Source organism: Pseudomonas sp. B15(2017) (assembly GCF_002113215.1).
Taxonomy (GTDB): domain Bacteria; phylum Pseudomonadota; class Gammaproteobacteria; order Pseudomonadales; family Pseudomonadaceae; genus Aquipseudomonas.
Window position 1 is genome coordinate 1 of the sequence record NZ_NEJZ01000019.1, and the last position, 113187, is coordinate 113187.

The following is a 113187-nucleotide window of genomic DNA, read 5'->3' on the forward strand; positions in this document are numbered from 1 at the left end:
ACGAGCGGCCTCATCTGTCGCTGAAATACAAAACACCCGATGCGGTGCATCGGGCGTTTTGAGGCTGAAACAGGTGTAAACCTATTTCAGGACTAGACACTGTGATTTATTTGGCGTCATGCTGTGCGTTGTCCCGGTGAAACCATTCCCTTTGTGCGGCGGTCTGTTTCTTTAATCGGATCAATCGTCTATTCGCGTCTAGGCTTAGTCTGAAGATCGCAGTAGTCGGGCAGGTGCCTGGCATAAGGATGTGAATGAACAAGTTTATAGTTCTGTTGGGTGTGTTGGTGTTGGCAGGGTGTACTACCAGCGCCAAGACCCATGCGGTGCGCGGAGTTAGCGGCATCGAAGTCGATTGCTCGGGTTTGGGGTCGGGCTGGGAGAGGTGTCAGAAGCGCGCAGCCAAGGAGTGCAAGGGTGCGGGTTATAAGGTGATTACGCGATCTGATTATGCCCGGGATGAGGATGAGTTTCCCTTTGGCTTTAATCCTGCCGGTTACGTAACTCGAACAATGCTGGTGATTTGTCGGTGAGTGAGCGTTGGCCTGCTTGCGATCCGATGCCCTGAAAATGGGCGTTTCGGCGAGCGGAAAGATATGTCAAGCCCTGGGCTGTTCAAAATCTTCAGGGCGTGCTAAAACCTTTCAAGCGCTGATCTAGCTGCTTGAAAAAGAAGGGAAAAATATGACGAAGTCGGAGTTGATCGAACGAATTGTCACCCATCAGGGGCTGCTCTCATCCAAGGATGTGGAGCTGGCCATCAAGACTATGCTTGAACAAATGTCCCAATGCCTGGCCACCGGCGATCGCATCGAGATCCGTGGTTTTGGCAGCTTTTCCTTGCACTATCGTGCGCCGCGTGTGGGGCGTAACCCGAAAACCGGCCAGTCCGTCAGCCTTGATGGAAAATTCGTTCCGCATTTCAAGCCAGGCAAAGAGCTGAGAGATCGCGTGAATGAAGAAGAGGAGGAGGGGGTTTGACGGTCACCGTTATGCGAGGAGCCGCTCATGAGTAATCTCAAGCGCATTTTGTTTTCAGTTTTAATTCTATTGGTTGTATTGGCGATCCTTGCGTTCGTTCTCGAAAATCAGCAATCGGTCTCCCTGTTATTTCTTGGTTGGGCAGGACCACAACTTCCTATATCAGTGATTGCGGTTGGTGCATTTCTGGTGGGTATGCTGATCGGGCCGGTTTTTGGCTGGTTTCTGGGACGTTCGTCCAGGGCCTTACGCAAGCGTCTGGTCTGATTGCAACATGGAAGGAAAGGCGAACTAAACTTTAGCCACAGCTTGTCTATATCCATTAGTAAAACGTTCATTAAGCTGTAAAATGCTGTGCTTGTCCGATAGTGACGTATTCCCACATCGGTACAGACTGACTCTGTCAGAAGTCACAGCTAGCTGATGGCTTTTGCATTCATGGATTAGACAGCGCTCGGTTGGCAGCCCTGTCAGCAACTCAAGGGTATGGTTTCGCGTGAAAATTCTAGTAACCGGCGGCGCCGGGTTTATCGGCTCAGCTGTTATCCGTCATATCATCTCCAATACTACCGACGCAGTGGTAAACGTCGACAAGCTGACGTATGCCGGTAACCTTGAGTCGCTGGCCGAAGTCAGCGGAAACTCGCGTTACACATTTGAGCGCGTCGATATCTGCGATCGTGAGCAGATCGACCGCGTTCTGAAGGAGCATCAACCGGATGCAATCATGCACTTGGCGGCAGAGTCCCATGTAGATCGCTCTATTTCCGGTCCTTCCGAGTTCATCCAGACCAACATCATCGGTACTTACACCTTGCTGGAAGCCGCGCGCCATTACTGGGCGGCGCTGGATGATGCCCGCAAGGCCGCTTTCCGCTTCCACCATATTTCGACGGATGAAGTTTACGGCGATCTGGAAGGCCCGGAAGATCTCTTCACGGAAACCACCCCGTATCAGCCAAGCTCGCCGTACTCGGCCAGTAAAGCCAGTTCCGATCACCTGGTCCGCGCCTGGGCTCGTACATATGGTTTGCCGACGCTGGTCACCAATTGCTCGAATAACTATGGTCCTTGCCACTTCCCCGAGAAATTGATCCCGTTGATCATTCTCAATGCCCTGGAAGGCAAGCCGCTGCCTGTCTATGGCAAAGGTAATCAGGTTCGCGATTGGTTGTATGTCGAAGATCACGCTCGCGCGCTGTACAAGGTTGTTACAGAAGGCGTCATCGGTGAGACCTACAACATCGGCGGCCATAACGAGAAACAAAACATTGAAGTAGTTAATACACTGTGTGCACTACTCGATGAATTGCGCCCGAATTCCGCACACCGCCCGCACGCGAGCCTGATCACCTACGTTCAGGATCGCCCGGGTCATGATCAGCGTTATGCCATCGACGCCAGCAAAATCCAGCGCGAGCTGGGCTGGACGCCAGAAGAGACCTTCGAAACAGGTATCCGCAAAACAGTTGAGTGGTATCTGAATAACTCTGAGTGGGTGTCGCACGTGAAGAGCGGTGCCTATCAGCAATGGATCGATCAGAACTACGCAGATCGCTCTGACAAGGCATGAAAATTCTCCTGTTGGGCAAAAATGGCCAGGTAGGTTGGGAGCTGCAGCGTTCGCTATCGCCACTGGGCGAGCTGATAGCGCTTGATCGCCATGCCGATGATGGATTATGCGGCGACTTGTCCAATCTGGAGGCGCTTCGCGTCACAATTCGAAAGCTCAAGCCAGACATCATTGTCAACGCTGCAGCTTATACTGCTGTCGACAAGGCTGAAGTGGAGGCGGTGCTGGCCGATCGCGTGAATGCTCAAGCCAGCCAGCTCATGGCGGAGGAAGCCAAGGCTCTGGGGGGCTGGTTGATTCATTACTCGACTGATTATGTCTTCAATGGCCAAGGCTCCAAGCCGTGGCAGGAGTCAGATCCTGTCGCCCCGGTGAATCAATACGGCGCAAGTAAGCTGGCTGGGGAGCAGTCGATCATTGCGTCGGGCTGCAAGCATCTGATTTTTCGCACGAGCTGGGTGTATGCCGCTCGCGGCAATAACTTTGCAAAGACCATGTTGCGCCTGGCTAAAGACCGTGAAACGTTGAACGTGATTGATGATCAGGTCGGCGCCCCTACAGGAGCTGATCTGATTGCCGATGTCACCGCGCTGGCCATCCGCCAGGCTGCGGAGCGGCCAGAGCTGTCAGGTGTGTATCACCTCGCAGCGAGTGGCGAAGTGTCCTGGTACGGCTACGCCAGCCATGTGATTGCATTTGCGAGGGGTAATGGCGAGGAACTCGCCGTCAAGGTGGTCAATCCGATTGATTCCTCCGCTTATCCCACGCCCGCGCGTCGGCCGCTGAATTCGCGACTGAATACTCAGAAGCTGCGTGACAATTTTTCTCTACACTTGCCGGATTGGCAAAGTGGTGTAACCCGAATGCTTAGGGAAGTTCTGAACAAATGATTACGACAAATCGTAAAGGCATCATCCTCGCTGGCGGCTCGGGCACACGCCTGCATCCGTTAACCCTTGGCGTGTCGAAGCAGATGCTGCCGATCTACGACAAGCCGATGATCTTCTATCCGCTATCTGTACTGATGCTGGCGGGAATGAGTGAAATTCTGATCATCTCCACACCGGAAGATCTGCCATGTTTCCGCAAGTTGTTGGGTGATGGCAGCCTCTACGGTATCAAGCTTACCTATGCCGAGCAGCCTAGCCCGGATGGTCTGGCTCAAGCCTTCATCATCGGTGAAGAATTCATCGGCAAAGACCCTTGCTGCCTGATTCTTGGCGACAATATCTTCTATGGTCAGCATTTCTCGGATAATTTGCGTTCGGCAACTACTCAGCAGAAAGGTGCTACGGTCTTCGGTTATCACGTGTCCGATCCAGAGCGTTTCGGTGTTGTCGAATTCGACAAAACGGGTCGTGCTCTGAGTATTGAAGAAAAACCGCTCAAGCCAAAATCCAACTACGCCGTGACCGGTCTTTATTTCTACGATAACGATGTCGTCGAGATTGCGAAGAGCATCAAGCCATCGGAGCGCGGTGAGTTGGAAATCACTGACGTCAACCGTGCGTATCTTGAGAGAAAGACACTGAGTGTTGAAATGCTCGGTCGTGGGTTCGCTTGGCTCGATACAGGTACACACGATTCGCTGCTTGAAGCCAGCCACTTCGTACACACCATCGAGCAGCGTCAGGGGCTCAAGGTGGCTTGCCTGGAGGAGATCGCGTACCACAATGGCTGGATCAATGCTGAGCAGCTGGGTGCGCAGGCTGATGCGCTGAAGAAGACGGGATACGGACAGTACTTGCAGAAACTCTTGGAACCAACTAATCGCTGAAAATAGCGATTTGATGCAAAGGATGTTTCGTGAGTGCTCGAAAAAACCATATGCCAGTAAAACCCCGAATCGCTGTTTTACTGGCGGCTTATAATGGCGTGCACTGGTTAGAGGAACAGATTGAGTCAATCCGCCACCAGACGGCGGTGGACCTGACAATTTACATCAGTGTCGACCCTTCCTCTGATGGTACCGAGCAGTGGTGCGCCGCTTGTGCAGCCGAGCATACCGAGGTGGTTCTCCTGCCTGTCTCCGAGAAGTTCGGAGGCGCTGCCCGTAACTTTTTCCGTCTGATTCGCGACGTTAGTTTTGAAGGCTATGACTACGTAGCGTTTTCTGATCAGGATGATATCTGGGATACGAACAAGCTCGATCACTCTGTCCGGATGCTTCAGAGTCATAATGTTGATGCGTATTCCAGTAACGTGACCGCATTTTGGCCAAGCGGCAAAACTCTCTTGTTGGACAAGGCGCAACCTCAGGTCGAGTGGGATTATCTATTTGAGGCCGCGGGTCCGGGCTGTACTTATTTGATGAGCCGGAAAGTCGCCGACCCGTTAAAGGCATTAATGCTGCAGAGTTGGGAAAAACTTCAATCTGTTTCCCTGCATGATTGGTATGTTTATGCGTTTGCCCGAAGCAGGGGGTTTGAATGGTTTATCGATCCTCGCTCAACACTGCGCTATCGACAGCATGAAAGGAATCAGGTCGGTGCGAATGCTGGGATAAAGTCGCTTATTTCAAGATATAAAACCATTCAGGATGGTTGGTGGTTTTCACAGGTCAGGTTAATAGCTGCGCTAGTGGGTATGAACCAACATCCATTTTTCAGTTCATGGAAAATGATGGGAAGGTTGGAGTTTCTGACGCTATCCCTGCATGCCTGGAAGTGTCGTCGCCGTTTGCGAGATAAAATTCTCTTTTTCTTTGTCTGTTGCCTCCGGGCTGTGAATCGGGGGAGCTGAAATTTGATCTTGAAAAGTCTTTGCTGCTCGGAGGGGCGACAATTGCAGCAACGATAACAAAAGGGTGACTTGGAAGTTGATTTTTTTGTGGGCTTTAGAGGGGCGATGGTATGAGTTTTTTTCCTTGTTTTGTTTCTGTTGTTTTTGTCGTCAGGAATCAAGCGCTGGATCTTGAAAAGATTATCACGGATGCTACTAGTGTAGTCTCTGAAGTCGTGCGTGATTACGAGATTATTATTGTAGATAATGCTTCTGAAGATGAAAGCATTTCAGTAATGAAGCGACTGACAAGTGAAGATGGCATTGCCAATCTGCAAGTTTACGCACTGACAAAAGAAGTCGATTCAGATACTGCGTCGTGGGTTGGGCTAGAAAGTGCTTTGGGTGACTATGTCGCAGTAATTGATCCGCTTGTCGATAGTATAGAATTTTTGCCATCAATGCTGCAAAAGGCAATTGATGGAGTTGATGTCGTCTTTGCAAATAACGAGAAAAAACCTACTCATAGCCTCGCATACCGAGCAGCTTTCGCCGTTTTTCATGGTATGTACAATCATTTCAACGGAGTTCACCTTGCTAAAGAGGCGCCGCAGTTTAGGCTGTTGAGCAAGAAGGTAATTAATTTTATTTTGCAACATCCTCAGTCAGCCATGACATATCGCCATCTGCCGGCGACGGGAGGGTTTTCACAGGTTCGACTTTCGTATAGCGCGCCACCTAAGGCATCTCAGCCAAAACGACTGGCAGAAAGTATTGATAGAGGGATGCGATTGTTGGTATCCACTACCAGAGCACCTATGCGACTTGTCACTTCTCTCTCCTTGTTTGGGGCGATGGCGAATTTACTTTATTGTGTTTATGTTATTGCAGTAGGCTTGTTTAAAACTGATGTTGCTCCAGGGTGGATTAGTGTCTCGCTTCAACAGTCAGGCATGTTTTTCCTGATTTCTTTAGTGCTGCTTGTGCTTGGCGAATATATCCTGCATATGGCGAGCCTTTCTAACGAAGCACCGCTATATCATGTGGCTCAGGAAATGACGAGTTCGAAAGTTACGCGCCGTGAAAAGTTGAACATAGAAGAAGTGTCCGCCTATTCCAAACGAAACGCAAATTCAGATGATGAGCAAGTTGATAATGCCAATGTCTGAAACGGATTTCGACGCAGTAATTATTGGTGGCGGCTTTTATGGCTGTGCCATCGCTATCTATCTTGCAAAAAATCGCGGATTTAAAAGAGTGCTTTTAGTAGAAAGAGAATCGTCTCTTCTCCAAAGAGCTTCTTACAATAATCAAGCGCGTGTGCACAATGGCTATCATTATCCGCGAAGCTTCACTACCGCTTACCGCAGCCGCCTGAATTTGCCAAAATTTGTGCGAGATTGGCCTGAAGCCGTAAATCAAGAGTTCACAAAGCTGTACGCTATTTCTCGACGAAACTCAAAAGTCACCGCAAAGCAATTTGTTCGTTTCTGTACCGATATTGGTGCGGAAATACAAACAGCCGATCCGGCAATGCGCAAGCTATTTGAACCTCGGCTGATTGAAGATGTTTACTTGGTCAAGGAGTATGCTTTCAACTCAACTTTGATTGCCAATAAAGCACGGCTTGAACTGTTAGAGTCAGGGGTTGACCTGTTGCTTGATACCCAAGTGGCATCCATCTCCAAGGCAACATCCGGAGAACTCTCCATCGCGATTTGCGATACGGGCGGAGAGCGTAAAGTATTATCAAGTCGATATATTTTCAATTGCAGTTATAGCGGGATAAACCAATTGAAGGGTGATTTTCCAGGTGTAAAAACGGAGTTGAAGCAGGAAATTACCGAAATGGCGCTCATGAAAATGCCTGCTCCTCTGGCAGATTTGGGTATCACCGTGATGGATGGGCCTTTTTTTTCGTTAATGCCTTTCCCCGCAAAAGGGCTTCATACGTTATCTCACGTTCGATACACGCCACACCTTCAATGGCGTGATGAACCCGGGATAAGTCCTTATGAAAAACTCAGCGATTATCCGCGGATTTCACAAGTAGACCGTATGGTGCGAGACGTGTCCAGGTATCTTCCGTCGCTTTCAAAGGCGCAGTACGTTGAATCATTGTTTGAAGTAAAGACGATCTTGATGAAAAACGAAAGTGATGACGGTCGTCCAATCTTGTTCGAGAAATATGAAGACTTACCGAGATGCTTTTCAATACTTGGTGGAAAAATCGATAATATCTATGATGTGCTGGAGAAGCTCGATGCTGAACATCTTGACTAAGAATAAGTTCAATCTTTTAGCTTTATTTTTTATGGTGGTCGTGGCCACGTTCAGCTATCAGTTTAATTATTTCAAATTCTCCGACCAGTATTTTTTTGATAATTTCGACAAGGGGTCTCAGGCGTTAATCCTAGGGGGGATTACGGCTGATAACTCCGGACTTGCCAAAGATGGTGCCCATATAGGTTTTATCTCGATTGGGCAGAAATTTGATTACGCAAAAAATATGCTGGACGCTTATCCTGTATTTGCCGGAGATGCGTCTGGTAAAGATATATATTTTTCACCCTACAAATCGCAATATGGTATTCAGGGACTTTTCTTTTCAACGGCATATGCTTTGCTTGGTCTTGATAGCATCGATAAGTTGCAACTTATTAATTCTGTATTGTTTGCTTTAGTTGTTGGTGTTCTTTCACTATTGTATTCGAAAGTCTACAGTAGTCGCTTTGCATTGGTTTTTTTTGTCGTAATGATTAGCTCTCCATGGGTCGTTGCATTTGCCAGAAATCTTTATTGGGTTCCGGTGCTTTGGTTTTTACCAGCAGTTTTTTCAGCTTTAGCATACAAGTCTATTGGGAATGCCAAAAGACTGGCCTACTGCGTACTGACAGGTTTGGCAGTTTTTATAAAGAGCTTGGCGGGATATGAATATCTTTCGGCGATTACTCTATTTGCCTGTTCCATATTTATCGTTGCACCGTTTTTTAGTAGGCAAGAATCTGATTGTCGTCGCAATCTGAAGTTCTTTTTATTAACGTTTTCGTTTTGCGTGGTTGGTTTTATTTTTGCACTATTGCTTCATGCTGGAATGCGTGGAGATACTATCGTCGCTGGTCTGCAGAACATTTTCGAGCAAGATGTGAAGCGACGAACCTACGGTGATCCATCTACTTTTGATGATGTTTTCAAAGCATCGCTTCAAAGCTCTCCATTTGATGTAGTGCAGCGCTATATTAATGTCTGGGAAACTCAGCTTTTCTTTTACTTGCCTGGTGCTGCTTTTAAGTGGCTGATACTGATATCTTTGGCGGGCCTTCTTTATGTATCTATTTCCAGTCGGAAGTTTTGCGCAAAGAACAGTGTTGTGTTTTTAGTGTTTTTTGCTGCTTCTGCATCTTGGCTGGTCTTAGCTAAAGGCCACTCTTATATCCACACTCAATTAAACTACGTGCTGTGGTATTTTGGTTTTGTTCAAGCGTTAGCGTATATTACGATCTCTTGTCTAATTCTTTGTGTTCAGGATCTGTGGCAATCGGCGAAGCAGCGCTCATTTTATAAGCCTGCGTTATTGGTTTGTCATATTTTAGTACTGCTTTTGATGGTGGTGTTCGGGGCGAATTACGAGCGTGGAACGTTGTTCGAGGAGACTTTCGCGAATCTACTGGCGGATCCTGGTCGTGAGATTAAAACTTCGGTAGGTATAATGGTGAAAGTCACCCAGCAAGGAGAGTTGGCTTTTTACTCCCACGATTGCAGTCAGTTAGACACAAGTAAGACATTTTATCTGCATGTATACAAAAATGGCGCGTCATCAAGTCCCAATCAATATGAAAATCTGGATTTCGAATGGAAGCGCTTTGAATTGCCCTCGCCGTTGTGGCCCTCAAAATATGCGGCATCGTGCGCGGCCCTGGTAAAACTGCCAAATTACAGTGTCGAAAAAATTGATTTTGGCCAGTATACCGTTTTGGGTAATTCCATAAATATCATTTGGCGTGACTCAATGGTTCTTGATAAGCAGGCAAACAATAAAAAAATCGTTGCATTTAATATGACGGACTTGAACTGGGTTAATGGAGTTTCTGGAGTTCGGTTTTTCGTTAAAAATAATTTTTCAAATAGACAGTCTCTATTTCTTGATGTTGGACTGAATTTTTCCGCCTCTGGCTTTCGTAAAGTTACTGCGCTGGAATATAGCGATCAATTTATTAATGTGACAGTTAGTGGTAAGACCTTAAGTCCAAGTCTTGATGGCTACCCGAATCTTATTGAGGTTCGGTAATGAAGGTCAATGTTTCTTAAATGGAGGGTAGAATGGCTAATGCACTTATCGGTTACAGTGGTTTCGTCGGAGGAACACTGCAAAATCAAACCCATTTTGATTTTCTTTATCGCTCCACGAATATTGCTGAAATTCAGGGTAAGGAATTTGACACTGTTGTTTGCGCCGGCGCACCTGCGCAAAAATGGATTGCCAACTCCCGACCTGAAGCTGACCTAGAAAACATACTGGGGCTTATTGATATTCTCAAGAGCTTAAAATGTAAAAAATTTATTTTGATAAGTACAGTAGATGTTTTCATGCATGCAGTAGCTGTCGATGAAAATACACAGATTAACGAGATTGACCTTCATCCCTATGGTCTTCATAGACGGCTACTTGAGAAATTTGTAGAAGAACAGTTTTCCAACCACCTGATTGTAAGGTTGCCTGGCTTAGTAGGACCGGGGTTGCGAAAAAATGTTATTTATGATTTTTTGAATAATAATAATGTTGAGTCTATCGACAGTAATGCGGTTTTTCAATTTTATCCTATGGTTAACCTTTGGTACGATATATCGATAGCAGTTAATGCAAATCTAAAGCTTGTTCATCTGACAGCTGCTCCCATATCGGTTGGTGATATATCAAAATCCGGTTTCGGCGTGGAATTTCAGAATACTAATGATAAGCCATCCCCTGTTTACGATATGCGAACTATACATGCTAGTCTTTTCGGTGTGAAAAGTAATTATCAATATAGTTATCGTGAAACAATTCAGGCGGTCAGAGCTTACGCGCAATCCGAGCCAAAGACCAAGGGGTCTGCTCTATGAGGATTTCCATTTCAAATATAGCTTGGAGCGTTGAACACGACGAAGCTGTTGCGAGTATATTGAACAGGTTTTCGGTTGATGCTATAGATGTGGCTCCGAGTAAGTATTTTTCGGAACCAGCCAAAGCTCGAAGTTCAGACATATCGAGTGTCAGAGATTGGTGGAATTCTAGGGGCATTGAAATAGTCGGCATGCAGTCCTTGCTTTTCGGAACTACCGGATTAAATGTATTCGGCACAGATGAAAGTAGAAGTGAGATGATCAAGCATCTGTCTAATATATGCCGGATCGGGGAAGGGCTGGGTGCAAAGCATTTGGTTTTTGGATCCCCCAAAAACAGGGATCGCAGCGGATTAACGGATGCGGAAGCCGCCTCAATTGCAATTCCTTTTTTCCGAAAACTCGGAGACGTAGCCGGAGAGTATGGCACCACTCTATGCCTGGAGCCGAACCCTGTCTGCTATGGTGCAAACTATATGGTAACCAGTGCTGAAACCGCGCAGGTCGTCCGCGAAGTCGATCATCCATTCATCAAGATGCAGTTTGATACTGGAGCGTTGACGATTACTCGTGAACAGCCCTCAACGGCTTTGGAGCAGTTTGCTGATCTGATTGGCCATGTTCACTCCAGTGAGCCCAACCTGGTCCCGCTTGGCGATGGTGCCACTGACCATAAAGTGATGAGCCGTGCACTTCACGATTACTTACCGAAACATATAGTCTGTATCGAGATGTTAGGTCAAAAAAACGAGCCAAATATTGTATCGATTGAGCGTGCCTTGGGCATTGCTGTCGGTTGCTATCGAGAAAATATCTCCGGATGTTTATCATGAAATGGCTTATTTTGATCGTAGGGATTTTGTCTAATGCATCCGCCAGTGTATTAATTAAAATGGCCATGATGGCGCCGCGTAAGTTTCCTTCGTTTACTGACCCGCTCGCGGCGTTGGCGAACTGGCCATTTTGGCTTGGCTTGGGATTGTACGGCGCTGCATTCCTGTTGTATGCAGCCGCGCTAGCGCGCCTACCACTGAATATAGCGCACCCTGTTCTTACAGCCGGTGCAGTTGCAACGGTCGCTGTTTCCTCTGTGGTTATTTTTAGAGAGCCGTTTCATACCACTACAATAGCTGGAATAGTATTAGTAATTGTCGGTGTGTTTTTGATCACACTTCGCTCGACTTAATGGTAATAACGAACATGAAAGTAGACAAAATGGTTGATGAGCGTTTCAGTTGGGAGGTGCCGGCGTACGAGGAAGCCTTTTGGCAGGGGCGTGTAAAACCTTGGTGTGTTGTGATTCCCGTCATTAACGAAGGTGATCGAATTAGAAATCTTCTTGAAAGAATGACACATCTGAATATCAGTGAGATCGCAGATGTCATTATTGTGGATGGTGGGAGTACGGATAACTCTCTCGCTCTAGAGTTTTTGCATAATAATAACGTTCGCGGTTTGTTGATCAAGCGCGGTCCAGGGAAGCTGAGTGCGCAGTTACGTTGCGCATATGCTTTCGCTCTTGATCAGGGCTATGACGGAATTGTAACTATCGACGGTAATGATAAGGATGATCCAGAAGCGATCCCGAGATTCATTAGCGAGCTGGAGAAAGGAGTTGATTTCGTTCAAGCGTCCAGATTTCTGGAGGGGGGACTTGCTGAAAATACGCCGAAATCCAGAGATCTGGCCATCCGGCTGATTCATGCACCCTTACTAAGTATTTCTTCAGGGTTTAAATGGACCGACACTACTCAAGGTTTCCGCGCTTATAGTCGGAAAATGCTCTTGGATACTAGAATTTCACCATTTCGTAGTGTCTTTATGACATATGAACTGCTTGCCTATCTGAGTTATATAGCCCCCAAACTCGGATTTTGGTGCAAAGAGTTGGCAACGGTAAGGCGTTACCCTGTCGGCAAAGTTCCGACAAAAATTAACGGCATGAAGGGGAATTTTGCAGTTTTGGCCGTATTGTTTCGTGCATGCAGTGGTTACTACAACCCGAAATAGTGTTCTTGATATTGATTTGTAAAGCGGGGTAAAGATTGCTTCTTACCCCGTTTGGATATTAAGCGTTATATTATTTTCCGGTAGATTTCAGGCTATCAATGTACCAGTTTATTGTTTGTGTTAAACCTTCGTGAAGGCTGAACTCTGCCTTCCAGTTCAGTTCTCTTTCTGCAAGTGAGCAATCAAGTACATTGATGGGAACATCAAAAGCTCTTGCGGGTGAGAAATTACATTCCACCACGTTGTGAGTTATGCTCTCAATAAGCCCGATCAAGGTGTTGAGTGAAGTTCCTTCACCTGAGCCAATATTGAAAATTGTTTCTGAACCTTTGTATTGAAGGGCTTTTGAAAAAGCATTGGCGATATCTTTTATGTATATATAGTCTCTTGTGACTGAACCATCACCCCATATATCTATCGCTTTTCCTGCTGTAGCTCTGCTAACAAAGGCGGCGATTGCTCCTTGTGCAGTTTCAATTCTTTGTCTTTCACCATAAGGGTTGGCAACCCTTAAAATTACCGGTTTGATATTGTGAAGCTTCTTATACAGATATAGATATTTTTCAATAGTCAGTTTGCTGATGCCGTAAGAAACTTCTGGATCGGTAGGGTGACTTTCCGGTAGTGGGCACTGGATAGGTTTGCCATAAACCGTTCCTCCAGATGAAATAAAGACGATCTGCTCTACTTTTTGCTCTACCATGACATTCAGCATGTTTAGAGTTGCGATGACATTAGTTTGAATGTCATAAATTGGATCATCGTTAGACGATTTAGGTAGGGTAGTAGATACCAGGTGGAGTACGCCATCTACGCCCCGGATTGCTTCTTCAAGGTCGTGTTTGCTCTGAAGATCTCCAGAGATCCATTCAACGTCCTCATGGGATTCAAACGTGCGGTACGGCGGGACACGTGGTCGCTCGAAAATACGCAGGCTGTGCCCCTCTTCGAGGAGCTTGTCTGCTATGTTCGAGCCGATGAAGCCCCCGCCGCCAAAGATTACGTACTTCATAATTTATTCCAATTTTTCATGAGATTTGGATGAGGTCCGCATAAACGCCCGACAGTACGCTGACATAGGCGTGCAGTGGTTCACCCGCTATCCTTCCTGCGCCCCGATTGTGGGCTGGCTCACCACCCAATGCAAGGTACGACTTAAGCTGTTGGGCCAGCTCTTGGGCGTTCCCAGGCTTGAAGACGGTTACATTGTCCTCCTCTCCAAGATATTCAGTTATGCCTGTTACATCGCTGGCAATCACAGGGGTGCCACAAGCCAAAGCATTCAAAAGAACCAATGGAGCGTTTTCCCTCCAGGTTGAGGGTATGACGAGTACATCCAATGTGCTCAAAATATTGCCGATATTTTCATGAGGGAAAGTTCCCACGAAGCGTATTCGGGGGTCGCCTTGAGAAATAGACTTTAGCTTTTTCAGGTAATCAGGGTTTTGTTGAATGTCGCCGTAAATTAGAAAGTCGGCATCGATATTGGGGATTAATTTGATTGCCTGTATAAGTACATGGCAGCCTTTATGATCAGACAGCGTTCCAATGAAGCCGATTGCAGCGCGTTTTTTCGCTGTATTGATCAAGTCCGGCGCGACCGGGTAAATGATCGGAGGCTGAATCCCGTATTTTAGTCGTCTGATCTTCTGTTGTGGGACCCCGGCACTGATGAGCAAATTCTCTATAAATTGGGTCGGCGGGAGGATCTGGTCGATTTTGAGCAGCGCTTGGGAAATGGTCTGTTCTCGATCGCGTAAATCGGTCATCGCCTGAGCGGCACTCCTCAGTCGTGTTCTTACAAACGCGGGGGCAAGGGCCACTATTGTTGAAAACAGGAGCTGAGGAGTCATCGCTGAAATCTTTCTAACAATACCCCTTCTGTTGTTCACGACTATGTGTTTGAGGCAGTTTCCGGCCAATAAGCTTGGCCCGGGGCATTCATTTTTGCCCCATGGCTTAACCAACTGGCAGGAGCGACAGTTGATCCAATAATCTGTGGGCGTGTACACCGTCGGAATCTTGCTATCAATGCAGGCCTGAAGCGCCGATAAAGTCAGATTCTTGAGATGGAAGAAGTGCACCAGATCCGGTTTGATCTGCTCGAGCAGATTCTTGAATGGCGTGTATACCGATGGGTTGTTGTATTCGTTCACTACAATTGTGCTGGAGAATTTTCCTGCGATGTAAGGAATCTCCAACTGATGTACTGTGAAGCCCTTGTGATTATAGGAGCGGGTTCTCAGCGTATCTTGCGCCCCAAGCTGTGCAGTTACAATTTCTACCGCATAACCTTCTTCTTTTAACGCTTGAGCGGTCGACAAGGTAAGCACTTCTGTTCCAGCAGAAAAATGCGGGAAAAATTGATGGGCGCACAATAGAATGCGTTTGCCATTGGCAATAGCCAAATCACTGTGCATGATAAGCAACGATGTCCATGTCGATATATCCAGTCATTTTTACCAAGGTCGTAGTTCTCAATTCGTCTGAATGTTCGAAAGTTGTAGTAGTGCTCGGCGCCCATTATAGTCAGAGCGAGTGTCATGTACTGTTATAGGGCTGGCGGGATCCGAGTATATCGCCAACCCCAGCATTTCCGGCATGGGTTTGTCTAAACCTGATTTTAGAGTAACAACTTCTTCCCATTGATCGCCGGGCCTCAATTTTTCAGACTTCGAGAGTGCCGAATCCGATTTGTCGAGAATCTGCGCGTCTTTATCCAAGAGGTGAACAGCCAGTATATATCCCTTGGGAAGAGGTTTTATCAGTTCGAACGCCAGTTCGATAGTGTTACTGCCTGAGTCGTTTTTCAGAGACTTTGCAGCAATAAGACGCAGGTTTTCACCAAATATAGGTGAGTTGTTTAAAACATGGTTTCTTACCAGCGAGGTGCATTCATCCGACTGGCAACCTCTAGGGGCAAACGCCGCAGGTAGTGTGTTAAGCGCCAGGATCAGAGCACTTGCTGTTACGAGATAAGCAAGTGAGCGGACGTTGTAAGCTGAGGACAGCGCGTTTGAAACTGTGGTTTTGTTGATGCCAAGAATAAACTTGCGGCACGGATTTTCTACTGCTTTCTGCATGAGAAAAGCCATAGAAAGGGCAATAGCCCAATAACCTGTAGTCTGAACGATGAGCGGAACATGACTGAAGTACAAGATGTTGGACTGGTACCACTGAAATATTGTCATGTGTACCAGGTACAGAGAGAAACTTATTTCACCCAGCAGTACCAGAAAAGGGGCGGAGAGCGCTTTTGAAAATATTCCTTTGCCCAAGGCGAAAATAACAATTAAAGCTGCAAATACCGGGAAGCTCCCCGATTTGATCAAGTAATAATTTATGACACTTCCGAAAGTGCTGTGAATTCCAATATACATTATAAGCTTGGGGGTCAGCCACATGGCGACTACTGCCAAGCAGATGGCCAGTAATTCGATTACGGAAAAAAGGACGCCTGTTTCGCTCTTGATGCGGTGATATATTGTTTTATATACGCCACAAGCGAGAATTCCCGCAAAAAACTCGACGATTCGGACAAGCGGATTTACGTAAAGTAATCCCATCAGGCTGACTTGGGGGGCTCCATCGTCTGCTGGGAGGTTCCAGGCAATGGCGAATCCGAAAAACAACGCCGCGATTGTACCTAAAAACAGTATTTTTATTTTCCATCCCGGTATAAGGCTGGAAATTAGAAGTGGAAAGCTGAAGTAAAAAAACATCTCCGTAGAGATGCTCCAGGCGACACCGTTAAATGTCAGATACACATCTCTTAGCGGTATAAGTGATTGAATTAGAAATATGTTTGCTACAGCAGTGAAGGCAGCCTGTAAATGTGTCAATCCTCCGAGGTTGAGACCTGACGTGAGCAGGTAAAGCAAAATGATTGCTGCAATATGTGCTGGCCAGATACGTGCAATTCGGGCTTTAAAGAAATGGGAGAGTTCTTGGCGCGATGATAGAGAGGGGTAGTTATAAGCAAGGATAAAGCCGGAAAGTACAAAAAAGAAAGATACACCTTGTGCCAAGGATAATGTAGTTGCCAGACCCAGTGAACCGAAGGCGCCGTGAGTATGCCCCAATACAATCATCGCGGCGGCAAAAAAACGTAATGATGTCAGGGCGTCAAGTTTTACTGTCGCATGCATAACATGAATCCTGTGAGCTTGATATTTGATGCGAATTTTAAAAAAACTTGTCAGGGCCCTCCTTGGCCCTCGTTGATCAAGCTATCTTGTTAGACGCAGCTGCTGTTTTTGAATACATGGCAAATGTTTCCCTCGCCATTAATTCCGGCGTCCGTTCGTAGTTCGTGGTTTTCGCCAGGTCATAGAGGACTTTCGGGTTGGCAACCCAGGCCGACAGCTTTCGATACAGGTCTTCTGCGCTGCCACGATCGAAGATCTCTCCGTTTACGCCGGCTTCAACGAACTCCGTCATCCCGCGCACATCCGAAACGAGTGCCGGGGTATGGGTTGCGAGAGCGTTCAACAGTACCAGCGGGCTGTTTTCATACCAGCGCGAAGGAATCACTAAAGTGTCCATGTCACGCAGGATGTTGACCATGTCCTTGCTCTCGAAAACGCCGCGGAACTCGATTTGTGTGCCGGCGCTTTTGGCTTTCAGCTCTTCCATGTATGCCGGATCCTGATCGGTCGGCCCATAGATCAACAATCGTGCACTGCCTTTTGGCAATCGATTGAAGGCATCAATCAACAAATCTGTACCTTTGTGCGGTGCTATCTGGCCAATGAAACCAATCACGGGTATGTGGTCGGCGTCTCGTACCGGCTTCGGTGTACGATCGACGTCGATGCCGAACCACAAGGTTTTCATAGGTACCTTGATGTCGTTTTTGACGTAGGCTTCCCTTAAAAAGGTGGTTGGGGCGACGGCTCCCGCGTAAGAACCGTTGTAGAGGGCACCCAGGATGTCAGGTCGCTCTGCGATGTAGTCGATCGTTTTATCGAAAACACTGTTTTTCACGCCCGGCAGTTTTCGTAGGGCGGTGACAGCGCTCGCGATCAATTTTGCTGAAGTGCCATTATTTGCGTATTTGATCCAACCGTCTTTCGAGGTGCGCGCCGTCTCTTTCAAGTAGCACGCCACGCAGTTGCTGCGAGTCCTGGACGGGCCTGCGCAAAGTGCACCATCGGCGGCTTCCAGCTTATTGGTCAGGCAGAAGCCGAAAAAGTCCGTGAAAGTTGCATAGGTTGGAATGCCCAAAGCCTTGGTGGCTTCGAGCAAGGCGCTGGTATGGTTGATCAAGTGCGTGACGTGAACGATGTCCGGTTTCAAGTCGGAGAGGATATCGGTCAAGACCGGGCGCATTTCTGCCTGGTAGTACGTTTCCTTGATGTTGGCATGAGGGATTTTGTTTTTGTCGATAAGGACAACTTTAAAGCCTTCATGCTCATAGGCAGTAATCAGCTCCGCTGCCGCGGGTTCACCCTGAAACAAGGCGCTGACGATGACCACCTCGTGTCCCCAGTTGCGGTAGTTCTTGGCCAGTTCCAGCGTATAGGTCTCTGTTCCGTAGAAGTGGTCAGGAAAGAAACAGTGCACAAAAAATACGATCTTCATTGTTTGGTTTCCGCCAGGGTCTCGGCATAGATCTGGTCGTAGTTCTCAATCATTGCTTTGATCGAGAAGTGAGCCTGCGCTCTCTCGCTGTGGCGGTTGGCAATCAAGGTTCGACGTGCGCTGTCATCCAGCAGGTTGACGATGATGTCCGACAGTTTGTCTGCGTCACCGTAAGGTGCCAGCAAGCTTGTATCGTCGACAATTTCACCGATTGCACCAATGTCGTACCCGACGACGGGAACGTGCATATTCATTGCGAAAGGGCTGACCTGGCCGAAGCTTTCTTTCCAGACCGGTGCCACAAACAATTTCATACGGCGGTACAGGTCCGGCAGTTGCCCGTAAGCCACATAGCCGGTGAACTCAAAGTTATCGGTCAACCCCGCAGCGTTTACTGCTTCCTTGAACGTCTCCATCAGGCTGCCGCCGCCGACAATCAGTACGCGAGTCTGAGGGCGCTTTTGTACGGCTTTGATGAACGGCGTAATGGAATCAGCGTTGAGTTTGTCCGTCTCCAGTCGATAAACCATGCCAATTGTGTCGGTCGCCGATTGGTTGGGAGCGTCGGCTTCAAAGATCGAGAAGTCAGAGCCAGGGTATACCGTTGCGTTCGGTGCCTCGGCAGTACCAAATACATTGCGCACATAGTTACTGACATAGACGTACCGCTTGATGGCCGGCGATACATAGGGAGCCACGGGTGTATTGATGTTCTGAATGACTGGAATGCCGAGTTGTTGTGCAGCGCGCATGGTTTGGTCATACCAGGGTTCGTCGCAATCACCCCAGTAGTGCATGTGGATGGCGTCTGGCTGCAAGGTCTGCAGATATTCGACAAAAGGCGCTTCATCTGCAGACAGTTTGATTTCCTTGATGGTAATACCGGAATAAGCCGCTGGATTTGGTGCGAAACTGGTCAGGATGCTTTGATCGAACCGACCGCCCAGGTACTCGTAGATGTCCACCACCAGACGAGAGGAGCCCCCGGTCATGAAGTTCGCAATCACATGCAACACTTGCGGCCTTGCTGCGTTGAGCGAGGTCGGTTGCTTGACGATGTAGGTGTCTTGGTTGATGTCGAAAGTCTTTTCGGTGACCTGCGTGGCGGCAGGTTCGCGCTTGAGATTTTTCTTCAGAGCTGAAACTGCCGGACTCAGCAAGCGTCGAACCGGTGTTGGTGTCACCAAGGAAGCCAGTACGTAAGCCACGCGAAGGTATTTTTTCAGGTCGCTGGGCTGAGCTGCAAACGCTTGACTCAAACGGAACAAACGGCTCCGGGCAATGGTTTGCAAGCGTTGTTCACGCTGTGCAACTTCAGCATTCAGCAGCTGGACAATCGCGTTTTTCTGCTCCAGGTGCTGGTTCAGGGCGTTGATCTGCTCTTGAGCTGCATTGGCCTCTTCCCGAGCTGCATTGGCTGCCGCCCTGGCCTCTTCCAGAGCGGCCTTGCTGGCGTCTGAAATAATGGACTGCAGTGCCGCATCCTTCTGCAGGATCACCTTATTCAGACGCGCGGTTTCGGCGACGATACCTGGTACTTTCGACAATTGAGAGTCGCGGTCGCGAAGGTGTTGGTGCCACCATTGCGGGGTGCGATTCTGAGCGTTGGAAACATACCGTAAGGCATAAGCGCATGAGGAGGCGAGCTCGACAATGGCACCGAGCTCGGACAGGCCGAAATCAGTCGGTTTGTCGAGCGAACCGATTGACGAGCGCCAGTCTGCACCAAGCGCTTTTTCTGCGCCGGCAACACCTGCACGCCAATACTCCACAGCCTTTTGATAGTTGCCTGCGCCCGACTCGATCAAGCCAAGATTCAGGTACGATCGAATCTGCTTGGTGATCAGTGTCGGGCTGTACTGCAAGCAGTCGTATGCCACGCAGCGTTCATACAGTTCGATAGCGCGAGCCGTATTGCCGACGACCTGCCAGAGTTGAGCCATGACGAACGCCAGCGACACTTTCCAGCGCAATTGCTGGGGGGAATGGTCGAGTTGGTTCATGTATGTGTCGGTGCCTTGGGCAAACACTTCCAACTCGCTCACCGTCAGCGTTGAAGCTTGCAGGAGCTGATAGGCCTGAATGCAGAGCGCCGCGCCGAGATCGGGAGATGTCGACGACGCCTGACTGGCTGCTTCGCGGGACAGTTCAAGCAGTTGCTGACGATCCTCGATGCGGTCACCTATCGTGACCAGTCCTTTTACCAGCCAGGGGTTGGCGTAATCGTCGAAGCGCGTGACTTTCCACTCGGGATTTTCCGGATAAAGGTCATACGTGCTTTCACGGTAAGGCACTGTCGCACCCAGTGTCGGCGATTTCATCCCGACCAGAATGCACCATTCGCAAGACGGATCTTTTTCGATCAGTGTCTTGGTGTCGACTTCGTACATTTCACGAACGCCGACTGCCCATTCATAGGAGTTGTTGATTTTCGGTTTGTATTGATCGGCGGTCTGAGCGTACGCCGCTTCAACAATGAAGTCCTTCTCAAGTTCCTTGAGAATGCGTTCCCACGTATAGACATGGAAATGGAATTCGTTCGGATCCTCTCCGGTTTCATCGGACCAGTCATTTGGAACAGAAAGCACAATTCGCCCTGAAGGGCTGAGGACGCGGTAGAACTCGGCAAGCAGGCCGACCGGGTCCGGAACGTGCTCCAGTGTTTCAAATGATGTGATCAGGTCGATTGAGTTGTCCGGAATATCGTTCAATGCTTCCGGCAACCAGCCTTCTTTGAAGGTCAGTTGTGGATTGACGGCGGAGAAGTTCTTTTCTGCGTATTTGATCGCGTAGTTGCTTCCGTCAACACCCAGGATCGAACTGGCGTCCGAGCAATTGAACAGGGTATAGGCGCCATAGCCCAGTCCGCAGGCCGCATCCAGGACACGGTCGCCATTGCGCACATAACGACTTGCCAGCAAGTAGCGAATGATATGGCCATCGGAGCGACTGCCAGGTTCGCGCGTCATGTCCATATGCAGGTCGCGCTCTTCTTTAAGCGCTTCCAATGGATAAATGGCTGCGGCTTCCTTGGGCAGTTTTTCAAGTGGAATCGCGATTTTGCCCTGTTCGTATTGCAGGGATTGGTAATCGTTGACGCGATAGTAGGCCGGATGTTTTCGAGCGCCGTTGTCGAAAAACACCATTTCCCAGGCTTTGCGAGCCTCTTTCGTATCGGGTTCGGTGCGAGTATCCAGGAACAGGAAAATATTGCGCCGAGAAACTCTTGTCGCCTCAATGGCCAAGCGCTGAAGCGACAATTCAATGTCGTCAGCACGGGTGGTGATCAGAACCGTCGAATAGCTCTCATCGCCCAATGGCAGATCGTCGCTCTTCCATTCGATGAATCGACCCGGTAGCTGGGCATTGTAATTGCCGACTTCGGCTCCCGGGTAAACGCTGGAAACCTGGACGCCTTCCAACAGGAACGAGCGTAGCAGTTCTGTATCAGGCAGGCCGATATGCAGCAGGTTGCCATTGCCACAGGCGGAAAGTACCTGCGACACCAGTTGTGCGCGCTCTCCCGCTGTCAGCGAGGTCGTGTGTGCTTCGGCGGCCGAGCAAATGTTTGTGTCAGAGATAGTCATAGGCTCAGCCCTTAATTTCATTTGCTTTCATGCGAAGATCCAATACACCGCCGAAGTGATACTCCCGTGGCTTGGTTGCCACCGTGAAGAATGCTGCTTCGTCTCTCCAATGGAGAATGCGTTGTTCTGCGTAGTAAGGTTTGCCTTCCTGGGAAACGGCCGCCTGAATTTCATAAAGGTTGGCGCCCAGGCTGCATTCAAATTGAAAGTCCACCGATGATTCCGTGCCTGCGGAGAACGTCTTGTTCCAGAATGTTTCGCCCGTTGCCAGGTTGGCGGCAATGGCCATGTCCTGATTCAGTGTGCCCCACGAGTAAATCTTGACGCCTTCCTTGTTGCGTAGACGCAGACTGACGTTTAGATGCTCAAGATCCACATTGCTACGGAAAGAGACCCGAATGACGGCGATGTCTGTTGCGTAAAAAACCTGAGTTTCCTCGCCTGCTGCGTTGAGAACCCTGACATCCAGAATTTCCGCGTCCTGATTCCCGAAAGAGAAACGATCCGCTGTTTTCGATTCAGCCTTCTCTGTCTGGCCGCTGTCTTTCTGATGCTGAGCCGCTTTATCGGAAAGACTTTTGGTCAGCTGTTGCAGGTAAAGACTTTCCTGTTCGTGCAGGTTTCTGCGGTAGTCGAGAATGACGTCAGCCGATGAACCAATGCTTTCGATTTTGCCGTTCGATAAAAAAATTGCTCGCTGTGTCAAAGTTCGAACGGATTCTTCATCGTGAGAAACGAACAGCAGAGTAGTTCCGCTGCTTGTGAGCTTTTCAATGCGTTCATAGCAACGTTTCTGAAACAGCGCATCGCCGACGGCGAGAGCTTCGTCGACGATCAGGATTTCGGGTTTCAGGTTGGCCTGCACAGAGAATGCCAGGCGTACAAACATGCCGCTTGAGTAGGTTTTGACGGGCTGGTCAACAAATTCCCCGATATCCGCAAATGACAGGATGTCGTCCATCAGTTCGTCGGTCTTGCTTCGGCTTAGGCCATGAATCGCACAGTTCAGATAAACGTTTTCCCGCCCGCTGAACTCCGGATTGAACCCGGAACCAAGCTCAAGCAGTGCGGCAATACGCCCGTCAACATTGACCGTTCCGGTAGTTGGCGTGAGCGTGCCGCAAATGATCTGCAAGAGTGTGGACTTGCCCGATCCGTTTTTGCCAATGATGCCCACGGACTCACCACGTGCCACTTCAAAGTTTATGTCCTTCAGCGCCCAGAATTCATGGTGAAGCTTTTTCGATGGCAGGATCATCTGGAGCAAGCGGTCGTGTGCTTTCTCATACATGTTGAAACGCTTTGAGAGGCCATTGACGTGAATGGCAACATCTTTAGAGGACATCAGCAAAGCCTGCGCGAGTTTTTTGAAAGAATGCAAAGCCGAGGCAGCAAATGACGATCCCGACGATGTAGCTTGTGCCGAGTGTATGCAGGTCGGGAATTTGACCGAAAAGCAGGGTTGCACGGCCATTCTCGATGATGGCCGTCAGGGGGTTGATGTAGAGCCAGCCACGGTACTCTTCCGGCAGGGCGCTGATCGGGTAGAAAACAGGTGAAAGGAACAGCAGGGCCGTTGCTGCCATGCCGGTTACTTGGCCTATGTCGCGAATATAGGCGCCGAGCGCGGACAGGATCCAGGACAGACCGATCACCATCAGAATCAACGGGAGCAGGACCAACGGAAAAAGGAGCGCAGTAAGTGGAATCGAATGGTTGAATACCATTTGCGCAACCAAAAGGACTGAAAGGCTGACACATAGATGAAACAACGCATTCAGTACGGAAGTCGGTGCGAGGGTTTCAATAGGGAAAACCACTTTTTTTACAAAGTTGACATTACTCGTGATCAGTTTCGGCGCGGTATTTATGCACTCAGCGCAGAATGCATGAATGATGAGGCCGGTAAAAAGGATCAGCGCGAAATCGACTTTGGAGCCTGTGGCCGCGCCACCTCCCCACCGGGCATTGAATACTGTTGAAAATACAAACGTGTATATCGCGAGCAGCAGCAGCGGGTTTATGAATGACCATGCCACGCCTCCGACAGAACCGCGGTAGCGAGAAGAAATTTCCCGTTTCGTCAGTTGAATGATCAACTGGCGATTCCTGATCGCACTCGTCAACATTCTCAGGGGCGACGTTGGAAATGAATCATGCATGTTCAAGGCAATAGCTCCAATGGCAGCCGTTCTTTATGTCGAAAAATTTTATGAGCGGCGCTGAATATTTCGTGCGTTGGGGACGATGGCCGATCCAGGGATCGCGTAGAAGTCTCTCCCGTTTCATGCTCGCCGAGGCTCGTGCATCGACATGCGTTGACGATTATGGAATGCAACACTCGTGTTTTGTTCATCGGTCAAATGCCCCTCACAATGGCTGCGAGGAACAGTCCGATATTGCCTGGCAATGTTTGTCGGTAGACACCAGCACGCAATAGCCCCACCAGGCGGCGTGGAAGAGGGCTCTGCCTTGCCAGGCGAAACCGCTCCAGTATTTGCTGGTTTTCGACTGTCAGCAGGTGGCGTGCTGAGCCCAGGCAGTTGATGTTTTGCTCGGTCCAGTTCGAGAATCGACCCTTGAGCATCATGCGCAACCGGGACAGCCGTGCTGTAAAGCCTGAATTCGAGCCTACAAGATTGTCTTCATGTTGCCGGTAAAGAACGAACGGTTGTGCGTCATAGAACACCTGGCCGCCCGCACCGGTCACCAGCAGGTAGGCCCACCAGTCATGAGAAACGATATCCAGTTGCTCCCCCGCACTGATGAACAGCTCCCGCGCTGCTTGGTTGAATACCATGGTGTTGCCACCCGCGAGACTCTGCACGAGTGCATTGGCAAAGGCTGGGGGGCGAGAGAAAAGAGGTGAGCATTCGAGGGGGGTGCCCTGCGAGTCCATTCCTCGGGTTCTTCCGCAATAGAGCGCAGGTACCTGGGAAGGAATTGTCTTGATCCAGTCCAAAGCTGTTTCAATTTTATTTTCCTGCCAGATATCGTCCTGATCAGACCAGGCATAGAAATCTGCCTGGATTTCCTTACGACAGGCTAAAGTCAGGAAATTGGCTGCAAATCCCCGTTTAGGCCCTTGCACGACGCTGACTTTACCGATTTGATCGAGGCGATTGGCAAACGATTCAATAACCTCGAGGGTCTTATCAGTCGAACCATCGTCCGATATCACGACTGTCCAGTTGTCGTGGGTCTGACGCCCTATGGACGTCAATTGCTCGGCGAGAAAGCGCTGACCGTTATACGTGCACATAAGCACTGCAACGCTTTTAGACGAAGATCCAAGAAGAGTATCTGTATGCCTGCTTTGGCTTTGGGAGGTGGCGTCCACTTGATGATCTGGTGGTAAAGGGTTAAGCAACCTAGCACTCCATTGCAAAAATGACTCGAAGGTCAGAAAGGTTTTCAACGAGAGCATGATTGCTGAATGCAACGCACATACTAGATCGAATGACCCAAATCAAAACGGGCATTGTAGCGAAAATGCGCTTGTGCTTGATAGTGCCTGACTGCCATGGAGCAGGGAGATTGACCGGCGGACGACCCGCTATCAGGTAAGATATCGATTCACCGCTTTGATCGCATGAAGTCTTCACCAAGGGATTTCATGATGTTCCTCATCCAGTGACGCTGAAAATTGTAAGGCTTTACCCTTATCAACCCCGCCGGTCTTGAAGACATGCCAGCTGTGGGTTGCACCTTTTGCGGAGCGCTGTGGATACTGGCATCCAGGGGAGCGCTCCAGGACTTGAGCCTTCAGGTTCGCTTTTAAATGATTATGCTTGAGAAGAACGAGATTAATGAGCGCAAGTACCCTACTTGTTACAGGTGGATCAGGTTTTCTGGGCGGCGCCTTGTTAAGGACATTGGTTCCCTTGAATCGTTACGTTCTGCGTACAGCATCAAGGCGCCAGGCTGCGGATCTGCCGTCATCAGTACAAACTTTCCCGATCGAGGGTCTTACACCTCAGCAAGATTGGCGACAAGCGTTGTCCGGCGTCGATATCGTCGTTCACGCTGCTGCACGGGTGCATGTAATGGAAGAGTCCTCTCGGAACCCACTCGCAGAATTCCGTCTGGTCAATGTCGACGGCACGATGAATCTGGCGCAACAGGCTGCGCAGGCAGGTGTGCGGCGGTTTATCTATATAAGCTCCGTAAAGGTCAATGGTGAGAACACTGCGCCAGGGGTAGCGTTTACTGCAAACGACCCGGCTTCGCCCGCCGATCCCTACGGTCTTTCCAAACATGAAGCAGAACAGGCGCTTGCTGAATTCGTTGCTTCGACGGAAATGGAGCTGGTCATCATTCGTCCGGTACTGGTCTACGGCCCAGGGGTAAAGGCCAATTTTCTCACCATGATTCGCTGGCTGGAACGTGGTGTGCCGCTGCCATTCGGTGCAGTCGACAATAAACGCAGCCTGGTAAGCCTTGATAATCTGATCGACCTGATCGTCACTTGTTTTGATCATCCCGGGGCGGCAAATCAGACATTCCTTGCAAGTGATGGGGCCGATGTCTCCACCACTGAGTTGCTAAGAAAAATCAGTCATGCGTTGAACAAGCCGGCAAGGCTTATTTCTTTCCCCGTAGTCTTGATGCGATTTGGGGCGAAGCTTGTTGGAAAGGATGCGCTCGCTCAGCGTCTCTTCGGATCCCTTCAAGTTGATATAAGCAAAAACAGACAGCTCTTGGGATGGGTGCCACCCTTTAGTCTGGATCACGGAATCAGAACTACCGTTCAGTCTTATCTGGAATCGCAATCACAATGAACTTTTGTTGGCTTGCTCCGGCGCTGGCCGGTCTTTCTTTTGTACTTACCGCCACATTGCGCCGTTATGCGATGTCTCGTAGCCTTCTCGATGTTCCCAATGATCGCAGTTCCCATTCCATGCCGACGCCTCGTGGGGGCGGTGTGGCGATCGTCCTGAGCTTCCTCGCTGCACTCGGGTTGATGTATGGCTGGAAACTGATCTCTTTCGACGCTTTTGTGGCATTCCTTGGAGCAGGCGGAGTCATCGCTGTCATCGGTTTTCTTGATGACCACGGACACATTGCAGCTCGGTGGCGATTGCTTGCGCATTTTGTGGCCGCAGGTTGGGGCGTTTACTGGCTGGGTGGGCTTGCGCCTGTGACACTCTTCGGTTTCACCCTTGATTCCGGATGGAGCGGACATCTTCTGGCCGTGATTTATCTGGTATGGATGCTCAACCTTTACAACTTCATGGATGGTATCGATGGGATCGCCAGTATCGAAGCGATGAGTGTCTGTTTAGGTGCCGCACTTCTTTATTGGGTCAGTGGAGCAGCCGATGTCGCCTGGCCATCCGTAATGCTTGCCGCATGCGTAGCGGGATTTCTATGCTGGAATTTCCCGCCGGCAAAAATTTTCATGGGCGATGCGGGCAGCGGCTTTCTTGGCATCGTGTTAGGTCTTATGTCTTTGCAGGCGGCCTGGAACAGTCCCGGGTTGTTATGGGGGTGGCTGATTCTACTGGGGGTTTTCATTGTTGATGCCACATTCACTTTGCTGCGACGCCTCATACGTGGTGATAAGGTTTATGAGGCGCATCGCAGTCATGCCTATCAGTTTGCGTCACGCGTCCATGGCGCTCACTTGCCAGTAACATTGACGGTTGGTTTGATCAATTTGCTGTGGTTGTTGCCACTCGCGTTGGGAGTCGTCGTTTTTCACTGGGATGGTGCCCTGGTTCTGATCCTGGCCTACTTGCCTCTTGTTTGGCTGGCTGTGAGGTACGAGGCAGGGCAGTTGGAGAGCCGGTCGTCAAACACGTGAAAAACAATGTTACTGTTTGGTTATGCTGTGTTACTCCCTCTCTCATTGAGGGGAAGGCGTGATAGTAAGGTCAGTTGAAAGGAACAGTGCTGAGGTGTTTGACGGGATGATGGACAAGGTAAGAACGTATTTGCTGGGTTTGCCCCGGCGTCGTAAAAGGCTGATTCAGGTCGCCACCGACATAGTATTGGTGTGGCTGGCACTCTGGTTGGCCTTTATCGTTCGTCTTGGCATCGATGACATGTACAACCCGCTGCGTGTTCATCTTTGGTTGTTTGCCTCGGCGCCTTTCGTGGCTATTCCGTTGTTCATTCGTTTTGGTATGTACCGGGCTGTGATGCGTTACTTCGGCAATGATGCGCTGGTTGCGATCATCAAGGCCGTCAGCCTTTCATCGTTAATTCTGGCGTTGATTGTTTACTGGTACAGCAATCACGAAACTGTCGTTCCTCGCTCGATAATCTTCAATTACTGGTGGGTGAGCATGGTGATCATCGGCGGCCTGCGCCTGCTGATGCGTCAATATTTCATGGGCGACTGGTTCACTGCCGCCCAGCACGTTCCCTTTACCAATCGCGATGATGGTTTGACCAAGGTAGCCATCTATGGCGCCGGCGTTGCCGGAAATCAGTTGGTGGCGGCCCTTCGCATGGGGCGTGTCATGCGTCCGGTAGCATTTATCGATGATGATCCGGGTATTTCCGATCGCTCCATTTCAGGATTGCAGGTCTACAAACCCAAACATATTCAACAAATGATTGATGTTACTGGTGCGCAGGAAATTCTCCTCGCCTTGCCTTCTTCGACCCGGGCAAGACGCAGGGAAATCCTGAACGTTCTGGAAGGCTTTCCACTACATGTTCGAAGTGTTCCTAACTTTACCGACCTGGCCAGTGGTCGGGTCAGGGTCGAAGATATTCAAGAAGTAGATATCGGCGACTTGTTGGGGCGTGATGCTGTTCCTGCGTTGCCTGACCTTTTGGAGCGTTGCATCAAGGGCAAGACCGTGATGGTGACGGGGGCGGGAGGCTCGATCGGATCTGAGTTGTGCCGTCAGATCTTTGCGCTGGGACCGATTACCCTGATTCTGTTCGAACACAGCGAATTCAACCTTTACAGCATTCTGTCTGAACTCGAACAGCGTGGCAGTCGCGAATCGATCCCTGTCCGGTTACTGCCGATACTCGGTTCGATCCGGCACTCTCAAAAGCTTCTCGACGTGATGAAATCTTGGAGGGTCGACACGGTCTATCACGCAGCGGCCTACAAACATGTACCGATGGTCGAGCACAACATTGCTGAAGGTGTGTTGAACAACGTGATTGGTACGCTTAATACTGCGCAAGCCGCTTTGCAGTCAGGCGTTTCGAATTTCGTATTGATCTCGACTGACAAGGCTGTCCGTCCGACCAATATCATGGGCAGCACGAAACGTCTTGCAGAGTTGACTCTCCAGGCGCTGAGTCGTGAGGTGGCGCCGGTATTGTTTGGTGACGCAGCCAACGTCTCCCGGGTCAACAAGACCCGCTTCACCATGGTCCGATTCGGCAACGTGCTGGGTTCGTCCGGTTCCGTAATCCCGCTGTTTCACAGTCAGATCAAGTCCGGCGGTCCGCTGACGGTCACACACCCGAAAATCACCCGCTACTTCATGACGATCCCGGAAGCCGCCCAACTGGTGATTCAGGCGGGCTCCATGGGGCAGGGTGGCGATGTGTTCGTGTTGGATATGGGCGAGCCGGTGAGAATCGTGGAACTGGCCGAGAAAATGATTCATCTGTCCGGTTTGAGTATTCGTTCCGAGCGCAATCCGCAGGGCGACATTTCCATCGAGTTCACAGGTTTGCGCCCGGGTGAAAAGCTCTACGAAGAACTGCTGATTGGCGACAACGTTGCCGCGACGCCGCATCCGATGATTATGACCGCCAGTGAGGATCACTTGCCTTGGGATGTTCTTAAATCCCGGTTGGGAGAGCTGCTCGCTGCTGTCGATGCGGATGACTATTCCCGCGTCCGCCAGATTCTGCGCGAAACCGTCAGCGGCTACACCCCTGACGGCGAAATCGTTGACTGGATCTACCAGCAGCGCCGTCTCGAACCCTGATTGTTTCACATCCTGTAACGGACACGTTTTTGACAGGCTCCCATCATCGCCTAAGTTTGGAGAGCAGCTTCGGAAAAGCTGCTTTCTCAATTGATGATGGAGCGTCACTTATGCGTACCGGTTATTTCTACTCCCTGATTTTTGCCCTGCTGACCAGCGCCTCGATTGCCGCAATCGCTGCGCCTCCGGCGTCTACCGAAACGAACAGGGCGCCTGTGGTGATGGACGCGTCAGCCGCTTCTGAAAATCAGAAGGTCGATCTGAACGGTGCCGATGCGGCCACTCTGCAGAAGGAACTGGCAGGCGTGGGCGAGGCCAAGGCGAAAGCGATTGTTGCTTATCGTGAAACAAACGGGCCGTTTGCATCGGTGGACGAATTGCTTGAGGTGAAAGGTATCGGCAAGGCGATTCTGGATCGCAATCGCGACAAGCTGGAAGTGAACTAAGCTGATTGTTCAACGCCAAGGGGCCGGTCATTGACCGGCCCTTTTTGGTTCCCGATTCCTGGGTGCATCGCAGAAGGACGACAGCCTTTCCGTCGGAAAATAGAAAATTACGGCTATCATATTGCTTTGAGATTATGCCTATAATAATTTCAGTCGCCACTGAAGCCCTCTGCTTTTCAGCGGTCGCTCATCCCTTACGCATTCCAGGAGTATCGTCATGAATTCCCCAAAATCCCAAGGTACGGCGTTGATCACTGGCGCATCTTCCGGTATCGGTGCGGTGTATGCCGAGCGGTTGGCGGCACGTGGTTTTGATCTGTTGCTGGTGGCTCGCGATCAGGAGCGTCTGGAGTCTGCAGCCAGCAAGCTTCGGGACGCACATGGCGTTCAGGTCGAAGTCCTGAAAGCCGATCTGACCCAGAAGAATGAAGTGCTCAAGCTTGAGCAGCGCCTGCGCAGCGACTCCAGTATCAGCCTGCTGGTCAACAATGCGGGCGTAGCGGTAAACGGCTTGCTGGCCAACGCCGATCCCGAGGTGCTGGAGCAACTGATCCAGTTGAACGTCACAACCCTGACCCGGCTGGCAGCCGCAGCAGCCTCGGCGTTCACCCGCGCCGGGCGTGGCACGATCATCAACATTGCATCGGTGGTTGCCTTGTTCCCCGAACGTTTCAACGCCACCTACAGCGCCAGCAAGGCTTACGTGCTAAGCCTGACTCAATCGCTCAATACCGAACTCGAAGGCACCGGGGTCAAGGTGCATGCGGTATTGCCCGGCGTGACCCGCACTGAAATCTGGGATCGCTCCGGTTTCGATGCCAGCGGTATTCCGGCGGAAATGGTCATGGAGGCGGGCGAGATGGTCGATGCTGCGCTGTCCGGTCTGGATCAGGGCGAACTCGTCACCATTCCTTCGCTGCCTGATGCCGGGGAATGGCAAGCCTTTGTCGCCGCGCGTCATGTAATGGCCCCGAATCTGTCCCACAGTTCGGCGGCCAGCCGTTACAAGTAAATTGATTCGTGAGAGGTCAACCCGATATGGATCAGCGTCGAGTAGTTGTCACGGGTATGGGCCTGGTATCGCCCTTGGGAAGCGACGTCGAAGTTGTCTGGCAGCGCTTGCTGGCCGGGCGGTCGGGATTGCGAAACCTGCCGGAAGCGATCATTGCCGATCTGCCGACGCGGGTCGGCGGTGTGGTGCCGACAATGGAGGAGGACGCCGAAGCGGGGTTCGATCCGGATCGCGCCACGCCGCCCAAAGAACAGAAGAAAATGGATCGTTTCATTCTGTTCGCGATGGAGGCTGCACGGCAGGCGCTTGAACAGGCGGGCTGGCACCCGACGCAATCCCACGCTCAGGAACGCACGGCCACCATCATCGGCTCAGGTGTCGGCGGCTTCGGTGCAATCGCCGATGCGGTGCGGACCACCGACAGCCGTGGTCCGCGTCGCTTGTCACCGTTCACTATCCCTTCGTTTCTGGTCAACCTTGCGGCGGGCCATGTCTCGATCCAGCACGGTCTCAAGGGCCCGCTCGGTGCGCCGGTCACGGCGTGTGCCGCCGGCGTGCAGGCGATCGGTGATGCCGCTCGGCTGATTCATGTCGGCGAGGCCGATATTGCCGTGTGCGGCGGTGCGGAAGCATGCATCGATCGCGTCAGCCTTGCCGGTTTCGCGGCGGCGCGGGCCTTGTCCAGCGGCTACAACGACACGCCTGAGCGCGCCTCACGCCCGTTCGACAGCGGGCGCGACGGTTTCGTGATGGGCGAGGGTGCGGGGCTGCTGGTGATCGAATCACTTGAGCACGCATTGGCACGGGGGGCGCAGCCATTAGCCGAACTGGTCGGATATGGCACCAGCGCCGACGCCTATCACCTGACCGCCGGGCCGGAAGACGGCAGCGGTGCACGCCGGGCGATGACTCTGGCACTGGCCCAGGCTGGTGTCACGCCGGATCAGGTGCAACATCTGAACGCACATGCGACCTCGACGCCAGTGGGTGATCTCGGTGAACTGGCCGCGATTAAATCGGTATTCGGGACCCAGAACGAGATTGCCGTGACCTCGACCAAATCCGCGACGGGGCATTTGCTGGGTGCGGCGGGAGGTCTGGAGGCGATTTTCACGTTGCTGGCGATCCGCGATCAAACCATTCCGCCAACGCTCAACTTCGAGAATCCCGATCCGGCGAGCGAAGGCGTGGACATCGTCCACGGTCAGGCGCGGTCGATGCCGATCGAGTATGCGTTATCCAACGGCTTCGGCTTCGGTGGGGTCAATGCCAGCGTGCTGTTCAAGCGCTGGCAGGCTTAGCCTTCGGAGCGCTTGAGGTGTTCGCGGGTGACGTCGAGGATCTGCTGCGCAAATTCGGCATCCGCAACACTGCGTGACAGCAGGAGCGCCCCGGCCAGTGTCGCCATGATGACGATGCTGCGTTCGGCGGCGTTCTCGCCTTCAAGGGTGCCTTCGATCTGGTCGAGGCGAGCCTTCAAGACTGAATCGCTGGTCGGACTAGGCTGGCCACGCAGTCCAAGCTCCGAAGAAATGGTCAGCAACGGACAGCCTTCATGGGGACTTGTCTGGTGCCATTCGGACAGGTAGGTGTCGATGAACACCTCCAACGGTTTGTCCTGGGCGAAGATTTCCGCGCACAGCCCCGCTACCTGCTCGCCGGCAGCTTGCAGCGCTTTTTCCACCAGTTCGTCCTTGGACGCGAAGTGCGAATAGAAGCCGCCGTGCGTCAGGCCCAGTGCCCTCATCAAAGGTTGCAGCCCGGTCGCACCAATGCCGTCCTTGCGAAACCGCTCGGACGCTTCCTTGATAATGCGCTGATGTGTCTGGGCTTTATGATCTTGCGAGTAACGCATTTAAACTCTCCGCAACAAGACCGCCATCTTAACCAATGCAAATTGAATGGTGACTGTACTTCTACTTCTAAAAAGCCTGCCGGTGAATCCAACAAGTTCGTAACAACCATAAACGGTTGGCACGGATAGTGGTTGCAGCTTGCAAAGTTGCCATCACTTGAGGAGCAGGAGAATCATGTACAAAGACTACCCGGCCGCCTATCAGGTCAGCAAAGGCTCGGCGCTACAGGTCAATACACCTTTCTACGAACGGATTCGCGACCGCAAGGACGGGCGCACACTGATCGAACAATTCGAAGTGCCGATCCGCACCGGTCGCGCCTGGCATGTGCCGGCGGGGCATGTGTTTCGTGTCACCACACCGGTCGGGCCCCAAGTGGGCGATTTCAATGTGTGGAACGCACACGATCCGCGTGAACGGATGTGGGCGGCGCGCACCCGGCAACTGCAGGGCGCCCATGTCAGCACCCACGACCGACTCTGGTCGAACCTGCCTTTTCTGCGTCCACTGGTGACCATCACCGATGACAGCCTGGCCGACTATGGAATCGACGAGCACGGTGGACGTCTGCACGATTTGCTCGGCACGCGCTGTGATCCCTACGTGAACAAGATGCTCACTGGCGAGGATTTCCATCATCACTGCCATTCAAATCTGACCCGCGCCGTGTTGCCCCATGGCCTGACCGAGTTCGACGTGCATGACGTGCTGAACATCTTCCAGTGCACGGGCCTGAATCACGATGACCTGTACTTCATGAAGGCCTGCCCGGCGCAGAAGGGTGACTATCTGGAGTTCTTTGCGGAAATCGACTTGCTGTGTGCATTGTCGACGTGCCCCGGCGGTGATCTGTCGCTGGCGATGTGGGGGCCAGATGCACAGGATCCGCTGACCGTGTGCCGCCCGCTGGGGGTGGAAATCTATCGTCTGGACGATGCGCTGCTCGAAGGCTGGAGCCAGCCGGAACGCGCGGCGTACAAAGGCCTGCATGGCTTGCACATCGCCAAGGCTGAATGGGAAAAGTAGCCGCGATAAAAACAAACCCCGCCGATTCAGGCGGGGTTTTTCGTTCAGCGGTCCTGCGCGTCCTTGATGTCCGCTTCGGCATTGCGTTCAGCGACGCGTTTGCGCTGTTCATCGGTCAGTTCGACCTTGTTGGCGGTGTCACGCAACATCATCAGACCGCCGACGATCGAGCCGATTGCAACGACCAGAATCAACCAGGCATACCAGGGCATAACGGCTCTCCTTAAAGACAGGTCGACGGGCGAGGGTTTCGCCGTTCAACGCTGCATACCACTTTGAGCGAAGTGCATTCGCAGTGGTTCCATTCTAGGCCGGTTATGCCCGTCGCGGTTTACAGTCCGGTGAGCATGGCGTCTGCCGGGGCGTTGGCGCGCAATTGGCCGGTCAACAGGAAGTATCCGAAACCGACCGCCATGAAGCCGAGAAAGATCAGCCCGATCAGCGCATTGAACCAGGCCATCGCTACCAGGCACACCACGGCCAGCGCCAGCGCGATCAACGGAATCAGCGGATAGCACGGCGCGCGGAAGGTGCGCTCCAGATTCGGTTCGGATTTACGCAGTTTGAACAGGCTGAGCATGCTCATGATGTACATCACGATTGCGCCAAACACGGCCATGGTGATCATCGCGGCGGTGAGGGTCATGCCGCCGAGGTTGATCAGCCCGTCGCTGTAGATCGCCGCGATGCCGATCACGCCGCCGGCGATGATGGCGCGGTGCGGGGTCTGGAAGCGCGACAGCTTCGCCAGCGAAGCGGGCAGGTAACCGGCGCGGGCGAGGGCGAAGAATTGCCGCGAGTAGCCAAGAATGATCCCGTGGAAACTCGCCACCAGCCCGAACAGGCCGATCCAGACCAGCATGTGCAACCAGCCGGAGTTGTCGCCGACCACGGTTTTCATCGCCTGCGGCAGCGGATCATTGATGTTCGACAGGGTGCGCCAGTCGCCGACACCACCGGCAAAGAACATCACGCCCATGGCCAGCAACACCAAGGTCAGAATGCCGCTGATGTAGGCCTTGGGAATCGTGCGTTTCGGATCCTTGGCTTCTTCGGCGGCCATGGCCGCGCCTTCGATGGCGAGAAAAAACCAGATCGCAAACGGAATCGCCGCGAACATCCCGGCAATCGCCGGAGCACCGAAGATGTCCGAGCCGGCCCAGCCATTCAGCGCGAAGTTGCTGAAACTGAACGCCGGGGCGACCACGCCCATGAACACCAGCAACTCGGCCACTGCCAGCACGCAGACCACCAGTTCGAAGGTCGCTGCCAGTTTCACCCCGAGGATGTTCAAGGTCATGAACACGATGTATGCGCCGACCGCCGCGTGTTTCGGGTCGAGGGCCGGAAACTGCACGTTCAGATACGCGCCAATCGCCAAGGCGATCGCCGGCGGGGCGAAGACGAATTCGATCAGTGTCGCCAGGCCTGCGATCAATCCGCCTTTTTCACCGAAAGCCCGGCGACTGTAGGCAAATGGCCCGCCCGCGTGGGGAATCGCCGTGGTCAGTTCGGTGAAGCTGAAAATGAAGCAGGTGTACATGGTTGCGACCATGAATGAGGTCACCAGAAAGCCGAGAGTTCCCGCGACGCCCCAGCCATAACTCCAGCCGAAATATTCCCCGGAAATCACCAGCCCCACCGCGATGCCCCACAGATGCAGCGTGCCCAGCGTGGGTTTGAGTTGAGTGTTCATGCGTTTGCTCCCTGAACGGTTTGGAAAGCTCGGGGAAAGGCGTGTGCAGTGGACGTGCCATTTTGTATTGGCGGGTCGTAATGCGCTTAAAGCTGTCGTATCGGGGATGTTCGCGGCGCAATGCCCACAGAGTTGTGCGCCAGTTGGGTGCGATGTTGTCTGTGTTGCCGTCTTCGCGGGCAAGCCCGCTCCCACAGGTGTAAGTGGTGTCTGGACGAGCGCGTTTCAAAATGTGGGAGTGGGCCTGGTCCGGGCGGTGATCCGACGAGGAGGCCCGTCCACACGACGCAAAACTCTGCTGTAACGCCCGCGTAAACCCAGTCTTTACGCTTTCTTTATGCGCCGCCCACACCCTCGGTCTCGTTCCTTTACAGCCTCCTTTCCGACAATGCCTCCACACGCGGCAATACGCCGTAACACGGAGATCTTCCATGAGCGTTCTGGACGGGGTGTCACTGCTGCTGGCAGTGGGGCTGTTCATTTATCTGTTGGTTGCGCTGTTGCGCGCGGATCGGAACTAGGAGCGGTTATGCACAGTTATGACTATTGGCAGATCCTCGCGTTTTTCGCGTTGGTGTTGCTGCCGGCGCCGTTCCTCGGGCGGTTCTACTACAAAGTGATGGAAGGTCAGCGCACCTGGCTGACGCCGATTCTCGGCCCGGTCGAGCGCGGCTGTTACCGCATCGCCGGGGTCAATCCGCAGGACGAACAGAGCTGGCAGAAGTACACGCTGGCACTGCTGGCGTTCAACCTCGCCGGTTTCCTGCTGCTGTTCGCGATTCTGCTGTTTCAGGATCACCTGCCGCTGAACCCGCAAAACCTGCCGGGCCAGGAGTGGACCCAGGCGTTCAACACCGCCGTCAGCTTCATGACCAACACCAACTGGCAGTCCTACAGCGGTGAAGCGACCCTCAGCTACCTGAGCCAGATGGTCGGCCTCACTGTGCAGAACTTCGTCAGTGCCGCCACCGGCCTCGCCGTACTGGTTGCGCTGTGCCGTGGCATCGGGCGCAAGTCCACCAAAACCCTCGGCAACTTCTGGGTCGACATGACCCGCGCCACGCTCTACGGTCTGCTGCCGCTGTGCCTGCTGCTGGCGCTGTACCTGGTGTGGCAGGGCGTGCCGCAAACCTTCGCCCAATATGTGAATGCAGTGACGATGCAGGGCGTTGACCAAGTCATCCCGCTCGGCCCGGCTGCCAGCCAGATTGCGATCAAGCAACTGGGCACCAACGGCGGTGGTTTCTTCGGCGTCAACTCGGCGCACCCGTTCGAGAACCCGACCGCGTGGAGCAACCTGTTCGAAGTCGCGTCGATCATCCTGATCCCGGTGGCGCTGGTGTTCACCTTCGGCCACTACGTGAAGGATCTGCGTCAGAGTCGCGCCATCATCGGCTGCATGCTCGCGCTGTTCATCATCGGCGGCGCCACTTCGCTGTGGGCCGAGTATCAGCCGAACCCTGCCTTGAACAACGTCGCCGTCGAACAGACCGCGCCGCAGGAAGGCAAGGAAGCGCGCTTCGGCACCACCGCCACCGTGCTTTGGTCGGTGACCACCACGGCGGCGTCGAACGGTTCGGTCAACGGCATGCATGACAGCCTCAACCCGCTCAGCGGTATGGTTGCGCTGGTCAACATGATGGTCGGCGAAGTGATCTTCGGCGGCGTCGGCGCGGGGCTCTACGGCATGTTGCTGAACGTGCTGATCGCGGTGTTCCTCGCCGGCCTGATGATCGGCCGCACCCCGGAATACCTCGGCAAGAAACTCCAGGCTCGTGAAGTGCAGCTGCTGGTCGTCACCCTGCTGGTGATGCCGGTCGGCGTACTGGTGCTGGGCGCGATTGCCGCGAGTCTGCCGGGCCCGGTGGCGGCGGTGAGCAATCCCGGCCCGCACGGTTTCAGTCAGTTGCTCTACGCCTACACCTCGGCCAGCGCGAACAACGGTTCGGCGTTCGGCGGCTTCGGCGCCAACACCGCGTTCCATAACCTGATGCTGGGCCTTGGCATGTTGATCGGCCGCTTCGGTTACATCCTTCCGGTACTGGCTTTGGCCGGCAGCCTGGCGATGAAGAAAACCGCACCAATCGGCCAGAACAGCTTCCCGACCCACGGCCCGCTGTTTGTGACCCTGTTGACCGTGACCATTTTGCTGGTGGGCGGCCTGACATTCTTGCCGACCCTCGCACTGGGCCCAATCGCTGAACACCTGAGCATGGGCTTCTAAGGAGCTGATGATGAATATGCCCGCAATCAAACCCGTCGTCGCCAAGGCGCCGGAACAAGCGAAAACCGCGATCAGCGCCCTGTGGCGTCCGGCGCTGGTGCAAGCGTTCGTCAAGCTCGACCCGCGCCAGTTGCAGCGCTCGCCGGTGATGCTGGTGGTCGAACTGACGGCGATCCTGACCACCGTGCTGTGCTTCATTCCCGACAACGGCGTGCCGACTTTCGTGGCCGCGCAAATCGCCCTGTGGCTGTGGTTCACCGTGCTGTTCGCCAACTTCGCCGAAGCGCTGGCCGAAGGTCGTGGCAAGGCCCGCGCCGACAGCCTCAAGGCCGGCAGCGAAGGCCTCAGCGCCCGCCGCAAACTGGCCAACGGCAGCTTCCAGGTCGTACCGGCCACCAGCCTGCGCAAGGGCGACGTGGTGCGCGTTGAAGCGGGGGAGATGATCCCTGGTGACGGCGAAGTCATCGAAGGTATTGCGGCGGTCAACGAAGCGGCGATCACTGGTGAATCGGCGCCGGTGATTCGCGAGTCCGGCGGCGACCGTTCCGCCGTCACCGGCAACACCCGGCTGGTGTCCGACTGGCTGCTGGTGAAGATCACCGCCAATCCCGGTGAATCGACCCTCGACCGCATGATCGCGCTGGTCGAAGGCGCCAAACGCCAGAAGACCCCGAACGAAGTGGCGCTGGATATCCTGCTGATCGGCCTGACCCTGATCTTTCTGCTGGTGGTCGTGACCCTGCAACCGTTCGCCCACTTCGCCAACGGCAGCTTGCCGCTGGTGTTCCTGGTGGCGTTATTGGTCACGCTGATTCCGACCACCATCGGCGGTCTGCTGTCGGCGATCGGTATCGCCGGGATGGATCGGCTGGTGCGCCTTAACGTGATCGCCAAGTCCGGTCGCGCGGTGGAAGCGGCGGGTGACGTGCACGTGCTGCTGCTGGACAAGACCGGCACCATCACTTTCGGTAACCGTCGTTGCAGCGCGGTATATGCAGCGCCGGGCGTGAATGCCCGTGAGCTGGCCGAAGGCGCGCTGTTCGCTTCGCTGGCCGACGAAACCGCCGAAGGCAAGTCCATAGTCGAGTACCTTCGCGGCTCAAATCCGCAGCCGGAACCTTCGCCGGAAACCCTGACCGCCGTACCGTTCAGCGCAGAAACCCGCTTGTCCGGTGTCGACTATCAGGGCCGTGTGTTTCGCAAGGGCGCGGTGGATTCGCTGCTGGCCTTCCTCGGCCAACAACGCAAGGACCTGGCCCCGGCGCTGTCCCGGGAAATCGACAAGATCGCCCAGAGCGGCGGCACGCCGTTGCTGGTCTGCGCCGACGGCAAACTGCTCGGCGCGATCCACCTCAAAGACGTGGTCAAGCCGGGCATCCGCGAGCGTTTTGCCGAGCTGCGCAAGCTGGGAATTCGCACGGTGATGGTCACCGGCGACAACCCGCTGACCGCCGCCGCGATTGCCGCTGAAGCAGGTGTCGATGACGTACTGGCCGAAGCTACACCGGAGAAAAAACTGGCGCGCATCCGTCATGAGCAGAACGACGGTCGTCTGGTCGCGATGTGCGGCGACGGCGCCAACGACGCCCCGGCGCTGGCCCAGGCTGACGTCGGCATGGCGATGAACGACGGCACCCAAGCCGCGCGCGAGGCGGCCAACATGGTCGACCTCGACAGCGACCCGACCAAGCTGCTGGACGTGGTGCAGATCGGCAAGGAATTGCTGGTGACCCGTGGCGCGCTGACGACTTTTTCCATCGCCAACGACGTGGCCAAGTACTTTGCGATCCTGCCGGCGCTGTTTGCCGCGATCTACCCGCAACTGGGCGTGCTGAACATCATGCAGTTGAGCAGTCCGCAGAGCGCGATCCTGTCGGCCATCGTGTTCAACGCGTTGATCATCGTGGTGCTGATTCCGCTGGCCCTGCGCGGCGTGCGGGTGCAGGCAGCGAGTGCGGCGGCGTTGCTGAGACGCAATCTGCTGATCTACGGCCTGGGCGGGATTCTGGTGCCGTTTGTGGGGATCAAGGCGATCGACATGCTGTTGACGGCGTTGCATCTGGTTTGAACCTGAACAGCGGTGTGCCGGGCACACCGCTTCAAGCACGAATTCGAGGATTTTGAAATGTCCACAATGTTACGTCCGGCCCTGAGCCTGTTGGTGCTGATGACCCTGGTCACCGGCGTTGCCTATCCGCTGGTGGTGACCGGCGTTGCCCAGGTCGCCTTCCCCGAGCAGGCCAACGGCAGCCTGGTGCGCGACGCCGAAGGCAAGGTGCGCGGCTCGTCGCTGATCGCGCAGGACTTTGTCGGCGATGCCTGGTTTCATCCGCGCCCTTCGGCCGGTGCCTTTGCCACCGTGTCGAGCAGCGCGAGCAACCTGTCGCCAAGCAATCCGGCGCTGGCCACTCGGGTGATCGATGACGCCAACAAGCTGCAGGTGCCCGGTCAGGGCCCGGTGCCGCTGGCGCTGCTGACCACCTCCGGCAGCGGTCTCGATCCGCACTTGCCACCGGCGGCGATTGCCTATCAACTGGCGCGTGTTGCGGCCGCGCGCAATCTGCCGGTGGCTACCTTGCAGCAACTGCTCGACGCGCACATCGAACAGCCGCTGGTGGGCCCGCCGGTGGTGAATGTGCTGACGCTGAACATGGCGCTGGAAAAGCTGTAGTGGATGTTCGTTCCCATGTCCAGGCGTCGAACCGTCTGCATGGGAACGCCTTAAAAGACGCTGTGCGTCAGCATGTGCGGGACGCAGAGCGTCCTGGGCTGCATTCCCACGCAGAGCGTGGGAACGATCAACTTCAGGAAGAGAGCTTCAAGCATGAGTGACTCCGGCCGCGCCGACGCGCTGTTAGCAGACTTGCCCCGCGATGGACGCGGCCGGCTCAAGGTTTTCCTCGGCGCTGCGCCGGGTGTGGGCAAGACCTACGCGATGTTGCAGGCCGCCCACAGCCAATTGCGCCAGGGCGTGAAAGTCATCGCCGGAGTGGTTGAAACCCATGGTCGCGCCGAAACCGAAGCGCTGCTTGGCGGTTTGCCGCAACTGCCGTTGGTGCGCTCGGAATACCGTGGCGTGACGCTTGAAGAAATGGACCTCGATGGCCTGCTCCCGGCCCGGCCGAAACTGGTGCTGGTCGATGAGCTTGCCCACAGCAACGCCCCCGGCAGCCGCCACGCCAAACGCTGGCAGGACATTCAGGAACTGCTCGCCGCCGGTATCGACGTGTACACCACGGTCAACGTCCAGCACCTCGAAAGCCTCAACGATCAGGTGCGCGGCATCACCGGTGTCCAGGTACGCGAAACCCTCCCGGACTGGGTGCTGCAAGAAGCCTACGAACTGCTGCTGATCGACCTGCCGCCCCGCGAACTGCTCGAGCGCCTGCGCGAAGGCAAGGTCTACGTGCCTGAGCAGGCACGCGCCGCGATCGATGCATTCTTCACTCAGACCAACCTCACCGCACTGCGCGAACTGGCGATGCAGACCGCTGCCGCGCAGGTCGATAACGATCTCGCTCAGGGCTATCGCCAGCTCGGCCAGGCCGCGCCGGCGGTGCGCGGGCGCTTGCTGGTCGGGGTCGATGGCGATGCGCAGGCCGAACGGCTGGTGCGTCACGCCAGCCGCGTCGCCCAGCGGCGACATCTGCCATGGAGTCTGGTGCACGTCGATAACGGCAGCGTGCGCGACGAGCAATCGCGCCTGCGCCTGCAAAGCGCCCAGCAACTGGCCGAACGCCTCGGCGGCGAGGTGGTGCTGTTGCGGGCCGGCGAAGTGGCGAAAACCCTGATCCAGCATGCGGCTGAACGACGGGCGAGTCTGGTGCTGGTCGGCCAGTCCCGGCCGCGTCTGCGCAGGCGCCTGTTCGGCGGTGGGCTGGCGGCGCGTTTGCTGCGTCAGGCTCATGGCCTGGAAATCAACGTGCTGGACAGTGACCAGGAACAGCATCAGCCGCGCCCGCGTGTAGCGCCGACGCTGGTGTGGTTCGACTATGCGCTGGCGCTGGTCGCCACAGTGCTGGCCAGTGCGCTGGCGTGGGCGGTGTCCAGCGTGCTGCCGTTGCCGAATATCTCGCTGGTGTTCCTTGCGGCGGTGCTGCTGGTGGCGGTGCGCAGCAGCCTCGGCCCGGCGCTGGCCTGTGCGGCGCTGTCGTTTCTGAGCTATGACTTTCTGTTCATCCCGCCGAATTTCTCCTTCAGCATCCAGCGCGAAGAAGACGTGCTGACCTTGCTGTTCTTCCTGCTGATGGCGGCGCTCACCGGCAACCTCGCGGCGCGACAGCGGCGGCAATTGCAGGCGCTGCGCGATACCCAGGAAGAGACCACCGAACTGCTCGACCTGTCACGCAAACTCACCGCCGCCACCGACCGTCAGGCCGTGGTCAGCGCCGCCGCGCAACACCTCAATGGCTGGAGCGATCTGCAACTGTGCCTGCTAAATCGTGACGGGCAGGGTGGCTGGAAAGTCGAAACCGGCGGGCCGTTGCAGTTCACCGAATCCGAACGCGCCGCCGCCGACTGGGCCTGGCAACACGATCAACCGGCGGGCATGGGCACCGGCACGTTGCCGTTCGGTCGCTGGTGGTGGTGGCCGCTGTCGGTGGAGGACGGACCGCTGGCGCTGCTCGGGGTGTGCGCCAAAGAGGGCCGGACCTTGAGCGGCCAGCGTCGTCGTTTGCTGACCGCGTTGAGTCAGCCGCTGGCCCAGGCATTGGCCCGGGCGCAATTGGCCGATGATCTGGAAGCCGCGCGCCTGCACGGTGAAACCGAGCAACTGCGCAGCGCTTTGCTGGCCTCGGTGTCCCACGATCTGCGCACGCCGCTGACCTCGATGCGCGGCAGCATCGACAGCCTGCTGGCCCTCGGCGAAGCGATCCCGCTGGAGGATCGCCGCGAGCTGCTCGAAGGCACACGCGACGAAGCCGAACGTCTCGATCGCTACATTCAGAACCTGCTGGACATGACCCGTCTCGGGCATGGTGCGTTGAAGTTGGCGCGGGACTGGGTGTCGCCGGCGGACATCGTCGGCAGTGCGCTCAATCGACTGCGGGCAGTGCTCTCATCTTTGCAGGTGAGCACCGATGTGCCAGCCGAACTGCCGCTGCTGTACGTGCATGCCGCGTTGATTGAACAGGCGCTGGTGAACGTGCTGGAAAACGCCGCACGCTTCTCGCCGTCTCACGGCCGTCTGCAACTGCGCGCCGGGGCGGATGACAGCGAAGTGTTTTTCTCGGTCAGCGATGAAGGGCCGGGGATTCCCGTCGATGAGCGGGCGAAGATTTTCGACATGTTCTACACCGCCGCCCGAGGTGATCGTGGCGGCCAGGGCACGGGACTCGGGTTGGCGATCTGTCAGGGTATGGTCGGCGCCCATGGCGGGCGGATCAGTGTCGGCGACGGCATCGACGGACGCGGCACCTGCATCACCCTGCACTTGCCGTTGCAGACGCAACCGGGGATGGACGGTGAAGCCTGAACCGCGCTGCGCTACTCTCTTGCCACTCTTTTGTGTTGATGTGAATTCATGAGCCAGACCGCGACCATTTTGGTCATCGATGACGAACCGCAGATCCGCAAGTTCCTGCGTATCAGCCTCGCTTCCCAGGGCTACAAAGTGCTGGAGGCCGGCACCGGCGCCGAGGGCCTGGCCCAGGCGGCGCTGAACAAACCCGATCTGCTGGTGCTCGACCTCGGCCTGCCGGACATGGACGGCCAGCAAGTGCTGCGCGAGTTTCGCGAGTGGGCCACGGCGCCGGTGCTGGTGCTCTCGGTGCGTGCCAGCGAAGGGCAGAAAGTCCAGGCGCTGGATGGCGGCGCCAATGACTACGTGACCAAGCCGTTCGGCATTCAGGAATTTCTCGCCCGGGTGCGCGCGTTGCTGCGTCAGGCGCCGGCCGGCGAAGCGCAGCAGGCCGCGTTGAATTTCGGCCCGCTGACCGTGGACCTGGCATATCGCCGCGTGTTGCTCGACGGCGTCGAAGTCGCCCTGACCCGCAAGGAATATGCAGTGTTGGCGCAACTGGCGCGGCATCCGGGGCGGGTGATCACCCAGCAGCAATTGCTCAAGGACATCTGGGGCCCGACTCACACCGAGGACAGTCACTACCTGCGGATCGTGGTCGGTCATCTGCGACAGAAACTGGCGGACGATCCGACCCGGCCCCGTTTCATCGTGACCGAGGCCGGTGTCGGTTATCGCTTGTTGAGCGAGAGCAGCCTTTAGTTCTGTTCGCTCTCGTAGCGATCCAGCGTATCCCGGGCGATCTCGCGACCCAGCGCGATCAATTCGGGCGCCTTGTAGAACTCGAAGAACCGGCACACCCGCTTCGGCACGTTGATCAGGATGTCCGGCGGATACCCGGCGATCTTGTACTGCGCCAGCGAGGTCTGCATCACCTCGAAACTCTGGTTGATCAGGTCCAGCAATGACGCCGGCCCGACGTTATCGACGATGAACGAACCGGTGGCGGACTTGGGTGCGCCGTCGCGCTCCGGGGCGGCGGCCGGTTGCTGGGCTTCCGGCTCGGCGCTTTCGACCCAAGGATTGATGTCCGCCGCTTCGGCACGCAGCGCTTCCTGTTCCAGGATCAGCAGTTGCTCGGCCTGTTTGCGGCGGAACGGCATCTTCGAACCCAGCGAACTGATCAGGCTGTCGAAGCGCGTACGGAACGCGGCGGGGCGTTGAATCACCGGCAGTTTGTAATGGCGCTGGTTGGTCGAGTTGAGATTGACCGCGATGATCAGGTCACAGTGGCTCGACACCACCGGCACGATCGGCAACGGGTTGAGAATGCCGCCGTCCACCAGCATCCGGTTGCCTTGCATCACCGGGGTAAACAGACTGGGAATCGCTGCCGAGGCGCGCATGGCCTGATGCAGGCAGCCTTCCTGGAACCAGATTTCCTGCTGATTGGTGAGGTCGGCGGCCACCGCCGTGTAGGGAATGCGCAGGTTTTCGATGTTGATCTCGCCAACGATCTTGCGGATCTGGCCGAAGACTTTCTCGCCACGGATCGCGCCGAGACGGAAGCTGACATCCACCAGGCGCAGCACGTCGAGGTAATCCAGGCTTTCGATCCAGTTGCGATACTCGTCGAGCTTGCCGGCGGCGTAGATTCCGCCGACCACGGCCCCCATTGAACAGCCGGCAATACAGCTGATGTCATAGCCCCGTCGTTCGATCTCTTCAATGACCCCGATATGGGCATAGCCCCGGGCGCCACCGGAGCCCAGCACCAGTGCGACACGTTTTTTCATCCGTCTTCCTCCCGGCAAGGTTCCACAATGCACCCATCGAGGGCCGGGCTTCAATCGCCGGGGTCGCTCGGGGCGGCCATGGCGTCGTTTTTTCGATACTTCATGACCCGTCGGCGCTATCTTTTGCAGTGCGGTGCAATTGCGGGGTACAAGGCACTTTTTCGCTGCCTTACCGTCTTACCTGCACGACTGTTGACCTATCTTTGAGGTGTGAGTGATGAAAGCCTGGATCTGTGTGCCGTTGATGGCTCTGGCATTGGCCGGTTGCGCCGGTAAGACCGCTTATCGCGACAGCTGCGGCAGCCAGCTCGACGCGGCGTGGCATGAACTGGACCTGGCGAAGGCCGAAGGGTTTGCCGGCACCGTCAGCTATTCCAAGGCGTTGTCGCTGTTGACGGCGGCCAAGACTCAGCAGCAATTCGAGGGTTTCGAAGGCTGCACCAAGAAGGCCGAAAAGGCGCGTTTCTACATTCGCGAATCCCGCGCCGGACGCTAAGCTGCTGACGTGGCGCAAGGGCAGGTGTCTTGCGCCAGTTCACACTCGTGCAAAGCCATTGAATTCAGGAGCAAGCGATGTCTGCGTTGGTTGATCGGCTGGTGGCCCATGTCCTGAGCCTCGAAGTACGGCTGCTGGGCTGTCAGGCCCGTCTGACTGCGCGGACCGACCCTGAGGCGCTGCATGATTTGCGCACCACCGTGCGCCGTTTGCGCAGCCTGTTGCGGCCGTTGCGCGGTTTGCCCGGTGTCGAGCAACTGGAAGATGCGGCGGCTGCGGTGGGGCAACTGACCACGCCATGGCGCGACCGCGAAGTGCTGGCGGCCTGGCTGATCAAACATGATCAGCCCGAAGCCGCGCAGCGCCGCATGGCGCAAATGGCCGAGGCGTATCCGACGCTGGCGGCCAGCGCCGAAGTGGCTTCGCTGCTGATGATCCTCGACGCCTTCCCGCGCTTTCTGCGTGCATCCCAGCGCCAGGGTTTGCTCAAGCGCCTGGACAAGCGCATCGAGAAACGTCTGGGCAAACAATGGAAAAACCTCGACGTGGCGCTGCACGACCCGGCCCACGACCGCCATCGCCTGCGTTTGCTGATCAAGCGCGTGCGTTACGGCATCGAGGCTTACCCGGAACTCGATCGTCTGCCGGAAGCCGCATTAACCCGTCTGAAATCCGCACAAGGCGCCCTCGGTGACTGGCACGATTGCTGGCAATGGCTGGCGCGCGCCGAACTGGAGCCGGATCTGCGACCCTGCGTCGCCACATGGCAGGCGACCATGGCCAAAGCCGAAATCAAGGCCGACCGGGTGCTGGATAAACTCAGCGCGGCCTGCTTCAAATCCTGAAACCCGCTGGCGCTCAGCACCGCTGTCTTATCTGTCAGTCTCTTTGACCGGAATGGACGCTGCGCCGCTCTGCCGCGCTGGTTAAGATCCGGTCATTCCCTTTTTCGTGTCCGAGGTTTCCATGCGCTTTTGCGATCTGATCGATGCTGTCCGTCGTCAACCGGAGGTCAAGATTCCGGCGGAGTGGGGCCAGGGTCGGGCCAGTTTTGGCGGGTTGGTGGCCGCACTGCAATTTGAAGTGATGCGCACCCGAGTACCGACTGATCGGCCGGTACGTTCGCTGGCGATCACCTTTGTCGGCCCGGTCGAGCCCGAAGTGCCGGTGAGCTTTGAAGTCGAAGTGCTGCGCGAAGGCAAGGCGGTCAGTCAGGTGCTGGGGCGCGCCGTGCAGAACGGTCAGGTGGTGACGATGGTGCAAGGCAGCTTCGGGGCTTCGCGACCGTCGGAGGTGGCGGTGGAAGCCTATCCGGCACCCGAGATGAAACATTGGAACGACTGCCAGGAACTGCCATACATCAAAGGCGTAACCCCGGAGTTCATGCGTCATTTGGCGATGCGCTGGAGTGTCGGCGGCATGCCGTTCACCGGCATTCAATCGCGGCTGATGGGCGGTTGGGTGCGCTTGCGCGGGGATGTGAAGGAAGAGCCGGTCAACGAGGCGCACCTGCTGGCGCTGGTCGATGCCTGGCCACCGGCGCTGTTGCCGTACCTGAAGAAACCGGCACCGGGCAGCACGTTGACCTGGACCATCGAATTCGTTCAGCCGTTACGGGATTTGAGCACGCTGGATTTTTGCCAGTACCTGGCGGACATCGAGTATGCGGCCGACGGTTACGGCCATGTCGCCGCCAAGCTGTGGAGCGCGCAGGGTGAACTGATTGCCATGAGCCGGCAGACGGTGACGATCTTCGCCTGACTCAATGGCGGCGGTGACGCTCACGCCAGGCACGGTACCAGCCGCCACTGAGGAAGAACCGCGGAAACGTCAGAAACTGCTCGACCAGCAGACGCGAGACGGCGTCCTTGCGATCACTGAACGGCTCGGAGGCTTGCGCCTCCAGGCTGTGACCGTGGCGCTGCAGACCCAGCGCCGCGATGATACCAATCACGCCGATCGCCACACTGGCCAGACTCAGGCTGAACACACCGGAGACGATCAACAGAAACGCGACGATGAACAGCGGCACGGCAATCAGGTGCAGCACCAGATTGGTCGGATGCTGATGGTTGTTCGGATATGCGCGCCATTGCCACGCGGGAAGGTTGGGGTGACGTTTGCCCATGTTGCTGCTCCTCGATCCATGTTCAGTACATGGTTGAAGAATAGGCCCGGGCAGCCAGAGCGGCGAATCAAGGTTGGCTATTGAAGTAATAGGGACAATGGCCATTTTTGATGTTGCGCCCTAGAGCTTGAGCTGACCGATCGCCTTGTTCAGTTCCCCGGCCAGCGTCGCCAACTCGTTACTGGTGGTCGCCGAATCCACGGTCTGCTGCACAGTGTTCTCGGTGACATCGCGAATGCTCACCACGGCGCGATTCATCTCTTCGGCAACCTGACTTTGCTGTTCTGCCGCCACCGCAATCTGCGTGTTGCTCTCACGCATCTGCGCCACCGCCCCCGTGATTTCCGCCAGCGCTTCGCCGGCCTCTTGCGCCTGCTGCACGCAGTCGTCGGCCTTGTACGAACTCTCCTGCATGAAGTCCACCGCGTCACGGGTGCCGGCCTGCAACGCTGACACCATGGTGGTGATTTCATCGGTGGAGGTCTGCACGCGTTTGGCGAGGTTGCGCACCTCGTCGGCGACCACCGCGAACCCGCGGCCCATTTCCCCGGCTCGGGCCGCTTCGATGGCGGCGTTGAGTGCCAGCAGGTTGGTCTGTTCGGCGATGCTGTGAATCACGCTGACCACGCCATTGATCTTCTGGCTGTCCTCGGCCAGGCGCTGAATCATCTCGGCGGTCTGCTGCACGCCGCTGGACAGCCCGGCAATCGACGTCTGCACTCGGCTCACCACTTGCTGACCGCTGCCGGCCAGGCCGTCGGCGGTCTGCGACAGGTCGCGCGTGGCGCCGGCGTGCTGAGCGATGTGGTAGACGGTGGCGGTCATTTCGTTGATCGCCGTGGCGGCCTGATCGGTTTCACTCTGCTGGCCGAGCATGCCGTGGCGCACTTCGTTCATGCTCGACGCCAGTCGCGCGGCACCGATATCCAGTTGCCGCGCGGTGTTGGCCACAGTGGTGACCACCCGCTGATAACCGGCCTGCATCGCGTTGAACGCATTGGCCATCTGCCCGACTTCATCCTTGCAGGCCAGCGGCACCCGAGCGGCGAGGTCGCCGGTTTTCTCCACGTGCAGCATTACGTCCTTGAGGGTGTTGAGCTGGCTGAGCAGAAAGCGGATCAGCAACTGTGAAGCGCCAAGCATCGCCAGCATCAGGATGAACACCGCCACCGCATAGTTGGCGAAGCGCTCGCTGAACACCTGACTGAGGCTGGGCGCGCAGGCGATCACGGCGACCTGCTGGCCATCGGCACGGCTGAATACCTCGGCGCCGAGCAGCGGGTTTTCGCCGAACAACGGCAAGTGACTGATCTCGATCCAGCCGTTGGTGTCGGTGATCTCCAGCAACGGCTGATCGTTGAGGCGCGGTGCTTCGCCGCGTTTGAACGTCAGCACTTGATCGGATTTGGGCAGCGCCTGCCCGGCCGGCCAGGCCTTGAGCAACTGCGCCTGGGCCTGGGCCGAGGCTTGCGCGGCGTGACTGCGAGCCTGTTGTTCGAGCTGTACGGCGTACAGCACCAGCAACAGGGTGGTGACAAAGGCGACCGCGTTGACCGCCCAGAATTTGTATTTCAGCGAGATATTGCTAAGCCAGGCACCCATGGAGGTCTTCTCTGATAGCGGAAACAGTTTTGGCAAGGTGCCATTATTGTGCCGCTACCCAGGTGCCCGGATTTTGATGTGCATCAACAAGTGATGCAGTCGCCCCGGCTAGGGCAGGGTAGGTAGACCGTAAAACGCCCGCGCGCAGGCGGTGGTGTGGGCCGCGAGATCTTCCTCGGTCTCGCCTCGATGCAAGGCCACTTCACGCAGCACTTCGGTCAGATACGCCGGCTCGTTGCGACCGTTCTTCGGTTTTGGCCGCAATGTGCGTGGCAGCAGGTACGGCGCATCGCTTTCCAGCATCAGTCGACCGCGTTTGATCTCCTTCACCAGCGGATGCAAATGAGTGCCGCGACGCTCATCGCAGATCCAGCCGGTGATGCCGATGTGCAGATCCAGATCGAGGTAACTGAACAACGCTTTCTGCTCACCGGTGAAGCAATGCACCACGGCGGCGGGCAATCTGTCGCGAAAGTCTCGGAGGATTTCCAGCAGGCGCTGGCTCGCATCACGTTCGTGCAGGAACACCGGCAATTGCAGTTCGGCCGCCAGCGCCAGATGTTCTTCGAGGACTTTTTCCTGCTGCGGGCGCGGCGAGAAATCACGGTTGAAATCCAGCCCGCATTCGCCCACCGCCACCACGTTCGATTCTTGCAGCAAGCTGCGCAGACGCCGTGCGCTGTCGGCATTCCAGTCGCTGGCCGAATGCGGGTGAATGCCGGCGGTGGCGAACAATCGCTGGCCGTCCGGATCCAGTTGCTGGCACAGTTCCAGCGCCTGTTCGCTGCCCTCGACGCTGGTGCCGGTCAGCACCAGTTGGCAGACTCCGGCAGCGTAGGCGCGGTCGAGCACGGCCTGGTGTTTGTCGGCGAAACTGGGGTTGGTCAGGTTGACGCCGATATCGATGAGTTGCATGGTGCTACCTCGGGCCGAAGGCCGGAAAGCATATCAGAGCTGTAGATTTATAAGAAAAGCCAAGAACTACAACGGCTTATGGCTGTCTGTTGAGGCCGCGAGGCAGGCTGGTGTGACAGCATTGCTATCACTGTGCCAGTCTCTCGCACTTTATCAGCGCTCCAGGCGCTCTGTTTTCGTCGGTGTTTTGCGACCGTTCAGCGGTGAAAACGCCCGTATTCTTTCCGGAGAGTGGATGGTTCGTCCGTCGGTTTTGCTCCTGCTGTGTGGTTCGTTGCTGCTGCCGATGACGGCGGTCGCGCGGCTGCCCGGGCCGCTGCAAGCCGTGCCGGCCGCCAAGGTCCGCGACCTGACCGAGATCCGCAGCAGCCGCGTCCTGCGGGTGCTGGTCAACCAGAGCCGCAACAGCTCTGGCGAAGTCCAGGGTCAGGCCATCGGCGTCGAATACCACCGTCTGCGTGCCTTCGAGCAGTACCTCAACGGCCACGCCCGCGACGGCCAGGAAGTCACCCTCAAGATCATCCCCAAAGCCAAGGACCAATTGCTCGGCGCGTTGCAGCGCGGCGAAGGTGATCTTGTTGCGCCGGGCGAACTGCTCGAGTTGCAACCGGGCCACGCGGTCGCCAGCAGCGAGCCGATTGCCAGCAACGTGCCGCTGGTGTTGGTCGGCATCAAGGGCGAGAAGCGCTACACCAAGGTCGAACAACTGGCCGGCAAAACCCTGGCATTGCCCACCGGCAGTGCGGCAGGGGAGGCGGTGAGTCAGCTCAACCAGAAGCTGGCGCTACACAAACTGGCGCCGATCAAGATCGAATGGGTCGATCCGACGCTGGCGGTCGAAGATGTGCTGGAAATGGTCCAGGGCGGTATCTTCCACCTGACCATCGTCGAGCAACCGATTGCCGAGCGTTGGGGCAAGATCCTGCCCAAGCTGCGTTTCGACCGGCAGGTGATGATCAGCGAACCGGGCGAGGAATACTGGTTCGTGCGCCGCGATGCCTCGATGTTACGGGCCAGCATCGACCGCTTCCTGACCGGCTACAAAAAACCGTCGAACGAAGATGCGGCATTCCTGCGGATCTACCGCCGCCTCTATCAAGTGCACTATCCGTTGGCCAAGGCTGACCGTCAGCGACTGGAAAAACTGCGCCCGACGCTGCAGAAACACGCCGAAGCGCAAAATATGGACTGGCTCAACCTGGCGGCGCTGGCCTTCAAGGAGTCTGCGCTGCAACCCAGCGCGCGCAGCGGCGGCGGGCCAACCGGGTTGATGCAGATCACGCCGTCCGCTGCGCAGCGGGTCGGCGTCAACAATATCCAGAATCTCGATGCGAATGTGCAGGCCGGGGCCAAGTACCTGGCGATGATCCGCCGCAAGTTCTTCAATAGCCCGAAACTCAACGAGCGCGAGCGGATGGCGTTCACTCTGGCCGCCTACAACATCGGGCCGGAGCGGGTGCAAGGCATGCGTGCAGAAGCGCGGCGTCGCGGCCTGAATCCCAACCAATGGTTCTTCCAGGTCGAGCGCATCGCCATGGAGCAGGTGGGAATGGGAGCCGTCAGCTATGTTAATAGCGTGAACAAGTATTACTTGGCGTTCGACCGGGAGCGGGAGTCGTTGGAGCCCGCAGGGCAAAAAGTGGTCTCACGCAAATGATCTAATAAGTTGATTGTTATGGCGGATTTTTTGCGCTTTTAACATGAAATTAACTGATTAATATAGCGGCCAACCAACAAGCACTTCTGACCACAAGGAAACGCAACATGAGCTCTCTGATCAACAAGGTCCTGTTCACCCGCGCCGGCTACGGTCTGACCCTTCTGCGCATTGCCGTCGGCGTGATCTTCGCCGCCCACGGCTCGCAGAAACTCTTTGGTCTGTTCGGTGGCTACGGTCTGGCAGGCACCGCGCAATACATGGAAAGCATCGGTCTGACCCCGGGTTATCTGATGGCCACACTGGCCGGCGGCACCGAGTTCTTCGCCGGTCTGGCGCTGATCATCGGCCTGCTGGTGCGCCCGGCGGCACTGGGTCTGACCTTCCTGTCGCTGGTGGCCATTTTCACTGTGCACATCAGCAACGGTCTGTTCATGGCCAACAATGGTTACGAGTTCGCCCTGGCTCTGCTCGGTGGCAGCCTCGCGGTACTGATCGAAGGTGCCGGCAAGCTCTCGGTGGATCGCGCCATCGCCGGTTGAAGGCTCTGGCTCAAGCAAAAGGCCCGCATTATGCGGGCTTTTTTTGTTGCGGCTGATTCTTGACACTGGCCGGTCACGTTCTCTAGGATGCCGCTCATGCGCCGATTTAAACAGCTACTTGCGGGGCGCCAGGTGACTATTCTTCAGTTGCCGTCAGAAGCCGGAACAGGGCTTCGAAATACCGCTAAAGCGCTGGTTCGGTGTTGCCTCTCACCTGCCATGCAGACTTTTGAGGCAGAGACACGACACGATGAATGCACTACGCCCTCCAGCACGTCCCGCGCCGATCACGGCACACATCACCCAGCGCAATCCGAAAATCCTGCTTGGCGGCAAACATCAGCCGACGCTGTTGCGTTATCTCGATGGCTGGCCACGTCGCAGCGGCGGTCCTGCCGCATTTCTGATCCAGTTTGTCGAAGACGGTGAGTCGCTGGCGCGTTTTGCCGATGACAGCTTCGATCTGGCCGTCATTCAGGCTCCGAGTCTTGAAGAAGCGCCGGAAATGATTCGCCAACTGACCCGCGTCGCACGCCAGGGCCTGATTACCCGGCGCTGAGCGTCAGGGATATTCGATCGCCACGATGTAGACGAACTGTTCGCCGGTCGGCGTCTGTACTCGCACTTCAGCATCCAGCGCCTTGCCGATCAGGGCGCGGGCCAGTGGTGAGTCGATGCTGATCAGGCCGAGTTTCAGGTCCAGTTCGTCCGGGCCGACGATGCGATAGCGCGACTGTTTGCCGTCCTCGTCTTCGATGGTCACCCAGGCGCCGAAATAGACCTTGTTCGGATCACTCGGTTTTTCGCTGACCACTTTGAGCGCTTCAAGGCGTTTGGTGAGAAAACGCACGCGACTGTCGATCTCGCGCAGCATTTTCTTGCCGTAGGTGTACTCGGCATTTTCCGAACGATCACCCTGAGCCGCTGCCTCGCTGACCGATTGCGTCACTTGCGGACGGCGCACATGCCACAGCTCATGGAATTCGGCCCGCATCCGCGCTTCACCCTCAGGGGTGATCAGCGCGGTGCCAGCGGTGCGGGGAGGGCGATAACGGCTCATGGCAAGTTCTTTTGAGGGAGACGACTGGAGTCTATCAACCCTCACGCAACACTGTCAGCGGGCTGGCGTTGAGCGCACGCCGTGTGCCGAACACCCCGGCGCCACCAATCAGCGCCGCGCCAATCAACGGCAACAGCAGCAACCACGGATGGGGATGCCAGGGCAGATCGAAGGCGAAGCGATACAGCACCAGACTCACCACTTCCGAACCGATGGCCGCGAGCAATCCGCTGACCGCGCCGAGCAAGCCGAACTCGATCCGTCGCGCCTTGATCAACAATTGCCGCTCGGCACCCAGCGCACGCAAAAGCGCCCCCTGGCGAATGCGTTCATCCAGCGTTGCCTGTAAACCTGAAAACAACACCGCCATCCCCGCCGCCAACACAAACAACAGCACATACTCCACCGCCAGGGTGACTTGGGCGAGGATGCTGCGCAGCTGTTCGAGCAAGGCTTCGACCTGCAGGATGGTCACCGCCGGAAACGCTCGCGACAACTCGACAATCTGCTGATCGTGGCCGGGCGCCAGATAGAAGCTGGTCAGGTAAGTCGCCGGCAGATCCTTCAAGGTGCCGGGCTGGAAGATCATGAAGAAGTTCGGCTGGAAGTTGTCCCAGTTGATCTCCCGCAGACTGGTGACCTTCGCCTCGCGATTGACCCCGCCGACGCTGAACACCATGTGATCGCCCAGTTTGAGTTTCAGGCTTTCGGCCACTTTGCCTTCGACCGAAACGCCCGGAACGTCATCCGAAGGTTGACCGGTCCACCACGAGCCGGCGGTGATTTTATTGCCCGCCGGCAGGTCGGCCGCCCAGGTCAGGCTCAGGTCGCGCTGGATGGCACGGTCGCCGGCCGAATCCTTGCTGACGATCTGCTGCACCGCCTCGCCATTGATGCTGATCAGCCGTCCCGGCACCACCGGATACAACGGCGCGGCCTGGGCCGAGACATTGATCAGGTGATCGGTGAAGGCCTGTTTGTCCGCCGGCAGGATGTTCAGAGCGAAGTAGTTGGGTGCGTTTTTCGGCAACTGGTTTTGCCAAGTGTCGAGCAGTTCGCCGCGCAGCAGTGCAATCAAAGCCATGGACAGCAGAATCAGCCCGAAGGCCAATGACTGGCCAGCCGCCGCCAAAGGATGGCGCAACAACTGACCCAGACCAAGCCGCCACGGCAGGGACGCGCGTGCGAGCAGGCGACGCAGACTCTGCAGCAGCAACAGCAGCAAGCCGCCGAGCACCAGCGCGGCCACCACGCCACCGCCAAGCAGGGCGAATGTCAGCAGCAGGTCCAGACTCAGGCGCCACATGATCAGCCCAAGCGCGCCGAGTGCCGCGCCATAGACCATCCAGGTACTCGACGGAATCGGCAGCATGTCCCGGCGCAATACCCGCAATGGCGGCACGCGGCCCAGTGCGGCGAGCGGTGGCAGGGCGAAACCTGCCAGGGCGACCAGTCCGGTGCCGATTCCGGCGAGCGCCGGCAGCAAGCCACCCGGCGGTACGTCGGTCGGCAGCAGATCATGCAACAGCGCGAACAATCCCAATTGTGCGAGCCAGCCGAGCAGGGCGCCGCTGAGGCTGGCGAGCAGGCCGAGCACTGTCAGTTGCAGACTGAACAGCACCAGGGTTTCTCGGCGCGACAAGCCCAGGCAACGCAGCAGGGCGCTGGCATCGAAACGTCGACTGGCAAAGCGGTTGGCCGACAACGCCACCGCCACCCCCGCCAGAAGCACGGCGACCAGACTGGCCATGTTCAGATAACGTTCGGCCTTGCCCAGTGCGCCGCCGATCTGTCGGTTGCCGTCGCGGGCATCCTGAATCCGCTGGTTGGCGGCGAGGCCCGGTTTGATCAGTTGACGATAGGTTTCCAGCGCTTGCGGCTCACCGCGCCAGAGTTCGCGGTAGCTCACCCGGCTGCCGGGTTGCACCACGCCGGTCGCGGCGAGGTCGTCAAGGTTGATCATTACGCGTGGTGTGAGGCTGTAGAAGTTGCCCGCTCGATCGGGCTCGTAGGTCAGCACTCGCGTCAGTTTCAATGTCTTCATGCCGACGTCGATACTGTCGCCGATTTTCAGGTCCAGCGCCGTCAGCAGGCGTGCTTCGACCCAGGCTTCACCGGGCTGCGGCTCGCCTCCGGCTTCTTCCGTCGCGTAAGGGGCGGGGGCGCTTTTCAGCTCGCCGCGCAGCGGATAGGCGCGGTCGACAGCTTTGATGCTGGAGAGCTGAATGCCGTTGTCCGTAGCGATGACGCTGGAAAATTCCACCACCTGCGCATGGTCCAGCCGCAGCTCGGTGCCGCTCCGGATCTGCTCCGGTCGGGCTGGCGAGCTGCCTTCGAGCGACAGGTCGGCGCCGAGAAACTCGGTGGCGCGCAGCATCATTGCGCCGTTGAGGCGGGCGCCGAAATAACCGATCGCGGTACTCGCCGCCACCGCCACGACCAAGGCGAAAAACAGCACCCGCAGTTCACCGGCGCGGGCATCGCGCATCAGTTGGCGCAGGGCGAGACTGAACAGACGCAACAGCGGCAGACGTGCCATCAAGGCTCCAGAGGGGCGACCAACAGGCCGGCTTCAAGACGGATCAGGCGCCGGCACCGATGGGCCAGGCGTTCGTCGTGGGTCACCAGCACCAGGGTGGTGCCGCGTTCCTTGTTCAATTCGAACAGCAAGTCACTGATGCGCTCGCCGGTGTGACTGTCGAGGTTGCCGGTGGGTTCGTCGGCGAACAGCACGTCCGGCTCGGCGGCGAAGGCCCGGGCAATTGCAACGCGTTGCTGCTCACCCCCGGAGAGTTGGCGCGGCGAGTGAGTCAGGCGCTGGCCGAGGCCGACCCGTTGCAGCAGTTCGGTGGCGCGGCTTCTGGCGTCTTTGCGGCCGTCGAGCTCCAGCGGCAGCATGACGTTTTCCAGCGCGTTGAGGCTGTCGAGCAACTGGAACGACTGAAAGACGAAACCCACATGCTCGGCACGAATGCGCGCGCGCTGGTCTTCGTCGAGATTGCTCAGGCCTTGCCCGGCGAGAGTCACTTCGCCGCTGCTCGGCAGGTCGAGGCCGGCAAGCAGACCCAGCAGGGTGGATTTACCGGAACCGGACGCGCCGACGATGGCCAGGCTATCGCCCTTGTTCAGTTCCAGGCTGAGTTCGTGCAGGATGGTCAGTTCACCTTCCGCGCTGGGAACCACTTTGCTAAGGTTCTTCGCGGTGAGAATGCTTGCGCCCATGGAGAATCCGATGCGTGTGTGGTTTTTGAGTGCTGGCCTGGCCCTGATGTGCATGGCCCAGAACGCAGCGGCGGGTACAGTCCTGATCGTTGGCGATAGTATCAGCGCCGGTTTCGGACTGGATACCCGGCTGGGGTGGGTGTCGTTGCTCGAACAGCGGCTCAAGACCGAAGGGTTTGACGACAAAGTGGTCAATGCGTCCATCAGTGGCGACACCAGTTCTGGAGGCCAGGCGCGGCTGCCTGCGCTGCTTGCAGAGCACAAACCGGAACTGGTGATCCTCGAATTGGGCGGCAACGATGGCCTGCGCGGAATGCCGCCCACGCAATTGCAACAAAATCTTGCTTCGATGATCGACAGCTCCCGGCAGAGCGGTGCCAAGGTGCTGTTGCTTGGCATGCAATTGCCGCCCAACTACGGCAAGCGCTACACCGATGCCTTTGCCGAGGTTTACGGCAAACTCGCCGAGGAGAAAAAAATCCCGCTGGTGCCATTTTTCCTCGACGGCGTGGGCGGGCATCCGGACCTGATGCAGGCCGACGGTCTGCACCCGGCAGCCGGGGCTCAGGGCAAGTTGCTGGAAAATGTCTGGCCGACGCTAAAACCGCTGCTATGAGGCTTTTCTAGCGGCAGGCTTTCGGCTAATGTGGCGCCCCCTTATTTGGAGCCCCCGATGCCGCGTCCTGCCTGGTCCCTGTTTGCCTACCAACTGATCGAGCCTGACGAACAGCTGGATCTGTTCGCCTGCCAGGAAGTGCGGGTGCATCTGGTGACCCGTCAACTGGAGCTCGGCGGCTCGGCAGACCGGACCCTGTGCGGCAGTCTGCTGCCGGCGCAACCGCGCTGGTCGAGCGTGGATCGCCGGGTGTTTCAGGATCAGCGCCTGTGCTCGCTGTGCCGGGCGATCCTCGAATCGCAGAAGCGCGGCACCTCGCCGATCTGGCCCGAGTTGCGTTTCGAGCTTTAAGCTCAGCCATCTCCGAATGCAGTCGGAGCTAGCGCCAGCTTCAATCGTGAAGAGTGATGCCAGCCCATCGGCGCATCTCCCCGAATTCTCTGGGCGCGGTGTACAATCGCGTTCTTATTACCCTTGTCGATCTTGCGAAGGATTCTCCGGATGTTGCCGCGTTTTCCTGCCGTCACCCGCTGCCTGTCTCTTGCCGCCCTGTGCGTGGCCGGTCCCGTTGCCGCACTGGAGTTTCCCCTGCCACCGCCTGGTGAAGACATCATCGGCCAGGTGCAGGTGATCAAGGCCAAGTACGAAGACACCTTTGCCGATCTGGGCACCACCTACGATCTTGGCTATTCGGAAATGGTCGCGGCCAACCCGGGCGTCGATGCCTGGCTGCCGGGCGCCGGCACCGAAATCGTTCTTCCGACCCGCTTCATCCTGCCACCGGGCCCGCGTGAAGGCATTGTGATCAACCTCGCCGAATACCGCCTCTACTACTACCCGAAAGGCCGGAACGTGGTGTACACCTTCCCGCTGGGTATCGGTCGTGAAGGCTGGGGCTCGCCGATCGCCCACACCACGATCACTGCCAAGACACCGAATCCGACCTGGACGCCACCGGCCTCGATCAAGGCGGAACACGCCGCTGACGGTGATCCGCTGCCGAACGTGGTGCCGGCGGGTCCGGACAATCCGCTGGGTCCGTTCAAGTTCACTCTGGGCACGCCGGGCTACCTGATCCACGGCTCGAACAAGAAGTTCGGTATCGGCATGCGTACCAGCCACGGCTGTTTCCGCATGTTCAACAACAACGTGCTGGAAATGGCCAGCATGGTGCCGGTGGGTACTTCGGTACGAATCCTCAACGACGCTTACAAGTTCGGTCGCAGTGGCGGCAAGATCTATCTGGAAGCGCACACGCCGATCGACGACAAGGGCAACCCGTCGGTGGTCGACAAGCACACCGCCGTGATCAACGCGATGCTCAAGCGCGAAGACATCACCAACAACCTGCGCATGAACTGGGATGTGGTGCGTGATGTGGTGGCGGCCGAAGATGGCCTGCCAACCGAAATCGGCACACCGAACACCTCGGCGCCAATGGTCTCCAGCGCACCGATCGACCTGCAGCAATAAGCTGAAAGATGAAACCCGCCGAGGCTTGCGCAGCGGCGGGTTTTTTGTTGCCTGCCGAAAACCGCAGGCACAAAAAAAGCCGACCCGAAAAACGGGTCGGCTTGATAACAATCCCGAAGGACTATTACTTGCGGCTAGCTTTTTCCAGCATGCGCAGAGCACGCTCGTTAGCTTCGTCAGCAGTCTGTTGTGCTTTTTGAGCAGCAGCCAGAGCTTCATCAGCTTTACGGTAAGCTTCGTCTGCACGAGCCTGGGCGCGAGCAGCTGCGTCTTCAGTAGCGGTCAGACGTGCTTCGGTTTCTTTCGATGCGCTGCTGCAACCGGTAGCCAGAACTGCGGCCAGAGCCAGAGCAGAGAATTTCAGAACGTTGTTCATCGTGTTCCCCTTCAAGGACTTTCAATTAAGTGGCTGTCTCCTCCGATTGAGGAAATAGCCGGCGTACATACTACCCATTACTTGTAGTAAGTAAACTGACGTGAGGCAAGAAGCAAAAAAAATTGTAGGCGTTGATTCTTTTTCGAGCAACTTTTAACTGGGCTGTATAAAAAATATCCACCTGTAAGCCGCGAGATGAGTGAGTTAATGAGAAAAAGTTCCCGTTGCCCTTCGCTGTTTTGCAGGTAGTGGCTAAAGTCTGTCTATATGGATTCGTCCACACTTCTGTTGCGAATTTGCGTAGCGCCTCGCATATCTTTGTCCATGTTGAGGTGACTTTAAAACAGGGGGCTCGTCTTAAGTCTCAACATCCGGCGATGTTCAGCCTTTCGGCTCGGGAAGATCGTCTCCCGAACCGGACCTGAGTCCACTGAAATTGCCCCGTCGATCTGAGTAAAGACGAGCGTACCTTGAGCATTTTCGCCAATGGTGCCTACTATTTGATACGTGCTCGGGTTGCGCGAGATCGGTGCAGTTCTTCTCGGTGTCCATCAGGCACAGGGTGGCGTAGATGTTCCTTCGCCGGGAAAACATCGGTAAGGTAGGGGTCAGAATTCGAGACCCGCGAGGAGTAGTGATGAGCGAGGCGTTGTCCATCCACCATGACCAGGCTGGTCATCAGTTCGAGACCAATGTGGACGGTCATCGTGCCTACCTGACCTATATGGATCTGGGGAAACAGACCCTGGATATCTACCGCACCTTCGTGCCCAACGCCTTGCGTGGCCGAGGCATCGCGGCTGCCCTCACCGAGCGGGCGTTGCAGTACGCCGATGAAATGGGTTACACGGTCATTCCTTCGTGCTCCTACGTGGAGCGTTATATGGAGCGCCATCAGCGGCGCACCGCCAAGATCTGACTGACCTCACCGCACACACAAAAACGCCGGGCAATGCCCGGCGTTTTTTATGCCTGAGAAACGGCTGTCAGCCGCGCTGACGTTTCGGCAGGACATCCTTGAGCTTGGCGTGCATGCTGCGCAAGGTGTTTTCGGTAGCGGACCAGTCGATGCACGCATCGGTGATCGACACGCCGTATTGCAGGTCGGCGAGGTCTTTCGGGATCGCCTGGCAGCCCCAGTTCAGATGACTCTCGACCATCAGGCCGATGATCGACTGGTTGCCTTCAAGGATCTGGTTGGCAACGTTCTCCATCACCAGCGGTTGCAGGGCCGGATCCTTGTTGGAGTTGGCGTGGCTGCAATCGACCATGATGTTCGGCTTGATCTTCGCCTTGTTCAGCGCCTGCTCGCACAGGGCGACGCTCACCGAATCGTAGTTCGGCTTGCCGTTACCACCGCGCAGCACCACGTGACCGTAGGCGTTGCCCTTGGTGGTGACGATCGACACGCCACCTTCCTGATTGATGCCCAGGAAACGGTGCGGGCTGGAAACCGACTGCAAGGCGTTGATTGCCACAGTCAGGCCGCCGTCGGTGCCGTTCTTGAAACCGACCGCCGAGGACAGGCCGGAAGCCATTTCGCGGTGGGTCTGGGATTCGGTGGTCCGTGCGCCGATGGCCGACCAACTGATCAGGTCCTGCAGATACTGCGGGGAGATCGGGTCGAGGGCTTCAGTGGCAGTCGGCAGGCCTTTCTCGGCCAGGTCCAGCAACAACTGGCGACCGATGTGCAGACCGTCCTGGATCTTGAACGAGTCATCCAGGTATGGGTCGTTGATCAGGCCTTTCCAGCCGACGGTGGTCCGTGGCTTCTCGAAGTAAACGCGCATGACCAGATACAGGGTGTCCGACACTTCTGCCGCCAGCACTTTCAGGCGATCGGCATATTCGTGGGCAGCTTTGATGTCGTGGATCGAGCAGGGGCCGATCACCACGAACAGACGATGGTCAGTGCCATCGAGAATGTTGCGGATGACTTCGCGACCCTTGGTGACGGTGCGCAGGGCAGCGTCGCTCAGAGGGATATCACGCTTGAGCTGATCAGGAGTGATCAGGGTCTCGTTGGAAGCGACGTTCAGGTCGTTGATCGGTAAATCAGCCATCGTTTACTCGTCAGGTCACGGGTGCCGGCCGCCAGCGATCCCCGCGCGGCGGAGCACAGCGGATTTAAGCGCGTCGGGGAGCCGAACCTTATCGCGTTAGGCGCCTGCTAGACAATGGGCAAGTAACTGTTCAGTCCAGCACTGGCTGCGCAAAAGCTTTGCGAACGGTGTCGTGAGAGAACTCGTCGGCGTGTTGTTCGACCCATTGCAGGGCCAGGGCCTGAATATCCTGGAGATCGTCGTGGGCATCGTTGAGTCGGCAATAGCGTTCGATCTGACACACCTGCTCACCCATTCGCGCACTGAACAGCGTCTGTTCGTCGGTGAAGGCGATGCCCACCAGATAGCCTTTTTTACGTCGCAGGCACCAGGCCACGTAGCCCGGATAACAGATGTCGGCGTTGAGGGTCGGCATGCGTACCTGCAAGGCGGTGCCATGGCGCCAGGCACGGTGGTAATTGCAAGCGATGCCGCCGAGGCTGATAGTGTGCAGCCGTTGACGCGAAATACACTCCGGTGTGAGCAAGGTCAATTCAACGGGCACATCATCCGGATGAGGAATAAACCGTCCCATGAGCACAGACTCCCTGTGTCGGCCATTTGACATTGTTTCCCCCAGTATAGTGGTCGAATCGCAGCTGACCGATTTCGACGCCGACCAACGGCTGCTGGCGATGGACGGCGTTTCGCTGGTGATCTTCACCAGCGTTGGCTGCGCCAGTTGTCGCTATGCCCGCGAAGTGTTGCCGGGGTTCGACTTGACCGTCGATCGCGTGTGCTGGATCGATGCCGGTGACAACGGCGGACTGGTCGAGCGTTATCAGGTCTTTCATTTGCCGGCGCTGTTTGTGGTGCGCGACGGCGAGTTTTTTGGGGCAGTGCACACGCGCCTGAATGTCGATGAGCTGAACGCAGCCGTGGCGCAGGCGCTGGGTCGAATTGCAGAGGAGTTGCCGTGATGGGAGCAGTTAACAAACCGGTGGTGGGGATCATTGGCACCGGCGCCATCGGAGGGTTTTACGGAGTGATGCTGGCCCGGGCCGGGTTCGATGTGCACTTTCTATTGCGCAGTGAATTTTCAACAGTCGCCGAGCGCGGCTTGCAAGTGGACAGTGCCGTGCATGGCGCATTGACGCTAAACCCGGTGCAGGCCTATTCGTCAGCAGAAGACATGCCGCCCTGCGACTGGCTGCTGGTCGGCGCCAAGACCACCAGCAATGCCGGGCTGGCACCGTCGATCATTCAGGCGGCGAAACCCGACGCGAAAGTGCTGTTGTTGCAAAACGGCCTCGATGTCGAAGACAGCTTGCGTGCATTGCTGCCCGATTCCCTGCATTTGCTGGGCGGCTTGTGCCTGATCTGCGTCCACCGTGAAGGGCCGGGGCAGGTCACTCACCAGGCGCTGGGGGCGGTGAACGTCGGTTATCACAGCGGCCCGGCACCGGATGAAGCGGCGCGCATGGCGATCGTCGAGGAGGGCGCCGGCCTGTTTCGGGCCGCCGGTCTCGACTCCCAGGCGATGCCGAACCTGCATCAGGCGCGCTGGCAGAAGCTGGTGTGGAACATTCCCTACAACGGGCTTTCGGTGTTGCTCGGTGCCGGCACCACGCCATTGATGGCCGACACTGACAGCCGCGCATTGATTCAGGCGCTGATGGCTGAAGTTGTGCAGGGCGCCAAGGCCTGCGGCCACGACATGCCGCCCGGTTACGCCGAATACCTGTTCATGATGACCGAGAAAATGCCCGACTATTGGCCGAGCATGTACCACGACTTTTTGCACAAGCGACCGCTGGAACTGGAGGCGATCTACGCTCGTCCTTTGGCGGCGGCAAAAGCGGCAGGCTGCGAGTTGCCGCGTATCGAGTCGTTGTATCGCACATTGAGCTTTATCGATCGGCGCAACGTGTAAACCGGTCGCACGGGGGGAAAGGCATGGCCAAGAATATCGATGACAAACTGGTGCTGGCGATTTCGTCCCGTGCCCTGTTCGACCTGAGCGAAAGTCACAAGGTGTATGAGTCGAGTGGCGTGGAAGCCTACCGGCAATATCAGATCGATCACGAAGACGAAATTCTCGCGCCGGGCGATGCCTTTCCGCTGGTGGAAAAACTGCTCAACCTCAACAGTCGCCTCGGCCGCGCCCGGGTCGAGGTGATTCTGGTGTCGCGCAACAGTGCTGACACCGGCCTGCGCGTTTTCAATTCCATTGGTCATTACGGCCTGGCGATTTCCCGTGCTGCGTTTGTCGGCGGGCGCAGTCCTTATCCGTACCTGAAGGCTTTCGGTTGCGACCTGTTTCTCTCCACCCATGCCGAAGACGTGCGCGCCGCACTGGATGCCGGTTTTGCGGCGGCGACCATTCTGTCCGGCGGCGCCAGCCGTGCGGCCAGCGATGAATTGCGCATCGCCTTCGACGGGGACGCGGTGCTGTTTTCCGACGAGTCGGAACGGGTTTATCAATCCGGTGGCCTCGAAGCCTTCCAGGCCAAGGAGCGTGAATCCGCGCGCGAACCGTTGCGCGGCGGTCCGTTCAAGGGCTTCCTCGCAGCACTCAATCTGTTGCAGCGCGAATTCTCCGATGAGGAATGCCCGATCCGTACGGCACTGGTCACTGCGCGTTCGGCTCCGGCTCACGAGCGGGTGATTCGCACCTTGCGTGAGTGGGACATTCGTCTGGACGAATCGCTGTTTCTCGGTGGCTTGAACAAATCGGCGTTCCTCGAAGCCTTCGCCGCCGACGTGTTTTTCGACGATCAGGCCGGCCACTGCGAGTTGGCCCGGGAAGTCGTGGCAACCGGTCACGTACCTCACGGCATCAGCAACGAACCGGCGGTCTAGAGCGCACGTGGTTCAAGACGTTGCGTCGCACGTCGTACTCGCGAAGGCACTGCTAAGCTGAATCAAATCTCCGCCATGTTGGCACGCGAGGAGGTCATATGATTCGTTCGATGCTGTATGCCACTGACCTCGGTCTGTACGCACCGTTAGTGATGCAGCATGCCTTGGCAATGGCACGAACGTTCAATGCCGATCTGTACGTGGTGCACGCGGTGGAGCCCATGGGGCTGTTTGCCGAATCGGTGTTGCAGAGCTATCTCGACGAACAGGCATTGAACGAATTCCACAGTCAGGGTCTGAAAACCGTTATCGCCAATATCGAGCAACGGGTGCTCGACAGCTTTCGTGAAGAGCTGGGGGACGAGGGCGAGCAGGACCTGCAGCGGATACGCGCGGTACGGGTGCTGCAGGGCGATCCGTCACAGGTGATTCTCGATCAGGTGCAGAAACTCTCTGTCGATTTGCTGATCGTAGGAAGTCACAGCCATGGGGTCGGGGCGGAGACACCCCTGGGGCGAACGGCAGCACGGCTGCTGCAATTGTCCAAGGTGCCGGTTTATCTGGTGCCGTTGGTGGAGCGTCGGCGTCGGGAGGATCGCTGAAGCAGGAATAATGGCCCTTTGATAAAAAAGTTCTAGATTTATTATTCAAACCATTAATATAGTTATATATCGTCGCTGATGCCCGTGGCGTCTACCTGCTTTGAGGGATTCATATGAAGCTTCAACAATTGCGCTACATCTGGGAAGTGGCGCACCACGACCTCAACGTTTCCGCTACAGCCCAAAGCCTCTATACCTCGCAACCGGGCATCAGTAAACAAATCCGTCTGCTGGAAGACGAACTGGGCGTCGAAGTATTCGCCCGCAGCGGCAAGCACCTGACCCGCGTCACCCCGGCCGGCGAGCGCATCATCACCACTGCCGGTGAGATTCTGCGCAAGGTCGAAAGCATCAAGCAGATCGCTCAGGAATTCTCCAACGAGAAGAAGGGCACCCTGTCGATCGCCACCACTCACACCCAGGCGCGTTATGCACTGCCGCCGGTGATCAGCAACTTCATCAAGCAATACCCGGACGTGGCGCTGCACATGCACCAGGGTTCGCCGATGCAGATCGCCGAAATGGCCGCTGACGGCACCGTCGATTTCGCCATCGCCACTGAAGCGCTGGAGCTGTTCGGCGATCTGGTGATGATGCCGTGCTACCGCTGGAACCGTTGCGTGGTCGTGCCTCAGGGCCACCCGCTGACCAAGCTGCCGAAGCTGACCCTCGAAGCGCTGGCCGAATACCCGATCGTGACTTACGTGTTCGGTTTCACCGGCCGTTCGAAACTCGACGAAGCCTTCAGCCATCGTGGCCTGACGCCGAAAGTGGTGTTCACCGCTGCCGACGCCGACGTCATCAAAACCTATGTGCGCCTGGGGCTGGGCGTGGGCATCGTGGCGAAAATGGCAGTCGACACCAAACTCGATAACGATCTGGTGGTGCTCGATGCCAGCGAGCTGTTCGAGTCCAGCGTGACCAAGATCGGTTTCCGTCGTGGCACTTTCCTGCGCGGCTTCATGTGCGACTTCATTGAAAAATTCGCGCCGCACCTGACCCGCGATGTCATGGCCAAGGCCATTCAGTGCCACAACAAGCAAGAACTGGAAGAGCTGTTCGAAGGCGTCGAACTGCCGGTCCACTAAGCCCCTGTCACCAAGCGCCTGTCTACAGCACCTCGGTGACAGCAAACTGTTGCCGGGTGCCTGCCACCAGAATCTCCACCTCGTCACCCTCGAACTTGCCCAGCAGGCTTTTGCCCAGCGGCGAGCGCGGGGTGATGACGGTAATCGGCTGACCCACCACGTCGACTTTCAAGCCCGCGGCATCCGGCGCGAGAAACAGCCATTGCTCGCGACCTTTTTCGTCTTCCAGACCAAGCAGGGCGCCGACTTCAATCCCTCGCTGATCGTCGTATGCACGCAGCGTCAGGTTCTGGCACAGCGCCAGCGAGTGACGAATCTCCTCGACCCGTTTTGCCTGGCCCGCCGCCAGGTACGAAGCCTCAAGTCCCAGGGTGTCGTACTTGTTTTCGGCGATGTTCTCTTCGTGGGTCGCAGTTTCGTAAGCGGTTTGCGCCGCGCGTTCGGCGATGTCGAGGTCGACGCGCAGCCTGTCGAGAATCAGTTGGTGAACCGTCTGTTTATTCATGATCAATCGCAGAATTGCAGGACATTGGCGCGGCTTTTTTCGCTCGGGGCCGTCTGATCCTGTTGCAGCCAGAACTGGCATTTGGGATTCGACAGATTGCGTGTGTTGCCTCGGGCCTGATCCAGGCGTGCCTGTTGTTCGTTCTTGCGCAGGTTTTCTTCGTACTGCTCGAACAGGCGGTTTTGTTGCTCAGGTTCTGGCTGTGGCTGGGCGGCCACCGCAGGCTTGCTCAGTTGTTGTACCGCCTGCGCCACCGGCTGCAACTGATGGCTGAAGAGAGACGAGGCGAGCCAGCACGTCAGCGCAATGGCCAGGAAACCCAGCCACAAACCCAGCGCAATGCTGCCGGTCAATTGCAGCGCGCTAAGCTGAACAGGCAAGGGGCGACGGGGATTGGGACGATAGGGCATGGCTGCCTCCTGGCGGATGAATGCGGGCGAGTGGCGATTGTCGCACGAAGATTAATTGCCGTCGGCTCTTCTGCATGGAGACATTTATGCGGACAATCGGCGCTTTTGCCAACGGGAGCCTTGAATGCCGCAACCGATAACCCGCTGGGACATTTTTTGTACGGTCGTCGACAACTACGGCGACATCGGCGTGACCTGGCGTCTGGCCCGGCAACTGGTCAGTGAACATGCAATGACGGTGCGACTGTGGGTCGATGACCTGCGCGCCTTCGAGCGCATCTGCCCGGAAATCGACATCCATCTTGACCAGCAAAGGCAGCAGGGTGTCGAAGTCCGACACTGGTCGGCTGAATGGCCGGAAACGGACGCCGCCGACGTAGTGATCGCCGCGTTTGCCTGCCAGTTGCCGAGTCTCTACATGGACGCCATGGCCGCGCGGCAGAAGCCGCCGTTGTGGATGAACCTCGACTACCTCAGTGCCGAAGACTGGGTGGTCGGTTGCCACGGTCTGCCGTCAGTGAAGTACAAGTCGGTGCAGAAGTACTTTTTCTTTCCGGGATTCCAGCCGGGGACCGGTGGCCTGTTGCGTGAGAGCGGTTTGCTGGAGCGGCGCCAGCAGTTTCAGCAGGATCCCGAGGCGCAGCGACAATTCCTGCACGGTCTGGGGATCGTTCCTGTGCCCGGTGCGCAGTTGATTTCGCTGTTTGCCTACGAGAATGCCGGACTCGCCAGTTGGCTGGATGTACTCGCCGCTGACTCGACGCCCACTCATCTGCTGGTGCCGGAAGGGCGGATTCTCGGTGATGTCGCGCGCTGGCTCGGTGTCGAGTCACTGTCGGTCGGCGACTTCAATGTGCGTCAGGCGCTGACCGTGCAGGTGCTGCCGTTCGTCCGTCAGGATCAATATGACCAATTGCTCTGGTGCTGCGATTTCAATGCGGTGCGCGGCGAGGACTCGTTTGTCCGGGCGCAATGGGCGGGGCGTCCGATGCTGTGGCACATCTATCAGCAAGACGAAGACATCCATCTCGACAAGCTCGACGCCTTCCTTGCGCTCTACACAAAGCGCCTTTCGCCCGTAGCTGCCGAGGCGATGAACGGTCTCTGGCGTGCCTGGAGTGCCGGGCAGCCTATCGGCGATCACTGGCTCGAGGCCCGAAAACACTGGCCTGCACTGCAGGAAAATGCCCGCGCGTGGTGTCTGGAACAGGCCTCGCAGGCGGATCTTGCGACGGCGCTGGTACAGTTTTACCGAAATTGGATATGATACGCGGCCTAGATTTTTGTAAATCCCATCCAAATTCGGATATTCGCAATGAAAACTGGTAAAGAACTCAAACCCGGTACCGTGATCCGTATCGACAACGATCCTTGGCTGGTTCAGAAAGCTGAATTCACCAAGTCGGGCCGTAACAGCGCGATCATGAAGACCAAGCTGAAGAACCTGCTGACCGGTTACAAGACCGAAACCGTTTACGGTGCGGACGACAAGCTGGACGACGTGATCCTGGATCGTAAAGAAGCGACCCTGTCCTTCATCAGCGGTGACTCCTACACGTTCATGGACACCACCGACTACACCATGTACGAGCTGAACGCCGAAGACATCGAAAGCGTTCTGCCATTCGTGGAAGAAGGCATGACCGACGTTTGCGAAGCCGTATTCTTCGAAGGCCGTCTGGTTTCCGTAGAGCTGCCGACCACCATCGTGCGTCAGGTCGACTACACCGAAGGTTCCGCTCGCGGTGACACTTCCGGCAAGGTGATGAAGCCTGCCAAACTGAAGAACGGTACCGAGCTGTCGGTTGCTGACTTCATCGAAATCGGCGACATGATCGAGATCGATACCCGCGAAGGCGGTTCCTACAAAGGCCGTGCCAAATAAGCACTGTTTTTTGCGGAAAGAAAAAGCCCGACCATTGAGTCGGGCTTTTTTGTACCTGATGAAAATTACTTCTTCAGGTGTTGCTTCAGTTCTTCCGAAGCCTGCAGCATCGCCGAACGCACCGCCGGCACCTGGCTGACCACGTTGAGCAAACCGTAGTCGTGGATCATGCCGTTGTAGCGTACCGAGGTTACCGGCACGCCGGCTTCGTCGAGTTTACGGGCGTAGGCTTCGCCTTCGTCACGCAGTACGTCGGCCCCCGCAGTCTGTACCAGTGCAGGCGGCAGACCTTTCAACTGTGCGGTGGTGGCCCGCAGCGGCGAGGCGTAGATCTCGTTACGCTGGTTGGCGTCGGTGGTGTAGTTGTCCCAGAACCACTTCATCATGTTGCGGGTGAGGAAGTGCCCCTCGGCATACTGGTTATACGAACCCGTATCGAAATTGGCATCGGTTACCGGCCACAGCAGCACCTGGAATTTGATCGCCGGGGTGCCTTTGTCTTTGGCCATCAGGGCGACGACTGCCGCCATGTTGCCGCCAACACTGTTGCCCGCCACCGCCAGACGTTTGCCGTCGACGTTGATTTCTTTGCCGTGTTCGGCCACCCACTTGGTCGCCGCGTAAGCCTGGTTGATCGCCACCGGGTAATGCGCTTCCGGCGAAGGGGTGTAGTTGACGAACACCGCCGCCGCCCCCGAGCCGACCACCAGATCCCGCACCAGACGTTCGTGGGTCGGGAAATCCCCCAGCACCCAGCCACCACCGTGGAAGAACATGAACACCGGCAGCTCGCCCTTGACTCCGGCCGGCCGGACGATGGTCAGGCTCAACGGTTGGCCATCGACCTGGATGGTCTTCTCGCTGACGTCCGCCTTGGGCAACGTCAGTTTGACCCCGGACTGTGCGCCGGTCAGAACGGCTCGGGCATCCTTGGGTGTCAGCTGTTCCATCGGTTTGCCGGTGCCGGCATTCAGCACATCGAGGAACGCCTGGGTGTTGTGTTCAACCTCCCCGGCAAATGCGCTGTGGATGGACAGAGCGAGAAGGGTACCGATCAAGACTTTGCTGAAAGTGTTCATGTTCATTTCCTGTACGGGCCTGAGTGTCAGTGATTACACGGTGACGTGCAGACGCACATCGACGTTGCCGCGAGTGGCGTTGGAGTACGGGCAGACCTGGTGCGCAGCGTCGACCAGGCTTTGCGCGTCAGCCTGTTCCAGGCCCGGCAGGCTGATGTGTAGGTCGATGTCCAGACCGAAACCGCCAGGAATCTGGCCGATGCCGACGTGAGCGGTGATCGACGAGTCGTCCGGGATTTTGCGTTTGGTCTGGCTGGCGACGAATTTCAGCGCGCCGATGAAGCAGGCCGAGTAACCGGCGGCGAACAGTTGCTCAGGGTTGGTGGCCGCGCCGCCGGCACCGCCGAGTTCTTTCGGGGTGGCCAGTTTGACGTCGAGGATGTTGTCGCTGGAGATCGCACGACCGTCACGGCCGCCGGTGGAAGTTGCGATTGCGGTGTAGAGAGTTTGCATGGTGTGAGCCTCATTAAGTGTGATTTGTTGCGCTAATTGTTTGCGCGCTAACTAGGTGCGAATTAAATGTACTGCGCGAATATTTAGCGTGCAAGATAAATTTTCGAAAAGATCGGCAATTGGCACTTGGATCAGGTGGAGTCGTGATCTCAAGTTTTTGATATATAAGATTTTTTTTAACGTAAGCGAGAGGAAATTTTTTTTCGTGGGTAAGCCGGGAAGGGGCGATTCGCCTACAGGCGCAAGGCTGCGCCCGTAGGGAAGGGAAGGTCTTAAGCGAGGCTGTCCTGCAAATGACCCCGCAAGGCCTGCAACTCGGCTTGCAGGTTTTGCAGACGCTCCAGCGTGAAGCCACTGGCACCGAGGATGCATTGTGGAACGGTTCGGGCCTTGTCTTTCAAGGCGCGTCCCTGGGCTGTCAGTTCAACGATCACTACCCGCTCATCCTCACGGCTTCGCGTACGGCTCAGCAAACCTTCACCCTCCAGACGCTTGAGCAGCGGGGTCAGCGAGCCCGGATCGGTCAGCAGGCGCGTGCTGATTTCTCCGACGGTCAAACCATCCTTCTCCCACAAAACCATCATCGCCAGGTATTGCGGATAGGTCAGGCCAAGCGCTTGCAGCAGTGGCTTGTAGACCTTGGTCATCATCAGCGAAGTGGAATGCAGGGCGAAGCAGGCCTGATTATCGAGCAGCAGGTCTTCGCAGTGATCGGAGGTGTTGCGGTCGTTGGTCATGTCGGTGCCTTGAACAGTGATACCGATGAATCTAGCGCTTGAATCTTTAATGCGCCAGACAATTGTGCCCGGTGGCGAATCGGTCAGTGCCGGCCCAGCTCTCGTTGCAGGGCCAGATCCCACGGCGGCACTGGGCTGAACCGGGTCTTGAGGTATTCCAGCAACAGGCGGCTGCGGGAGCTGGCCTGCTGTTGCAGCCGCAGCGCGTAAATGCCGGCGCTTTCCGGTGTTGGCAGGCCATTTTCACAGAACAGCGGCAGCAACTCGCCACGCAACAGGTATTCGCTGGCCAGCCAGGTCGGCAGATGCGCAATCCCAAGCCCCGCCAGTGCGCCGCAGACCAAAGCTTCCGCGTTGTTGGCGCTCATGCGCACCCGTGCCGGGCGGTGCAATTGCATCTGTCCGTCCTGCTCGAAACGCCAGGCGAAAGGTGGGGCGAGGCCGTCCCAATCGAGGCCGTCATGCTCGCTCAATTGCGCGGGCTCGCCCGGTACGCCCCGACGCTTCAGGTAGTCGGGGCTGGCGCAGGCAATGCGCACGATGCTCGCCAATGGCGTGGCCACCAGGCGGGTGTCGGCCATCTGTCCGGCACGCAGCACCAGGTCGACCTTGCCCAGGTTCGAGCCGTCCATGTCGACGAAGCTGTCTATCAGATGCAGTTGCACGTCGAGTCCCGGATACAGCACCAGAAAATCGGCAATCACCGGGGCCAAATGCCGACGCCCGAATGCCGCCGGCGCATCCACCCGAATCAAGCCTTCCGGCGCGCTGCTTAGAGACACCGCTTCAGCCCGGGCCAGTTGCAACTCCGCCACGATGCGCCGTGCCCGTTCGGCAAACGCAAGACCGGCCGGCGTGGCGCGCACCGCATGAGTACTGCGGATAAACAACTGGCTGCCGACAGCGCTTTCCAGACTGTCGATGCGCCGGGCGACGGCCGAGGGCGTCAGCGGATGTCGCCGTGAAGCAGCAGAAAAGCTGCCGGTCTCCAGCACATCGAGGAACAGTCCGAGTTGTTCGGTCAATTGATTGGGGTTCATCGATCAGCTCAGCGCCTATGCGAATTTGGCAAAGCCATTGTGCGTTGCTATGCGTTTCCGTGCCAGCACCGACTGCGTACGATGCGCTGACTGACGTATGAGGAATGCCGCTGTGATCGATTTTATGCTGTACCTGGTATTTGGCGCCGCCCTCGGCACTTTGGGCGGGATATTCGGCATCGGCGGTGGCTTGATTGCCATTCCGCTGCTGGGCGTGTGGTTCGGGCTTGATCAGCAAATCGCCCAAGGCACGGCGCTGGTGATGGTGGTGCCGAATGTGATGCTGGCGCTGTGGCGTTATCACCAGCGTAACCGCATCGAACTCCGCCATGCGTTGCCGCTGGCAGTGATGGGATTCTGCTTTGCGTGGATCGGCTCAATCTGGGCCGTGGGCATCGACGCACAAACCATGCGCATCGGCTTTGTCGCGTTCCTTGTAGCGTTGTCGGCCTACAACCTGGTGCGCATGTTTAGCGCGCGTCAGGCAGCAACTTCCGAGATGCGTTATTCGTGGCCATGGCTGGGCGTGCTCGGCGCGGCGTCGGGCGCCATGGGCGGCTTGTTCGGCGTCGGCGGGGCGGTGGTGGCGACGCCGGTGTTGACCAGCCTGTTCGGTACCACTCAAGTGGTCGCTCAGGGGCTGTCGCTGGCATTGGCGTTGCCGAGCACCGGCGTGACGCTGGTGACGTACGCGGTGCATCACGAAGTGGACTGGATGATCGGCCTGCCGCTGGCCATTGGCGGGCTGGCCAGCATCAGTTGGGGCGTGAAAGTGGCCCACGCAATGCCGGAAAAACTCCTGCGCGGGCTGTTCTGCGGGTTCCTGGTGCTGTCCGCGGTGATGCTCGCCTTTAAAGTTTGAAGCCTTCGACGATGTGCTCGGCCAGGCATTCGGTGATCGGCGAGGGATTGTTGAGGTTGCGGATCAGCATGATGCTGGCCTCGGGCAACAGTGGCAGATTTTCGGCGGCCCCAAGAATGCGCAGGTCCGGGGTGATCAGGCTTTCCAGCTGCGCGGTGATCGCCAGACCCGCGCTCACCACAGCCATCAACGCCGACAGGCTGGTGCTGTTGTAGGCAATCCGGTATTCGCGGCCCATCGCGTCCAGCGCATTGCAGGCCCACAGGCGACAGAAACAATCACTGTTGAACATCGCCAGCGGCAACGGCGTCTGTTCGTGGGCGCTGAAATTCTGCGCCTCGGCCCAGACAAAACGTTCCTTGCGCAGCAACTGGCCAATCTCGTTGCCCGGCTCGCGGGTGACGATCGACAGATCCAGGTCCGTGCGTTGCAGCAACTGTTTGGTCGACTCGCAATGCACTTCGATCTGGATCAGCGGATAGAACTGGGCGAAGCGCGACAGGATCCCCGGCAGAAACCGCATCACGTAATCGTCCGGCGTGCCGATCCGCACCGTGCCGACCATGTGCGGCTCGCGCAGGGTGTTGAAAACTTCGCTGTGCAATTTCAGGATGCGCCGCGCGTAACCGAGCAACACTTGGCCCTCGGCGGTCAGGCGCACCTGGCGCCCGTCACGCTCGAACAACTGGCGCTGCAACACATCCTCTTCAAGACGCTTCATCTGCATGCTCACCGCTGATTGGGTGCGGTTGACCATTTCGCCGGCACGGGTAAAACCGCCCTGATCGGCAATCGCGACAAAGGTGCGCAGTACATCGGTATCGATACTCGGGTACGCCGACAATTGATGAATCTCCGTGATCCATGCCATCAGAAACATTCGTTGGATTGATCGTAGCTCCGGCGCGAGACTTGAGCCATCCCTAAAGGAGGGCAACACGATGAAAGGTCAAAAAGTGTATGTGAGCGATGACAGAGTGCCGGTCCATCTGATTTCCGATCTGCTGCACAAGTTTAGCCGCTGGTACGAACTTCACCGCGAACGAGAGTTGCTTGCCAGTCTGAGCGACGAAGCGCTTAAGGACATCGGGGTCAGTCGAGCCGATGTCGAACATGAGTCGGTAAGGCCGTTCTGGGACGATCCGATGCATAAATGATGAGGCCATTGCTACACAAACCCCTTTGCAGTGAGGTAGGTTGCGAGCAGACATGGAGGTACACATGCCCGCGACATTGTCCTTTTCCCTTAAACAGGCTCGACGTCTGGCGCTGGCTGCCCAAGGGTTTCACGGGCGCCAGCCGCCGGCTGTCAAGGCCATGCACCTCAACCGGCTGATCGAACGCCTCGGCCTGTTGCAGATCGACTCCGTCAACGCCGTGGTGCGCTCGCACTACCTTCCGCTGTTCTCCCGTCTCGGTTCCTATTCTGCTGATTTGCTCGACCAGGCTGCCTGGAGTTCGGGGCGGCGTCGTTCGCTGTTTGAATACTGGGGCCATGAAGCGTCGTTGCTGCCGCTGTCGATGTATCCGTTGATGGGCTGGCGCATGCAGCGGGCCAGGCGCGGTGAGGACATTTATCAGCAACTGGCGCGATTCGGCCGTGAGCAACAGGACACCATCCGCCGGGTGCTGGCGTCGGTCCGGGAGCAGGGCGCACTGGGCGCCGGCAGCCTGTCGACCCGCAAGGAAAAGGCCGGGCCATGGTGGGACTGGAGTGCGGAAAAACATGCGCTGGAATGGCTGTTTGCCGCTGGCGAAGTCACCGTGGCCGGACGCCGTGGCTTCGAGCGATTGTATGACTTGCCGGAACGAGTGATTCCGGCCTCCGTGCTGCAACAGCCATTGCCCGATGAGGCCGAGGCGCAGCGCGGTTTGCTGTTGCATGCGGCGCAAGCGCTGGGTGTCGGCACGGAAAAAGACCTGCGTGATTACTTCAGACTGAATCCCTCTGATGCCCGCCCGCGTCTGGCCGAACTGGTCGAGGACGGGCAATTGCTGACCTGCGAAGTCGCCGGGTGGCGGCAAATCGCCTATTGCCTGCCCGAGCCGAAAATTCCGCGCAAGGTTGAGGCCAGTGCATTGCTGTCGCCATTTGACTCACTGATCTGGGAACGCAGCCGGACCGAGCGACTGTTCGATTTTCGCTATCGGCTGGAGATTTACACCCCGCAGGACAAGCGGGTCTACGGCTATTACGTGCTGCCGTTCCTGCACAACGAACGGATTGCGGCGCGGGTTGACCTGCGCGCCGAACGGGCGGCGGGGCGGCTTGCAGTGCATGCGGTGCACGAGGAAGAAACGGGACTGGATGATGCAGGGATGCTGGCACTGGCGCTGAACTTGCGGCGCATGGCGGACTGGTTGGGGCTTGAGCAGGTGCAGCTCAATTGTCAGCGGGAAAGTGCGGGGCGGCTTCGACTGGCTATGGTCCACATCGGCTGCGACTGAACCGGCCTCATCGCTGGCAAGCCAGCTCCCACAGTGACCGAGTCGTTCAAAAACTGAATGTACGAATTCGATCCTGTGGGAGCCGTGCTTGCCCGCGATGAGGCCCGATCAAACAATGAAGGTTTCCGAACTCAGCGACGCACCTGTTTCAGCGTCTCGGCAATCAGAAACGCCAGCTCCAGCGACTGGTCGGCATTCATTCGCGGGTCGCAATGGGTGTGATAGCGATCCGACAAGCCATCTTCAGTGATCGGTCGCGCGCCACCGATGCATTCGGTGACGTTTTGCCCGGTCATCTCGATGTGGATACCGCCGGCGTAGCTGCCCTCCGCTTCGTGAACCTGGAAGAACTGTTTGACCTCACCAAGAATCTGCGCGAAGTCGCGGGTCTTGTAGCCGCTGCTGGCCTTGATGGTGTTGCCGTGCATCGGGTCGGAGCTCCACAGCACCTGCTTGCCTTCACGCTGTACCGCGCGAATCAGCGCCGGCAGGTGATCGCCGACCTTGTTCGCGCCCATCCGCGCGATCAGGTTGAGGCGACCCGGATCGTTGTCCGGGTTGAGCACGTCGATCAGGCGGATCAGGTCGTCAGGGTTCATGCTCGGGCCGACTTTGACACCGATCGGGTTGTTCACCCCGCGCAGGAATTCGACGTGGGCACCGTCGAGCTGACGGGTGCGGTCGCCGATCCACAGCATGTGCGCCGAGCAATCGTAGTAATCGTTGGTCAGGCTGTCGCGGCGCACGAAGGCTTCTTCGTAGTTCAGCAGCAGCGCTTCGTGGGCCGTGAAGAAACTGGTTTCGCGCAGTTGCGGCGAGCTGTCCATGCCGCAGGCGCGCATGAACGCCAGGGTTTCATCGATGCGGTCGGCCAGATGGCTGTACTTTTCGGCCAGCGCCGAGTTGGCGATGAAGTCCAGATTCCACTTGTGCACCTGATGCAGGTCGGCAAAACCGCCCTGGGCGAAGGCACGCAGCAGGTTGAGAGTGGCGGTGGACTGGTGATACGACTGCAGCAGACGCTCCGGATCCGGTACGCGGCTGGCGGAGTCGAAACCGATGCCGTTGACGATGTCGCCCCGGTAGGCCGGCAGAGTCACGCCGTCGATGGTCTCGTCGTTGGCCGAGCGCGGCTTGGCGAACTGACCGGCCATGCGCCCGACTTTCACCACAGGGCAGCCGGCGGCGAAGGTCATGACGATCGCCATTTGCAGCAACACTTTAAAGGTGTCGCGGATCTTCGCGGCGGAAAACTCGGCGAAGCTTTCCGCGCAGTCGCCGCCCTGCAGCAGGAACGCCCGGCCCTGGGTGACTTCAGCAAACTGACGACGCAGCTCGCGCGCTTCGCCGGCAAACACCAGCGGCGGGTAGCTGGCCAGCGTCTGCTCGACCTGGCGCAGATGCGCGGCGTCGGGGTATTGGGGTTGTTGCTGGATCGGCAGGGCGCGCCAGCTGTCAGGGCTCCAGGGTTGGCTCATCACGGTCTCTAAGGTTCTACGCACGGACGGCCATGTTAGCAGCAATTAGTGCGTGACCTGCTCCCGCCGCTTCGCCGACAATCGCCGCTTTGCCACGGCACCAAATCGGTGCCATCGCGTCACCGCGCCCGGTGACCACCAGGAGACGAAATGACTGAGGAGCGCGTCGAGCTGTTGCTCGCCGAGGTACAGGATGAGTTCGGCGTGATTCGCGTGCTGGAAGTGGCCGACTACCGCTTTCTGGAGTTCGGCGATGCGATCGAGCAAAGCTGCGTGTTTACCGCCGACCCGAGCTGGCTGGAGTACGACTACACCCGGGCAATGCTGATTGGTGCGCTGTGCCATGAACAACCGGAGAGTGCGCTGTTTCTCGGCTTGGGCGCGGGGACGCTGACCCAGGCCTGCCTCAAGTTCCTGCCGCTGGAAGATGTCGAAGCCATCGAATTGCGTCCGGATGTACCGCGCCTGGCCATCGAATACCTTGGCCTTGATGACGATCCACGGCTGTACATCCGCGTCGGTGATGCCCTTGAGCTGCTGCCGACCGCTGAACCTGCAGATCTGATCTTCGTCGACCTGTACACCGATGTCGGCCCTGGTGCCGGGCACCTTGCGTGGAATTTCCTCGGTGACTGTCAGAAACGTCTGAATCCCGGTGGCTGGCTGGTGATCAATCAATGGGCCACCGATGACGGCAAACCCTTGGGCGCGGCGCTGCTGCGCGGGCTCTATCACCGGCATTACTGGGAACTGCCGGTGAAGGAGGGCAACGTGATTCTGATCGTGCCGGCGGATCTCGATCAGGTGCTGGACATGCAGGCGCTAACCGCGCGAGCTGAAGCGCTGGCACCGAAGCTGGGATACTCGTTGCAGTCGTTGATCAATTGCATCCGTCCGGCGACCTGAGTTGTCAGTGATGGCCCCTTCGTCGGATCGCCGCCCGGCCCCAGCCCGCTCCCACAGTTTTAGCGCCGTACACAGATCTATGAACGACGCGGTTACTGTCGGAGCGGGCTTGCCCGCGAAGGCGGCGCTATGACCGCTACCCATTTCAGATCCCTTTGAAGACACCGGGTCGCCGCTCCACCAGCGAGCGCACACCTTCCTTGGCGTCTTCACTGGCCAGCAACTTTTTAACCAGCGGCGGCAAGCTTTTTGCCGCCGCAGTCTCGCCTTCGTAGCGCGCCTGACGCGCCGACATCAGGGTTGCCTGTACGCCAAGCGGCGCCTGCCGCGCAATCCGTTCGGCCAGTTCGATGGCGCGCGGCAGCAGATCCTCGCTGGCCATGACTTCCTGCACCAGCCCCAGGCGCAAGGCCTCATGAGCGTCGAACTCGTCGCCGGTCAGCAGCCAGCGCATCGCGTTGCCCCAACCGGCGATCTGATGAAAGCGCAGCGTCGCACCCCCGAACGGGAAGATTCCGCGCTGCACTTCCATTTGGGCAAACCGGGTGTTGCTGGCACACAGGTTGATGTCGGCGGCGAGCATCAATTCGATGCCAATGGTCAGGCAATAACCCTGCGCCGCAACAATCACCGGTTTGCTGACCCGGGGGCCGACGAACACGCCCCATGGATCGCAGCCACCGGGCGGTACCTGCCAGCCCTGGGCGAGGGTGGAACTGGCGTTGACCAGATCGAGCCCGGCGGTGAAATGCTCACCGTGTCCGAACACCACCGCCACCCGCGCTTCTTTATCAGCCTCGAATTCACCGTAGGCCAGGGCCAGATCGTTGAGCAGGTCGAGGTCGAAGGCATTGCGCTTGGCGGCGCGGTCCAGGCCGATCAAGTACACGTGACCGTCACGCGCACGGCTCACTCGGCCGGGGCAGGGCTGATTCATGGGTGTTTCCTCGCAGGGAAGAAAGGGTGCAGCGACCGGATGTCGCATGTCGGTGAATCGTTTAAGCGCCATCGCCCGCAGGGCCGGGGTCTTTGAAAAATAGACCTTTGCCCGATTATCCGCAAAACCCCGTTACACAGCGGTGACAACTGTATTTCACCGATAAAAAAAGCTCCCTTTTTGGGCAAATTCCGGTATAGTGCGCGCCGGCCTTTAACCGGGCCGCGTTTAGGTAGCGCAATTCCCCGAAGTCAGCTTCGGCTGCACGTCCGCACTGCGGGCTCTTCCTTGACGATTCTTTTCCATCCATTCGTTTTCGCAAATCCCCGCCGACAAAGCTGCCAGGGCGACTCTTGAGTCTCAACACGGCATGTGCAGCTTTGGAGCATGGGTCTTTGCGGATGCACTTAGAGGCAGACCCATGACCCAGGAAATCGGCGGCTTCGCCGCTCTTGAACTTCATCCCAATATTGTCGCTGCAGTAGTCGCTACCGGCTATGAAGAGCCTTCGGCCATTCAGCAGCAGTCGATCCCGATCATCCTCGCCGGTCACGATATGATTGGTCAGGCGCAAACCGGTACCGGTAAAACCGCTGCCTTTGCCCTGCCTATCCTGCACCGCATTGATCCGTCCAAGCGCGAGCCGCAAGCTCTGATCCTGGCCCCAACTCGTGAGTTGGCGCTGCAAGTTGCAACCGCTTTCGAAACCTACGCCAAGCAAATGCCGGGCGTGACTGTTGTGGCTGTCTACGGCGGTGCGCCGATGGGCCCACAATTGAAAGCAATCCGTAATGGCGCACAGATTGTTGTCGCCACTCCGGGCCGGCTGTGCGACCACCTGCGTCGCGACGAAAAAGTGCTGCAGACCGTGAACCACCTGGTTCTCGACGAAGCAGACGAAATGCTCAAACTGGGCTTCATGGACGACCTCGAAGTCATCTTCAAGGCCATGCCGGAAACCCGTCAGACCGTATTGTTCTCGGCGACCCTGCCGCAATCGATCCGTGCCATCGCCGAGCGTCACCTGCGCGATCCGAAGCACGTGAAGATCCAGAGCAAGACCCAGACCGTTACCGCGATCGAACAGGCTCACCTGTTGGTTCACGCTGACCAGAAGACTTCTGCCGTTCTCAGCTTGCTGGAAGTGGAAGATTTCGACGCTCTGATCATGTTCGTGCGCACCAAGCAAGCGACCCTGGATCTGGCCAGCGCCCTCGACGCCAAAGGCTACAAAGCCGCCGCGTTGAACGGCGACATCGCCCAGAACCAGCGTGAGCGCGTCATCGACTCGCTGAAGGATGGCCGTCTGGACATCGTTGTGGCGACCGACGTTGCCGCCCGTGGTCTGGACGTTCCGCGCATCACCCACGTGTTCAACGTGGACATGCCGTACGATCCGGAATCCTACGTGCACCGTATCGGCCGTACCGGCCGTGCCGGTCGCGAAGGCCGCGCGCTGCTGCTGGTGACGCCACGTGAGCGCCGCATGCTGCAAGTGATCGAGCGTGTAACCGGTCAGAAAGTTGCCGAAGTGCGTCTGCCGGACGCCCAGGCCGTTCTCGATGCCCGCATCAAGAAACTGACCAACAGCCTGTCGCCGCTGGTGGCTGACGCCGAATCGACTCACGGTGATCTGCTGGATCGCCTGACCGCCGACATCGGTTGCACCCCGCGTGCCCTGGCTGCCGCTCTGCTGCGCAAGGCCACCAATGGTCAGGCGCTGAACCTGGCAGCGATCGAGAAGGAACGTCCACTGGTACCGAACAGCGCGCCACGTGGCGACCGTCCTGAGCGTTCCGGTGATCGTCCGGAGCGTGGTGATCGTGAGCGTCGTGCGCCAATGCCTTTGGGCGAAGGCCGTGCCCGTTGCCGTACCGCGCTGGGCGCGCGTGACGGTATCGCGGCGAAAAACCTGCTGGGCGCCATCCTCAACGAAGGTGGTCTGGCACGTGAAGCCATCGGTCGCATCCAGGTGCGTGACAGCTTCAGCCTCGTCGAGCTGCCGGAAGAGGGTCTGGACAAACTCCTGACCAAGCTGAAGGACACTCGCGTTGCCGGCAAGCAGTTGAAGCTGCGTCGCTACCGCGAAGATTGATCCGCCCTTGGGTTGATTGATCGAACATAAAAAATCCCCGACTGGTTCGGGGATTTTTTTTGCCTGCAATTCGGGCATCAGCCGAAGCGGTAGATGTCCATGCCCAGCGCGCCCATGGTGAAGCCTTGATGGGCAATGCTGAAATCACCGCCGGCACCTCGGGCGAAGTACAGCGGCAACAGGTGTTCATCACTTGGATGGCTGCGCACGGCATTCGGTGCCTGCTGGCGGTAATCGTGCAGGGCAGCTTCATCGTTGGCCGCAAGCTTGTCGACAATCCAGTCACGAAAGTCCCGGGCCCAGGGCTCGACGCTTTCCGGGCCGGCGTGCCAGTCCAGTTCCCGCAGGTTGTGGGTGATGCTGCCGGAGCCGATCAACAAAATGCCTTGATCGCGCAGGCTGGCCAGCGCTTGGCCGACGCGGTTCTGCAGCGCCGGGCCACCTCGGCTGGGCAGGGAAACCTGAACCACCGGTATATCCGCCTGCGGATACATCAGCGACAGTGGCACCCACACGCCGTGATCGAACGGTCGTTGCGGATCGAGACGCGCCGGCAGGTTGTTGGCGGTCAGCAAGTCGGCGACCTCGCGAGCCAGTTGAGGATCGCCCGGAGCTGGATACTGCACCTCAAACAGCGCGCGGGGAAAACCGCCGAAGTCGTGCCAGGTTTCCGGTTGCGGATGGCTGCTGACCAGCAGTTCATGACTTTCCCAATGGGCGGAAACGATGACGATGGCTTTCGGACGTGGCAGTTCGGCTGCCAGTCGCGCCAGGGCCGGGCCGCTGGCGCCGGGTTCCAGCGCCAGCATAGGTGAGCCGTGAGAGATAAACAGGCTGGGAAACATGGAAGGGTTCCTGAGCGTTAAGATGGCTCATCTTCAGTCAGTTCATTGATCTAATTCCAATATAAGTTTTAACGCCTTTTGATCGAATTCTTGGGAGGATGCATGCAGCCGGAGTTTTGGCACAAGAAGTGGGAATCGAACCAGATCGGCTTTCACCAGCGTCAGGTGAATCCGTATTTGCAGCGGCACTGGCCCGATCTGGCCATCCCGGCGCAGGCACGTGTGCTGGTGCCGTTGTGTGGGAAAAGCCTGGATCTGCTGTGGCTCGCCGGCCGTGGCTATCAGGTGCTCGGCGTCGAGCTGTCGGAGAAGGCCGTGGAAGACTTTTTCCTTGAGCAGCAATTGCAGCCGCAGGTCAGCGAGCAGGGCGACTTCAAGATTTATCGCGCCGGCGCGATCGAGTTGTGGTGCGGGGATTTCTTCTTGCTGACGGCGGCTGATGTGGCCGGTTGCACCGCCTTGTACGACCGGGCGGCGGTGATTGCCTTGCCGCCGTCGATGCGCGAACGTTATGCAGCGCACTTGCAGGGTCTGTTGCCGGCTTGCCGAGGGCTGCTGGTGACGCTGGATTACGACCAGTCGCAGATGCCTGGGCCGCCCTTTTCCGTGGACGATGCCGAAGTGCAGCGTTTGCTGGGCCGTGTCTGGCGCGTCGAGATGCTGGAAGAACAGGACGTGCTCGGTGATAGCTGGAAGTTCGTGCAGGCCGGCGTAACTCGGCTGGAAGAGCGGGTGTACCGGATTTCCGGGCAGTAATCGACAGGCAAAAAAAGGCCCGCATCACTGCGGGCCTTCTCATGGTTGCGCCGGTTTGATCAGCCGCGACGACGCAGAGCGTCGATACGCTCTTCCAGCGGCGGGTGGCTCATGAACATGCGGGCGAACCCTTGTTTGATACCACCGTTGATGCCGAAGGCGTTCAGGGTGTCAGGCATGTGCACCGGCAGGCCCTGTTCGGCGCGCAGACGTTGCAAGGCGTTGATCATTGCGCCCGTACCGGCCAGACGTGCACCGGCATCGTCGGCACGGAACTCGCGTTTGCGCGAGAACCACATCACGATTGCGCTGGCCAGAATGCCCAGTACCAGTTCGGCGAAGATGGTCGCGATGTAGTAGGCCATGCCCTGGCCTTCTTCGTTTTTGAAGATCACCTTGTCGACGAAGTTGCCGATGATCCGCGCGAAGAACATCACGAACGTGTTCACCACGCCCTGGATCAGCGCCAGGGTAACCATGTCGCCGTTGGCCACGTGGCCGATCTCGTGGGCCAGCACGGCCCGCACTTCGTCTTCCTTGAAGCGCTCGAGCAAGCCCTGGCTGACCGCGACGAGAGCGTCGTTCTTGTTCCAGCCGGTGGCGAAGGCGTTGGCTTCGTAGGCCGGGAAAATCCCGACTTCGGGCATCTTGATCCCGGCCTCCCGGGACAGTTGCTCGACGGTTTGCAGCAGCCATTGTTCGTGGCGAGTGCGTGGCTGGGTGATGACCTGGGTGCTGGTGCTCATCTTCGCCATCCACTTGGAGATGAACAGCGAGAACAGGGAACCGGCGAAACCAAAGACTGCACAGAAAACCAGCAGCTGATTGAGGTTGAGGTCAACCCCGTTGGCCGCCATGAACCCGTTGAAGCCGAAAAGGCTCAGGGTGATGCTGGCTATCAGCACGACCGCCAGGTTAGTGGCCAAGAACAGCAGGATGCGCATCATGGTTGTAGAAATCTCCTCAAGCTAAAGATGTAGCGTACTGCGGGGTATATAAGGTGCGGCACCTGGCGATTCAACCGAGTGACTATTTCAAACTGTGTCCTACACCGGATTCGCCGGGCATGGGACATTTCCCACTGCCGAAACCGTTATGGATGACAGGCACGCGGCACCCGGTCTCATTGCCTCAGGCACGCATGATTCATATGAGTCGCAAGTGTAGAAGGTGCTGGAGGAGGGGTGGAGCAGAAGTGTTGCTGAATCAGACAGTGCGCAACGTTCGGGCCGTTGCGCACTGAGCGCCGGTTACTGGCGGTAGGACTTGAGGAAGTTGCCGATACGACCGATGGCCATGTCCAGGTCATCGACCCGCGGCAGGGTGACCACGCGGAAGTGGTCAGGCCACGGCCAGTTGAACGCCGTGCCTTGCACCACCAGCAGCTTCTCGGAGAGCAGCAGGTCGAGCACGAATTTCTCGTCGTTGTGGATCGGGCAGACTTTCGGGTCGATCTTCGGGAACGCGTACAGCGCGCCCATCGGCTTCACACAGCTTACGCCGGGAATGTCGTTGAGCAATTCCCAGGTCCGGTTGCGCTGTTCCAGCAGGCGACCTTGCGGCAGTACCAGATCGTTGATGCTCTGATAGCCGCCCAGAGCGGTCTGGATTGCATGCTGACTCGGCACGTTGGCGCACAGGCGCATGTTGGCCAGCATGTCGATGCCTTCGATATAGCTGTGGGCGTTGTGTTTCGGCCCGGAAATGGCGATCCAGCCGGAACGGAAACCCGCCACGCGATACGACTTGGACAGACCGTTGAAGGTCAGGCACAGCAAGTCCGGGGCCAGCGAGGCGGTGCAAATGTGTACGGCGTCGTCGTAGAGGATCTTGTCGTAGATCTCGTCGGAGAACACCACCAGATTGTGCTGGCGGGCCAGTTCGAGCATGCCCAGCAGCACTTCCTTCGAATACACCGCGCCGGTCGGGTTGTTCGGGTTGATGATCACCATCGCCTTGGTGTTCGGGGTGATCTTGGCCTTGATGTCGGCCAGGTCCGGGAACCAGTCGGCACCTTCGTCGCACAGGTAATGCACCGCGTTACCGCCGGCCAGGCTCACGGCTGCGGTCCACAGCGGGTAGTCCGGCGCCGGCACCAGCACTTCGTCGCCGTTGTTGAGCAGCGCCTGCAGCGACATCACGATCAGCTCGGACACGCCGTTGCCCAGGTAGATATCTTCGATGCCGACACCTTCGACCTGTTTCTGCTGGTAGTACTGCATCACCGCCTTGCGCGCGCTGAACAGGCCTTTGGAATCGCTGTAGCCCTGGGCGGTCGGCAGGTTGCGGATCACATCCTGGAGAATTTCGTCCGGCGCTTCGAAACCAAAGGGCGCCGGGTTGCCGATGTTCAGCTTGAGGATGCGATGGCCTTCCTCTTCCAGGCGTTTGGCGTGCTTGAGCACCGGGCCGCGAATGTCGTAGCAGACGTTGGCGAGCTTGTTCGATTTGCTGAACTGCATGGCGATGTGATCCCGAAAATGAACGATCCAGGCGGCGGGTGGACAACCGTGCTGGGAATCCTGCGTCTTCACACAGGCAGGTGTCTTGGGCGGCGGTTTCCAACAATCCGTTTGAATGCGCAGGAACCCGCTGCCAGACTGGCGTGTGACGAGGCGCAATCATACGTGCCGCCCGATCCGTGGAAAAGGTACAGATCGGGCTTTTTCAGCCGCTGAGGTGTGATGATGGAAAAGATTGAAAAGACCCTGGAAGAATGGCGGGCGATGCTCGACCCCGAGCAGTTCAACGTGTGCCGCCTGAGCGCCACCGAGCGGCCGTTCTCCGGCAAGTACAACGCCACCAAGACCGATGGCGTCTACCACTGCATCTGCTGCAACGAGCCGTTGTTCGACTCCAGGACCAAATTCGACTCCGGCTGCGGCTGGCCAAGCTTCTACGCGCCGATCGGCGACAACGCCATGACCGAAATCCGTGACACCAGCCACGGCATGATCCGCACCGAAGTGAAATGCGCCAGGTGCGATGCGCACTTGGGCCATGTGTTCCCTGACGGCCCGCCGCCGACCGGTCTGCGTTACTGCATCAACTCGGTGTGCCTGGACCTGGTGCCGCGCGAGTAACCGAAATGGGCGATCCACGGGTCGCCTTTCGAATAATTAAATTGCACACAATTCAATTGCTCGCTATTTTTGCCGCCTATCCATTTTCAAGAGTGCGCACCATGAGCGATAACCTGCTGAACATTCCGTGCACCACCATCAAAGGCGAGCAAAAGACCCTCGCCGACTTCGCCGGCAAGGCAGTGCTGGTGGTCAATACCGCCAGCAAATGCGGTTTTACCCCGCAGTACAAAGGCCTTGAGGAGCTGTGGCAGACCTACAAGGATCAGGGCCTGGTGGTATTGGGTTTTCCGTGCAATCAGTTCGGCAAGCAGGAGCCGGGTAACGAGGGCGCCATCAGCGAGTTTTGCGAGCTGAACTACGGGGTCAGCTTCCCGCTGTTCAAGAAGATCGAAGTCAACGGTGCCGACGCGCACCCACTGTTCGTGCAATTGAAGAAACGCGCGCCAGGCGTGCTGGGCTCCCAGGGCATCAAGTGGAACTTCACCAAATTCCTGATCGGCAAGGACGGCCAGTTGGTCAAGCGCTTCGCCCCGGCTACCAAGCCGCAGGATCTGAGCCGCGAGATCGAAGCCCTGCTCAAATGAACAGCTTGTCCGCCGATTCGCTGAAGCTCGACAGCCAGCTGTGTTTCAAGTTGTATGCCGCTTCGCGGGCGGTGATTCGTGCTTACAAGCCGATGCTCGAACAGCTCGGCCTGACCTACCCTCAATACCTGGCGATGCTGGTGTTGTGGGAATGGCAGCAAACCGTGCCGGAGCAACCCACGGTCAAGGCGCTGGGTGAGCGTCTGGCACTGGATTCCGGCACGCTGACGCCGCTGCTAAAGCGTCTGGAGCAACTGCAGCTGGTCCAGCGTCAGCGCTCGGCCCGAGATGAGCGTGAGGTACATCTGAGCCTCACACCTCAGGGGCAAGCGCTGCGTGAACAGGTCGGGCCGTTGAAAGCACGGCTGCTGTGCGACAGCGGGGTGGATCTGGACCGGCTCAATGTCTTGCGTGACGGTCTCGATCACTTGCTGGGGCAGATCAAGGCACTGTCGTAGTCGGAATCCACTGGTCCAGCAGCGCCGCCAGCTCTTCACGGCGAAACGGTTTGGCCAGATAGTCGCTCATGCCCGCCGCCCTGCAGCGTTCGCGTTCCTCGGACATGGCGTTGGCGGTCAGGGCGACAATCGGCAGATGCGGCCAGCGGCCGCTCTGGCGAATCTGGCGACTGGCTTCGTAGCCGTCCATCACAGGCATGTTGCAGTCCATCAGCACCAGGTCGAAATCGTCGTGCTCCAGCTGATCCAGCGCTTCCACACCATGGGCGGCGACGACCACTTCGCAGCCGAGTTTCCCCAGCATGCCCTTGGCCACCAACTGGTTGACCGGGTTGTCCTCCACCAGCAGCACCCGACCGCGTCGCTGCGACGGCACGCTTTCGAGGCGCGCGCGGTCGATGGTGGAGAGGTCCGGCAACAGCGTCCGGCGCAGATTCTGATACAGCGCGTTGCGGGCCAGTGGTCGCGCCTGCTGCTGCAACGGCGCGAGGGCCGTGGCTTCCTCACCCGGCATGAAACTTCCGTAAGCGGTTACCAGCAGAATCGGCGCCGTCATCGCCGGGCGCAGGCCGAACAGGCATTCGGGGCAGTCGGTGATGATGACGTCGGGGGACAGGCCAAGCAGTGGATCGTCGAGGGTTCGCTGCTCGTAGGTCAGCCCCCAGACCGGCAGCAGACTTTCCAGCAGCTCTGCCAGCCCGCTGACCGCGCTGGTGATTGCCAGCACCTTGCCGTGCAACGGTGGCGGAATCACCGCGCGGGTGTGGCAGGGCAATGGCAGTTCGGCGCAGAACTGACTGCCGAAACCCACTTCGGAACTGATGGTCAGGCGCCCCTGCATGGCTTCGCACAGGTTATGGGTCAGTGCCAGGCCGAGCCCGGTGCCGCCGTACTGGCGGGTGATGCCGGCCCCCGCCTGGGTGAACGGCTGGAAAATCTTCACCTGCGCTTCCTGGGCGATGCCGATGCCGGTGTCGCAGACTTCGATCCGGACACCGTCCTTCCAGGTAGACAAGCGCACGTCGACCCGGCCGAAGCGAGTGAATTTCAGGGCATTGGACAACAGATTGCTGACGATCTGCCTGACCCGGGTCGGATCGCCGAGCACCAGTGCCGGGAAGTACGGATCGATCAGGCAAGTCAGCTCGACACTCGGCGCCGCGTTCTGCGACAGCAGGTTGGCGGTGTCTTCGATCAGCGAACCGAGATCGAACGGAATATGTTCGAGCTCCAGTTGCCCGGCATCGAATTTCGACAGGTCGAGAATATCGTTGAGCAGCTCCACCAATACCTTGCCAGAGTCGTGAGCGATGGACAGTTGTTGCTGTTGTTCGGGGTTGAGCGGGCCGTCGAGCGAAAGGGCGATCATCCCCAGCAGGCCGTTGAGCGGGGTGCGGATCTCGTGGCTCATGTTGGCGAGAAATGCCGAGCGTGCCTCGGCCATGTCCAGTGCGGTGCTGCGGGCCACTTCCAGTTCCCGGTTGGACTGGCTTAGGCGCGCGTTGATCGCCTTGAGCTCGGCGGTACGCGCGGACACGATGTCTTCGAGTTGCGCGAGGTAGTCGGTGAGCCGGTTTTCCGCATTGCGCCGCTGCTGGATTTCCGTGGCGATGTTCTCGAACTGCTGATTGGCCACCTTGACCAGTACGCCGATCTCGTCATTGGCGTGTCCGCCTGGACATTCAAGGGTGGTCGGTTCGGCACTGCGCGGGTCGCGACTGCTGAGTTCGCGGATCACCCGCACCAGCGGTTTGGTCAGCATCACGTAGAACAGCGCGAGCAGGATCCCGGTGAGAATCAGGCTGCGGGCGAAACCGTTGATCAGCGTGACCTCGGCCCGGCGCAGGAAGCGGCTGCCGAACGCGTAGGTGTCGACTTCCAGGCTGAGGGTGCCGAGGGATTCGTTGGGCAAGTGATCGAGATAGAGGCGGTCTTCGAACTGGCGTTTGGCGCCGAACAGGAAGTCGCTGATCATCCGGTAGCCGCTTTGCAGCTCCGGGCGTTTGACGTTGGCCAGCACCGTCTGGTTGTTGTCGGTCAGGCGTGCGGAAATGATGGCCGGCGAGCGCAGCAGTCCCAGGGTCAGCTCCTGCGCCAGTTCGGCATCGATGTTGTAGGCGATGCGCGAGGCCGGGTTGTGACTGATTTCCAGCAAAGACAGGATTTCACGGTTGATGGACGCGTCTTCACTGGCATAATCGATGCCGATTTGCAGCAGGCTGAGCAGCGTGCCCAGAATGAACCCGACCAGCACGGTAAGCCGGGCCTGTTTGTACGACAGCCGGTGGGTGAATTTGATATCCATGGGGTGTTGAACCACTTCCGTTTCCCTTCGCTGCTCAAGCATAGTCGATCATGCACGGACTCCTGAGTTCCCGAAGCGCCTTGTAGCAAGGGCCGGGACAGGTTTCGAACGCTGTCTGTCGTCGCTGCACCGCCATCATCACTGTGAACGAGCCCGAGGAGAAGACGTGGATTCCCGATTGAATGCTTTTCTTGAGCGCGCCGAGTCGGTTCTGGCGCGGATCGAACCGCTGCTGCCGGCTCCACGCCCGGTCATCGACTGGGGTACCTGCCTGGCTGCACGCTGGCAGCGTGACGGTCGCAGCGGTTATCTGCTGCCGCTGGAAGTCAGCCTCGACATGCGTCTGTCGGACCTGATCGGTGTCGACCGGCAGCTGGAGCAACTGGGCCGAAATACCCAGCAGTTTCTCGACGGCATGCCGGCCAACCATGCGCTGCTGTGGGGTTCGCGCGGCACCGGTAAATCGTCGCTGGTGCGCGCGCTGCTGGCTGAACATGCCTCGGCCGGTTTGCGTCTGATCGAAATCGAGCGCGATCACCTGGCGGACCTGCCACGGGTGGTGGAGCAGATCGCCAAGCTGCCGCAGCGCTTTGTGCTGTTCTGCGACGACTTGTCGTTCGAGTCCGGCGAAGGCGACTACCGCGTGCTGAAAAGCGTGCTCGACGGCTCGCTCGAACAGGCGCCGGACAACGTGTTGCTGTACGCCACCTCCAACCGTCGCCATCTGGTGCCGGAAAAGGAAAGCGACAACGAAAACTGGAAGCGCGTCGATGGCGAGCTGCATCCGAGCGAGGCGGTGGAAGACAAGATCGCGCTGTCGGATCGCTTCGGCCTGTGGCTGTCGTTCTATCCGTTTACCCAGGAACATTTCCTCAACGTCGTCGAGCACTGGATAGGCCAGTTGGCCACCAAGGCCGGCCTGAGCTGGGAGCGCGACGAACAACTGGACATCCTCGCCGTGCGCTGGGCAACCGGTCGTGGCAATCGCAACGGACGTTGCGCATACCAATTCGCCCGTTACTGGGTGGGACTGAAATTGTTGGAGCACAAGGCATGATTGATTTGCAACAGAGCGGCCAGGGCCTCGAAGGCTATGGCATGTTGGCCGCGCAACTGGAGTCGCTGCTGGCGGACGAACGCGATTTCATCGCCAACGCCGCGCAGTTTTCGGCGTTCCTGTACAACCAGCTCGATGACCTGAACTGGGCCGGTTTCTACCTCAATCGCAACGAAGAGCTGGTGCTTGGCCCGTTCCAGGGCCAGATCGCCTGCGTGCGCATTCCGTTCGGTCGCGGTGTGTGCGGCGCGGCGGCTGCCAGCCTGCAGACGCAACGGGTCGAAGACGTTCACGCGTTCCCCGGCCATATCGCCTGCGACAGTGCGTCGAACAGCGAGCTGGTTGTGCCGTTGGTCAAGGACGGTCGTCTGATCGGTGTGCTCGACCTCGACAGCCCGAAGCTCGCGCGTTTCGGTGCCGAGGATCAGGCCGGGATCGAACAGCTGGCGGCGATTTTCCTGCGCCTGACCGACTGCTGATCACACCGCCAGGCCTGCCTTGAGCAGCACGGCCGCCGGGTCCACGGCATCGATCTGCCGTGGATCGAGAAAACGCGTGGCGTACTGCAGATACACGCCATCGCGAACGAACAGCCCGAACAGCTCGGCATCGATGTGAGCCTCGCGGCACATGGTGGCCATGATCCCCAGCGCTTCACTGAGGGACTTGGCCTTTTTGTACGGGCGGTCGGCGGCGGTCAGGGCTTCAAAGATGTCGGCAATCGCCATCATCCGCGCCGGCAGGCTCATGTCTTCGCGTTTCAGGCGCTTGGGATAACCGGTGCCATCCATCTTTTCGTGATGCCCCCCGGCGATTTCCGCCACGCTGTTCAAATGCCCGGGGAAGGGCAGGTGACTGAGCATCAGGATCGTCTGCACCATGTGGTGGTTGATGATGTAACGTTCTTCGCGGGTCAGCGTGCCCCGAGGAATGCTGAGGTTGTAGAGCTCGCCGCGATTGTATTTGTAAGGCGGCACGTCGAGCTTGAAGCCCCACGGATTGTCCTCCGGAATCAGCTCGCCCTCGGCGCGTTCCAGCAGATGTTCCTGCTTGTCCGCCAGCAGCGGTTCGCTGACCGGCAAGGTCGGTGCCGGGGTGCGTGCCTGACGCCGGTTCTCTTCCCACGACAAGCCCAGTCGATCATCCAGCGTGCGGGTCCAGGTACGTTGCGCAATACGTTGCAGACGTTGCAGATCGGCCTCGGCCATCGCTTCACTGCCCAGATTGCAGTGGGCGACGAATGCAAAATCGTCATCCAGTGCTGTCAGGGTTGCGTCGCGCAGCTCGGCCAGTTGCCGTTCATCGCCGCCCATGGCCACGGCTTGCCAGTAGCTGACCCATGCATCGCGCTTGAGCACTTCGAAGCGGGTGCGGATTTCATGAAGACGATCGTTCAGGGTTTCCAGTTTGGTGGCTTTGTCGACCACGTATTCCGGGGTCGTGACCTTGCCGCAATCGTGCAGCCACGCGGCAATATGCAGGGCCTCCCATTCGTCTTCGTTCGGCTGGTAGTCACTGAACGCCGGTGCCTGACTGGCCGCTGCGGCATGGGCGAGCATCAGCGTCAGCTCCGGCACGCGCTGGCAATGCCCGCCGGTATAAGGGCTCTTGGCGTCGATGGCGCCGGCCAGCAACTGAATGAACGCGTCCAGCAATTGTTTCTGCCGGGCTTGCAGGCGCTGGCTCTCGATACTCACCGCCGCCGCCCCGGACACCGCTTGCAGGAAGGCGATGCGATCGGGCCGCAGCTTTTCCAGATCGCTCGCCGTACCGCTGTCATTGATCAGCAGTACCAGCAGGCCGACGGTCTCGTTGTGCCGGTTATGCAGGCGGATACCGATCAGATGAGCCCTCGGCGATTCCATGGCCAGCAGCACTTTCTGCAGGTCGGTGGCCTGTTCGAAACCCAGATTGCTCACGACCGTGTTGGCGTTCGCCAGTTGTCGGAACCATTCGGGACTCGGAGCGGTGTCAAGGTTGTGCCCCTGAATATCGAACGCGGCCAGGCTTTGGGACTCGCCGTCGACCACCAGACCGCAGGGCTCCATGCGATCGCCATCGTTTTCGCGCAGATAAATCAGGCCCGCTTGGGCCTGGGCGATCTGCACGGTCTCGAACAGCACCCGTTGCAGCAGCGGGGCGAAGCGGGTTTCGGCGGTCAGACTGTCGGTGATCCGAAAGAAGCTGGCCAGAGTGTCTTTCATGCGGGCCATCGACAGACTCAACTGGTCGACCTCCAGCACCGGCGAACGTCGGGTCACGGGAAAATTGAAATCGAAACTGCGAATCGCGTCGGCCTCCTTGACCAGCGCATGCAGCGGCTTGACCAGAATTCGCGAGATCAGCCAGCCCAGCGGCAGGCACAGCAGAAGGGTGGCCAGCGTGATCAGCGCGCCTTGCCAGCGCATGCGATAGGCGTCGACCAGCAACTCGTCCTCCGGCACCAGCAACGCCATCTGCAAGCCCTTCGGCCCACCTTCCTGCAACTGGCTGCGGGCGACAATCCATTGCCGGCCGTCGGCCTTGATCCGATTGCCCTGGTGACCGGAAAACAAGGCATGCAGGGCAGGGCTCAAGTCGGCAGCCTTGGCCAGACGCGCGGTTCGGTCATCGACGATCAACCGGCTGCTGTCGGGATAGGCCACGGCATTGCCGTCGGCGTCGAACAGGACGATTTCCGTGGCGGGTGTCACCACGTGTTTGATCAGGGTTGCGGAGAGTGCGTCGAGGGTCAGGTCGGCGCCGATCACCGCGTCAGCACCGCTGCGCCGAGCCAGTGTCGTGCCGACGTTGCGGGTGGAGAAAAAGACGTAGGGTTCAGTGGTGATCTGTTCGGTCTGCTGCCGCGCGTTGATGTACCACGCCCGGCTGCGGGGATCATAAGGATCGTCGGGGTTGTCCTGCCGGCCGACCGGGGACAGGACCTGATCGAAGAACAGCGACTGCGAATGCGCCTGACCGCTGGCGTCGTGTTCGATGCTCCAGACCTGAAAAGCCGCTGCCTCGGGTGCCTTGAGCAGGTTTTTCAGCGCCGGCGTGCGCAAAGGACGAACCATGAAGAAGTCGCCGTTGCCATATCCCAGATACAGCGAGGCCAGATCCGGATTGTCCGTCAGGGACTGGCTGAACGGCTTGAGCAGCGCCAGGCGCGGTTCGAGACCGGAAGACCGGGCGGCAGGGGTGTCGGCCAACAGACTCAGCAAATGCCGGATCGGTGCATAAGTGGCTTGCAGATCGAGGCGTACATCCTGTTCGATGCGATTGAACAGTTTTTCGCTGCTCGACAGGATGATCTGTGTGGTCTGTCGATAGTTGAACAGACCCAGCACCACCCCGGTGAGCAACAGCAGAAAGGTGAACATGACGCTGATGTGCACATGCAGCGGGAACCGGCGTTGTTCCGGGCGCAGTGGGCTGGGCATTGCGGACTCTCCGTGTAGGTAAGCACACCGCTCAGCGTCCAAGCATAGTTAAGCCCCGGTCACTTTGCTCTGGCTGATCCGGTTCAGTTGCTGTTCCAGTGCCTGCTCCAGTTCCAGGATGGCAAGGCGGCTGGCCTGACAGCGACGCTCGATCTCGTCCCCCGGCAGCGCTTGCTGACAAGCCTGCTCAAGTGCATCGCAACTGTCGATCAGACGTGTGGCCTGGGCAATGCGTGCGGCGCCTTTGATCTTGTGTGCGATGACGGCCAGCGCAGGGCGGTCCCGTGTGAGGGACACAGTCTGCAACTCCTGCCGGTCAAGACGACTGCTGTTGAGCAGTTCTGCCAGCAGGCGGTGAGTCTGGGAGGGGTTGCCGCCGGTCAGCAGCGTGAGCCCTTGCAGATTGAACACCGGCGCACGGAACAACGGCTTAACGCTGTCGACCCATTGGCTCAGGCTGTTCAGGCTCAGGGGTTTGAACAGGCACTCGTTCATGCCGGCCTGTTTGCAGCGCTGGATTTCCTCCGGCTGGGCATTGGCGGTGAACCCCAGCACCGTGCACGCCGGGCGGCGGGTGAGCATTTCGTGCTGACGAATCGCCCGGGTCAGCTCATAGCCGTTCATGACGGGCATGTTGCAGTCGGCAATGACCAGATCGAATTCGCCGTTCTTCCATTGCTCCAGTCCGCGCTGGCCATCTTCGGCAATACTGAAGCGGTGCCCGAGGTACTCCAGCTGCTGGCACATCAGAAGCCGATTGGCCGGATGGTCATCGACCACCAGAACCGTCAAGGGGATGAGGGATGCCTGAATCTGCGGTTCGTCTTCTGCTCTCGCCACTTGCGCAGGCAGGATGGCCATCGGTAGCGAGACACTGACCTGTGTGCCGACTCCGGGCAAGCTGCTCAACCGCAGTTTTCCTCCCATCATTTCGCAAAGGTTGCGGCTGATGACCAGTCCCAGGCCCGCGCCGCTGACGGTTCGTTGTCCGCCGTTGCCGGCCTGGGCGAAGGGTTCGAACAGTCGCAACTGATCCTGCGTCGTGATCCCGATGCCGCTGTCCTGTACGGTCAGTTGCACCATCGAGCGTTCCGGATCGTCGGTGGGTTGAACATCCAGCGTGATTTTGATGTGTCCTGCTTCGGTGAACTTGATGGCATTGCTGATCAGGTTCGACAGCACCTGCTTGAAGCGCAGCGGGTCGAGGTGTACATCGACATCCAGTTCCGGCGGAGAGACGGACATCGCCAGTGAAAGGTGTTTCTGCCGGGCGAGCCCTTCGAAGATTCTGACCACAGAACCGACGGTATCGATCAGGTTGATTCGCTCGGGGTTCAGACTCAGCCGCCCGGACTCGATGCGGGCAATGTCCAGGATGTCGCCGATCAGGCCCAGCAGATCCTTGGCAGAATGGTAGGCCGTTTCGATGCCGGAGCGATCCGGGTGAGCGTGGTCCATGCGCTTGAGCGTCAACTCGAGCATGCCGATCACGGCGTTCATCGGTGTGCGGATCTCGTGGCTCATGGTCGCCAGAAACGTACTTTTGGCCCGGTTGGCATCGTCCGCCTGCTCCTTGGCAGCGCGCAGCTCATCAAGCAGCTCGCGGCGCTCGCTGATGTCGATCCAGCCGCCGATGATTCCCTGAACTTCACCGCTGGAGTCCCGGTACGGCAGGATCCAGTGATAGATCGTCAGATGCCGGTTGCCGATCTGCAGCGGCCGGTCGAGCACCAGCGGTTTGCCCTCGGCCATTACCCGCTGATAGTCGGCCTGATACGTCAGGGCTTCGAAAGCATTGTTCGATGGCCCCTGCATCACACTTTTGCCAATGACGTCTTCGCGTCGGGCATTGAACGCCTGGAGATAGCTGTCATTGCAGCTTTTCAGCACGCCCTGGCGGTCACGCACGTAGATGGGGTGGGGTGTGCCGTTGACCAGTGCGCCCATGAATTCCAGTTGATCGTTCAAGGCTCGTTCGGCTGCCTTGCGTTGTTTGATCTGGCGGCGCATGTAGGCATTCCAGAACAGCGACAGCAGCAACAGCAGGCAGGCGCCGCCGATCGCCTGATAAAAAAAGCGCTGGTACTGATGCCATGTGCCTTGCGAAACACTTGAGTAGCCACGCCAGCGACCATTGATGATGCCCAGTTCTTCGGGGGTGATGCTCATCAGCGACTTGTCGATGATCGAGCTCAGTTCCGTGTTGTCTCGAGCTGTGGCCAGGGAGAAGGCCGCCTGACGTGTGCCGATGGTGGTGGTGATCTGCAGTGGCTGTTCGAAAATGCGGGATGTGATGAAGTAGTTGGCGATGACCAGCGAGTTCACTGCGCCCTCGACCTGACCTGCGTCGAGTAACGCCACGGCACTGAAGGTGTCGGGTGTTTCGATCAGTTGGATACGTGGAAATTCGGACCGCAGGTATTCGATCATCGGATTGCCCTGGGCGATCGCCAGTCGTTTGCGTTTGAGCTGACCCAGGTGGGTCGGACTGTCGGCCGCTTTTCGGGTCAACAGGACATAGGAGTTTTCCAGGTAGGGGCGACTGAAGGTCAGGGTTTGCTCGCGCTGAGTGGTGGGCAGCAGGGCGGCGATAAGGTCGGCCTGGTGATTTTCAACCTGCTTGATCATCTCTGCATCGTTGCGGCTGCGGCGGACGTCGAAACGCAGGCCGGTGCGCAAGCGGATGAGTTCGAGCAGGTCGGCACTGATGCCGCGAAAGTTGCCATCACTGTCGAAGAACGTCAGCGGGGCGAAGGCCTCGTTGACGACCACACTTACCACCGGATTCCTTTTCAGCCACTGTTCTTCGCGTCGGGTCAGTTGCAGCTTCTGGTCTGTGAGCAGTGTGTCGCTGCCGACGCTCCAGCGCTTGGCGATGTTTTCGCGCTCGCTGCCAGGGACAGTCTTGAGCACGGTGTCGATGATTTTGACCAGCTGTGCGTTGTTGCGATGCACGGCGAAGCTGAACCCGTGAGCCTCGTGCTTGCCGAAATTGGCCATGCGGATGTTGTTCAGGTAACCCTTGCTGATCATGTAGTGCGTGGAAATGGTGTCGCCGAGAAACACGTCCGCCTGATCGAATGCGACGGCGTTGATTGCGTTCTGGTAGGACGGATAGGACGTGATGAGGGCTTTGGGATACATCGCCTTGACCTCATCCAGCGGCAGATAGTGATAGAGCATGCTCAGCCGCAGACCGGCCAGGCCTTCGGTCAGAGAGCGGGTTTCGCCTTCGCGGGTCACCAGCACCGGTTGATCGACGGCGTAGGGGCGGGACAGCACGATGTCCGGGTTTTCCGCTTCGAAGCCGTTGGATGTGCCGAGCATGTCGATGCTGCCGTCGATCAATGCCCGAATCGCGGCTTCTCGAGACGCGAAGCGCCTGACCTTGACCGGCAGACCGGTCGCCTGGCCGACCAGCCCCGCGTAGTCCGCCGTGAATCCCTCGAAGTCGTGCCCGCTGGTGGTCATGTCGAAGGGCGGATAGTCGGGAGCAGAGGCCCCAAGAATCAACTCATTGCGAGCGTGCAGCCACGCCATCTGCGCGGGCTCGAGCGAGACCGATATGGATCTGTCGGTCGAGCGCGCAAGCAGGACAAAGTCCTGGAAGGTAAGCGATGCAACCGTGACAGGTGCGCTGATACACAGGCATGCACTCAATGCAATCAGAAAACTCTTTAAGCGACTGGGCATGTTGGCTCTCACACGAGTGCGTTACGTTTGGCCATTTCGATAAGTTCTACAAGGGACTTGGCTTTGAGTTTTTGCATGAGGCGTTTTTTATAAGTACTGACGGTTTTATTGCTGAGAAACATGCCTTTGGCTATTTCCTTGTTGGTACGCCCTTGGGCAAATAATTGCAGCACCATCAGTTCCCGATCATTGACGGATTTGAAAAGTTCAAGTTCTACATAGCGCACATCATCTTGACGAACCGGATTCAAGGCCTGGCTGGGAAAGTAGTTGTAACCGGACAGTACGGCTTTGATTGCACTGACCAGTTCGCTCAGGTCTTCCTGTTTGCACACGTAACCCGAGGCACCTGACTGCATGCAACGTATGCCGAACAGGGTCGGGCATTGCGCAGTCAATACCAGCGTCTTGAATGGCGAACTCATTGCGTTGAAGCGGGACAGGACTTCCAGGCCGTCGAGTTTGGGAATGCTGATGTCGAGGATGATCAGGTCGGGCATGCATTCGCGAACCATCTGCATGGCATCGACACCGTTATCGGTTTCTCCGACGACTTTATAACCTTCATGCTCCAGCAGCATTCGAACGGCAAGGCGGATGACCGGGTGATCGTCGACAATAAAAACGGAGTTCATAATCAAATCCCATACGAGCGCAAATAAAGGGCGAACCTTAGCTCAGATGAATGAACGCTCGCATGAACTGGCAGGCCGTCAGCAGCAATCAGGGAGAAGTCCTACAAATAAAGAAGAATCAGACTACGTGTTAACTAGGTTTGACGTAGGTAGAGGCGTGAGATGTTCAAGAGTTGTTCTTGTTTAAGTTTGGAGGGGCGCAGTGCGGTCGATGCTGGAACTATTATCGGTTTTCCGGTTTCGCCTTCTTGAACATATAAAAAAAGAAGGGTCTGTCTTTTCGCCGTTATTGCACAAGACCCGCCCGATCCATTGCAGATTGGGCGGGGGGGCAGGCGTCAGTGGCTGGAACGGCCGGTCATTTCCAGCGCCATGTCGCTGGCGTAGCTGTCGGTCATGCCGGCGATGAAGTCGATCATGCGCAGGAACGATGTATGTAGAGGACCGTGCGGATCCGGTGCGTTGTTGCCCAGCAGATCGAGAATCCGGCGGCTCTTGAACGACGGCGTGCGGCCGTTGTGCTGTTCCAGGGCCGCACCGCAGAAGGCGTTGAGCAAAATCTCCAGGGTCGTGTAAGCACCAATTTCATGCAGGGTCTTGCGCTTGTCCTGAAAGATTTTCTTGCGGGCGATGTCCTTGGCGTTCAACACGCAGCGCTTGGCCGGACCGTGCATGTGCTCCACCAGATCCCCCGGCAGCGTACCGGCCAGCAGTGCGTCCTGTTGTTCGACGAAGGCTCGGGCGGCCGCGTTGGTCAGGTGTTCGATGGCCTTGCCGCGCAGGATTGCCAGTTTGCGCCGGCGTGAATCCTGCGGGCCGAGCTGGCGATAGGTTTCGGGCAGATCATCGCCGACCAGACCGAGCAGCAGCGACTCGACTTCGGCATAATCCAGCAGCTCCATTTCCAGGCCATCTTCCAGATCGATCAGGGCGTAGCAGATGTCGTCCGCCGCCTCCATCAGATACACCAACGGATGGCGTGCCCAACGTTGCTCTTCCAGTTGCGGCAGACCCAGCTTGTGGGCGATCTGCTCCAGCAACGGCAGTTCGCTCTGATAGCAACCGAATTTGTGCTTCTTGTAACCGAGGGAGTCAGCGTGTCGCGCGGTCCACGGGTACTTCAGATAGGTGCCGAGGGTGGCGTAGGTGAGTCGTGTCCCGCCGTCGAACTGGTGATATTCCAGCTGCGTGAGCACCCGGAAACCCTGGGCATTGCCTTCGAAGTTCAGGAAGTCACCGCGCTCGGCGTCGCTCATCGCGTCCAGCCATCCGCGCCCGGCAGCCTGCTGGAACCAGTGACGGATCGCGTCTTCACCGGAATGGCCGAACGGCGGATTGCCGATGTCGTGTGCCAGGCAGGCCGATTGAACCACCATGCCCAGATCGCTCGGTTCGCACCATTCGGGCAGGGCGCGGCGCAGGGTTTCACCGACGCGCATGCCCAGCGAGCGGCCGACACAACTGACTTCCAGCGAGTGGGTCAGGCGCGTGTGAATGTGGTCGTTGCTCGACACCGGATGCACCTGGGTCTTGCGCCCCAGGCGGCGGAAGGCGCCGGAGAAGATGATGCGGTCATGGTCTTTATGGAACGGGCTGCGGCCCAGTTCCTGCGGGCTGTGCAAGGGTTTGCCGAGACGTTCGCGGTTGAGCAGGGTATGCCAATCCAAGGCTGATTCTCTCCGTCTGGTGACTGATTCCCTAGCTTCCCGGTTCAGGCTGGCATCTGCAAGCGCAACTACAATCCTGCCGCATCGATGTCGATCAGCAGCAGGCGCTCGCCGTTATCGAAAAACTGTCCGGCGGTCAGGCAATACTGGTTGCTGGTGGCGTCGCGATAGGTGTTGGAAAGCGTCAGGCGCCGTTCTTCCCAGCCTTCGGCCAGCAGGTGATAGAAGTACGGGCGCCACGACCAGTTGTGGCCCAGGTAGCGATTGTCGGCGACCCAGCCGCTTTGTCGCCATTCCAGGTTTGGCGTCAGCTGGGTGCCGTGACGGTCGCATTGGTAAAAGCGCAGCAGCCACGGGAAGGCGTCGAGCTGTGGCAGGGCGCTGAGCGGGGCGCGGGCCTGGGCCCAGGTTTGCAGGATGGTCATGAGTTCGCCGAGCTGCTGGCGCATGAACATCCATCTGCTGCGTTCGGCCAGCTTCTGGCGCACGTAGGACTGGCGCAGCTCGGCAAAGCGCTCAACGAAGTCATCCGTGCCGAAAAGTGCCTCATGCGCCCGGGCGAACAGAAAACCTTGCACGTAGCGCGATCCGCACTCCAGCGCGAAATTCAGCTGCGCCGTGGTTTCCACGCCTTCGGCAATGATCCAGCAGCCGGTTTTTTCGGCCATTTGCGCGAGGGCTTTGACCACGTCACTGCTCGGGCCGCCAAGTGCGGCGGCCTGGAACAGGCGCATGTCGAGTTTGAGAATGTCCGGTTGCAGCGCCAGCACGCGATCAAGCTGCGAATAGCCGGCGCCGAAATCGTCGATGGCAATCCGGGCACCGGCATCGCGATAGCGGGCCACGACTTCGCTCAGGCGCTGGCTGTTGCCGCCAAGTTCAGTAATCTCGAAAACAATCCGCTGTGGATCGATACCGTGCCGTGCAAGCTGTTTCAGGCTCGGCAAGGCCTGGTCGGCACGCAAGCGACTGATCCAGCGCGGTGACATGTTCAGGCTGAGAAACCAGTCCGGCGGCGCTTCGTGCAGTCGGCTCAACGCGTTATCCCGGATCTGCCGGTCCAGTCGGCGCAGCGCGACGGCCGGGGTGCGCGGGTCGGCGAACAGCGGTCCGACCGATACCAGTTGGCCATCGGCCTGGCGCAGACGACCCAGTGCCTCGACACCTGCAATGCGTCCGGTGGCGGTATCGATGAAAGGTTGAAAGCAGGCGAGCGGTTGCCCGTCGATCACGGGGCCTCCTTGTCGTTCTTGTTCTGGTCGAATTCTGCCGGCCGGATAGGCGAGCGGGATTGAATCTCCGGATAAGAGATTCAATCCCGCTGATGTTGCAAGAATGCAGCCAGATGCGAAGGGTCAGCGTTTGCTCGAACTCTGCATGACCAGCTTGATCAGTGGAGCGAGGCTGGTGCCCAGGCGGATCAGTCGGGTCAAGCCGCCGACACCACCGCTTTTGGCTCCTTTTCCCGTGATGAAGCCCAGCAGCGTCACGGCCGCCACGCCCCATAACGGCGCGTGCTTGATGCCGAAACCGCCCTGCAGGTTTTGCGTCATGCCACGCATGCGTTGCAGTGGTTGCAGGACCTGGCCGGTTTCGTGGCGGATTTCCTGACGATGCATTTCCATGCGCAAACGGATCAGTGCCTTGCGCATTTCCCGGCGTGAGCTGTTGTGCGGAAGTTCAGGCAGGCTCATGGCAACAGGCGCTCCCGGTCGTTGGCCAATTCTTCCAGCGTGCCGTGGAAGGGCGAGGATTCATCGAAGATCGCGGCCTTGAGACGCAGCGCGCAAAAGATTGCTGCCAGGGTATAGAACACACACAGACCAATGATTGCAGCCAGGCGATAGGTGTCCCAGAACACAATCAGGACAAGCGTCGACAGGCCAACCAGCAACAGCAGCGCAAACACCAGCGCGAGGCCGGCGAACAGCAACAGGCTGACGGTACGTGACTTCTGCTCCTGCAATTCGATACCGAACAATTCGACGTGGCTGTGCAGCAGACCGAGAACGGCGGCGCCCAGACGTCGTGTGGAGGAGGCGGTGCCCGTGTTCGGGCCGGATTCACCGATCGACATGATCAGCGCCGCGTGGCCAGCAGGCCGATCAGAAACCCTACGCCGGCGGCGATGCCCACCGATTGCCAAGGGTTGGCGGACACATATTCCTCGGTGGCGTTGACCGCAGCCTGACCGCGCTCGCGCAGAGTCTCTTCAGTCAACTTCAGGGTTTCCCGTGCGCGCAGCAGGCTCTCGTGGATTTGCTCGCGCAACTCGTCAGCCTGATCACCGGCCAGCGTGGCGGTGTGTTCCAGCAACCGTTCAGTGTCGCTGACCAGCGTCTGGAAGTCGTTCATCAGGATTTCTTGAGCAGTCTTTGCCTTGATGCTGGCCATGGGGGATCTCCGTAAGTGGCGTTTTGAAGCAGCGTTCTGAAGCGTTCGAGTATGAGCCAAGTGTGAAGGTTCAGTGCAAATGGCTGGTACAACTTTTGCTGTGTCGTGGTGCGTCGATCGGTAGCAGTGCGCTGTTGCCGGGCGCGAACCCGGGCAAAGCATGGCCCGGACGATGAGGGTTCATGTCAGCCCATCGACCTAGTGCGCCAAAGCGGTTCACCGAACGACCGGATCAGTAACTGCGCAGCCGCAACTTGGTGCATGAAATGTGCGCATGAACCGCTTTGGTGCCTTTTTCAGCTTCGGGTCTGCCTCCTCATGGAAAATCTGCAAAGCGCTGTGGACACACTGGTTCACAGTTCCAACACGTTGTTCATTCTGATCGGTGCGGTCATGGTGCTGGCCATGCATGCCGGATTCGCGTTTCTGGAGGTCGGAACGGTTCGCCAGAAAAACCAGGTCAACGCTCTGTCGAAGATTCTCAGCGACTTCGCGGTGTCGACGCTCGCCTATTTCTTTATAGGCTATTGGCTTTCGTACGGGGTGACCTTCCTGCAACCGGCGGCGGTGCTCAGTGCCGATCATGGTTATGGACTGGTGAAGTTTTTCTTCCTGCTGACCTTTGCAGCGGCGATCCCGGCGATTATCTCCGGCGGCATCGCCGAACGGGCGCGGTTTGTGCCACAACTGTGCGCCACGGCACTGATCGTAGCGTTCATCTACCCGTTTTTCGAAGGCATGATCTGGAACGGCAACTACGGCCTGCAAGCCTGGCTGACTGCGCAGTTCGGTGCAGCCTTCCATGACTTTGCAGGTTCTGTGGTGGTGCATGCCATGGGCGGTTGGCTGGCGCTGGCGGCGGTGTTGCTGCTCGGGCCGCGCAACGGGCGCTATCGTGACGGCAAGCTGGTGGCGTTCGCGCCTTCGAGCATTCCGTTTCTGGCATTGGGTTCGTGGATTCTGATCGTCGGCTGGTTTGGCTTCAACGTAATGAGCGCGCAAACCCTGCAGGGAGTCAGCGGACTGGTGGCGGTCAACTCGCTGATGGCGATGGTCGGCGGCACGGTGGCGGCGTTGATCGTCGGGCGCAACGACCCGGGCTTTCTGCACAACGGTCCGTTGGCCGGGCTGGTGGCAGTGTGCGCCGGTTCCGACCTGATGCACCCGGTCGGCGCGCTGGTGACCGGCGCGATTGCCGGTGCCCTTTTTGTCTGGTGTTTCACGGCGGCGCAAGTCAAATGGCGGATCGATGACGTGCTGGGTGTCTGGCCGTTGCATGGTCTGTGTGGCGTGTGGGGCGGCATTGCCTGCGGGATCTTCGGCTCGACCGCGCTGGGCGGACTCGGCGGCGTAAGCCTCATCAGCCAGTTGATCGGCACCGCCCTTGGTGTGGCGGTGGCGCTGATCGGCGGGTTTGTCGTCTACGGTTCGATCAAGGCACTGCATGGTTTGCGCCTGAGCCAGGAACAGGAGTACTACGGCGCCGACCTGTCGCTGCACAAGATCGGCGCGGTGAGCCAGGACTAGGTTTCCTCATCGTCGGCTCCGGGGTAAAAACCGTGAAGCAGGCGATAACGATCGATGCGCACCTGATCGACTTTCTCCTGAACCCGATGCGCAGGAAACCCCAGCAGGATCAGCGCATGGGAACCGAGCATCAGGCTCGACTCCAGCAGCTCCGGCACCACTTCACTGGCGCCGGCCGCTTTCAGCTCGGCCGACTGGCTGTCATCCCGGGTGCGTACCAGAATCGGTACTGTCGGGTTGAGGCGCCGGGCCTCCTTGAGAACCCGCAAGGCAACGTCAGCTTGATCCACGGCAATGACCAGCAACCTGGCGCGCAGCAAGCCGACGGCGGTCAACAGATCGCCGCGGGTTGAATCGCCGTAGTGGACGTCGCGTTCGACGGTGGCGGCTTCCTGTATTCGCACCGGATCGTTATCCAGTGCGACGTAGGTTTGCCCGGCATTGCGCATGAAGCGCCCGATCGACTGACCGACACGGCCGTAGCCGCAGATCACCACATGCCCGTCGAACCCGGCATTGAGGGCGCTGATTTCCTCGATCTGCGCTTCCTGATTGGGTTTGCGGTGCAGGGTGGCGGCGATGCGCGGTGCGGCGCGTAACAGCAAAGGCGTCAGCAGCATCGAGCAGAAGGTGGCGGCGAGCAGCAGGGCGCCGAGCTCGGCGGGGAGCAGCCGGTTCTGCTGCATCTGCGCCATCAGGGCGAAGCAGAATTCTCCGCCCTGGGCGAGAGCAAGACCGCTGCGCCAGGCCGTTTCACTGTCGCTGCCGCGCCATTTCACCAGCAGCGTCACCACCAGGCCTTTGATCACCAGTAAACCCAGGGTCATGCCGATAATCTGCAGGCTGTGACTGGCGAACAGTTGCAGGTCGATCAGCATGCCGATACTGACGAAAAACAGCCCCAGCAGAATGTCGCGAAACGGCCGGATATCGGCCTCGATCTGATGCCGGTAATGGCTTTCGCCCAGCAGCATGCCCGCGAGGAACGCGCCGAGGGCCGGAGACAGGCCCAGCAAGTGGGTCAGCCAGGCCGTCAGCAGCACAATGACCAGTGCCAGCAACACGAACAGTTCCGCCGAGCGGGACGCCGCGACTTCCTGGAACAGGCGTGGCAGCAGCCAGCGACTGGTCAGCAACAAACCGAAGAACAGCAATACGGTCTTCGACAAGGTCAGGGGCAGCGCCCAGTACCAGGCCTGATCACTGCTGCCGGCGAACACCGGCACCAGCGTCAGCAGCAACACTGCCACCACGTCCTGGAACAACAGCACGCCCACCGCGTTCTGGCCATGGCTGCTGAAAATTTCGCCGAGACTGCCCAGCTCCTTGGTCACAATCGCCGTGGATGACAACGACAGGCCGGCGCCCAGCAGCAAGGCCGGTGTGGCAGGCATGCCCAGCAGCATCAGCACGCTTCCCAGCAGCACCGTGGTGATCACCACCTGCTGGCTGCCCAGTCGGAAAACTACCTTGCGCAGGGCAATCATTTTCGACAGGGAGAATTCCAGCCCCAGGGAAAACAACAGAAACACCACACCCAGTTCGGCAAGATCCGGCAAATGTTCGCTTTCATTGATCCAGTCGAACGCGTTCGGCCCGACCATCAACCCTACGCACAGATAGCCCAGCACAGGTGGCAGGCGCAGGCGACGGAACAGGGCAATCATCACCAGGGACGACGCCAGAATGATCAGCAGATTGGCAAACACAAGACACTCCGGGACAGATCAGGCTCTTCAAGCGTAGAGGTAAAAAACACCGGAGCATCGCGCAAGCGGCGATTTTGTGGGCTGATTTACGTCAGGGTTTTGCCAAGGCCGGTTTTCGCACCGGATGGGTGGGTCGACGGGCCTTGTGAGCGGGCCTAGAATGATCACTCGATTTTTGGGGTTGAACGCACATGCTTCCTGAATGCCAGTTGTTCGGCACCCTGGGGTGCCATTTGTGTGAAGTCGCAGAGGCCGAACTGATGCCTTTTGTCGAGCATGGTCTGCTGGTGGAACTGGTGGACATTGCTGACAACGAATCGTGGTTCGAGGCTTACAGCCTGCGCATCCCTGTCCTGCGCAGGGTTGATACCGGCGCGGAACTGGGGTGGCCGTTCAGCGCCGATCAGGTGGTGGCATTCCTGCGTTAAGGTTTTTTCCTCTTCTGCGTTGATGGCATTCGTCACCTTCGCTCAATCACGGCTTGGCACCTTTCGGGTTATTCGGTTACTGTATGCGCATACAGTAATTGGATTGGCCTGCCATGCCGTTTTCAGGCATTGCTCAGGCCAAACCGGATGTCAGAGGGAGCAACCGTGGTCAATGTCGAACAGTTGAAAAGCAGCGTGAACGGGATGTCGGTTGACGTGGTGCGCGAGGCCGTCCACGAATTGCGCCTGGACGGTCTGGTCACGGAAGGCAAGACTCCCTTCAACAAGCTTCATTTCAATACGTGCTTTGCCGAGATCGAGGCATTGTTCCAGCGTGCCGGCTATCACAAGCAGCTGGATGTGGTTGGGTATCAGGGTTTGTTGTACGCCTTGTACGATCCGGGTCGTTGGGATGCCGTGGATGTGTTGCGCTGGCTCAAGGAATTTACCGAGGCGGCGGCGCTCAAATCGATCCCCGCCTGATTCCGCGCTAGGTCTGCTGCGTCCGGTGTTGGATAATGCCGCTCTGCTTTGAGGGTTCGAGTTTTCCGTATGTCCAGCACACCCACGTTTTCCGCCGCACAGAATCAGGCCAGCACGCTGTATCTGCCCCCCGGTAGTTGGCGGACAGTGCTCGACTGTCTGTGTGAGCATTTCAGTGCCATAGGGCGCGATCAATGGCTGGATCGAATCGCCCGGGGCCGGGTGCTCGATGGTCAGGGGCAGCCGATCCCGCTGGATTTGCCCTACAAGGAAGGGCTGCGCATTCACTATTTTCGTGAAGTGCCGGATGAAAAGCCGATCCCGGTGGTCGAGACGATTCTGTACGCGGACGAGCATCTGGTGGTGGCCGACAAGCCGCATTTCCTTCCGGTGACCCCGGCGGGCGAGTACGTCGAACAGACCCTGCTTCGCCGATTGATCCGGCGCCTGGACAATCCTCATCTGGTACCGCTGCACCGGATTGACCGGCACACGGCCGGGCTGGTGATTTTCTCTGCCAATCCACAGACGCGGTCGGCGTATCAGTCGCTGTTCCCGACGCGGCAAATCGAAAAACGCTATGAAGCCATTGCTGCCGCGCTGCCCGGGCTGGAATTTCCGTTGGTGCACAAGAGCCGCATGATTGACGGTGAACCGTTTTTCCGCATGCAGGAAGGACCAGGTGTGAGTAACACCGAAACGGCGGTGGAGGTTCGTGAAAAGAACGGCGAACTATGGCGGTACGGACTGTATCCGGTGACCGGCAAGAAGCATCAGTTGCGGGTACACATGACGTCGCTGGGGGCGAGCATCTGCAATGATCCGTTTTACCCCGAAGTGCTCAAAGACGTTGAGGATGATTATGCCAATCCGCTCAAGCTGCTGGCGCAGGGGTTGCGGTTCATCGATCCGGTCACAGGGCAGGTGCGCGAGTTTGAAAGCCGGATCACACTGGACTGGTGATCCCGGGTATCGACCCTTATCTGTCAGACACGAAAAAGCCCGCATGTTGCGGGCTTTTCTGTATCCGCTGTCGAACTGAAAGCTTACAGCTCTTTGACAGTGCGGACCTGGTCCTTGTTGATGCGAGTGTGCTTGCCGTCCAGTTGCTCGAACTCGTAGAAGCCCGAATCTTCATCATACTTAGGGGCGTCGACAGCCTGGATTTCGCGACCGTCATTCAAGGTGATCACTGTTGGCGAAGCGCAACCGGCGAGGGTGGCGAGGCCCAGTGCGAGCATGAAAGTGGCGAGGGTCCGTTGAGTCATGAGTGTGTCTCCGTAGGGAAATTCTTTTGGTTACTGAGCTTGAGACGTATACAAGGCGTGCAAGTTCCTTGAATGCTGTCAGTCTGACACAGTGTTGTGCGAACTCAACAGTTCAGGGGTGTTGAGATTGGCCAGGCGTGGATCGTTGTCAGGGCAAACCAGGGCCTGGGCATCAAGTGTGCGCATCACCCGGCCGGGGCTGCGTTCTCCTGCGTTCCAGGCGTTTTCGAAAGCGGGCAGGAGCGCCACCGGGATCACGCAAAGCAGCGGTTCCCAGTGATCGTCATGTCGCAACATTAAAGGTTTTTCAGAATTCAGACTGGCCGCCTCGCGCATGCTGTGCAGCAGCGCAAGATCGATTCGCGGAACATCGCAGGGCAGTACCAGCAGGTGAGTATGGCGCGCGGCTTTCAAGCCGGCGCGAATGCCAGCCAGGGGACCAGGAAAGTCTTCCTCGTCATCGCTCACCAATTGGTCAGCGAATGGCGCATAGCGTTCATGATTGCGGTTGCAGGAAATGATCAGATCATCTGTCAGCGGGCGAACCTTGCGCTGCAGATGTGCGATCAGCGGTTCACCGTGCCATTCCACAAGTCCCTTGTCCTGGCCGCCCATTCGCTGACCGCGCCCACCTGCCAGCAACAGGATGGAACAAGGTGACAATGGCGTGTTCGAGGTCATGGCAGCTCTCTGCAGGGGCGGCGAAAAAAGGGGGCGCTGTGATATAACACCGGGCTGTTTCTCCTACAACTGGACGAGCCTATGAAAGCCAAGGCTGATGTACCTTTCGTACCGCTCAATATCGCGGTACTGACGGTCAGCGACACCCGAACTCTGGAAACCGATACTTCCGGTCAGGTTTTTGTCGACCGTCTGACGGCCGCAGGCCACCATCTGGCGCAGCGGGTGCTGCTCAAAGATGACCTCTACAAGATCCGTGCGCAAGTCGCCCACTGGATTGCCGAAGACGTCGTGCAAGTAGTGCTGATTACCGGCGGAACCGGTTTTACCGGCCGTGACAGCACCCCCGAAGCGGTAGCTTGCCTGCTGGACAAGCAGGTCGATGGTTTTGGTGAGCTGTTTCGTCAGATCTCGGTGGCGGATATCGGCACCTCCACCGTGCAATCCCGGGCTTTGGCGGGACTGGCCAATGGCACGCTGGTGTGCTGCCTGCCTGGCTCGACCAACGCAGTGCGCACCGGTTGGGATGGCATCCTCGCCGAGCAACTGGACTCACGCCACCGCCCATGCAATTTCGTCACTCATTTGAAACAGGCGGCGCCTTGTGAATCCCGTGGGTAAGCCGGGCAAGACCGGCAGCCTGATGCCGGTTGAAGAGGCATTCGCGCGGTTGCTGGAAATGGCCGAGAGCTCGCGGATTGTCGAATACGAGTTTTTGCCACTGGCTCAGGTTCAGGGGCGGGTGCTGGCGCAGGATCTGATTTCGACACTGGATCTGCCGCCGTGGCCGAACAGCGCCATGGACGGTTATGCCTTGAATCTGGCTGACTGGACCGGCGAGCCGTTGCCGGTCAGTCAGAAGATTTTCGCCGGACAGGCGCCAGAGCCTTTGAAACCGGGCACTTGCGCCCGAATCTTTACCGGCGCGCCGGTGCCTGCCGGTGCGGACTGTGTCGAGATGCAGGAAAACACCGAGATTCATGCCGATGAACGCGTGAGTTTTACCGAGGCGATGGTGGCCGGGCAGAACATTCGTCCACAAGGCCAGGAAACGACGGTCGGTGAGTTGGTATTGCCCGCCGGAACCCGGCTCGGTCCGATCGAGCAGGGGTTGGCTGCATCGCTGGGTTGTTCAGGACTTGAGGTAGTCCGCCGGGTTCGTGTGGCGGTACTGTCCACGGGTGATGAGTTGGTCGAGCCGGGCACGGCATTGGGGCCGGGGCAGATCTACAACAGTAACCGGGTGTTGTTGTGCAGCTGGTTGCAGCGCTTGGGATGTGAAGTGGTGGATGCCGGTATTCTGCCTGATGACCTGCCTACCACCCGCGCGCGACTTGGAGCGCTTCAGGATGTAGATCTGATTCTTTCAACCGGGGGTGTATCTGTCGGGGAAGCTGATTTCCTTGGAATCGCCTTGAGGGAAGAGGGCGAGCTGACGCTCTGGAAGCTGGCAATCAAACCTGGCAAACCGCTGACGGTCGGGCATTTTCGTGGTGTCCCTGTGGTTGGATTGCCGGGAAATCCTGCTTCGACACTGGTGACTTTTGCCTTGTTGACCCGACCTTATCTGTTGCGTCGCCAGGGCGTGCAGGATGTCGAACCACTGAAGTTTTCAGTGACCGCAGGCTTTGCCTGGCCTCAGGCCGGTAATCGCCGTGAATTTCTGCGCGGACGTCTGGAGCAGGGGCAAGCGATTATCTACCGTAACCAGAGCTCGGGCGTCCTGCGCAGCGCTGCCTGGGCCGAGGGGTTGGTGGAAGTGCAGGAAGGGCGAGTCCTGGCCAAGGGAGACCAGGTGCCGTTCATTCCACTCAGCGAACTTCTTGGTTGATTGCAGGCATATGAAAGGCAGGCACTGTCGCTTAACGGTGCCTGCCTTTCAACTGATCAACGGCTGAGCAGTGTAAGCAGTTGATCGAACCGGCTGTTGGCAATCCAGCCCAACAGTCCGAGCACCATCGCTGTCGCGCCTGCCGAGTAGGCCAGGCGATGTTTGATGGCTTTGACGTCTCCCCTGACTTCGTCCATATCGCGTCGAATGTACTTCAGGTGAGTTTCCAGCTCGGTGACACGCGGCTCCATATCGCTTTCTCCAGCATTTCTGGCGCTGCATTTGAATTCGTCTTTGAGACTGGCGCGACTTTCGGAGAGAGAGGCAACCGGACTCACGGATAGTCTTGCTTCATGGCTTTGCATGGAAATGTCCACCTGTGGCCATTGAGGGCTGTTGGCAAATGCCGGAATGCAAGAAATCGAAAATCCTGAAACTGTATCCACTCATTACATGCACATCCTTGTGTAATTGAATTGAAGATCTCTAACGCCGACACACGTTGTACCAATGACCTGGCCGGGTCAATTGAGCCGATTCCTTACGTTCTGTACGAAAAATTACCGATATGTAGGGCGGGCAGGACGAGCGTCAGGAATTAATTGGAAGGTGTGCGACTTTTTTACCCGCGTTGAGGGTCAAGATGTCCGGTACTGATTCAATTCCGGGAGTGACCGTAATGAGTGAACGCAAGGCATTGTTGATTCTGCATGGCAAGCAGGCACTCAACGAGGCGGTTCGTGCCGCTGTCGAGAACAAGCGTAAACAGGGCTGGGAACTGGCCGTGCGCCTGACCTGGGAGGCCGGCGATGCCCAGCGTCTGGTGGAAGAGGCGTTGGCGGCGGGATACCGTCAGATCATCGCCGGTGGTGGAGATGGCACCCTGCGTGATATCGCCGAAGCGCTGGCGGCGCAGCCAGGCAAGGCCAGTCTGGTGCTGTTGCCGCTGGGAACCGCCAATGATTTTTCCCGTGCGGCCGCTATTCCCCTGGAACCGGCCGAAGCGCTCGAATTGCTTGAGGCGCACGCCCATGACATCGATCTGGGTGAAGTCGGCGGGCAGATATTCCTGAACATGGCCACCGGCGGGTTCGGCAGTCAGGTGACGGCCAACACGTCGGAAGATCTGAAAAAAGTGCTGGGCGGCGCGGCTTACCTGTTTACCGGTTTATCGCGGTTCAGTGAACTGCATGCCGCCTACGGCGAGTTGCAGGGACCGGATTTTCATTGGCGTGGCGAGCTGCTGGCGCTGGGGATCGGCAATGGTCGCCAGGCCGGTGGCGGGCATGTGTTGTGCCCGGAAGCGCTGGTGGATGACGGTCTTCTGGATATCAGCATTCTGCCGGCGCCGCAGGAATTGGTCGGTACGCTGAAAAATCTGCTCAGCGACGGGTTCGGCATCGACAACATGTTCGTGCGCACCCGTTTGCCGTGGGTTGAAATCAAGGTTGCCGAAGGGCTTTGCATCAATCTCGACGGTGAGCCACTGGAGGGCGACAGTCTGCGGTTTGCGGCGCGCCCCGCAGCCTTGCGTGTGCATTTGCCCAAGGACTCGCCGCTGTTGAGCACAACGACCCGGCTCAGTCGTCCAGACTGATGATCTGTTCCCGCACGGCAAACAGCACCAGGCCCGCCACATCGTAGATCTGCAGGCGTTTCATGATCTGCGAGCGGTGAGTTTCGACCGTCTTGATGCTCAAGCCCAGACCATTGGCGATTTCCCGTGTGGACTTGCCGCGTACGATCAGACGCAGGATTTCCAGTTGGCGTGCTGTCAGGTTGTGCGACTCGGTGACTTCCGGTTGCTGCTTGAGGTTGCGTGTCAGCGCCTGATTGATCACGGTGTGGGCGATGGCTGGGCTCAAGTAGCGCTCGTTGTTGCGCAGTGCTTCCAGTGCATGTTCGAGCTCGGTGGCCGTGGTGTCCTTGAGCAGGTAGCCGTGAGCGCCGGACTCCAGCGCCTGCATGATCAGCGCGGGGTCGGTGTGCATCGAGAGAATCAGCACTTTGGCGTGCGGGCGTACGCGTCTGAGCCGCTGGAGGGCTTCCAGTCCGCCGGTTTCCTTCATGGAAATGTCCAGCAATACGATATCGGGAGACAGCTGCTCGACCATCTCGAGCAGCTGCGAGCCGTCATTGGCCTCGCCGATCACCGCATAACCGGGAATATCCAGCACCAGGGCGCGTACGCCGGCCCTGATCAGCGAGTGGTCATCCACTAGAAGTAAGTTACAAGTCAACGCATAACCTTATTCGTACTGGCCCGCTCGAGTGCACGGGGCGCCCAGGGGAATAGTGCTTCGATTTGAGTACCTTTGCCCGGCTCGCTGGTCACGCTCAGTGTGCCGCCCAGTTGTTCGATCCGTTCGGCCATTCCGGCCATGCCCCGTTGTCCTTCGCGCCCCGGATTCGCTGCCGGGGAAAAGCCCAGGCCATCATCGCTGATCAGCAAGGTCAGGCCCTGCGGCAGGCGTTGTACGCGGATCAACAGGTTTTTGGCCTGTGCATGGCGAAGGATGTTGGTGACCGCTTCCTGAGTGATGCGAAAGGCAGCGACCGCCATTTCTTCGGGGATTCCATTCAGGCGCTGCTGGCAATCAAGACTCCAGTGCACCGAAGTATTGGCCAATACCTTGAGCAAATGCGCCCGCAGGCTTGCTTCCAGGCCAAGGCTGGTCAACTGCCGCGGATTGAGAATGGCCGAGACGTCGCGAACCTTGTTGAGGGTTTCTTCCAGGGTCTCGCAAAGGACCGAGCAGTGTTCCTGCATATCTGCGGGCAGGCGGCGCTTGAGCCATTCGCTTTGCAGCTTGGCGGCGGTCAGCAGCTGGCCGATATCGTCATGCAGTTCACGACTCAGGCGATGGCGCTCGTTTTCCTGGACTTCCAGCAAACGGTCGGCCAGTTCCTGAGGCTGGAACTTGATGGATTTGCGCGACAGACGATGTTGGGTCCAGACACAGCCGGCAGCCGCCACGTTGATCAGCAGCAGGCCGAGCGGCAACGGCGCAGAGAAGCCATAGCACAACAGGCTGCCCAAGGCCGAAGCCGTGCACAACAGGAGTGTGAACCTGCGGGCATTTTCTCGGGAGGGAGGCCATGTGGTGATTGACTTGAGGCTGGCGTACATAGCGGATGGAGCCAATGGATGTTCGCTGCGGGCAGACCGGTCAGAAGGGCTGGCGGTCTCTGTCTGGAAAACTGTCATTCAGGTTGTTGATTTCAAAGACGGTTCAGTGATCGATAATTGAGCGCCAACTTTGCTGGAGACCGATCATTGAAGTCACATTGCCATTAACTGAAACAACTAACGGGCGGCATAATACCACTTAACATACCGTTGGTCGCGTTTGCCCTATATGTCCAAAGAGTCAGGAAACAGGCCATGTTGGACGACGGTTCCATTATGGAAAAGTTGAAGTACCTGACTCGATAATTAGCGATGCAGCCGCAAGTTTTCTTTTACACAGGAAAACCCTGACATCCGTAGAGGATAGTCCGCATTCATCGCTCGTAATTATTTATTGGAAGAGGTCGCGGGCAGGTATGAACTATTCAATTGCGACATACGACTGCGAGAACTGACGGGCCTGAACAGCCCATGGTGTATCTCGTTACGCCTGGTGCTCCGACCAGGTGACGAGGGACATCGGCTTGCCATTGAGCGGCAATTGGAAGTGAGCCTGTCCGACCTGACAGGCAAAGGCTTCTATGAGCGATGCCTGTTCGCTTTCATCCAGTCCAAGCTGGCCGGTGCGTGGGTCAACCAGTTCCAGTTGCCAGGCCATCAGGGTGAAGCACTCTTTCAGTGCTTCCAGGGCCTGCGCATGCAAATCCACGTGATCCTGTACCTGGGT

Annotated in this window: 111 protein-coding genes (1 of these 111 only partly in view); 62 read left to right on the forward strand and 49 right to left on the reverse strand. The window is 57.8% G+C overall.

The genetic code is table 11. The features are described 5' to 3' along the window. Positions 1–254: 254 nt before the first annotated feature. The 14 genes from CAF73_RS24120 (at position 255) to CAF73_RS24185 (ending at position 12388) form a co-directional block, all read left to right on the forward strand. On the forward strand, positions 255–533 hold the full coding sequence (locus tag CAF73_RS24120) for a hypothetical protein (protein WP_085704342.1): 279 nt from the start codon (positions 255–257) through the stop codon (positions 531–533). 151 nt (positions 534–684) lie between these two features. Next, entirely contained in the window at positions 685–981 is a 297-nt protein-coding gene (gene ihfB / locus CAF73_RS24125) for an integration host factor subunit beta (protein ID WP_003189779.1), read from the forward strand. Between the two features lie 27 nt (positions 982–1008). After that, positions 1009–1248, forward strand: a complete 240-nt coding sequence (locus CAF73_RS24130) for a LapA family protein (protein ID WP_085704344.1) — start codon at positions 1009–1011, stop codon at positions 1246–1248. A gap of 229 nt (positions 1249–1477) precedes the next feature. Continuing rightward, positions 1478–2554, forward strand: a complete 1077-nt coding sequence (gene rfbB, locus CAF73_RS24135) for a dTDP-glucose 4,6-dehydratase (protein WP_085704346.1) — start codon at positions 1478–1480, stop codon at positions 2552–2554. Further along, positions 2551–3444 (forward strand): dTDP-4-dehydrorhamnose reductase, encoded by an 894-nt coding sequence (rfbD, locus tag CAF73_RS24140; protein ID WP_085704348.1) that lies wholly within the window; start codon positions 2551–2553, stop codon positions 3442–3444. The genes rfbB and rfbD overlap by 4 nt, the downstream gene beginning before the upstream one ends. Beyond that, the gene (gene rfbA, locus CAF73_RS24145; RefSeq protein WP_085704350.1) at positions 3441–4331 is read left to right on the forward strand and encodes a glucose-1-phosphate thymidylyltransferase RfbA; all 891 of its coding nucleotides are present in this window, start codon (positions 3441–3443) and stop codon (positions 4329–4331) included. The genes rfbD and rfbA overlap by 4 nt, the downstream gene beginning before the upstream one ends. Positions 4332–4381: 50 nt before the next feature. Continuing rightward, positions 4382–5296, forward strand: a complete 915-nt coding sequence (locus tag CAF73_RS24150; protein ID WP_085704352.1) for a glycosyltransferase — start codon at positions 4382–4384, stop codon at positions 5294–5296. Between the two features lie 110 nt (positions 5297–5406). Then, complete coding sequence (locus tag CAF73_RS24155; protein ID WP_085704354.1) at positions 5407–6444, forward strand: glycosyltransferase; 1038 nt, start codon at positions 5407–5409, stop codon at positions 6442–6444. Beyond that, entirely contained in the window at positions 6437–7558 is a 1122-nt protein-coding gene (locus CAF73_RS24160; protein WP_139834873.1) for an FAD-dependent oxidoreductase, read from the forward strand. Before CAF73_RS24155 ends, CAF73_RS24160 begins: the two co-directional genes overlap by 8 nt. Then, positions 7539–9563 (forward strand): hypothetical protein, encoded by a 2025-nt coding sequence (locus CAF73_RS24165; RefSeq protein WP_085704358.1) that lies wholly within the window; start codon positions 7539–7541, stop codon positions 9561–9563. Before CAF73_RS24160 ends, CAF73_RS24165 begins: the two co-directional genes overlap by 20 nt. 32 nt (positions 9564–9595) lie before the next feature. Further along, positions 9596–10378 (forward strand): NAD-dependent epimerase/dehydratase family protein, encoded by a 783-nt coding sequence (locus CAF73_RS24170; RefSeq protein ID WP_085704360.1) that lies wholly within the window; start codon positions 9596–9598, stop codon positions 10376–10378. After that, positions 10375–11211: a sugar phosphate isomerase/epimerase gene (locus CAF73_RS24175; protein WP_085704362.1), complete on the forward strand. Its 837-nt coding sequence runs from the start codon at positions 10375–10377 to the stop codon at positions 11209–11211. Before CAF73_RS24170 ends, CAF73_RS24175 begins: the two co-directional genes overlap by 4 nt. Further along, the gene (locus CAF73_RS24180; RefSeq protein WP_085704364.1) at positions 11208–11564 is read left to right on the forward strand and encodes a multidrug transporter; all 357 of its coding nucleotides are present in this window, start codon (positions 11208–11210) and stop codon (positions 11562–11564) included. Before CAF73_RS24175 ends, CAF73_RS24180 begins: the two co-directional genes overlap by 4 nt. 14 nt (positions 11565–11578) lie before the next feature. Next, on the forward strand, positions 11579–12388 hold the full coding sequence (locus CAF73_RS24185; RefSeq protein WP_085704505.1) for a glycosyltransferase family 2 protein: 810 nt from the start codon (positions 11579–11581) through the stop codon (positions 12386–12388). A gap of 70 nt (positions 12389–12458) precedes the next feature. On the opposite strand, the gene CAF73_RS24190 is transcribed toward CAF73_RS24185, so the two are convergent. The 8 genes from CAF73_RS24190 to CAF73_RS24225 form a co-directional block, all read right to left on the reverse strand. Then, positions 12459–13400 carry an NAD-dependent epimerase/dehydratase family protein gene (locus CAF73_RS24190; RefSeq protein ID WP_085704366.1) on the reverse strand — a complete coding sequence of 314 codons (942 nt, stop codon included), beginning with the start codon at positions 13398–13400 and terminating at the stop codon, positions 12459–12461. A 16-nt stretch (positions 13401–13416) separates the two neighbouring features. Continuing rightward, complete coding sequence (locus tag CAF73_RS24195) at positions 13417–14808, reverse strand: glycosyltransferase (protein ID WP_085704368.1); 1392 nt, start codon at positions 14806–14808, stop codon at positions 13417–13419. A gap of 57 nt (positions 14809–14865) precedes the next feature. Further along, complete coding sequence (locus tag CAF73_RS24200) at positions 14866–16536, reverse strand: acyltransferase (RefSeq protein ID WP_085704370.1); 1671 nt, start codon at positions 16534–16536, stop codon at positions 14866–14868. A gap of 76 nt (positions 16537–16612) precedes the next feature. Beyond that, positions 16613–17971, reverse strand: a complete 1359-nt coding sequence (locus tag CAF73_RS24205; RefSeq protein WP_085704372.1) for a glycosyltransferase family 4 protein — start codon at positions 17969–17971, stop codon at positions 16613–16615. Continuing rightward, positions 17968–21558, reverse strand: a complete 3591-nt coding sequence (locus CAF73_RS24210; RefSeq protein ID WP_176247765.1) for a glycosyltransferase — start codon at positions 21556–21558, stop codon at positions 17968–17970. Before CAF73_RS24210 ends, CAF73_RS24205 begins: the two co-directional genes overlap by 4 nt. Positions 21559–21562: 4 nt before the next feature. After that, a complete protein-coding gene (locus CAF73_RS24215) occupies positions 21563–22903 on the reverse strand; it encodes an ABC transporter ATP-binding protein (RefSeq protein ID WP_085704376.1) in 1341 nt (446 codons plus the stop codon). Continuing rightward, a complete protein-coding gene (locus CAF73_RS24220) occupies positions 22893–23726 on the reverse strand; it encodes an ABC transporter permease (protein ID WP_085704378.1) in 834 nt (277 codons plus the stop codon). Before CAF73_RS24220 ends, CAF73_RS24215 begins: the two co-directional genes overlap by 11 nt. 191 nt (positions 23727–23917) lie before the next feature. Then, on the reverse strand, positions 23918–24928 hold the full coding sequence (locus CAF73_RS24225) for a glycosyltransferase family 2 protein (RefSeq protein WP_256574800.1): 1011 nt from the start codon (positions 24926–24928) through the stop codon (positions 23918–23920). Positions 24929–25367: 439 nt separating this feature from the next. On the opposite strand from CAF73_RS24225, the gene CAF73_RS24230 reads away from it, so the two are divergent. From CAF73_RS24230 to fabF, 6 genes are all read left to right on the forward strand, one after another. Next, positions 25368–26339, forward strand: coding sequence for an SDR family oxidoreductase (locus CAF73_RS24230; RefSeq protein ID WP_085704382.1), 972 nt, complete (start codon positions 25368–25370; stop codon positions 26337–26339). Next, on the forward strand, positions 26336–27364 hold the full coding sequence (locus CAF73_RS24235; protein ID WP_085704384.1) for a glycosyltransferase family 4 protein: 1029 nt from the start codon (positions 26336–26338) through the stop codon (positions 27362–27364). The genes CAF73_RS24230 and CAF73_RS24235 overlap by 4 nt, the downstream gene beginning before the upstream one ends. Before the next feature lie 109 nt (positions 27365–27473). Further along, on the forward strand, positions 27474–29468 hold the full coding sequence (locus tag CAF73_RS24240; RefSeq protein ID WP_085704507.1) for a nucleoside-diphosphate sugar epimerase/dehydratase: 1995 nt from the start codon (positions 27474–27476) through the stop codon (positions 29466–29468). Positions 29469–29578: 110 nt separating this feature from the next. Beyond that, positions 29579–29914, forward strand: a complete 336-nt coding sequence (locus CAF73_RS24245) for a ComEA family DNA-binding protein (protein WP_085704386.1) — start codon at positions 29579–29581, stop codon at positions 29912–29914. Positions 29915–30131: 217 nt separating this feature from the next. Then, positions 30132–30926 carry an SDR family oxidoreductase gene (locus tag CAF73_RS24250; protein WP_085704388.1) on the forward strand — a complete coding sequence of 265 codons (795 nt, stop codon included), beginning with the start codon at positions 30132–30134 and terminating at the stop codon, positions 30924–30926. Positions 30927–30952: 26 nt separating this feature from the next. Then, the gene (gene fabF / locus CAF73_RS24255; RefSeq protein ID WP_085704390.1) at positions 30953–32227 is read left to right on the forward strand and encodes a beta-ketoacyl-ACP synthase II; all 1275 of its coding nucleotides are present in this window, start codon (positions 30953–30955) and stop codon (positions 32225–32227) included. Here fabF and CAF73_RS24260 read toward each other — a convergent pair. Next, positions 32224–32781, reverse strand: a complete 558-nt coding sequence (locus tag CAF73_RS24260; protein WP_085699980.1) for a TetR/AcrR family transcriptional regulator — start codon at positions 32779–32781, stop codon at positions 32224–32226. The genes fabF and CAF73_RS24260 overlap by 4 nt on opposite strands. Positions 32782–32956: 175 nt before the next feature. On the opposite strand from CAF73_RS24260, the gene CAF73_RS24265 reads away from it, so the two are divergent. Continuing rightward, positions 32957–33808, forward strand: coding sequence for a DUF1989 domain-containing protein (locus tag CAF73_RS24265; protein WP_085607190.1), 852 nt, complete (start codon positions 32957–32959; stop codon positions 33806–33808). A 44-nt stretch (positions 33809–33852) separates the two neighbouring features. Here CAF73_RS24265 and CAF73_RS24270 read toward each other — a convergent pair whose 3' ends face one another. Further along, a complete protein-coding gene (locus CAF73_RS24270) occupies positions 33853–34020 on the reverse strand; it encodes a DUF2897 family protein (RefSeq protein ID WP_007950938.1) in 168 nt (55 codons plus the stop codon). A gap of 119 nt (positions 34021–34139) precedes the next feature. After that, positions 34140–35504: an ethanolamine permease gene (gene eat, locus CAF73_RS24275; RefSeq protein WP_085704392.1), complete on the reverse strand. Its 1365-nt coding sequence runs from the start codon at positions 35502–35504 to the stop codon at positions 34140–34142. A gap of 431 nt (positions 35505–35935) precedes the next feature. Here eat and kdpF point away from each other — a divergent pair, with 431 nt between their 5' ends. From kdpF to CAF73_RS24305, 6 genes are all read left to right on the forward strand, one after another. Further along, the gene (gene kdpF, locus CAF73_RS24280; protein WP_007899818.1) at positions 35936–36025 is read left to right on the forward strand and encodes a K(+)-transporting ATPase subunit F; all 90 of its coding nucleotides are present in this window, start codon (positions 35936–35938) and stop codon (positions 36023–36025) included. An 8-nt stretch (positions 36026–36033) separates the two neighbouring features. After that, positions 36034–37728: a potassium-transporting ATPase subunit KdpA gene (gene kdpA, locus CAF73_RS24285; protein WP_085704394.1), complete on the forward strand. Its 1695-nt coding sequence runs from the start codon at positions 36034–36036 to the stop codon at positions 37726–37728. Positions 37729–37738: 10 nt separating this feature from the next. Continuing rightward, a complete protein-coding gene (kdpB, locus tag CAF73_RS24290) occupies positions 37739–39796 on the forward strand; it encodes a potassium-transporting ATPase subunit KdpB (RefSeq protein ID WP_085699988.1) in 2058 nt (685 codons plus the stop codon). 57 nt (positions 39797–39853) lie between these two features. Next, positions 39854–40399 (forward strand): potassium-transporting ATPase subunit KdpC, encoded by a 546-nt coding sequence (gene kdpC, locus CAF73_RS24295; RefSeq protein ID WP_085699990.1) that lies wholly within the window; start codon positions 39854–39856, stop codon positions 40397–40399. Positions 40400–40552: 153 nt separating this feature from the next. Next, complete coding sequence (locus tag CAF73_RS24300; RefSeq protein ID WP_085704396.1) at positions 40553–43204, forward strand: sensor histidine kinase KdpD; 2652 nt, start codon at positions 40553–40555, stop codon at positions 43202–43204. 48 nt (positions 43205–43252) lie between these two features. Beyond that, positions 43253–43951 (forward strand): response regulator, encoded by a 699-nt coding sequence (locus CAF73_RS24305; protein WP_039770498.1) that lies wholly within the window; start codon positions 43253–43255, stop codon positions 43949–43951. Here CAF73_RS24305 and CAF73_RS24310 read toward each other — a convergent pair. After that, positions 43948–44985 (reverse strand): patatin-like phospholipase family protein, encoded by a 1038-nt coding sequence (locus CAF73_RS24310; protein ID WP_085699994.1) that lies wholly within the window; start codon positions 44983–44985, stop codon positions 43948–43950. The genes CAF73_RS24305 and CAF73_RS24310 overlap by 4 nt on opposite strands. A 217-nt stretch (positions 44986–45202) precedes the next feature. Between CAF73_RS24310 and CAF73_RS24315 the strand changes: the two genes are divergently transcribed. The 3 genes from CAF73_RS24315 to CAF73_RS24325 all read left to right on the forward strand — a co-directional run bounded on the left by CAF73_RS24315 (position 45203) and on the right by CAF73_RS24325 (position 47242). Beyond that, positions 45203–45481, forward strand: coding sequence for a hypothetical protein (locus CAF73_RS24315; RefSeq protein ID WP_007950948.1), 279 nt, complete (start codon positions 45203–45205; stop codon positions 45479–45481). A gap of 77 nt (positions 45482–45558) precedes the next feature. Then, a complete protein-coding gene (locus CAF73_RS24320; RefSeq protein ID WP_085699996.1) occupies positions 45559–46326 on the forward strand; it encodes a CHAD domain-containing protein in 768 nt (255 codons plus the stop codon). Between the two features lie 121 nt (positions 46327–46447). Next, on the forward strand, positions 46448–47242 hold the full coding sequence (locus CAF73_RS24325; protein ID WP_085704398.1) for an acyl-CoA thioesterase II: 795 nt from the start codon (positions 46448–46450) through the stop codon (positions 47240–47242). A 1-nt stretch (position 47243) separates the two neighbouring features. Here CAF73_RS24325 and CAF73_RS24330 read toward each other — a convergent pair whose 3' ends face one another. The 3 genes from CAF73_RS24330 to CAF73_RS24340 form a co-directional block, all read right to left on the reverse strand. Continuing rightward, positions 47244–47609 carry an Mpo1-like protein gene (locus CAF73_RS24330; protein ID WP_039770492.1) on the reverse strand — a complete coding sequence of 122 codons (366 nt, stop codon included), beginning with the start codon at positions 47607–47609 and terminating at the stop codon, positions 47244–47246. Between the two features lie 120 nt (positions 47610–47729). Next, complete coding sequence (locus CAF73_RS24335) at positions 47730–49211, reverse strand: methyl-accepting chemotaxis protein (protein WP_085704400.1); 1482 nt, start codon at positions 49209–49211, stop codon at positions 47730–47732. A 108-nt stretch (positions 49212–49319) separates the two neighbouring features. Next, positions 49320–50126, reverse strand: a complete 807-nt coding sequence (locus tag CAF73_RS24340; protein ID WP_085700002.1) for a TatD family hydrolase — start codon at positions 50124–50126, stop codon at positions 49320–49322. Between the two features lie 235 nt (positions 50127–50361). On the opposite strand from CAF73_RS24340, the gene CAF73_RS24345 reads away from it, so the two are divergent. The 3 genes from CAF73_RS24345 to CAF73_RS24355 all read left to right on the forward strand — a co-directional run bounded on the left by CAF73_RS24345 (position 50362) and on the right by CAF73_RS24355 (position 52884). Then, a complete protein-coding gene (locus CAF73_RS24345; RefSeq protein WP_085704402.1) occupies positions 50362–51783 on the forward strand; it encodes a transglycosylase SLT domain-containing protein in 1422 nt (473 codons plus the stop codon). Between the two features lie 107 nt (positions 51784–51890). Beyond that, complete coding sequence (locus CAF73_RS24350) at positions 51891–52325, forward strand: DoxX family protein (protein WP_085704404.1); 435 nt, start codon at positions 51891–51893, stop codon at positions 52323–52325. Between the two features lie 250 nt (positions 52326–52575). Next, positions 52576–52884 (forward strand): hypothetical protein, encoded by a 309-nt coding sequence (locus CAF73_RS24355; protein WP_085607170.1) that lies wholly within the window; start codon positions 52576–52578, stop codon positions 52882–52884. A 3-nt stretch (positions 52885–52887) separates the two neighbouring features. On the opposite strand, the gene greB is transcribed toward CAF73_RS24355, so the two are convergent. The 3 genes from greB to CAF73_RS24370 are packed head-to-tail and all read right to left on the reverse strand — an operon-like array spanning position 52888 to position 56607. Next, entirely contained in the window at positions 52888–53385 is a 498-nt protein-coding gene (gene greB, locus CAF73_RS24360; RefSeq protein ID WP_039770483.1) for a transcription elongation factor GreB, read from the reverse strand. 34 nt (positions 53386–53419) lie between these two features. Next, positions 53420–55924, reverse strand: coding sequence for an ABC transporter permease (locus tag CAF73_RS24365; protein WP_085704406.1), 2505 nt, complete (start codon positions 55922–55924; stop codon positions 53420–53422). Then, complete coding sequence (locus tag CAF73_RS24370) at positions 55924–56607, reverse strand: ABC transporter ATP-binding protein (RefSeq protein ID WP_007955651.1); 684 nt, start codon at positions 56605–56607, stop codon at positions 55924–55926. The genes CAF73_RS24365 and CAF73_RS24370 overlap by 1 nt, the downstream gene beginning before the upstream one ends. A gap of 10 nt (positions 56608–56617) precedes the next feature. Between CAF73_RS24370 and CAF73_RS24375 the strand changes: the two genes are divergently transcribed. The 3 genes from CAF73_RS24375 to CAF73_RS24385 all read left to right on the forward strand — a co-directional run bounded on the left by CAF73_RS24375 (position 56618) and on the right by CAF73_RS24385 (position 58696). Continuing rightward, positions 56618–57223, forward strand: coding sequence for an arylesterase (locus tag CAF73_RS24375; protein ID WP_085704408.1), 606 nt, complete (start codon positions 56618–56620; stop codon positions 57221–57223). A 57-nt stretch (positions 57224–57280) separates the two neighbouring features. Then, the gene (locus tag CAF73_RS24380) at positions 57281–57574 is read left to right on the forward strand and encodes a hypothetical protein (protein ID WP_003226812.1); all 294 of its coding nucleotides are present in this window, start codon (positions 57281–57283) and stop codon (positions 57572–57574) included. Positions 57575–57724: 150 nt separating this feature from the next. Next, on the forward strand, positions 57725–58696 hold the full coding sequence (locus CAF73_RS24385; RefSeq protein ID WP_064383316.1) for a L,D-transpeptidase family protein: 972 nt from the start codon (positions 57725–57727) through the stop codon (positions 58694–58696). Positions 58697–58820: 124 nt separating this feature from the next. On the opposite strand, the gene oprI is transcribed toward CAF73_RS24385, so the two are convergent. After that, a complete protein-coding gene (gene oprI / locus CAF73_RS24390; RefSeq protein WP_011335311.1) occupies positions 58821–59072 on the reverse strand; it encodes an outer membrane lipoprotei OprI in 252 nt (83 codons plus the stop codon). Between the two features lie 637 nt (positions 59073–59709). Between oprI and CAF73_RS24395 the strand changes: the two genes are divergently transcribed. Beyond that, positions 59710–59991 carry a GNAT family N-acetyltransferase gene (locus tag CAF73_RS24395; RefSeq protein WP_007955658.1) on the forward strand — a complete coding sequence of 94 codons (282 nt, stop codon included), beginning with the start codon at positions 59710–59712 and terminating at the stop codon, positions 59989–59991. Positions 59992–60058: 67 nt separating this feature from the next. On the opposite strand, the gene CAF73_RS24400 is transcribed toward CAF73_RS24395, so the two are convergent. Both CAF73_RS24400 and CAF73_RS24405 read right to left on the reverse strand, forming a co-directional pair. Further along, positions 60059–61135: a 3-deoxy-7-phosphoheptulonate synthase gene (locus tag CAF73_RS24400; RefSeq protein ID WP_011335309.1), complete on the reverse strand. Its 1077-nt coding sequence runs from the start codon at positions 61133–61135 to the stop codon at positions 60059–60061. A 130-nt stretch (positions 61136–61265) separates the two neighbouring features. Next, a complete protein-coding gene (locus CAF73_RS24405; RefSeq protein WP_011335308.1) occupies positions 61266–61709 on the reverse strand; it encodes a PilZ domain-containing protein in 444 nt (147 codons plus the stop codon). On the opposite strand from CAF73_RS24405, the gene CAF73_RS24410 reads away from it, so the two are divergent. The 5 genes from CAF73_RS24410 (at position 61708) to cysB (ending at position 65666) form a co-directional block, all read left to right on the forward strand. Continuing rightward, positions 61708–62094, forward strand: a complete 387-nt coding sequence (locus CAF73_RS24410; RefSeq protein ID WP_085700014.1) for a co-chaperone YbbN — start codon at positions 61708–61710, stop codon at positions 62092–62094. The two genes, CAF73_RS24405 and CAF73_RS24410, sit on opposite strands and share 2 nt — an antisense overlap. Continuing rightward, positions 62091–63047 carry a putative 2-dehydropantoate 2-reductase gene (locus CAF73_RS24415; RefSeq protein ID WP_176247767.1) on the forward strand — a complete coding sequence of 319 codons (957 nt, stop codon included), beginning with the start codon at positions 62091–62093 and terminating at the stop codon, positions 63045–63047. Before CAF73_RS24410 ends, CAF73_RS24415 begins: the two co-directional genes overlap by 4 nt. 23 nt (positions 63048–63070) lie before the next feature. Continuing rightward, positions 63071–63976, forward strand: a complete 906-nt coding sequence (locus CAF73_RS24420; protein ID WP_085700018.1) for a 5'-nucleotidase — start codon at positions 63071–63073, stop codon at positions 63974–63976. Positions 63977–64074: 98 nt separating this feature from the next. Further along, on the forward strand, positions 64075–64578 hold the full coding sequence (locus CAF73_RS24425) for a universal stress protein (RefSeq protein ID WP_007955683.1): 504 nt from the start codon (positions 64075–64077) through the stop codon (positions 64576–64578). 113 nt (positions 64579–64691) lie between these two features. Further along, on the forward strand, positions 64692–65666 hold the full coding sequence (cysB, locus tag CAF73_RS24430; RefSeq protein ID WP_085700020.1) for an HTH-type transcriptional regulator CysB: 975 nt from the start codon (positions 64692–64694) through the stop codon (positions 65664–65666). A 22-nt stretch (positions 65667–65688) separates the two neighbouring features. Here cysB and CAF73_RS24435 read toward each other — a convergent pair whose 3' ends face one another. Both CAF73_RS24435 and CAF73_RS24440 read right to left on the reverse strand, forming a co-directional pair. Continuing rightward, the gene (locus CAF73_RS24435; RefSeq protein ID WP_085704410.1) at positions 65689–66171 is read right to left on the reverse strand and encodes a GreA/GreB family elongation factor; all 483 of its coding nucleotides are present in this window, start codon (positions 66169–66171) and stop codon (positions 65689–65691) included. A gap of 2 nt (positions 66172–66173) precedes the next feature. Beyond that, positions 66174–66581 carry a hypothetical protein gene (locus CAF73_RS24440; protein ID WP_085704411.1) on the reverse strand — a complete coding sequence of 136 codons (408 nt, stop codon included), beginning with the start codon at positions 66579–66581 and terminating at the stop codon, positions 66174–66176. Between the two features lie 124 nt (positions 66582–66705). Here CAF73_RS24440 and earP point away from each other — a divergent pair, with 124 nt between their 5' ends. Together earP and CAF73_RS24450 are read left to right on the forward strand one after the other, a co-directional pair. After that, positions 66706–67848, forward strand: coding sequence for an elongation factor P maturation arginine rhamnosyltransferase EarP (earP, locus tag CAF73_RS24445; protein WP_085700027.1), 1143 nt, complete (start codon positions 66706–66708; stop codon positions 67846–67848). Between the two features lie 48 nt (positions 67849–67896). Continuing rightward, positions 67897–68466, forward strand: coding sequence for an elongation factor P (locus CAF73_RS24450; RefSeq protein WP_007955690.1), 570 nt, complete (start codon positions 67897–67899; stop codon positions 68464–68466). Between the two features lie 65 nt (positions 68467–68531). Here the strand turns inward: CAF73_RS24450 and CAF73_RS24455 are convergent, their stop codons facing one another. From CAF73_RS24455 to CAF73_RS24470, 4 genes are all read right to left on the reverse strand, one after another. After that, the gene (locus CAF73_RS24455) at positions 68532–69545 is read right to left on the reverse strand and encodes an alpha/beta hydrolase (RefSeq protein ID WP_085704412.1); all 1014 of its coding nucleotides are present in this window, start codon (positions 69543–69545) and stop codon (positions 68532–68534) included. A 33-nt stretch (positions 69546–69578) separates the two neighbouring features. Then, a complete protein-coding gene (locus CAF73_RS24460; RefSeq protein WP_085700029.1) occupies positions 69579–69998 on the reverse strand; it encodes an organic hydroperoxide resistance protein in 420 nt (139 codons plus the stop codon). Positions 69999–70270: 272 nt separating this feature from the next. Further along, positions 70271–70735: a MarR family winged helix-turn-helix transcriptional regulator gene (locus tag CAF73_RS24465; RefSeq protein WP_085700031.1), complete on the reverse strand. Its 465-nt coding sequence runs from the start codon at positions 70733–70735 to the stop codon at positions 70271–70273. A gap of 83 nt (positions 70736–70818) precedes the next feature. Continuing rightward, on the reverse strand, positions 70819–71775 hold the full coding sequence (locus CAF73_RS24470) for a LysR family transcriptional regulator (protein WP_085704414.1): 957 nt from the start codon (positions 71773–71775) through the stop codon (positions 70819–70821). A gap of 112 nt (positions 71776–71887) precedes the next feature. Here CAF73_RS24470 and CAF73_RS24475 point away from each other — a divergent pair, with 112 nt between their 5' ends. Beyond that, on the forward strand, positions 71888–72637 hold the full coding sequence (locus CAF73_RS24475; RefSeq protein WP_176247768.1) for a sulfite exporter TauE/SafE family protein: 750 nt from the start codon (positions 71888–71890) through the stop codon (positions 72635–72637). Here the strand turns inward: CAF73_RS24475 and CAF73_RS24480 are convergent. Next, positions 72627–73481, reverse strand: coding sequence for a LysR substrate-binding domain-containing protein (locus CAF73_RS24480; protein ID WP_170929765.1), 855 nt, complete (start codon positions 73479–73481; stop codon positions 72627–72629). The two genes, CAF73_RS24475 and CAF73_RS24480, sit on opposite strands and share 11 nt — an antisense overlap. A gap of 97 nt (positions 73482–73578) precedes the next feature. On the opposite strand from CAF73_RS24480, the gene CAF73_RS24485 reads away from it, so the two are divergent. Continuing rightward, complete coding sequence (locus tag CAF73_RS24485) at positions 73579–73794, forward strand: DUF1127 domain-containing protein (RefSeq protein WP_085700039.1); 216 nt, start codon at positions 73579–73581, stop codon at positions 73792–73794. Between the two features lie 64 nt (positions 73795–73858). Next, the gene (locus CAF73_RS24490; RefSeq protein ID WP_085700041.1) at positions 73859–75085 is read left to right on the forward strand and encodes a winged helix-turn-helix domain-containing protein; all 1227 of its coding nucleotides are present in this window, start codon (positions 73859–73861) and stop codon (positions 75083–75085) included. Positions 75086–75216: 131 nt separating this feature from the next. Here the strand turns inward: CAF73_RS24490 and CAF73_RS24495 are convergent, their stop codons facing one another. Beyond that, positions 75217–76563: a class II 3-deoxy-7-phosphoheptulonate synthase gene (locus tag CAF73_RS24495; protein WP_064383296.1), complete on the reverse strand. Its 1347-nt coding sequence runs from the start codon at positions 76561–76563 to the stop codon at positions 75217–75219. Positions 76564–76713: 150 nt separating this feature from the next. Between CAF73_RS24495 and CAF73_RS24500 the strand changes: the two genes are divergently transcribed. Continuing rightward, positions 76714–77469, forward strand: a complete 756-nt coding sequence (locus CAF73_RS24500) for a spermidine synthase (protein ID WP_085647568.1) — start codon at positions 76714–76716, stop codon at positions 77467–77469. 145 nt (positions 77470–77614) lie between these two features. Here the strand turns inward: CAF73_RS24500 and CAF73_RS24505 are convergent, their stop codons facing one another. Continuing rightward, positions 77615–78406: a crotonase/enoyl-CoA hydratase family protein gene (locus tag CAF73_RS24505; protein WP_085704420.1), complete on the reverse strand. Its 792-nt coding sequence runs from the start codon at positions 78404–78406 to the stop codon at positions 77615–77617. 421 nt (positions 78407–78827) lie between these two features. Between CAF73_RS24505 and CAF73_RS24515 the strand changes: the two genes are divergently transcribed. Next, entirely contained in the window at positions 78828–80501 is a 1674-nt protein-coding gene (locus CAF73_RS24515; protein WP_085704422.1) for a DEAD/DEAH box helicase, read from the forward strand. 77 nt (positions 80502–80578) lie between these two features. Here CAF73_RS24515 and CAF73_RS24520 read toward each other — a convergent pair whose 3' ends face one another. Then, positions 80579–81346 carry a class III extradiol ring-cleavage dioxygenase gene (locus CAF73_RS24520; protein WP_085704424.1) on the reverse strand — a complete coding sequence of 256 codons (768 nt, stop codon included), beginning with the start codon at positions 81344–81346 and terminating at the stop codon, positions 80579–80581. Positions 81347–81448: 102 nt separating this feature from the next. Here CAF73_RS24520 and CAF73_RS24525 point away from each other — a divergent pair, with 102 nt between their 5' ends. Then, positions 81449–82102 carry a thiopurine S-methyltransferase gene (locus CAF73_RS24525; RefSeq protein ID WP_085704426.1) on the forward strand — a complete coding sequence of 218 codons (654 nt, stop codon included), beginning with the start codon at positions 81449–81451 and terminating at the stop codon, positions 82100–82102. A gap of 59 nt (positions 82103–82161) precedes the next feature. On the opposite strand, the gene htpX is transcribed toward CAF73_RS24525, so the two are convergent. Further along, a complete protein-coding gene (htpX, locus tag CAF73_RS24530; RefSeq protein WP_085700052.1) occupies positions 82162–83049 on the reverse strand; it encodes a protease HtpX in 888 nt (295 codons plus the stop codon). A gap of 303 nt (positions 83050–83352) precedes the next feature. Further along, complete coding sequence (locus tag CAF73_RS24535; protein ID WP_007955711.1) at positions 83353–84564, reverse strand: pyridoxal phosphate-dependent aminotransferase; 1212 nt, start codon at positions 84562–84564, stop codon at positions 83353–83355. A gap of 225 nt (positions 84565–84789) precedes the next feature. Between CAF73_RS24535 and msrB the strand changes: the two genes are divergently transcribed. The 3 genes from msrB to CAF73_RS24550 all read left to right on the forward strand — a co-directional run bounded on the left by msrB (position 84790) and on the right by CAF73_RS24550 (position 86230). Continuing rightward, a complete protein-coding gene (msrB, locus tag CAF73_RS24540; protein WP_085700159.1) occupies positions 84790–85185 on the forward strand; it encodes a peptide-methionine (R)-S-oxide reductase MsrB in 396 nt (131 codons plus the stop codon). A 101-nt stretch (positions 85186–85286) separates the two neighbouring features. Continuing rightward, complete coding sequence (locus CAF73_RS24545) at positions 85287–85772, forward strand: glutathione peroxidase (RefSeq protein WP_085700054.1); 486 nt, start codon at positions 85287–85289, stop codon at positions 85770–85772. Beyond that, positions 85769–86230, forward strand: coding sequence for a MarR family winged helix-turn-helix transcriptional regulator (locus tag CAF73_RS24550; RefSeq protein WP_085704428.1), 462 nt, complete (start codon positions 85769–85771; stop codon positions 86228–86230). Before CAF73_RS24545 ends, CAF73_RS24550 begins: the two co-directional genes overlap by 4 nt. On the opposite strand, the gene CAF73_RS24555 is transcribed toward CAF73_RS24550, so the two are convergent. After that, a complete protein-coding gene (locus tag CAF73_RS24555) occupies positions 86214–88577 on the reverse strand; it encodes a response regulator (protein ID WP_371917935.1) in 2364 nt (787 codons plus the stop codon). The two genes, CAF73_RS24550 and CAF73_RS24555, sit on opposite strands and share 17 nt — an antisense overlap. 124 nt (positions 88578–88701) lie before the next feature. Here CAF73_RS24555 and CAF73_RS24560 point away from each other — a divergent pair, with 124 nt between their 5' ends. Together CAF73_RS24560 and CAF73_RS24565 are read left to right on the forward strand one after the other, a co-directional pair. Beyond that, the gene (locus CAF73_RS24560) at positions 88702–89592 is read left to right on the forward strand and encodes an ATP-binding protein (protein WP_085700061.1); all 891 of its coding nucleotides are present in this window, start codon (positions 88702–88704) and stop codon (positions 89590–89592) included. Further along, entirely contained in the window at positions 89589–90071 is a 483-nt protein-coding gene (locus CAF73_RS24565; protein WP_085700063.1) for a GAF domain-containing protein, read from the forward strand. The genes CAF73_RS24560 and CAF73_RS24565 overlap by 4 nt, the downstream gene beginning before the upstream one ends. Here the strand turns inward: CAF73_RS24565 and CAF73_RS24570 are convergent, their stop codons facing one another. From CAF73_RS24570 to CAF73_RS24605, 8 genes are all read right to left on the reverse strand, one after another. Continuing rightward, on the reverse strand, positions 90072–93014 hold the full coding sequence (locus CAF73_RS24570) for an HD domain-containing phosphohydrolase (RefSeq protein ID WP_085704430.1): 2943 nt from the start codon (positions 93012–93014) through the stop codon (positions 90072–90074). A gap of 48 nt (positions 93015–93062) precedes the next feature. Further along, complete coding sequence (locus CAF73_RS24575) at positions 93063–96707, reverse strand: transporter substrate-binding domain-containing protein (RefSeq protein WP_085704432.1); 3645 nt, start codon at positions 96705–96707, stop codon at positions 93063–93065. Positions 96708–96715: 8 nt separating this feature from the next. Further along, complete coding sequence (locus tag CAF73_RS24580) at positions 96716–97342, reverse strand: response regulator transcription factor (RefSeq protein ID WP_085700069.1); 627 nt, start codon at positions 97340–97342, stop codon at positions 96716–96718. 338 nt (positions 97343–97680) lie between these two features. Continuing rightward, on the reverse strand, positions 97681–99009 hold the full coding sequence (locus CAF73_RS24585; protein WP_085704434.1) for a deoxyguanosinetriphosphate triphosphohydrolase: 1329 nt from the start codon (positions 99007–99009) through the stop codon (positions 97681–97683). Positions 99010–99077: 68 nt separating this feature from the next. Continuing rightward, positions 99078–100241, reverse strand: a complete 1164-nt coding sequence (locus CAF73_RS24590) for an EAL domain-containing protein (RefSeq protein ID WP_085700073.1) — start codon at positions 100239–100241, stop codon at positions 99078–99080. Positions 100242–100364: 123 nt separating this feature from the next. Then, complete coding sequence (locus CAF73_RS24595) at positions 100365–100703, reverse strand: hypothetical protein (RefSeq protein ID WP_064598290.1); 339 nt, start codon at positions 100701–100703, stop codon at positions 100365–100367. Beyond that, entirely contained in the window at positions 100700–101086 is a 387-nt protein-coding gene (locus CAF73_RS24600) for a phage holin family protein (RefSeq protein ID WP_085700075.1), read from the reverse strand. The genes CAF73_RS24595 and CAF73_RS24600 overlap by 4 nt, the downstream gene beginning before the upstream one ends. A gap of 2 nt (positions 101087–101088) precedes the next feature. Continuing rightward, entirely contained in the window at positions 101089–101403 is a 315-nt protein-coding gene (locus tag CAF73_RS24605; protein WP_085700077.1) for a YqjD family protein, read from the reverse strand. A gap of 318 nt (positions 101404–101721) precedes the next feature. Here CAF73_RS24605 and CAF73_RS24610 point away from each other — a divergent pair, with 318 nt between their 5' ends. Beyond that, a complete protein-coding gene (locus tag CAF73_RS24610; RefSeq protein WP_085700079.1) occupies positions 101722–102930 on the forward strand; it encodes an ammonium transporter in 1209 nt (402 codons plus the stop codon). On the opposite strand, the gene CAF73_RS24615 is transcribed toward CAF73_RS24610, so the two are convergent. Then, positions 102927–104639, reverse strand: coding sequence for a monovalent cation:proton antiporter-2 (CPA2) family protein (locus tag CAF73_RS24615; RefSeq protein WP_085704436.1), 1713 nt, complete (start codon positions 104637–104639; stop codon positions 102927–102929). The genes CAF73_RS24610 and CAF73_RS24615 overlap by 4 nt on opposite strands. Before the next feature lie 191 nt (positions 104640–104830). Between CAF73_RS24615 and CAF73_RS24620 the strand changes: the two genes are divergently transcribed. The 3 genes from CAF73_RS24620 (at position 104831) to CAF73_RS24630 (ending at position 106513) form a co-directional block, all read left to right on the forward strand. Then, a complete protein-coding gene (locus CAF73_RS24620) occupies positions 104831–105067 on the forward strand; it encodes a glutaredoxin family protein (protein WP_085700083.1) in 237 nt (78 codons plus the stop codon). Positions 105068–105232: 165 nt separating this feature from the next. Continuing rightward, positions 105233–105550 carry a hypothetical protein gene (locus CAF73_RS24625; RefSeq protein ID WP_007955735.1) on the forward strand — a complete coding sequence of 106 codons (318 nt, stop codon included), beginning with the start codon at positions 105233–105235 and terminating at the stop codon, positions 105548–105550. Positions 105551–105619: 69 nt separating this feature from the next. Further along, positions 105620–106513 carry a pseudouridine synthase gene (locus CAF73_RS24630; protein ID WP_085700085.1) on the forward strand — a complete coding sequence of 298 codons (894 nt, stop codon included), beginning with the start codon at positions 105620–105622 and terminating at the stop codon, positions 106511–106513. A gap of 83 nt (positions 106514–106596) precedes the next feature. Here CAF73_RS24630 and CAF73_RS24635 read toward each other — a convergent pair whose 3' ends face one another. Both CAF73_RS24635 and mobA read right to left on the reverse strand, forming a co-directional pair. Further along, on the reverse strand, positions 106597–106818 hold the full coding sequence (locus tag CAF73_RS24635; RefSeq protein WP_039770418.1) for a YgdI/YgdR family lipoprotein: 222 nt from the start codon (positions 106816–106818) through the stop codon (positions 106597–106599). Positions 106819–106896: 78 nt separating this feature from the next. Further along, positions 106897–107499, reverse strand: coding sequence for a molybdenum cofactor guanylyltransferase MobA (gene mobA, locus CAF73_RS24640; RefSeq protein ID WP_085704438.1), 603 nt, complete (start codon positions 107497–107499; stop codon positions 106897–106899). Positions 107500–107580: 81 nt separating this feature from the next. Here mobA and moaB point away from each other — a divergent pair, with 81 nt between their 5' ends. Then, complete coding sequence (gene moaB, locus CAF73_RS24645; RefSeq protein WP_007955742.1) at positions 107581–108120, forward strand: molybdenum cofactor biosynthesis protein B; 540 nt, start codon at positions 107581–107583, stop codon at positions 108118–108120. Next, positions 108104–109330 (forward strand): gephyrin-like molybdotransferase Glp, encoded by a 1227-nt coding sequence (glp, locus tag CAF73_RS24650; RefSeq protein WP_085704440.1) that lies wholly within the window; start codon positions 108104–108106, stop codon positions 109328–109330. Before moaB ends, glp begins: the two co-directional genes overlap by 17 nt. Before the next feature lie 56 nt (positions 109331–109386). On the opposite strand, the gene CAF73_RS30285 is transcribed toward glp, so the two are convergent. Next, positions 109387–109695: a hypothetical protein gene (locus CAF73_RS30285; RefSeq protein WP_170929763.1), complete on the reverse strand. Its 309-nt coding sequence runs from the start codon at positions 109693–109695 to the stop codon at positions 109387–109389. A 314-nt stretch (positions 109696–110009) separates the two neighbouring features. Between CAF73_RS30285 and yegS the strand changes: the two genes are divergently transcribed. Further along, entirely contained in the window at positions 110010–110927 is a 918-nt protein-coding gene (yegS, locus tag CAF73_RS24660; protein ID WP_085700093.1) for a lipid kinase YegS, read from the forward strand. Here the strand turns inward: yegS and CAF73_RS24665 are convergent. The 3 genes from CAF73_RS24665 to CAF73_RS24675 all read right to left on the reverse strand — a co-directional run. Further along, on the reverse strand, positions 110911–111570 hold the full coding sequence (locus CAF73_RS24665) for a response regulator transcription factor (RefSeq protein WP_085683400.1): 660 nt from the start codon (positions 111568–111570) through the stop codon (positions 110911–110913). The two genes, yegS and CAF73_RS24665, sit on opposite strands and share 17 nt — an antisense overlap. Then, a complete protein-coding gene (locus tag CAF73_RS24670) occupies positions 111567–112460 on the reverse strand; it encodes a sensor histidine kinase (RefSeq protein ID WP_085683399.1) in 894 nt (297 codons plus the stop codon). The genes CAF73_RS24665 and CAF73_RS24670 overlap by 4 nt, the downstream gene beginning before the upstream one ends. Before the next feature lie 484 nt (positions 112461–112944). Further along, positions 112945–113187 carry the 3' portion of a hypothetical protein gene (locus CAF73_RS24675; RefSeq protein ID WP_085704442.1) on the reverse strand. The gene runs 228 nt beyond the window's last position, so only the last 243 of its 471 coding nucleotides appear in the window; the start codon falls outside the window, past its right edge; it ends in the stop codon at positions 112945–112947.

Bases quoted from the DNA above. Each gene is read 5' to 3' on its own strand.
- CAF73_RS24120 (WP_085704342.1), top strand. From the start codon at position 255: ATGAACAAGTTTATAGTTCTGTTGGGTGTGTTGGTGTTGGCAGGGTGT.
- ihfB (WP_003189779.1), top strand. From the start codon at position 685: ATGACGAAGTCGGAGTTGATCGAACGAATTGTCACCCATCAGGGGCTG.
- CAF73_RS24130 (WP_085704344.1), top strand. From the start codon at position 1,009: ATGAGTAATCTCAAGCGCATTTTGTTTTCAGTTTTAATTCTATTGGTT.
- rfbD (WP_085704348.1), top strand. From the start codon at position 2,551: ATGAAAATTCTCCTGTTGGGCAAAAATGGCCAGGTAGGTTGGGAGCTG.
- rfbA (WP_085704350.1), top strand. From the start codon at position 3,441: ATGATTACGACAAATCGTAAAGGCATCATCCTCGCTGGCGGCTCGGGC.
- CAF73_RS24150 (WP_085704352.1), top strand. From the start codon at position 4,382: ATGCCAGTAAAACCCCGAATCGCTGTTTTACTGGCGGCTTATAATGGC.
- CAF73_RS24155 (WP_085704354.1), top strand. From the start codon at position 5,407: ATGAGTTTTTTTCCTTGTTTTGTTTCTGTTGTTTTTGTCGTCAGGAAT.
- CAF73_RS24160 (WP_139834873.1), top strand. From the start codon at position 6,437: ATGTCTGAAACGGATTTCGACGCAGTAATTATTGGTGGCGGCTTTTAT.
- CAF73_RS24165 (WP_085704358.1), top strand. From the start codon at position 7,539: ATGCTGAACATCTTGACTAAGAATAAGTTCAATCTTTTAGCTTTATTT.
- CAF73_RS24170 (WP_085704360.1), top strand. From the start codon at position 9,596: ATGGCTAATGCACTTATCGGTTACAGTGGTTTCGTCGGAGGAACACTG.
- CAF73_RS24175 (WP_085704362.1), top strand. From the start codon at position 10,375: ATGAGGATTTCCATTTCAAATATAGCTTGGAGCGTTGAACACGACGAA.
- CAF73_RS24180 (WP_085704364.1), top strand. From the start codon at position 11,208: ATGAAATGGCTTATTTTGATCGTAGGGATTTTGTCTAATGCATCCGCC.
- CAF73_RS24185 (WP_085704505.1), top strand. From the start codon at position 11,579: ATGAAAGTAGACAAAATGGTTGATGAGCGTTTCAGTTGGGAGGTGCCG.
- CAF73_RS24190 (WP_085704366.1), bottom strand. From the start codon at position 13,400: ATGAAGTACGTAATCTTTGGCGGCGGGGGCTTCATCGGCTCGAACATA.
- CAF73_RS24195 (WP_085704368.1), bottom strand. From the start codon at position 14,808: ATGCACAGTGATTTGGCTATTGCCAATGGCAAACGCATTCTATTGTGC.
- CAF73_RS24200 (WP_085704370.1), bottom strand. From the start codon at position 16,536: ATGCATGCGACAGTAAAACTTGACGCCCTGACATCATTACGTTTTTTT.
- CAF73_RS24205 (WP_085704372.1), bottom strand. From the start codon at position 17,971: ATGAAGATCGTATTTTTTGTGCACTGTTTCTTTCCTGACCACTTCTAC.
- CAF73_RS24210 (WP_176247765.1), bottom strand. From the start codon at position 21,558: ATGACTATCTCTGACACAAACATTTGCTCGGCCGCCGAAGCACACACG.
- CAF73_RS24215 (WP_085704376.1), bottom strand. From the start codon at position 22,903: ATGTCCTCTAAAGATGTTGCCATTCACGTCAATGGCCTCTCAAAGCGT.
- CAF73_RS24230 (WP_085704382.1), top strand. From the start codon at position 25,368: ATGAGCGCAAGTACCCTACTTGTTACAGGTGGATCAGGTTTTCTGGGC.
- CAF73_RS24235 (WP_085704384.1), top strand. From the start codon at position 26,336: ATGAACTTTTGTTGGCTTGCTCCGGCGCTGGCCGGTCTTTCTTTTGTA.
- CAF73_RS24240 (WP_085704507.1), top strand. From the start codon at position 27,474: ATGGACAAGGTAAGAACGTATTTGCTGGGTTTGCCCCGGCGTCGTAAA.
- CAF73_RS24245 (WP_085704386.1), top strand. From the start codon at position 29,579: ATGCGTACCGGTTATTTCTACTCCCTGATTTTTGCCCTGCTGACCAGC.
- CAF73_RS24250 (WP_085704388.1), top strand. From the start codon at position 30,132: ATGAATTCCCCAAAATCCCAAGGTACGGCGTTGATCACTGGCGCATCT.
- fabF (WP_085704390.1), top strand. From the start codon at position 30,953: ATGGATCAGCGTCGAGTAGTTGTCACGGGTATGGGCCTGGTATCGCCC.
- CAF73_RS24260 (WP_085699980.1), bottom strand. From the start codon at position 32,781: ATGCGTTACTCGCAAGATCATAAAGCCCAGACACATCAGCGCATTATC.
- CAF73_RS24265 (WP_085607190.1), top strand. From the start codon at position 32,957: ATGTACAAAGACTACCCGGCCGCCTATCAGGTCAGCAAAGGCTCGGCG.
- CAF73_RS24270 (WP_007950938.1), bottom strand. From the start codon at position 34,020: ATGCCCTGGTATGCCTGGTTGATTCTGGTCGTTGCAATCGGCTCGATC.
- eat (WP_085704392.1), bottom strand. From the start codon at position 35,504: ATGAACACTCAACTCAAACCCACGCTGGGCACGCTGCATCTGTGGGGC.
- kdpF (WP_007899818.1), top strand. From the start codon at position 35,936: ATGAGCGTTCTGGACGGGGTGTCACTGCTGCTGGCAGTGGGGCTGTTC.
- kdpA (WP_085704394.1), top strand. From the start codon at position 36,034: ATGCACAGTTATGACTATTGGCAGATCCTCGCGTTTTTCGCGTTGGTG.
- kdpB (WP_085699988.1), top strand. From the start codon at position 37,739: ATGAATATGCCCGCAATCAAACCCGTCGTCGCCAAGGCGCCGGAACAA.
- kdpC (WP_085699990.1), top strand. From the start codon at position 39,854: ATGTCCACAATGTTACGTCCGGCCCTGAGCCTGTTGGTGCTGATGACC.
- CAF73_RS24300 (WP_085704396.1), top strand. From the start codon at position 40,553: ATGAGTGACTCCGGCCGCGCCGACGCGCTGTTAGCAGACTTGCCCCGC.
- CAF73_RS24305 (WP_039770498.1), top strand. From the start codon at position 43,253: ATGAGCCAGACCGCGACCATTTTGGTCATCGATGACGAACCGCAGATC.
- CAF73_RS24310 (WP_085699994.1), bottom strand. From the start codon at position 44,985: ATGAAAAAACGTGTCGCACTGGTGCTGGGCTCCGGTGGCGCCCGGGGC.
- CAF73_RS24315 (WP_007950948.1), top strand. From the start codon at position 45,203: ATGAAAGCCTGGATCTGTGTGCCGTTGATGGCTCTGGCATTGGCCGGT.
- CAF73_RS24320 (WP_085699996.1), top strand. From the start codon at position 45,559: ATGTCTGCGTTGGTTGATCGGCTGGTGGCCCATGTCCTGAGCCTCGAA.
- CAF73_RS24325 (WP_085704398.1), top strand. From the start codon at position 46,448: ATGCGCTTTTGCGATCTGATCGATGCTGTCCGTCGTCAACCGGAGGTC.
- CAF73_RS24330 (WP_039770492.1), bottom strand. From the start codon at position 47,609: ATGGGCAAACGTCACCCCAACCTTCCCGCGTGGCAATGGCGCGCATAT.
- CAF73_RS24335 (WP_085704400.1), bottom strand. From the start codon at position 49,211: ATGGGTGCCTGGCTTAGCAATATCTCGCTGAAATACAAATTCTGGGCG.
- CAF73_RS24340 (WP_085700002.1), bottom strand. From the start codon at position 50,126: ATGCAACTCATCGATATCGGCGTCAACCTGACCAACCCCAGTTTCGCC.
- CAF73_RS24345 (WP_085704402.1), top strand. From the start codon at position 50,362: ATGGTTCGTCCGTCGGTTTTGCTCCTGCTGTGTGGTTCGTTGCTGCTG.
- CAF73_RS24350 (WP_085704404.1), top strand. From the start codon at position 51,891: ATGAGCTCTCTGATCAACAAGGTCCTGTTCACCCGCGCCGGCTACGGT.
- CAF73_RS24355 (WP_085607170.1), top strand. From the start codon at position 52,576: ATGAATGCACTACGCCCTCCAGCACGTCCCGCGCCGATCACGGCACAC.
- greB (WP_039770483.1), bottom strand. From the start codon at position 53,385: ATGAGCCGTTATCGCCCTCCCCGCACCGCTGGCACCGCGCTGATCACC.
- CAF73_RS24365 (WP_085704406.1), bottom strand. From the start codon at position 55,924: ATGGCACGTCTGCCGCTGTTGCGTCTGTTCAGTCTCGCCCTGCGCCAA.
- CAF73_RS24370 (WP_007955651.1), bottom strand. From the start codon at position 56,607: ATGGGCGCAAGCATTCTCACCGCGAAGAACCTTAGCAAAGTGGTTCCC.
- CAF73_RS24375 (WP_085704408.1), top strand. From the start codon at position 56,618: ATGCGTGTGTGGTTTTTGAGTGCTGGCCTGGCCCTGATGTGCATGGCC.
- CAF73_RS24380 (WP_003226812.1), top strand. From the start codon at position 57,281: ATGCCGCGTCCTGCCTGGTCCCTGTTTGCCTACCAACTGATCGAGCCT.
- CAF73_RS24385 (WP_064383316.1), top strand. From the start codon at position 57,725: ATGTTGCCGCGTTTTCCTGCCGTCACCCGCTGCCTGTCTCTTGCCGCC.
- oprI (WP_011335311.1), bottom strand. From the start codon at position 59,072: ATGAACAACGTTCTGAAATTCTCTGCTCTGGCTCTGGCCGCAGTTCTG.
- CAF73_RS24395 (WP_007955658.1), top strand. From the start codon at position 59,710: ATGAGCGAGGCGTTGTCCATCCACCATGACCAGGCTGGTCATCAGTTC.
- CAF73_RS24400 (WP_011335309.1), bottom strand. From the start codon at position 61,135: ATGGCTGATTTACCGATCAACGACCTGAACGTCGCTTCCAACGAGACC.
- CAF73_RS24410 (WP_085700014.1), top strand. From the start codon at position 61,708: ATGAGCACAGACTCCCTGTGTCGGCCATTTGACATTGTTTCCCCCAGT.
- CAF73_RS24405 (WP_011335308.1), bottom strand. From the start codon at position 61,709: ATGGGACGGTTTATTCCTCATCCGGATGATGTGCCCGTTGAATTGACC.
- CAF73_RS24420 (WP_085700018.1), top strand. From the start codon at position 63,071: ATGGCCAAGAATATCGATGACAAACTGGTGCTGGCGATTTCGTCCCGT.
- CAF73_RS24425 (WP_007955683.1), top strand. From the start codon at position 64,075: ATGATTCGTTCGATGCTGTATGCCACTGACCTCGGTCTGTACGCACCG.
- cysB (WP_085700020.1), top strand. From the start codon at position 64,692: ATGAAGCTTCAACAATTGCGCTACATCTGGGAAGTGGCGCACCACGAC.
- CAF73_RS24435 (WP_085704410.1), bottom strand. From the start codon at position 66,171: ATGAATAAACAGACGGTTCACCAACTGATTCTCGACAGGCTGCGCGTC.
- CAF73_RS24440 (WP_085704411.1), bottom strand. From the start codon at position 66,581: ATGCCCTATCGTCCCAATCCCCGTCGCCCCTTGCCTGTTCAGCTTAGC.
- earP (WP_085700027.1), top strand. From the start codon at position 66,706: ATGCCGCAACCGATAACCCGCTGGGACATTTTTTGTACGGTCGTCGAC.
- CAF73_RS24450 (WP_007955690.1), top strand. From the start codon at position 67,897: ATGAAAACTGGTAAAGAACTCAAACCCGGTACCGTGATCCGTATCGAC.
- CAF73_RS24455 (WP_085704412.1), bottom strand. From the start codon at position 69,545: ATGAACACTTTCAGCAAAGTCTTGATCGGTACCCTTCTCGCTCTGTCC.
- CAF73_RS24460 (WP_085700029.1), bottom strand. From the start codon at position 69,998: ATGCAAACTCTCTACACCGCAATCGCAACTTCCACCGGCGGCCGTGAC.
- CAF73_RS24465 (WP_085700031.1), bottom strand. From the start codon at position 70,735: ATGACCAACGACCGCAACACCTCCGATCACTGCGAAGACCTGCTGCTC.
- CAF73_RS24470 (WP_085704414.1), bottom strand. From the start codon at position 71,775: ATGAACCCCAATCAATTGACCGAACAACTCGGACTGTTCCTCGATGTG.
- CAF73_RS24485 (WP_085700039.1), top strand. From the start codon at position 73,579: ATGAAAGGTCAAAAAGTGTATGTGAGCGATGACAGAGTGCCGGTCCAT.
- CAF73_RS24490 (WP_085700041.1), top strand. From the start codon at position 73,859: ATGCCCGCGACATTGTCCTTTTCCCTTAAACAGGCTCGACGTCTGGCG.
- CAF73_RS24495 (WP_064383296.1), bottom strand. From the start codon at position 76,563: ATGAGCCAACCCTGGAGCCCTGACAGCTGGCGCGCCCTGCCGATCCAG.
- CAF73_RS24500 (WP_085647568.1), top strand. From the start codon at position 76,714: ATGACTGAGGAGCGCGTCGAGCTGTTGCTCGCCGAGGTACAGGATGAG.
- CAF73_RS24505 (WP_085704420.1), bottom strand. From the start codon at position 78,406: ATGAATCAGCCCTGCCCCGGCCGAGTGAGCCGTGCGCGTGACGGTCAC.
- CAF73_RS24515 (WP_085704422.1), top strand. From the start codon at position 78,828: ATGACCCAGGAAATCGGCGGCTTCGCCGCTCTTGAACTTCATCCCAAT.
- CAF73_RS24520 (WP_085704424.1), bottom strand. From the start codon at position 81,346: ATGTTTCCCAGCCTGTTTATCTCTCACGGCTCACCTATGCTGGCGCTG.
- CAF73_RS24525 (WP_085704426.1), top strand. From the start codon at position 81,449: ATGCAGCCGGAGTTTTGGCACAAGAAGTGGGAATCGAACCAGATCGGC.
- htpX (WP_085700052.1), bottom strand. From the start codon at position 83,049: ATGATGCGCATCCTGCTGTTCTTGGCCACTAACCTGGCGGTCGTGCTG.
- CAF73_RS24535 (WP_007955711.1), bottom strand. From the start codon at position 84,564: ATGCAGTTCAGCAAATCGAACAAGCTCGCCAACGTCTGCTACGACATT.
- msrB (WP_085700159.1), top strand. From the start codon at position 84,790: ATGGAAAAGATTGAAAAGACCCTGGAAGAATGGCGGGCGATGCTCGAC.
- CAF73_RS24545 (WP_085700054.1), top strand. From the start codon at position 85,287: ATGAGCGATAACCTGCTGAACATTCCGTGCACCACCATCAAAGGCGAG.
- CAF73_RS24550 (WP_085704428.1), top strand. From the start codon at position 85,769: ATGAACAGCTTGTCCGCCGATTCGCTGAAGCTCGACAGCCAGCTGTGT.
- CAF73_RS24555 (WP_371917935.1), bottom strand. From the start codon at position 88,577: ATGCTTGAGCAGCGAAGGGAAACGGAAGTGGTTCAACACCCCATGGAT.
- CAF73_RS24565 (WP_085700063.1), top strand. From the start codon at position 89,589: ATGATTGATTTGCAACAGAGCGGCCAGGGCCTCGAAGGCTATGGCATG.
- CAF73_RS24570 (WP_085704430.1), bottom strand. From the start codon at position 93,014: ATGCCCAGCCCACTGCGCCCGGAACAACGCCGGTTCCCGCTGCATGTG.
- CAF73_RS24575 (WP_085704432.1), bottom strand. From the start codon at position 96,707: ATGCCCAGTCGCTTAAAGAGTTTTCTGATTGCATTGAGTGCATGCCTG.
- CAF73_RS24580 (WP_085700069.1), bottom strand. From the start codon at position 97,342: ATGAACTCCGTTTTTATTGTCGACGATCACCCGGTCATCCGCCTTGCC.
- CAF73_RS24595 (WP_064598290.1), bottom strand. From the start codon at position 100,703: ATGAGCCTGCCTGAACTTCCGCACAACAGCTCACGCCGGGAAATGCGC.
- CAF73_RS24600 (WP_085700075.1), bottom strand. From the start codon at position 101,086: ATGTCGATCGGTGAATCCGGCCCGAACACGGGCACCGCCTCCTCCACA.
- CAF73_RS24605 (WP_085700077.1), bottom strand. From the start codon at position 101,403: ATGGCCAGCATCAAGGCAAAGACTGCTCAAGAAATCCTGATGAACGAC.
- CAF73_RS24610 (WP_085700079.1), top strand. From the start codon at position 101,722: ATGGAAAATCTGCAAAGCGCTGTGGACACACTGGTTCACAGTTCCAAC.
- CAF73_RS24620 (WP_085700083.1), top strand. From the start codon at position 104,831: ATGCTTCCTGAATGCCAGTTGTTCGGCACCCTGGGGTGCCATTTGTGT.
- CAF73_RS24630 (WP_085700085.1), top strand. From the start codon at position 105,620: ATGTCCAGCACACCCACGTTTTCCGCCGCACAGAATCAGGCCAGCACG.
- CAF73_RS24635 (WP_039770418.1), bottom strand. From the start codon at position 106,818: ATGACTCAACGGACCCTCGCCACTTTCATGCTCGCACTGGGCCTCGCC.
- mobA (WP_085704438.1), bottom strand. From the start codon at position 107,499: ATGACCTCGAACACGCCATTGTCACCTTGTTCCATCCTGTTGCTGGCA.
- moaB (WP_007955742.1), top strand. From the start codon at position 107,581: ATGAAAGCCAAGGCTGATGTACCTTTCGTACCGCTCAATATCGCGGTA.
- CAF73_RS30285 (WP_170929763.1), bottom strand. From the start codon at position 109,695: ATGCAAAGCCATGAAGCAAGACTATCCGTGAGTCCGGTTGCCTCTCTC.
- yegS (WP_085700093.1), top strand. From the start codon at position 110,010: ATGAGTGAACGCAAGGCATTGTTGATTCTGCATGGCAAGCAGGCACTC.
- CAF73_RS24670 (WP_085683399.1), bottom strand. From the start codon at position 112,460: ATGTACGCCAGCCTCAAGTCAATCACCACATGGCCTCCCTCCCGAGAA.